The organism is Pseudomonas sp. Root71, assembly GCF_001429045.1.
Classification (GTDB): domain Bacteria; phylum Pseudomonadota; class Gammaproteobacteria; order Pseudomonadales; family Pseudomonadaceae; genus Aquipseudomonas; species Aquipseudomonas monachiensis.
Genome location: NZ_LMHY01000029.1, coordinates 440,933 through 556,275, shown reverse-complemented (window position 1 = coordinate 556,275; position 115,343 = coordinate 440,933). Strand labels below are relative to the sequence as shown.

The following is a 115,343-nucleotide window of genomic DNA, read 5'->3' as shown; positions in this document are numbered from 1 at the left end:
GCACCAAGTTGCAGCTTCAAGACATCAGTGGACTGATTTCGCTGAACCACTTTGGCGCACGGACGCCGTCCAGGAAAAACGCGCCCCGGACGTTTACGCGTGTTTTTGATTGTTGGTCCTACGGTTTTACTGGAATCATGCCCGGCAATAGCGCAATGGTGCGGACCGGCGCACCAAGACTCAGCAAAAGTTGTACCAGTCATTTGTACTGAACCTTCGCCGAAGGCTCATACTCGAACGCATCAGATAGCCACTTAAGGAGATCCATCATGGCCCGCACCCAGGCAAAGACTGCTCAAGAAATCCTGATGAACGACTTTCAGACACTGGTCAGTGACACCGAGCGCTTGCTGGAACACACCGCGACCCTGGCCGGCGATCAGGCCGACGAGTTGCGCGAGCAGATCCACGAGAGTCTCTTGCGTGCCCGTGAAACCCTGAAACTGACCGAAGACTCCCTGCGCGAACACGGCAAGGCTGCTGTCACCGCCACTGAAGACTATGTCCAGGCCAACCCTTGGCAATCCGTGGGGATCGCGGCCGGCGTGGGTTTCCTGATCGGCCTGCTGGCCAGCCGGCGCTGATATGTCGATCGGCGAATCCGGCCCGTCCGTGACGGGAACAAGCTCCTCATCGCGGCGCCTGGGTGCTGCCTTCCTTGGGTTGCTGCACAGCCATGTCGAGCTGTTCGGCATTGAATTGCAGGAACAAAAAGCCCGCACCGTCAGCCTGTTGCTATTTGCCGGCCTGGCGCTGGTGTTTGCATTGCTGTTGCTGGTAGGGCTGTCGACGCTGGTGCTTATCCTGTTCTGGGACACGTACCGCCTGGCCGCCATCATCGGGCTCTGCATGTTCTACTCCCTCGCCGCCATATTCTGTGGGATGCGCTTGAGAGCGGCGATTTTCGATGAGTCCTCGCCTTTCCATGGCACCCTGGAAGAGTTGGCCAATGATCGGGAGCGCCTGCTGCCATGAGCCTGCCTGAATTGCCACAAAACAGCTCGCGCGCGCAAATGCGCAAGGCCCTGATCCGCTTGCGCATGGAAATGCACCGTCAGGAAATCCGCCACGAATCCGCGCAACTGCTGCAGCCCTTGCAACGGGTGCGCGGGATGACACAAAACCTGCAGGACGGCTTTGGCATCAAGCACGCTCCACTCTGGGGCGTGGCCGCCGTTACCTTGCTGGGCTTTCTGACCGGCAAGGGTGCAAAAAACGGGGGTAGCCTCAGCAGCCTGACCCGGCTGATCCGTCTCGGCACCACACTGGGGCCGCTGGTCAAACTGATCATGCAGGGCTCCTCACGCAAAGACTGATCAGTTTCTTTCTGGCTGCGTCCTTGCAACATCGACGGGATGCGCCCCTCTATCGGGGGCGCAATCCTGTGCGCCTACCCGGTCGACAGGCATCCGCCAAAAAAAGATCTTGCAAAAAGACCTCGATATCGCCGCCGCCGGGTGGTAGTTCCGCTTGCAGGTCATGGCGCGAAACGGGAAGCTAGGCCATCAGTCACCTGACGGAGAGACCCGCCTTGGATTGGCACACCCTGCTTACCCGCGAACGCCTCGGAAAACCTCTGCACAGCCCTGAAGAACTCGGCCGCAGCCCTTTTCACAAAGACCACGACCGCATCATTTTTTCGGGGGCTTTCCGCCGCCTCGGGCGCAAGACCCAGGTCCATCCGGTGTCCAGCAATGATCACATTCATACGCGCCTGACCCATTCACTGGAAGTCAGCTGTGTGGGTCGTTCGCTGGGCATGCGCGTCGGCGAAACCATCCGCAGCGCCCTGCCCGAATGGTGCGAACCCAGCGACCTGGGGATGGTGGTGCAATCGGCCTGCCTGGCACATGACATCGGCAACCCGCCGTTCGGCCATTCCGGTGAAGACGCGATCCGTCATTGGTTCCAGCAAGCCGCCGGCCGCGGCTGGCTGGATGCCATGAGTGAGGCCGAGCGCAATGACTTCCTGAATTTCGAAGGCAATGCCCAAGGCTTTCGGGTACTCACTCAACTGGAGTATCACCAGTTCGACGGCGGCACCCGACTGACCTATGCAACGCTGGGCACGTACCTGAAGTATCCATGGACGGCCAGGCACGCCGACTCGCTGGGCTACAAGAAACACAAGTTCGGCTGTTATCAGAGCGAGCTGCCACTGCTGGAGCAGATCGCCCATAAACTCGGCCTGCCACAAGTGGAGGAGCAACGTTGGGCGCGGCACCCGCTGGTGTACCTGATGGAGGCCGCCGACGATATCTGCTATGCGCTGATCGACCTGGAAGACGGCCTGGAAATGGAGTTGCTCGAATACGCCGAAGTCGAATCCCTGCTGCTTGGCCTGGTGGGCGATGACTTGCCGGAAACCTATCGCCAGCTCGGTCCCGGCGATTCGCGCCGACGCAAACTGGCGATCCTGCGCGGTAAAGCCATCGAACACTTGACCAATGCCGCGGCCCGCGCCTTCGTCGAGCAACAGGATGCGCTGCTGGCCGGTACACTGCCCGGCGATCTGGTGGAACACATGCACGGTCCCGCCAAGCGTTGCGTGCTCAATGCCAAGGACATGGCCCGCAAGAAGATCTTCCAGGACAAGCGCAAGACCCTGCACGAGATCGGCGCCTACACCACACTGGAAATCCTGCTCAACGCCTTTTGCGGTGCCGCGCTGGAGCAGCATAATGGACGCACGCCGTCGTTCAAGAGCCGCCGCATCCTTGACCTGCTGGGCAACAATGCACCCGATCCTCACGGCTCGTTGCATACCTCCTTTTTGCGCATGATTGATTTCATTGCCGGCATGACCGACAGCTATGCCAGTGACATGGCCTTGGAAATGACCGGCCGCGCCAGCCACTGAGATGAATCGACCGATCAGCCATTACGGCATTCGTTATGGCTGATCCCCCCTTCAACATCCAACAACACTCAAGCTTCGTCGAATTGCCCTACAGCACATGGCGAGCAAACTGATCGCTTGCCCGGTACTCTCGCGAAACAATCTCCCTCCCTTCTGTTCGACAGATGAAGTGCGCCCCATGGCCAAAGACGATCTACGCATCCTCGTGGTGGAAGACCATCCCTTCCAACTAATAGCCACTCAATACCTGCTGGAAAGTTATGGCTTCACCCGACTGACGACCGCCGACAGCGCCAAAGGCGCCCTGCTGCAAATGCTCGGGGCAGACCAACCGTTCGACATCCTCTTATGCGATCAATGCCTGCCCGATCTGACGGGACTCGAACTGGTCCGGTTCGCCAGCCAGCGGGGCCTGATCAGGCAGGCGATCATTCTGAGCAGCCTGACGACGTCTGAACTGGATGAGCTTGAAAAAACGGCCACCGAATACGGGCTGCCATTATTGGGTTACTTGATAAAACCACTGAAACAATCTGAATTTAGAGACTTGTTGACCTCAGCACCACTATAGAAAAAAACATATAAAAGCTGATAAATGCACAGTGAAAAACTTACAAACAACCTCCTTTTAAAGTATGCCCGCACATCGGACTCTTTTCAGCCTTCCTAATAAGAAACCTAGTTAATACGTAGTCCTATTCTTTTTAATATGTAGGATTTTTCCTATATTGCTGCTACAGGACAGTCAGTTCATGCGCCCCTTCAAGTATCTGAGCTATGGTGCGCGCTTTATTTGAGCTCGCATGGGACTTGATTATGAACTCCGTTTTTATTGTCGACGATCACCCGGTTATCCGCCTTGCCGTTCGAATGTTACTGGAACATGAAGGTTACAAAGTCGTCGGCGAAACTGACAATGGGGTCGACGCCATGCAGATGGTTCGCGAATGCATGCCGGACCTGGTCATTCTCGACATCAGCATTCCAAAACTGGATGGCCTGGAAGTGCTATCCCGATTCAATGCAATGAACACCCCTCTTAAAACACTGGTGCTGACAGCACAATGCCCGACACTTTTCGGTATTCGTTGCATGCAATCGGGTGCATCAGGCTATGTCTGCAAACAAGAGGACATCAGTGAACTGGTCAGCGCCATAAGAGCGGTATTTGCAGGTTACAACTATTTCCCGAGCGAAGCCTTGAACCCCGTCCGCGGAGATGAAACACGCTGCATTGAACTGGAACTGTTCAAGTCGGTAAATGACCGGGAACTGATGGTATTGCAACTTTTTGCCCAAGGTCGCACAAATAAGGAAATCGCCAAGGGCATGTTTCTGAGTAACAAGACCGTGAGCACCTACAAAAAGCGCCTCATGCAGAAACTCAAAGCCAAATCCCTGGTTGAACTGATCGAGATGGCAAAACGTAACGCACTCGTGTGAGAACCTGGATGCCCAGCCGTTTGAAGGTCTATCTGATTCAACTGACCGCAGGTCTATGCGTGAGCACCACGTTGTTCGGCGCACCGGGCAATGAAAACTACACGCTGCTCAGCCGCTCGAAGGTCGGAGCGCTGGAGGTTCGGCTGGATGAATCCCAGCGACAATGGATAACACAAAAAACACAGCTGACGCTCGGTACGTCGGCCCCGGACTATCCACCATTCGACCTGACCACCAGTGGTCGGGACTATGAAGGGTTTACCGCCGATTACGCCGGTCTCCTGGAAAAAGTAACCGGTCTGCCCGTCACGGTTCAGCGTTTCGATTCCCGAGGGGCCGCGATCACTGCGCTGGAGAACGGTGAAGTCGATCTGCTCGGCACCGCCAATGGATTCGAAGCTGGCAACGCCGACATTGCATTGTCCATACCCTATGCCGTCGACCAACCCGTATTGGTGACCCGCGAAGGGGAAACCCGATCCCTCACTGATGGCTTGGCCGGATTGCGCCTGAGCATGGTGTATCACTACTTGCCAATGGCGGAAGTCAAGGCGTTGTACCCGAAGGCGATCATCACGTCCTATCCGTCCTACCAGAATGCGATCAATGCCGTTGCTTTCGATCAGGCGGACGTGTTCCTCGGAGACACCATTTCAACTCACTACATGATCAACAAGGGGTACCTGAACAACATCCGCATGGCCAACTTCGGCAAACATGAAGCCTTTGGTTTCAGCTTCGCCGTCAACCGGAACAATCCCGAACTGCTCGGCATCATCAACGCGATGATCACAGCCATCCCCTCCAGTGAACGAGAAAACATCGCCAAACGCTGGAGCGCCGGCAGCGACATTCTGCTGACCGATCAAAAGCTGCAACTCACTGAGCGGGAAGAACGCTGGCTGAGCCACCACCCGATTGTGCGCGTTGTTGTCAACGAAGCCTTTGCGCCACTGACATTTTTCGATAGCAATGGCAATTTTCGTGGGGTCACCGCGGATTTGCTTGAGCTGATCAGGCTGCGCACTGGCTTGCGCTTTGATATCCAGCGCAGTCGAAGCGATGAAGAGATGATCAAACAGATCAAGGACAACAAGGTCGATGTGATCGCCGCATTACTCCCCAGCGCCCAACGTCAATCTCAACTGAACTTTACCCGCCCCTTTCTGGAAAACTCCTACGTCCTGCTGACCCGCAAAGCCGGAGACAGCCCGGCCAACCTCGCGCAGTTGCAGGACAAGCGCCTGGCCATTGCCCGTGGCAATCCAATCATGGATTACCTGCGCATAGAGTTCCCCCGGATCAAGTTGATCGAAACCCCGGACGCCTTCAGTGCCGTAGAGTTACTCGCCGAGGGCCAGGCAGAGGGCGCAGTGAACTCACTGGTCATTGCCAATTACTTCATTTCCTCGCGGCTGTTCGAGCACACATTGCAAATCAGCACCGCCATCGGCACTGAGCAGGCGGCGTTTTCCCTTGCCACCGCTCTGGACGCCAAAGAGCTGAACGCCATTCTCGACAAGGCGTTGCTGAGCATCTCGCCGGAAGAACTGGGCATCATCAACAGTCGCTGGCGCGGCTATTCGGCATCCTCGCAAAGCACCTGGCGCAACTATCAAAGACTGTTCTACCAAATCGTCATCGGTGCCGGCGTGCTATTGCTGATTTCCATTGCGTGGAACGACTACATGCGACGCCAGATCAAGCAACGCAAGGCCGCCGAGCGTGCGCTGAACGATCAGTTCGAGTTCATGCGATCACTGGTCAATGGCACGCCCCATCCGATCTACGTGCGTGATCGCCAGGGGCTGCTGCAAAGTTGCAACGACAGTTACCTGCAAGCGTTCTGCGCCCGGCGTGAAGATGTCATCGGCAAAAGCGTCATGCAGGGATCGATGAGCAATGTGTTCGAAGCCCGGGAGTACCAGGCCGACTACCAGCGCGTAGTGGCCGAAGGCAGACCGTTGATCGTCGATCGCGAACTGCACATTGGTGGCCGGCGGCTGACGATCTATCACTGGATTCTTCCCTATCGGGATTCCAGCGCAAAAGTGCAAGGCATTATCGGTGGCTGGATCGACATCAGCGAACGGCGGCAACTGCTTGATGATCTGCGTTGCGCGAAAGAACGCGCCGATAACGCCAACCGGGCCAAAAGCACGTTTCTGGCCACGATGAGCCATGAGATCCGTACGCCAATGAATGCAATCATCGGCATGCTTGAACTGACACTCAAGCGTCTTGATCATCAGCACCCGGAGCGTCCGGCCATCGATGTCGCGTACAACTCGGCGAAAGGGTTGCTGGAATTGATCGGCGACATTCTCGACATCGCCAGAATCGAATCAGGACGCTTGAGCCTGAGCCCGGAGCGGGTCAATCCGGGTGAACTTGTGACCTCGGTCGTACGAATTTTCGAAGGCCTGGCCCGACAGAAGGAACTCGAACTGGTGCTGGAGTTTTCATCGGCAAATACGACCTTCGATGTGTTGCTGGACCCATTGCGTTTCAAGCAGGTGCTGTCCAACCTGATCAGCAATGCCATCAAGTTTACCGAACAAGGCCAGGTCCGGGTCATTGTCGAACTGCACCCGGCTACGCAACCTGAGCGTGTGCAAATGCAGGTGCAGGTTCACGACAGTGGCATCGGGATCAGCGAGCAGGATCAACAACGCCTGTTCGAACCCTTCGCTCAGGCTGACCATGCCATGCAATCGGCCAGGGGAGGCGCAGGACTGGGGCTGGTGATCAGCCGCAATCTCTGCGAGATGATGGGCGGTAGTCTGCAATTGCGCAGCGAGCCGGGCATCGGCACCCAAGTGGAGGTGTTGTTGCAGCTGGAAACGTTGCCGCTGCAACAGTCGATCCAAGCGGTCGAAACCCAAGTTGTCGTCGCCACAACCCCATTGAATGTTCTGGTAGTCGACGATCACTCGGCCAATCGATTGCTCATGTGCCAGCAGTTGGAGTTTCTTGGGCATCGATTTACCGTCGCGTCCGATGGGCAGGAAGGATTGGAGGCATGGAGAGATCAGCCTTTTGATCTGGTGATCGCCGATTGCAACATGCCGGTCATGAACGGTTACCAGTTGGCCCGCGCCATTCGCCAGCATGAACGCCAACTCCATCGCCCTCCCTGCACCGTTCTCGGCTTTACCGCCAACGCTCAACCGGAAGAAATAAAACGCTGCAAACAGGCCGGAATGAACGACTGCCTGTTCAAACCCCTCAGCCTCGGGGCCTTGGGACAATGGGTGCAAGGCATAAAACCCGGCCAGGCAGCTCCGGCGTTCAGCCTTCACGGTTTGAAACAGCTGACCGGGGGCAACCCGATGTTGAACCGACGATTGCTGAACGAGTTGGTCAGCAGCAACCGCCAGGACCTGCCAACGCTGCTGTCGTTATCCAGCTCCGGGGATACCCAGGCGCTACGGGACATTGCCCACAAAATCAAAGGTGCGGCCCGGATCGTACAGGCCTCCCGCCTGATTGACTGCTGCGAGGCACTCGAAGCCGCCTGCCATGAGGATTTCGATCGCGAAAAAGTGGCCGGATGCTGCAAAGCCATGGAGCGCGCCATGCTCGAACTGGAGGACGCGTTGCTACGTCAGATCGAGCATTACGACGAAGGCAAAATGCCAGAGCCTTAACTATGCTTGGTCCCTCGGCAGTGTGTTGACCATCCTGGAGAAACCCGCAATGCCTGACCCACTGCGCACGGATCCACGCCGGTTTCCGCTGCATATCCATATCAGCGTGATGTTCACCCTTCTACTGTTGCTGACCGGGACTGCCCTGGGGCTTTTCAACTACCGGCAAACCACACAGATCATCTTGTCCAGCAGTGAAAAACTCTTCAACCGCATTGAGCAGGATGTCCGGCTGGACCTGCACGCGACCTATGACCCCATTCGTCATCTGTTGAGCCTGCTGGCACTCAATCCGGCGGGCCAGTCCCCTGATCTGGAACAACGCCTGGCACTGCTCGAACCGTTCAGCCAGTCACTCGAGGACAACCCCAACCTGGCTTCGCTGTACCTGGGCTACGACAATGGTGACTTTTTCATGGTCCGCCCGCTGCGCACCCCAGCGGTCAAAGCCCTGGTCAAGGCACCGGACACGGCGGTTTACCAGGTCTGGAGCATCGAGCACGACAGCAGCGGCCAGGCCCACTCCCAGTCATTGTTTTTCGACCGGAACCTGGTACTTGTCAGCCGTCAGGACAACCTGAACGATACGTACGACCCACGCAACCGCGCCTGGTTTACCAGCGCCCGCGGCGACAATGACCAGATCACCACCGAACCCTATATTTTCTTTTCCACCCACAACATCGGCACGACACTGGCACGACGCAGCGGCGACAAGGCAATCCTGGCCGCTGACCTGACCCTGGCCGAACTCAGCGCGACCCTGGCCAAGCACGTCGTGACCCCCAACACCGAAATCGTGCTGTTCGATGCCCAAGGCAATGCCATTGCCTACCCCGACAGCCGCAGGCTGATCATCGATGATCAGACGTCCCGCCTGATCAAGGCGGCGGACCTGAGCCCCAGCCTGGGTGCGTTGCTCAACAGTCCCCCTCAGGGCAGTCACCTGAACGCCAGCGGCCGGCAGTGGATCGTGGCCCGCAGCAGCATGCAGGAAGGCGGCCCCCAAGGCCTGCAACTGGCGCTGCTGGTACCGGAGGACGAGTTGCTCGTCGACGCGTACCGGATGCGCTGGCAAGGTGCGCTCATTACCCTGGCAATCCTGCTGTTATGCGTGCCCCTGGGTTGGCTGACGTCGAGAGTCCTGGTCAAGCCCTTGCGCGCCCTGGTGCAGGAGGCCGACGCGATTCGCAGCTTCGATTTCAATTTTCCGCTTTCCCGTCGCTCGCCAGTGCTCGAAGTCGACCAGCTGAGTGTGTCGATGGCACGGGTGAAAGACACCCTGGCAAGCTTCTTCCAGATCACAGACAGCCTCAGCGCCGAAACCCGCTTCGCCCCACTGCTGGAACGGGTGTTGTTTGAAACCGTGAAAATCGGTCAGGCCCAGGCCGGCCTGATCTATCTGCGCGAAGGTGATGGCGAGCACATGGAACCTCACGGACTGGTGATCAACAACACCGCCGAGAACCTGCAAGCCTTCGACATCCGCGGACACTCGCTGAAGAATCCGCAAAGCCCCCCATGGCTGCACCAGTTGGCCAATGTCGACACTGTCGTCAGTAACCTGGGTTTCGAGCAGGCAGGTGATCTGCAGAAAATCCTGCTCTCGCTGGAAAGCCCCCGAGTCCATCTGATCGGAATCCGCCTGCACAATCGCCACAACGAAACCGTGGGTCTGCTGGTGTTGCTGTTGGCCGACAGCGGCGAGCAGAGCGATCTGGACAAACTGCGGCCGGACCGCATTGCGTTTCTCCAGGCGGTGTCCGGCGCGGCCGCCGTGTGTATCGAAAGCCAGCGCCTGCAAGCCCGGCAAAAACAGCTGCTGGACGCCTTCATTCAACTGCTGGCCGGCGCCATCGACGCCAAAAGCCCCTACACCGGCGGCCATTGCCAGCGGGTGCCGGAACTGACCCTGATGCTTGCCCAAGCGGCGGCAGACAGCCAGGAGCCCGCCTTCAGCGCTTATCAGCCAACCGAAGATGAATGGGAGGCACTGCACATCGCCGCCTGGTTGCACGATTGCGGCAAGGTCACCACGCCGGAATACGTTGTCGACAAAGCCACGAAACTGGAAACCCTGACCGATCGCATCCACGAGATCCGTACCCGCTTCGAGGTGCTCAAGCGCGATGCCTGGATCAGCTACTGGCAGGCCATTGCCCTGGGCGGTGACGAGCGAGCGCTGGCGGAACTGCGCAATACCAGCCTGGCCGGACTGGATGATGATTTCGCCTTCGTGGCCCGTTGCAATCTCGGCGGCGAAGCCATGGCCGACGCTGATCTGCAACGTCTGCGCCGCCTGGCTGAACGCACCTGGACCCGGACCCTGGATGACCGGTTGGGCGTGTCCTGGGAAGAAAACCGGCGTCAGGCCCGAACGCCCGCCCCAGCCCTGCCCGTCAGCGAACCCTTACTGGCGGACAAACCCGAGCACCTGTTCGAACGCAGCGAAAACGAAGTGATACCGCAGGACAATCCCCTGGGCTTCAAGCTCGACGTTCCGCCCCACAAATACAACCGCGGCGAGCTGTACAACCTGAGCATCGTCCGGGGCACACTGACGAGCGAGGAGCGTTATGTCATCAATAACCACATCGTTCAGACGATCCAGATGCTCAACCATCTGCCATTCCCCGGGCACTTGCGCAGCGTCGCGGAAATAGCCGGCGGGCATCACGAAAAAATGGACGGCAGCGGGTATCCGAAACGCTTGAAGCGAGAAGAGATGAGCCTGCCGGCGCGGATGATGGCGATTGCCGATATTTTCGAAGCCTTGACGGCCGCCGACCGCCCATACAAAAAAGCCAAGACCTTGAGCGAGGCGCTGAGCATCATGGCGTTCATGTGCCGTGATGCCCACATAGACCCGCAGCTGTTCGGGCTGTTCATCAAGGCACAAATCTATTTGCAGTACGCCAGGCGCTTCCTCGACCCTGGGCAGATCGATGCGGTGGACGCCTCCGGCCTGCTGGCCAAGGCCGGCCTGGCGTCTTGATCAGCAGTCGGTCAGGCGCAGGAAAATCGCCGCCAGCTGTTCGATCCCGGCTTGGTCCTGCGCGGTGAAACGCGCAAGTTTCGGACTGTCGAGGTCAAGCACGCCGATCAATCGGCCGTCTTTGACCAACGGCACCACCAGTTCGCTGTTCGAGGCGCTGTCGCAGGCAATGTGACCGGGGAACGCGTGCACATCTTCGACTCGTTGAGTCTGCAGGGTGGCTGCCGCCGCCCCGCAAACGCCACGGCCGAACGGAATCCGTACGCAAGCGATCTGCCCCTGAAACGGGCCCAGCACCAGCTCTTCATGACGGTTGAGGTAGAAACCGGCCCAGTTCAAGTCATCGAGTTGATTGAACAGAAACGCCGAGAATTGTGCGGCATTGGCGATAAAATCCCGCTCGTCCGCCAGCAATGACTCCAGCTGTGCGTGCAGCATGCCGTAGCCTTCGAGGCCCTGGCCGCTCTTTTGTAAATCGATCATGCCTTGTGCTCCAACAGTTTCAGCCCGACCCAATAACGAGCAAATTGATAGGCGCAACGCCCATTGCGATTGCCTCGGCCGGTGGCCCAGCGTACCGCCAGGATGTCCAGTTCCTCGGTGCGCTGCCACGCCAGTCCGGCCTTGCCGGCCAACTGGCCGATCCAGTGCTCGACGACGTCGAGGAAGTGTTCCTGGGTAAACGGATAGAACGACAGCCACAGGCCGAAGCGGTCCGACAGCGCGATCTTGTCTTCCACCGCCTCGCTCGGATGCAGTTCGCCGTCGACCCGTTTCCAGTTTTCGTTGTCACTTTCCTTTTCCGGCACCAGGTGGCGACGGTTGGACGTGGCGTACAGCAAAACGTTGTCCGGCGCCTGTTCCAGCGAGCCATCGAGGACACTCTTGAGCACTCGGTAATCACCCTCGCCCGACTCGAACGAGAGGTCATCGCAAAACAACACGAAACGCTGAGGCAGTTTGCCGATCTGTTCGACCACTCGCGGCAGGTCTGCCAGGTGATCACGTTCAATCTCGATCAAGCGCAATCCGGCTTGAGCGTGCTCAGCCAGCAAAGCGCGCACCAGCGACGACTTGCCGGTGCCGCGTGAGCCCCAGAGCAAGGCGTGGTTGGCCGGCATGCCGTCGAGAAACTGTTGGGTATTGCGCCCAAGCTGCTCGACTTGCCGGTCGACGCCGATCAGGTCCGACAAACGCATGTCGAGGCTGACCTCCAGCGGCATCAGATAACCGCCGCGCGACTCACGCTGCCAGCGCGCGGCCAGGCATTGTGTCCAGTCGATGGTGGGCCGGAAGGCCGGCAGCAACGGCTCGATACGGGCCAGAACGGCATCGGCGCGTTCAAGAAAAGCATTCAATCGGGAATCCACGACTTCTCCTCAGGCACGTTCACAGTAATGATGGTGATACAGCGACGAAACACAGCGTCACACAAGCGGCGGCCCCCGCAGTACAAGCCTCGCGAGAACATCAGCAGGCATGCATGATCGACTATGCTTGAGCAGCGAAAGGAAACCGAAGTGGTTCACCCCCTCATGGACATCAAATTCACCAACCGGCTGTCATTCAAGCAAGCCCGGCTTACTGTGCTGGTCGGTTTCATTCTGGGCACGCTGCTCAGCCTGCTGCAAATAGGCATCGATTATGCCAGTGAAGACGCCTCCATCAATCGTGAAATCCTTTCATTGCTGGAAATCAGCCACAACCCGGCCTCGCGAATCGCCTACAACATCGACGCCGAACTCGCCAAGGAACTGACCCTGGGCCTGCTGCGCTCGCCAGCGATCATCGGCGCAAAACTGACCGACAACAACGGTACCGTTCTGGCCAACGTCAAGCGACCCGGTGTGGAAAACGGTTACCGGATGCTCAGTGACTTCCTGTTCGGCGCCAACCGACAGTTCGAAGACCGGCTTTACCTGGATCATATGCCCAACGAATCCCTGGGTACGCTGCGGCTGAACGTCGATACTTACGCCTTCGGCGACCGGTTCCTGCGCCGGGCCGAAGTGACCCTGATCAATGGCTTCGCCCGCAGCCTGCTGCTGTCCGGCATCCTGCTGGCGCTGTTCTATGTGATGCTGACCAAACCCCTGGTGCGAGTCATCCGTGAACTCAGCGGTCGCGACCCGGGCAGCACCGAATCGACCTCACTGGAGTGTCCCACCGGACACGCCAACGATGAAATCGGCGTGCTGGTCAAGGTTGCCAACCAGCAATTCAAGAACATCGCCACCGAAATCCAGCAGCGGCGCAACGCGGAAAACCGCCTGACCGAATACCTCGGCCAACTGGAAAACATCGTCTCGGCCCGCACTGCCGAACTCAAGGCGATCAACGCGCGGTTGAGCCAATCCAACGAGGAACTGGAAGCCGCCCGCAGTACCGCCCTCGACATGGCCGAAGCCCGCTCGGTGTTCCTGGCCAACATGAGCCATGAAATCCGCACGCCTCTCAATGGCTTGCTCGGGATGATCGCGCTGTCACTCGACGGGCCGCTGAATGCCGAACAACAGCAGCAACTGTCTATCGCCCATGACTCGGGCAAAGTGCTGGTGGAATTGCTCAACGATATTCTCGATTTGTCGAAGTTCGATGCCGGCCAACTCGAACTCGAACACATCCCCTTCGACCTCGGTTCGCTGATCGAAGACACCGCCAACCTGTTGTCGCAGAACGCCGCCCCCAGCGTCGAACTGACCTGCCTGATCGATCCGCATTTCCCGGCACTGGTGCTCGGCGATCCGACCCGGGTGCGGCAGATCGTCAGTAACCTGCTGTCCAACGCCCTCAAGTTCACCCGTTTCGGGCGGGTCGACGTGCGCCTGTCGACGTTCGGCGACGGCGTCAGGATCGAAGTGTGTGACACCGGCATCGGCATCCCCCAGGATGCCCAGGTCAAGATCCTCCAGCCTTTCACCCAGGCCGGCGCCGGTATTACCCGTCAGTTTGGCGGCACCGGGCTGGGCCTGGCCCTGACCTACAACCTTTGCGAAGCCATGCAAGGACGCCTGACGATCAGTTCCGAGGCGGGGTTTGGCAGCCAGTTCTGCGCAGACTTGCCTTTGCCCAGTCATACTCGCGCAATGCCTGCTGTTTCGCTCAAGGGCAAGGTCATTGCCATCACTGCCGCCAGCAGCGGTCTGGGGGAACTGTTGAACAGCCTGTTGCCTGTCTGGGGGCTGGACTATGAACGGCGTTCCATGGATGACCCACTGTTTGGCCTGACAGCCGACGTGCTCATCACCGACTGCCCCGAATGCCTGTTCAATTTGCGCCCCACCCTCAGCGCGCCGATCCTGCTGATCACCGCTTACGGCAACTTCATGCCCAGCGAAGAGGCCAGCGCCCTCGCCCCCCTGCAACAACAGGCCCGCCCCTTGGCCCGCAGTACGCTGCTTCAGACGTTGCAGCGGATCCTGCAACCGCAAACCCACCCGATCAATGAGGCCCGGCTCGACACTCAATGCCCGCTACGCCGCGGACGAGTGCTGTTGGTGGAAGACAACCCGGTCAATCAGTTGGTGGCCAAGGGCATGCTCGGCAAACTCGGCTGTGAGGTCACCACCGCGGCTCATGGCGGCGAGGCCCTGGACCAACTCGAACAACGGGATTTCGACCTGGTGCTGATGGACTGCAACATGCCGGTGATGGACGGCTATGAAGCCAGCCGGCAAATCCGCCGCAACGGACGCTGGCCCCAACTGCCCATTGTTGCCCTGACGGCCAACGCCATGTCGGAGGAGCGTGAACGCTGTCGTGCCGCGGGCATGAGCGACTACCTGGCCAAACCCTTTCGGCGCGAAGAACTGGCCGCCCTGCTGGACCTGTGGATCCCCGCTACGACAACGCCTTGATCTGCCCCAACAGGTGATCGAGGCCATCGCGCAATTCGTTGAGACGATTCAGATCGACCCCGCTGTCGCACAACAGGCGCGCCTTGAGTGGCCCGACCTGGTCACGCAAGGCCGCGCCGGCTGGCGACAGGCTCAGGTGCACTTCACGCTCATCGCGCACCGAACGCTGGCGTTGCACCAGTTGCAGTTGTTCCAGGCGCTTGAGCAAGGGTGTCAGCGTGCCGGAATCCAGGGCCAGACGCTCGCCCAATGCCTTGACGGTCGGTTGCTCCGGGGCCGCTTCCTGCCACTCCCACAACACCAGCATCGCCAGGTACTGAGGGTAAGTCAGGCCCAACTGATCGAGCATTGGCTTGTAGGCGCGAATCACCGCCCGGGAAGCCGCGTACAGCTTGAAACACAACTGGCTGTCGAGCTTCAGGGAATCGACTGACAAGGTATTCATTTGAGCAGGGCTTCGATCTCGCGGGTCAGGTCCTGCGGCTTGGTCGCCGGAGCGAAGCGCTTGACCAGTTGCCCGTCCTTGCCAATCAGGAACTTGGTGAAGTTCCACTTGATGCCCTGGGAACCCAGCACCCCCGGTGCGCGCTTTTTCAATTGCACGAACAGCGGATGGGCATCGGCACCGTTGACGTCGATCTTTTTGAACAGCGGGAAGCTGACACCGAAGTTCAACTCGCAGAACTCGGAGATCGCCCCTTCATTGCCCGGCTCTTGTTTGCCGAACTGGTTGCAGGGAAATCCGAGCACCACCAGACCCTGGTCCTTGTAGGTCTGCCACAACTCTTCCAGGCCCTTGTACTGCGGAGTGAAACCGCACTTGCTGGCCGTGTTGACCACCAGCACGGCCTTGCCGGCGAAATCCGCCAGGGTCTTTTGCTCGCCCTTGATCGTGGTGCAAGGGATGCTCAGCAGGTTGTCGCTCATGTTTGAGGTTCCGAACGAATGGAAGAAACAACAAAATAGCTAGCAATTTAATTGTGTGCAATTTAATTAATCAAAACACTGACCAACTGTAGAAGCTGCCGAAGGTTCGGGCCGCGTTCGGACGATCTTTTGACCTGGTCTTTCTTGAGGCCAAGAATCAAAAGATCGCAGCCTTCGGCAGCTCCTACGGGGCTCGCATTACTCGCGGGGCACCAGGTCCAGGCATACCGAATTGATGCAATAACGCAGGCCTGTCGGCGGCGGACCATCAGGGAATACATGCCCCAGGTGCGCGTCGCATTTGGCGCAGACCACTTCGGTGCGGATCATGCCGTGGCTGACATCACGGATTTCGGTCATGGCGCTGTCGCCGATCGGCGCGTAGAAACTCGGCCAGCCGCAGCCGGAATCGAACTTGGTCCTGGAGTCGAACAGTGGCTCGCTGCAGCAGATGCAGTGGTAGATACCGTCGGTCTTGGTGGCGTTGTATTTACCGGAAAACGGACGTTCGGTGCCTTTGAGGCGGCACACGTTGTACTGCTCCGGGTCGAGCATCGCCTTCCATTCTTCCAGGGTTTTTTCCAACTTTTCCATCATCACACCTCAGCGGCTGAAAAAGCCCGATCTGTACCTTTTCCACGGATCGGGCGGCACGTATGATTGCGCCTCGTCAAACGCCAGTCTGGCAGCCAGACCACGCGCATTCAAACGGAAATATGGGTGCTGCATCTCAAGGCGTCAGGCCTGTGTGAATACGCAGGATTCCCAGCACGGTTGCCCAAACGCCGTCTGGATCGTTCATTTTCGGGAACACATCGCCATGCAGGTCAGCAAATCGAACAAGCTCGCCAACGTCTGCTACGACATTCGCGGCCCGGTGCTCAAGCACGCCAAGCGCCTGGAAGAGGAAGGTCATCGCATCCTCAAGCTGAACATCGGCAACCCGGCGCCTTTTGGTTTCGAAGCACCGGATGAAATCCTCCAGGACGTGATCCGCAACCTGCCGACCGCCCAGGGCTACAGTGATTCCAAGGGCCTGTTCAGTGCGCGCAAGGCCGTGATGCAGTACTACCAGCAAAAGCAGGTGGAAGGCGTCGGCATTGAAGACATCTATCTGGGCAACGGCGTATCCGAACTGATCGTGATGTCGATGCAGGCGCTGCTCAACAATGGCGACGAAGTGCTGGTGCCAGCGCCGGACTATCCATTGTGGACCGCAGCCGTGAGCCTGTCCGGCGGCAATCCGGTGCATTACCTGTGCGACGAGCAAGCCAACTGGTGGCCGGACCTGGCCGACATCAAGGCCAAGATCACCCCGAACACCAAGGCCCTGGTGATCATCAACCCGAATAACCCGACCGGCGCGGTGTATTCGAAGGAAGTGCTGCTGGGCATGCTGGAACTGGCCCGCCAGCACAACCTGGTGGTGTTCTCCGACGAGATCTACGACAAGATCCTCTACGACGACGCCGTGCACATCTGCACCGCCTCCCTGGCGCCTGACCTGCTGTGCCTGACCTTCAACGGCCTGTCCAAGTCCTATCGCGTGGCCGGCTTCCGTTCCGGCTGGATCGCCATTTCCGGACCGAAACACCACGCCCAGAGCTACATCGAAGGCATCGACATGCTGGCGAACATGCGCCTGTGCGCCAACGTGCCGAGCCAGCATGCAATCCAGACCGCCCTGGGTGGCTATCAGAGCATCAACGACCTGGTACTGCCCCAGGGCCGCCTGCTGGAGCAACGCAACCGCACCTGGGAGTTGCTCAACGACATTCCGGGCGTGAGCTGCGTCAAGCCGATGGGCGCGCTGTATGCATTCCCGCGGATCGACCCCAAGGTTTGCCCGATCCATAACGACGAAAAGTTCGTCCTCGACCTGCTGCTCTCCGAGAAGCTGCTTGTGGTTCAAGGCACCGCCTTCAACTGGCCATGGCCAGACCACTTCCGCGTCGTGACCCTGCCCCGTGTCGATGACCTGGAGATGGCCATCGGACGCATCGGCGGCTTCCTCAAGTCCTACCGCCAGTAAGCGGTCCGTCACCGTGCGATGCCCCCGAACGTCGCACGGTGATTCATCCGGCAACATTTATTTGCATTGGGCCACTGGCCGTCGCTTTGTCGCTACCGGACAGCCCCTTGCCTGCCCACGCCTAACAAAGGCTGGGCCTTCGGCACGAATTGACTGACAAACACTTCCTGCACACTTGTCGGAAATGCCCTGCAAGCAGCTAGACTGTTGCCGTAGGACACAGTTTGAAATAGTCACCCGGTTGAATACCCCGGTGCAGCACCTTATATACCCCGCAGTACGCTACATCTTTAGCTTGAGGAGATTTCTACAACCATGATGCGCATCCTGCTGTTCTTGGCCACTAACCTGGCGGTCGTGCTGATTGCCAGCATCACCCTGAGCCTTTTCGGCTTCAACGGGTTCATGGCGGCCAATGGGGTTGATCTCAACCTCAATCAGCTGCTGATTTTCTGTGCGGTCTTTGGTTTCGCCGGTTCCCTGTTCTCGCTGTTCATCTCCAAGTGGATGGCGAAGATGAGCACCAGCACCCAGATCATCACCCAGCCACGTACCCGTCACGAGCAATGGCTGCTGCAAACCGTCGAGCAACTGTCCCGCGAAGCCGGGATCAAGATGCCCGAAGTCGGTATCTTCCCGGCCTACGAGGCGAACGCCTTCGCCACCGGCTGGAACAAGAACGACGCGTTGGTTGCGGTCAGCCAGGGTTTGCTCGAGCGCTTCTCGCCGGATGAAGTGAAAGCCGTCCTGGCCCACGAAATCGGCCACGTAGCCAATGGCGACATGGTTACCCTGGCATTGATCCAGGGCGTGGTGAACACCTTCGTGATGTTCTTCGCACGAATCATCGGCAATTTCGTCGACAAGGTGATCTTCAAGAACGAAGAAGGCCAAGGCATTGCCTACTACGTGGCAACCATCTTCGCCGAACTTGTTCTCGGCATCCTGGCCAGCGCCATCGTCATGTGGTTCTCGCGCAAGCGCGAATTCCGTGCCGACGAAGCCGGTGCAAACCTGGCCGGCACCGCCGCGATGATTGGCGCCCTGCAACGCCTGCGGGCGGAACAAGGCCTGCCGGTGCACATGCCCGACACCCTGAACGCCTTCGGCATTAACGGTGGCATCAAGCAAGGGTTCGCCCGCATGTTCATGAGCCACCCGCCACTGGAAGAGCGTATCGACGCTCTGGCTCGTCGTCGGGGCTAAGAGACTTCACAGCAAAAATGAAAAGGCCCGCAGCGATGCGGGCCTTTTTTTGCGTGTTCAAAAGCTTCAGTGCTTTTCAGGGCCTCTTCGCGGGCAAGCCCGCTCCCACAAGGAATCGCGGTCAAATGTGGGAGCGGCGGTGCGACGATTCGACTTGCTCGCGAAGAGGCCAGTACTGCTAACCGTTCCTACCGACTGGAAACCCGATACACACGCTCCTCCAGCCGCGTGACACCCGCCTCCAGGAATTTCCCGCTCTCGCTCAACACATCCTGATCTTCCAGGATCTTCAGCGCCCATGAGTCCCCGAACAACCGTCGCACCTCTTCATCGAGTACGGCAAACGGCGGACCGGGCATTTGCGCCTGGTCGTAATCCAGGGTAATCATCAGGCCAAGGGACTCCTTCGGCAGAATCCGCTTCAAATGGGCGGCGTAGCGCTCGCGCATTTGCGCCGGCAACGCGATCAACGCCGCGCGATCATAAAGCGCGGAGCAATCGGCAACGTCGCCTGCCGTCAGCTCGAAGAAATCGCCGCACCACAGCTCAATGGAACCTGCCCGATAAACCTTGAACGGCCCCTGCTCGCTAACGGCCGGATCAAAGCCATGTTCGCTGAAAAACTCCTCGACGGCTTTTTCCGACAGTTCGACTCCCAAGACCTCATGGCCTTGATGGGCGAGCCATAGCAGATCCAGGCTTTTTCCACATAACGGCACCAGCACGCGCGCGCCTTCTTCAAGGCTCAACGCTGGCCAGAACCGTTTCAGATAAGGGTTCACCTGTGGCAGGTGAAAGCCGATCTGGTTCGCCGCCCACTTCTTGTGCCAAAACTCCGGCTGCATAAATAACCCCGAAAATTCGATCAAAACACCCTAAAACTTATATTAGATTTAGATTAATGATCTGACTGAAGATGTTGCATCTTAACTCTCAGGAGCTCATTCATGTTCCCCAGCCTGTACATATCCCACGGCTCCCCCATGCTCGCCCTGGAACCCGGCGCCAGCGGGCCGGCACTCGCCCGCCTGGCCGCCGAATTACCGAAGCCCAAGGCCATTGTGATTGTTTCCGCACACTGGGAAAGCAATGAGCTGCTGGTCAGCGGCAATCCACAACCGGAAACCTGGCATGACTTCGGTGGCTTTCCCAAAGCCCTGTTCGAAGTCCAGTACCCGGCTCCCGGCGACCCACGACTCGCCGCAGAGGTTGCCGAATTACTGAAAACCGCTGGCTTTGCAGCACGTATCGACAGCAATCGACCTTTCGACCATGGCGTCTGGGTGCCTTTATCGCTGATGTACCCGCAGGCAGACATCCCGATTGTCCAGGTTTCATTGCCCACCCGTGGCGGTCCCGCCCTGCAGACCCGTGTTGGTCACGCGCTGGCCAGCCTGCGCGAGCATGGCGTGCTGCTGATCGGCTCCGGCAGCATCACTCACAACCTGCGGGAACTGGACTGGCATGCCGGCCCCGAGAGCGTTGAACCCTGGGCCCGGGCATTTCGCGACTGGATGATCGAAAAACTCGCCGCGAACGACGAAGACGCGCTGCACGACTATCGCGCGCAGGCGCCAAACGCTGTACGCAATCATCCGAGTGATGAGCACTTGTTGCCGTTGTATTTTGCCCGCGCTGCCGGGGGGCCGTTCAGCGTTGCCCATCAGGGGTTCACCATGGGGGCATTGGGCATGGACATCTATCGCTTCGGTTAGCCAATAAGGCAAAAGATCGTCCGAACGCGGCCCGAGCCTTCGGCAGCTCCTACGGAGGAATGTGATCCCATGTAGGAGCTGCCGCAGGCTGCGATCTTTTTTACAGGCATAAAAAATCCCCGAACCAGTCGGGGATTTTTCATGTTCGATCAATCAGCCCGAGAGCGGATCAATCTTCGCGGTAGCGACGCAGCTTCAACTGCTTGCCGGCAACGCGAGTGTCCTTCAGCTTGGTCAGCAACTTCTCCAGACCATCTTCCGGCAACTCGACGAGGCTGAAGCTGTCACGCACCTGGATGCGACCGATCGCTTCACGCGCCAGGCCACCTTCGTTGAGGATGGCGCCCAGCAGGTTCTTGGCAGCGATACCATCACGCGCGCCCAGCGCGGTACGGCAACGTGCACGGCCTTCGCCCAGTGGCATCGGAGCACGACGCTCGCGGTCGCTACGCTCAGGACGATCACCGGAACGCTCTGGACGATCGCCACGCGGTGCATTGTTCGGCACCAGTGGACGTTCTTTCTCGATAGCGGCCAGGTTCAGCGCTTGACCGTTGGTTGCCTTGCGCAGCAGGGCTGCGGCCAGGGCACGCGGGCTGCAACCGATGTCGGCGGTCAGGCGATCAAGCAGATCACCGTGAGTCGATTCGGCCTCGGCCACCAGCGGCGACAGGCTGTTGGTCAGTTTCTTGATGCGCGCATCCAGAACGGCTTGAGCGTCCGGCAGACGAACTTCAGCAACCTTTTGACCGGTTACACGCTCGATCACTTGCAGCATGCGGCGCTCACGCGGAGTCACCAGCAGCAGCGCACGACCTTCGCGACCGGCACGGCCGGTACGGCCGATACGGTGAACGTAGGACTCCGGGTCGTACGGCATGTCAACGTTGAACACGTGAGTGATGCGCGGAACGTCCAGGCCACGAGCAGCAACGTCGGTCGCCACAACGATGTCCAGACGGCCATCCTTGAGGGAATCGATCACGCGCTCACGCTGGTTCTGGGCGATGTCACCGTTCAGCGCAGCGGCTTTGTAGCCTTTGGCTTCCAGGGCACTGGCCAGATCCAGGGTCGCTTGCTTGGTACGCACGAACATGATCAGGGCGTCGAAATCTTCCACTTCCAGCAAGCTGAGAACGGCCGAAGTCTTCTGGTCAGCGTGAACCAGCAGGTGAGCCTGCTCGATCGCGGTAACGGTCTGGGTCTTGGTCTGGATCTTCACGTGTTGCGGATCGCGCAGGTGGCGTTCGGCAATGGCGCGGATCGACTGCGGCAAGGTGGCCGAGAACAATACGGTCTGACGGGTTGCAGGCAGAGCCTTGAAGATAACTTCCAGGTCGTCCATGAAACCCAGCTTGAGCATTTCGTCGGCTTCGTCGAGAACCAGGTGGTTCACGGTCGCCAGTACTTTTTCGTCGCGACGCAGGTGGTCGCACAGACGGCCCGGAGTGGCGACAACGATCTGTGCGCCATTACGGATTGCTTTCAGCTGTGGGCCCATCGGCGCGCCGCCGTAGACAGCCACAACAGTTACGCCCGGCATTTGCTTGGCGTAGGTTTCGAAAGCGGTTGCAACTTGTAGCGCCAACTCACGAGTTGGTGCCAGGATCAGGGCTTGCGGTTCGCGCTTTGCAGGATCGATGCGATGCAGGATTGGCAGGGCGAACGCAGCGGTTTTACCCGTACCGGTTTGCGCCTGACCAATCATGTCGTGACCGGCCATGATGATCGGGATCGATTGCTGCTGAATAGCCGATGGCTCTTCGTAGCCAGTCGCGGTGACGGCTGCAAGAATATTCGGATTAAGATTAAAAGCGGCGAAGCCGCCGGTTTCCTGGGTCATGGGTCTGCCTCTAAGTGCATCCGCAAAGACCCATGCTCCAAAGCTGCGCGTGCCGTGTTGAGACTCAAGAGTCGCCCTGGCAGCTTTGTCGGCGGGGATTTGCGAAAACGAATGAATGAAAAGAATCGTCAAGGGAGAGTCCGCAGTACGGACGTGCAGCCGAAGCTGGCTTCGGGGAATTGCTCTACCTAAACGCGGCCCGGCTAAAGGCCGGCGCGCACTATACCGGAATTTGCCCAAAAAGGGAGCTTTTTTTATCGGAAATCCACCGGATACGCCGTTGTGTCACAGGCTTTGCGAATAATCGGTCAGCCGTCTACTTTTCAAAGGCCCGGCCTTGCGGGTGATGGCGCTAAAACGGTTCACCCTTTGCCGTGCAGACCGCCGGTCCGGCACGCCCTTCCCACCCCGAGGATCGCTCCATGAATCAGCCCAGCTCCAGTCGAGTCAGCCGCGAACGGCATGGCCACGTGTTCCTGATTGGTCTGGACCGGGTGGCCAAGCGCAACGCCTTCGATCTCGACCTGCTCAACGCATTGAGCCTGGCCTATGGCGAGTTCGAAGCCGACAGCGAGGCGCGGGTGGCGGTGGTGTTCGCTCACGGCGAGCACTTCACCGCCGGGCTCGACCTGGTCAATGCCAGCGTCACACTGGCAGATGGCTGGCAGGTTCCGCCCGGCGGCTGTGATCCGTGGGCGGTGTTCGCAGGTCCCAGGGTCAGCAAACCGGTGATCGTCGCCGCCCAAGGCTACTGCCTGACCATCGGCATCGAATTGATGCTGGCCGCCGACATCAACCTGTGCGCCAGCAATACCCGGTTTGCACAAATGGAAGTGCAACGGGGAATCTTCCCGTTCGGCGGTGCGACCCTGCGCCTGCATCAAGTCGCCGGTTGGGGGAACGCCATGCGCTGGTTGTTGACCGGTGACGAATTCGACGCCCGTGATGCCTTGCACCTGGGTCTGGTGCAGGAGGTCATGGCCAGCGAGGACTTGCTGCCCCGGGCGATTGAACTGGCCGAACGGATCGCCCGCCAGGCACCGCTTGGGGTTCAGGCGACACTGATGTCGGCGCGACAGGCCCGATATGAAGGGGAAACCGCGGCGGCAAAGGCGTTGCCGCTGCTGGTCAAGAAGTTGATGGCCAGCGAGGACGTCAAGGAAGGTGTGCGGTCGATGGTGGAGCGGCGGCCCGGAGTGTTCAAAGGTTGCTGAAAATCTGCGTAGGAGCTGCCGAAGGCTGCGATCTTTTGATCTTCAAAGATCGCAGCCTTCGGCAGCTCCTACAGGGGAATCTGTGCTCCTCAGGTGGCCGGGCGAATGCACTTGATCAACGAGTCCAGCGAATACCCCAACCGCGGCGCCAGCCCTTCGGCGCGGGCGATCAGGCCGTCCATGTCCAGTTCCTGGTCCAGCTCCGACGGCACGATCAGAATCACGTTGCCCTCCTTCACCGGCAGCTCCCAGTAATGTCGGTGGTATAAACCGCGCAACAAGGCGGCGCCCAGGGGTTTGCCATCGTCGGTAGCCCACTGATTGATGACCAGCCAGCCCCCCGGATTCAATCGCTTCTGGCAGTTTTCCAGAAAGCTCCAGGCCAGATGACCGACACCCGGCCCGACGTCGGTATAAAGGTCGACGAAAATCAGGTCCGCCGACTCAGCGGTGTCCAGCAGCTCCAGCGCATCGCCAACACGGATGTACAGGCGCGGATCGTCATCCAGCCCCAGATATTCAATGGCCAGGCGCGGTACATCCGGGCGCAGTTCGATGGCTTCGACATCTTCCAGCGGCAGAAACTTGAGGCAAGCCTGAGTCAGCGTCCCGGCGCCGAGGCCGAGAAACAGCGCACTTTCCGGTTGCTGGTGGCACAGCGCTCCGATCAGCATCGCCCGGGTGTAGTCGTACTCGAGCCAGCTCGGGTCGGCCGTGAACACGCAGCTTTGCTCGATGGCATCACCGAACTCGAGAAAACGGTAATCGGCCACTTCCAGCACGCGAATCACGCCGAACTCGTCCTGTACCTCGGCGAGCAGATGCTCGACGCGCTCCTCAGTCATTTCATCTCCTGATCGTCACCGGGGCCGGCAACGCAATAACACCGCGCGTGGAGAGCGGCAAAGGCGAGATTGTCGGCGAAGCGACGGGAACAGGTCACGCACTAATTTGCTGATAACATGGACGTCCGAGCGAAAACACTAGAGACCGTGATGAGCCAACCCTGGAGCCCTGACAGCTGGCGCGCCCTGCCGATCCAGCAACAACCCCGATACCCCGACGCCGCGCATTTGCAGCAGGTCGAGCAGACCTTGGCCAGCTATCCGCCGCTGGTGTTTGCCGGCGAAGCCCGGGAGTTACGCCGTCAGTTTGCCGAGGTGACCCAGGGCCGCGCGTTTCTGTTGCAGGGTGGTGACTGCGCCGAAAGCTTCGCCGAGTTCTCCGCGGCGAAAATCCGCGACACCTTCAAGGTGTTGTTGCAGATGGCAATCGTGATGACCTTTGCCGCCGGCTGCCCGGTAGTCAAGGTCGGGCGCATGGCCGGGCAGTTCGCCAAACCCCGTTCGGCCAATGACGAAACCATCGATGGCGTGACCTTGCCCGCCTACCGTGGCGACATCGTCAACGGCATCGGCTTCGACGAAAAAAGCCGCGTGCCGGATCCGGAGCGCTTGCTGCAGTCCTACCACCAGTCCACCGCGACCCTGAACCTGTTGCGCGCCTTCGCCCAAGGCGGTTTCGCCGACCTGCACCAGGTGCACAAGTGGAACCTGGACTTCATCGCCAACTCGGCGCTGGCCGAGAAGTACAGCCACCTGGCCGATCGCATCGATGAAACCCTGGCGTTCATGCGCGCCTGCGGCATGGACACCTCGCCGCAGTTGCGCGAAACCAGTTTCTTCACCGCCCACGAAGCGCTGTTGCTGAACTACGAAGAAGCCTTCGTGCGTCGCGACAGCCTGACCAACGATTACTACGACTGCTCGGCCCACATGCTGTGGATCGGTGACCGCACCCGCCAGCTCGACGGTGCCCACGTCGAATTCCTGCGCGGGGTGAACAACCCGATCGGGGTCAAGGTCGGCCCGAGCATGAACCCCGACGACCTGATTCGCTTGATCGATGTGCTCAACCCGGACAACGACCCGGGCCGCCTGAACCTGATCGCGCGGATGGGCGCTAACAAGGTCGGTGATCACTTGCCGCAGCTGATCCGCGCCGTCCAGCGTGAAGGCAAGCAGGTGCTGTGGAGTTCCGACCCGATGCACGGCAATACCATCAAAGCCAGCAGCGGCTACAAGACCCGCGACTTCGCGCAGATCCTTGGGGAGGTGAAGCAGTTCTTCCAGGTGCACGAAGCCGAAGGCAGTTATGCCGGTGGTATCCACATCGAGATGACCGGGCAGAACGTGACCGAGTGCATCGGTGGCGCGCGGCCGATTACCGAGGATGGCTTGTCGGATCGCTACCACACCCATTGCGATCCGCGGATGAATGCCGATCAGTCGCTGGAACTGGCGTTTTTGATTGCTGAGACACTGAAGCAGGTTCGACGCTAGATTTTGCTTGTCTGATAGACCGCCATCGCGAGCAAGCTCGCTCCCACAAGGGTCCGCGTTCGCCCAAACAACTCGGTCAACTGTGGGAGCGAGCTTGCTCGCGATGACGTCAGATCAAACACCGCCAATTTGTGTGAATGCCTCCCGCAACCTTGCCGCACTCGCCCGCGGGCAATTGAGCTGAACCTGCGCCAGCCCAAGCCAATCCGCCATCTGCCGCAGATTGACCGCCAACGCCAGCATCCCTTCCTCATCCAGCCCCGCGTCCTCTTCATGCACCGCATGCACTGCCAGACGGCCCGCAGCCCGTTCCGCGCGAAGATCCACCCGTGCTGCAATCCGTTCGTTGTGCAAAAACGGCAGGACGTAATAGCCGTACACTCGCTTGTCTTGCGGTGTGTAGATCTCCAGCCGATAGCGGAAATCAAACAGCCGCTCGGTCCGGCTGCGCTCCCAGATCAGCGAATCGAACGGTGAGAGCAATGCACTGGCGACGACTTTGCGCGGCACTTTCGGCTCGGGCAGACAATAGGCCGGTTGCCGCCAGCCCTGGACTTCGCAGGTCAGCAATTCCCCGGCCTCGACCAACTCGGCCAAACGTGGACGACTGTCCCCAGGGTTCAAGCGGAAATAGTCACGCAAGTCTTTCTCCGTACCGACTCCCAAGGCCGTTATCGCATGCCGCAACAGGCCGCGCTGGGCCTCGCCTTCACTCAGGATGGGGTGCGCAAGCACCGCCCGGGGAATCACCCGCTCCGGCAGATCGTAGAGCCTTTCGAATCCGCGCCGTCCGGCAACGGTCACTTCACCGGCAGCGAACAACCATTCCAGCGCATGCTTTTCCGCACTCCAGTCCCACCAGGGGCCGGCCCGCTCCTGACGGGTCGACAGACTTGCGGCCCCCAACGCGCCCTGCTCCTCGACCGAAGCCAGCACCCGGCGAATGGTGTCCTGCTGTTCACGGCCAAAGCGCGCCAATTGCTGATAGATGTCTTCGCCACGGCTCGCACGCTGCATACGCCAACGCATCAAGGGGTACATGGAAAGTGGCAACAACGAGGCTTCATGGCCCCAATACTCGAACAACGTACGGCGCCGGCCCTGGCTCCAGGCAGCCTGGTCGAGCAAATCGGATGAGTAATTGCCGAGGCGGGAAAACAGCGGAAGGTAGTGCGAACGCACCAATGCATTGACCGAATCGATCTGCAGAATGCCCAGCCGTTCGATCAGGCGATTGAGCGCAACTGCCTTGATCGCCGCTGACGACGACCGCCCGTTGAACCCTTGGGCGGCCAGCGCCAGACGCCGAGCCTGTTTGAGGGTAAAGGACAACGTCGCGGGCATGGGTGCCTCCTTGTCTGCTCGCAACCTACCTCACCGGTAAGGGGTTTGTGTAGCGTGGCATTCATCATTTATGCATCGGGTCATTCCAGAACGGCTTGATCGACTCGTTCTCCACATCCGCACGGCTCATGCCGATGTCCTTGAGTGCTTCGTCGCTCAAGCTCGCCAGCAGTTCGCGCTCGCGATGCAGTTCGTACCAGCGGCCGACCTTGTGCAGCAGATCGGATATCACGTGAATCGAGTGTTTTTCTGATCCCTGGAACTCGTGTTGACCTTTCATCTTGTTGCCCTCCGTTTGGATGGATCCAGTCTCGCGCCGGGTCTAAGATCAATCCAACGAATGTTTCTGATGTCACATATCTCGGAGATTGATGGATGTCCGCCTACCCGAGTATCGATACCGAAGTGTTGCGCACCTTCGTCGCCATCGCCGACCAGGGCGGCTTTACCCGCGCCGGCGAAATCGTCAACCGCACCCAGTCTGCCGTCAGCATGCAGATGAAACGCCTGGAAGAAGATGTGCTGCAGCGCCAGTTGTTCCAGCGCGACGGGCGGCAGGTGCGACTGACGGCCGAAGGCCAGGTGTTGCTCGGCTATGCACGACGCATCCTCAAGCTGCACAGTGAGGTCTTCAATACCTTGCGTGAGCCCGACATGGTCGGCACCGTGCGCATCGGCACGCCGGACGATTATGTGATGCGGTTCCTCCCGGGGATCTTGCGCCGGTTTGCCCAGTCTTACCCGCTGATTCAGATAGAAGTGCACTGCGAATCATCTAAACAACTGCTGATGCGCCAGGATCTCGACCTGTCCATCGTGACCCGCGAACCGGGCAGCGAAATCGGCCAGTTGTTGCGCAAGGAACGTTTTGTCTGGGCCCAAGCGCAATGCTACAGCGCTCATGAGCAGACACCGCTGCCGCTGGCGATGTTCAACAGTGATTGCTTCTGCCGACTGTGGGCCTGCAATGCCCTGGATGCCCGGGGGCGCGATTACCGGGTGGCGTACAACAGCGACAGCCTGTCGGCGATCATGGCGGTGGTCAGCGCCGGCCTGGCCGTCACGGCACAACTTGAAAGCCTGATCACCGCTGACATGCGCATCCTCGGTGAGGCCGAGGACCTGCCGCTGCTGCCCGAGGCCAGCATCATGCTCGTGCGCAACCTGCATAACCCGTCGCCCATCACCGAGTGCCTGGCCGAGCACATCGTCGAAGGCTTCAAACTTTGAAGGCGAGCATCACCGCACAGAACACCAGGAACCCGCAAAACAGCCCACGCAGCAGCCGCTCGGGCAAAGCGTGGGCAACCTTCACCCCCCAACTGATACTCATCAACCCACCGACCGCCAAAGGTAAGCCGATCACCCAGCTGACCTGATGGTGCGCGGCGTAAGTCACCAGCGTCACCCCTGTACTCGGCAAGGCAAGCGCCAACGACAACCCCTGTGCAACCACCTGGCTGGTGCCGAACAGACTGGTCAGCACCGGCGTCGCCACCACCGCGCCCCCCACGCCGAACAACCCGCCCATCGTGCCGGATGCAGCGCCAAGCACGCCCAGCCAGGGCCATGAGTAGTTCATCTGCGAGGTCGCCGGAGCGCTGGCGGCGAACATGCGAACAAGGTTGTACGCCGACAGCGCGATCAGGAACGCGACAAAACCAATGCGCATGGTTTGCGCATCAATGCCCACCGCCCAGATCGACCCGAGCCAGGCGAAGCAGAACCCCATGATGGCCAGCGGTAGCGCGTGGCGCAGTTCGATCCGGTTGCGCTGATGATAGCGCCACAGCGCCAGCATCACGTTCGGCACCACCATCACCAGCGCCGTGCCTTGGGCTATCTGCTGATCGAGCCCGAACAGCACGCCCAGCAGCGGAATGGCGATCAGTCCGCCGCCGATGCCAAACAACCCGCCGAGCGTGCCCAACGCCGCGCCGAACACCAGATACATCAAGAACTCAATCACAGTATTTTCCCCGTTGCCGTCAGGCCTTTGATCCTACGCAGTTGCTGCTGGCGCGGAAACGCACAGCAACGCACAATGGCTGTGCCAAATTCGCACAAGCGCAAACCTGCCATGAACCCCAATCAGCTGACCGACCAACTGGCCTTGTTCCTCGATGTACTGGAAACCGGCAGTTTTTCCGCCGCCTCGCGCCGCCATCCGCTGACCCCTTCGGCCGTGGCACGGCGTATCGACAGCCTGGAAAGCGCAGTCGGCAGTCAACTGTTCCTGCGCAGCACCCATGCGGTACGCGCCACCCCGGCGGGATTGGCCTTTGCCGAGCGCGCACGGCGGATCGTCGCCGAATTGCGCCTGGCCCGGGCCGAGGCCGTGTCCCTGAGCAGCGCGCCGGAAGGCCTGATTCGTATCGATGCGCCGGCAGCCTTTGGGCGCCGGCACCTGGCACCGGTGATTGCCGATTTCCTGATGCTCTACCCCGGGCTCGATGTACAACTGCACCTGATCGACAGCTTCGTCGACATGCAGGGCCTGAACCTCGGCAAGGTCGATCTGGTATTGCGTGCCGGGCAATTGGCCGACACCCGGCTGGTAGCCACGCCCCTGGCGAGCATGGTGCGTATCGCCTGCGCCAGCCCTGATTATTTGCGGCGTCGCGGCGTGCCGAGCGAGCCGTCACAGCTGATTGAACACGACGGGCTTGACTGGGATGGCCTGGCTCCCCCCTTCGCCTGGCGTTTCGAGCGCGGCGGGCAAATGCAGTTGCACCGGCCGGCGCGGATCCGCATGAGCGCCAACAATGCCGAGGCGCTGGTGTGCGGCGCATTGGCCGGACTGGGTATCGCGCATCTGCCGACCTGGCTGGCCAGCGAGTACCTGTTGCGCGGTGAGTTGCTGCCGCTGTTCTGCGACAGCGGCCTGCCGAAACCGGAAAGCGCCGGCATCTATGCCTTGCGCCTGGAACAGCAGCCCAACTCCCGCAGTCGCTTGTTGCTGGAGTACCTGAAAACCCGTTTCAGCCCCGTTCCGCCCTGGGATCTGGTGCTGCAAACCCATTTGCAGTTGCACTGATCAAAATTATCTGGCGCATTAAAGATTCGCCCGCTAGATTCTTCAGATCACAGATCAAGGCTTCGACATGACCACCGAGCGCAACACCCCGGACAACTGCGACAACCTGCTGCTGGACAATCAGGCCTGCTTCGCCCTGCATTCCACTTCGCTGATGATGACCAAGGTCTACAAACCCTTGCTGCAAGTGCTGGGCCTGACCTATCCGCAATACCTGGCGATGATGGTGCTATGGGAAAGGGACGGTTTGACCGTAGGTGACATCAGCACGCGGTTGCTGACCGATCCTGGATCGTTGACGCCGCTGCTCAAGCGCCTGGAAGCCGAAGGCCTGCTCAGCCGAACCCGCAGCCGCGAAGACGAGCGGGTGGTGATCGTCGAACTCACCGAACAGGGCCGGGCGTTACGCGACAAAGCCCGCGATGTTCCCCAGTGCATCCTCGGCGCCAGCGGGATGACCGTGGAGCGCCTGCAAAACCTGCAGGCGGAGTTGCAGGAGCTGCGTCGTCACCTGCAAGACAGCCTCTAGTCTCCAATTCACCACAAATCCCCTGTGGGAGCGGGCTTGCTCGCGAAAGCGGTAGATCAGTCGACTCTTGTGTTGACTGAAACACCGCCTTCGCGAGCAAGCCCGCTCCCACATTTGCTTTGTGCTGTCCCACAGAACTCGATTTCCCCTCCGAAAACCGCCCGCATAACCTCCAGTCGCTCTAACTCGATAGTTCCAGCCAATCCTTCTCAACCGTTTGTCTGTCCTGGCAAATTTATTTTATCTTTTATCTTGCGTGCTAAATATTTGCGCGATACATTCACCTCGCACTTACTTAGCGCGCAAACATTTAGCGCAAAACAACCAAACCCCGAACGAGGCTTTCACCATGCAAACTCTCTACACCGCAATCGCAACTTCCACTGGCGGCCGTGACGGGCGGGCGGTTTCCAGCGACAACATCCTCGACGTCAAGCTCGCCACGCCGAAAGAGCTCGGCGGTGCCGGCGGCGCAGCCACCAACCCAGAGCAACTGTTCGCTGCCGGCTACTCCGCCTGCTTCATCGGTGCCCTGAAATTCGTGGCCAGCCAGACCAGGCGCAGCATTCCCAACGACGCTTCTATCACCGCCCATGTCGGCATCGGCCAGATCCCTGGCGGCTTCGGCCTGGACATCGACCTGCACATCAGCCTGCCGGGTCTTGAACAAGCCGATGCACAAGCACTGGTCGATGCGGCCCACCAGGTCTGCCCGTACTCCAACGCCACCCGTGGCAACGTCGATGTGCGTCTGCACGTTACCGTCTAACCGCTGATTACCAGGCCCGAACAGGAAACGAACATGAACACTTTCAGCAAAGTCTTGACCGGTACCCTTCTCGCCTTGTCCATCGGGAACGCGATCGCAGGTAACGGGGTTGAACACAACACCCAGGCATTCCTCGACGTACTGAACGCCGGCACCGGCAAACCGATGGAGCAAATGACGCCCGCCGAAGCCCGCGCGGTTCTGGTAGGCGCGCAGTCCGGGGTCAAGCTGACGCTGCCAAAAGCCGATGTCAGCCAGAAGACCATTCAAGTCGACGGCCAACCGATCAGCCTGACCATCGTCCGGCCGGCCGGGGTCAAGGGCGAGTTGCCGGTGTTCATGTTCTTCCACGGCGGTGGCTGGGTGCTGGGGGACTTCCCGACCCACGAGCGGTTGGTGCGTGACCTGGTGACGGGTTCGGGTGCCGCGGCGGTGTTCGTGAACTACACGCCGTCGCCGGAAGCGCATTACCCGGTGGCGATCAACCAGGCTTATGCCGCGACCCGATGGGTGGCCGAGCACGGCAAAGAGATCAATGTCGATGGCCAGCGCCTGGCGGTAGCCGGCAACAGCGTCGGCGGCAACATGGCGGCGGTGGTTGCGCTGATGGCCAAGGACAAGGGCACTCCGGCGATCAGGTTCCAGGTGCTGTTGTGGCCGGTGACTGATGCCAACTTCGAAACCGCGTCCTACAACCAGTTTGCCGAGGGGCACTTCCTCAGCAAAAACATGATGAAGTGGTTCTGGGACAACTACACCACCGATGCCAAGCAGCGCAACGAGATCTACGCCTCGCCACTGCGCGCGACCACTGCCCAGTTGAAAGGACTGCCTCCAGCGCTGGTTCAAACCGCCGGAGCCGACGTATTGCGCGACGAAGGCGAAGCCTATGCCCGCAAACTCGATGAAGCCGGAGTGCCGGTGACCTCGGTTCGCTACAACGGCCTGATCCACGACTACGGTTTGCTCAACGTGGTGAGCCAGGTGCCAGCGGTGCGTTCGGCGATGTTGCAGGCATCTGAAGAGCTCAAGCAACACCTGAAGAAATAACGCAGAACAACATGTGGGGGTCAACGCAGATTCTGCAGGCACAAAAAAGCCCGACTCAATGGTCGGGCTTTTTCATTCCTGAAGCTGTGCTTATTTGGCACGGCCTTTGTAGGAACCGCCTTCGCGGGTATCGATCTCGATCATGTCGCCGATTTCGATGAAGTCAGCAACCGACAGCTCGGTACCGTTCTTCAGTTTGGCAGGCTTCATTACCTTGCCGGAAGTGTCGCCGCGAGCGGAACCTTCGGTGTAGTCAACCTGACGCACGATGGTGGTCGGCAGTTCTACGGAAACCAGACGCTCTTCGAAGAAGATCGCTTCGCAAACATCGGTCATGCCTTCTTCAACGAAAGGCAGAACGGCTTCGATGTCTTCAGCGTTCAGCTCGTACATGGTGTAGTCGGTGGTGTCCATGAACGTGTAGGTGTCGCCGCTGATGAAGGACAGGGTCGCTTCTTTGCGGTCGAGGATTACGTCGTCCAGTTTGTCGTCGGCGCTGTAAACGATCTCGGTCTTGTAACCGGTCAGCAGGTTCTTCAGCTTGGTCTTCATGATCGCGCTGTTACGACCGGACTTGGTGAATTCAGCTTTCTGAACCAGCCAAGGATCGTTTTCGAGACGAATCACGGTCCCGGGTTTCAGTTCTTTACCAGTTTTCATTGCGAATATCCGAATTTGGATGGGATTTACAAAAATCTAGGCCGCGTATCATATCCAATTTCCATAAAACTGTACCAGCGCCGTGGCAAGATCGGCCTGCAAGGCCTGTTCCTGACACCACGCCTCAGCGTGTTTTTCCAGCTCTGGCCAGTGTTTACGGGTTAATTGCCAGTGGTCGGCTATTTTTTCACCAGCGTTCCACGCCCGCCAGAGACCGCTGATCGCCTCCCGCGCGGGCGCAGATAACCCTTTTACATAAAGTTCAAGGAAGGCTTCGAGCTTGTCCAGGTGGATGTCTTCTTCCTGCCGATAGATGTGCCAGAGAAATGGCCGGCCGGCCCATTGGGCGCGCACAAAGGAGTCTTCGCCGCGCACGGCATTGAAATCGCAGCACCACAGTAACCGGTCGTATTGGTCCTGGCGGACGAATGGCAGCACCTGCACGGTCAAGGCGTCGCGCACATGCACGGCACCGGCCGCCAGCCCCTGCACACCGAGCCAACGCTCGACGTCGCCGAGAATCCGCCCTTCCGGCACCAGCAGATGAGTGGCCGTAGAATCGCCAGCCATTGCATCGAGCCAACTGGCCAGACCGCTGTTTTCGTAGGCAAACAATGAGATCAACTGCGCGCCGGGCGCAGGATCAATCCCCATACCTTGCAGGAATTCTCTTTGAGCCTGCAGGTCCTGCTGAAATTGCCGACGCCGTTCCAGCAACCCTCGCTCACGCAGCAGTCCGCCGGTGCCCTTCTGGAATCCAGGGAAGAAAAAGAACTTCTGTACGCTTTTGTACTTCACAGAGGGTAAGCCGTGACAACCGATCACCCAGTCCTCGGCGCTCAGATAGTCGAGGTTCATCCACAGGGGAGGCTTTTCCCGTTCGACCATGGCGTCCATATAGGCGCTCGGCAACTGGCAGGCAAACGCAGCAATCACCACATCGGCGGCTTCGGTCGGCTGCCATTCGGCTGGCCATTGGCGCACATCGACGTCGTGCTGCCATTGCTGCACAGCGTCGATGTCGATTTCCGGGCACAGGCGCTCGAATGCTCGCAGGTCATCGACCCATAGACGCACCGCCAGTCCATGTTCGGTCACCAGTTGCCGGGCCAGTCGCCAGGTCACGCCGATGTCGCCGAAGTTGTCGACCACGGTGCAAAAAATATCCCAGCGGGTTTTCATTTCAGGCATACCAGGTTCCCGTTGGCAAAGGCGCCGATTGTCCGCATAAATTACCCCGTGCAGAAGAGCCGACGGCGATTATTCTTCATGCGACAATCGCTACCCGCCAGTCACCTTTCGCCAGGAGGCAACCATGCCCCACAGCCCCACTCCGCGCCGATCCTTCCCGATCAGCCTTAGCGCCCTGCAACTGACAGGCAGTATCGCCCTCGGCATGTGGCTCGGGTTCATTGCCATTGTGTTGACCTGCTGGCTCGCGTCGCGCCTGCTGTTCAGCGAGCAACTCGCCCCGATCGCGGCAGCGGTAGAGCAACTGGCCCAACCACCTGCAGTGGCTCAACCGCTGCCGAACATTCCGTCACAGAGCCCGCTGTTCGAGCAAGAAGAAAACCTGCGCAAGAACGAACAGCAGCAACGACTTGATCAGGCACGCGGCAGCAGTCGCAACCTGGCCAACCCGAACTGTCAGTTCTGGCTGCAACAGGACCGGACTGCACCCAGCGAAAAAAGCCGCGCCAACGTCCTGCAATTCTGCGATTGATCATGAATAAGCAAACCGTCCACCAACTGATTCTCGACAAGCTGCGGATCGATCTCGACATCGCCGAGCGCGCCGCGCAAACCGCCTACGAAACGGCAACCCACGAAGAAAACATCGCCGAGAACAAGTACGACACCCTGGGGCTGGAAGCGTCCTATCTCGCGGCCGGGCAGGCCAGGCGGGTCGAGGAAATTCGCCAGTCACTGAGCCTCTGCCAGAACCTGGCCCTGCGCCCGTATGACGATCAGCGGGGCATCGAAGTGGGCGCGCTGCTGGGGCTGGAGGACGAAAAGGGGCGCGAACAATGGCTGTTTCTGGCCCCCGATGCAGCCGGGCTGAAGGTCGACCTGGTGGGGCAACTGATTACCGTCATCACCCCGCGCTCACCGCTGGGCAAAAGCCTGCTGGGCAAGTTCGAGGGCGATGAGGTGGAGATCATGGTGGCAGGCGCTCGGCAACAGTTCGCTGTCACCGAGGTGGTTTGACCGGCAGAAACGCTGTCAGTGAACGGGCAGTTCTACGCCTTCGAACAGCTCTTCCAACTCTTGCTTATTGTGGCACTGAATGGCCTTGGCCATGACTTCGCGGGTCAGGTGCGGCGCAAACTTCTCGATGAAGTCGCACATGAAACCCCGCAGGAAGGTGCCGCGACGGAAGCCGATCTTGGTCACGCTGGACTCGAACAGTTCGCTGGCATCGAGTACCACCAGGTCGCTGTCGAGCTTGGTATCGACAGCCATTTTCGCCACGATGCCCACGCCCAGACCCAGGCGAACATAGGTTTTGATCACGTCGGCGTCGGCGGCGGTGAACACCACTTTCGGCGTCAGGCCGCGATGGCTGAAGGCTTCGTCGAGTTTCGAACGGCCGGTAAAACCGAACACGTACGTCACGATCGGGTATTCGGCCAGGGCTTCGAGGGTCAGTTTCGACAGTTTGGTCAGCGGGTGGCCCTGAGGCACGACCACGCAACGGTTCCAGCGGTAGCACGGCATCATCACCAGATCACCGAACAGCTCGAGCGCTTCGGTGGCAATGGCGAAATCCACGGTGCCGTCAGCCGCCATTTCGGCGATTTGCATCGGCGATCCCTGGTGCATGTGCAGGGCAACGTCCGGGTATTGCTTGATGAAATTGCTGATTACCGGCGGCAACGCATAACGCGCCTGGGTGTGAGTGGTGGCAATCGACAGGGTGCCTTTCTTCTCGTTGGAGAATTCCTGGGCGATCTGCTTGATGCTTTCAACCTTGCGCAGAATCTCGCCAGCAGTGGTGATGATGCGCTCGCCGGCCGGGGTAACGCGGGTCAGGTGCTTGCCGCTGCGAGCAAAAACCTCGACGCCCAGTTCGTCTTCCAGCAGACGGATCTGTTTGCTGATGCCGGGTTGAGAGGTGTAAAGGCTTTGGGCTGTAGCGGAAACGTTGAGGTCGTGGTGCGCCACTTCCCAGATGTAGCGCAATTGTTGAAGCTTCATATGAATCCCTCAAAGCAGGTAGACGCCACGGGCATCAGCGACGATATATAACTATATTAATGGCACGAAGAATAAATCTAGAACTTTTTTATCAGATTGCCACTATTCGTGTCCTAGCGGTCCCCTTGGCGACGACGTTGCACCAGCGGCACCAGATAGACCGGCACCTTGGACAGTTGCAACACACGGGCGGCGGTTCGCCCCAAAGGCGTTTCCGCACCGGCACCGTGGCTGTGACTACCTACGATCAACAAATCCACGGAGAGTTTCTGCGCCTGGTCCAGAATCACCTGCGACGGATCGCCCTGCAGCACCCGTACAGCCTGAATCCGCTCCAGATCGTGCTCCCCCTCATCCCCCAACTCCTCACGAAAACTGTCGAGCACCCGCTGCTCAATACTGGCGATCACCGTATTCAGGCCCTGGCTGTGAAACTCGTTCAGCGCCTGTTCATCGAGATAACTTTGCAGCACCGATTCGGCAAACAACCCCATGGGTTCAACCGCATGCACGACATACAAACTGGCATTGAAGGTCCTGGCCAGTTCCAGGGCATGCTGCATCACCACGGGCGCGTACAGGCCAAGGTCAGTGGCATACAGCATCGAACGAATCATATGACCTCCTCGACTGCCAACATGGCGCAGATTTGATTCAGCTTAGCAGTGCCTTGGCGACTGCGGCGTCCGGCGCAACGCATTGAACGGCGGGCTTAAACCTTTTGCTCGTTGCTTATGCCATGGGGCACATGACCGGTGGCGACGACTTCACGGGCCAATTCGCAGTGGCCGGCCTGATCGTCGAAAAACACGTCGGCCGCGAAGGCTTCGAGAAAGGCCGATTTGGTCAGGCCGCCGAGGAACAGCGACTCGTCGAGACGGATGTCCCATTCACGCAACGTGCGAATGACCCGCTCATGGGCCGGTGCCGATCGTGCCGTGACCAGCGCGGTACGGATCGGACAGGCGTCCTCCGGGAACTCACGTTGCAACAGATTGAGGGCTGCGAGAAAGCCCTTGAACGGCCCTCCGCGCAACGGCTCGCGGGCGGCCTCACGTTCGCTGGCCTGAAAGGCTTCCAGACCACCGGCCTGATAAATGCGCTCCGACTCATCGGAAAACAGCACCGCGTCTCCGTCGAAGGCAATGCGCAACTCGTCGCTGGCCGCACGGCTGGCACCGCCCGACAGAATGGTCGCTGCCGCGAACCCGGCGTCCAGCGCATTGCGCACGTCTTCAGCGTGGGTCGAGAGAAACAGGTCGCAGCCAAAAGCCTTGAGGTAGGGATACGGACTGCGCCCGCCGACAAAGGCCGCGCGGGAAATCGCCAGCCCGTAGTGGTCAATCGAGTTGAACACCCGCAGCCCGGTGTCGGCGCTGTTGCGCGACACCAGAATCACCTCGACCCGGGCGCGGCCGAGGCTGTTGTTGAGGTTCAGGAGTTTCTGCACCAACGGGAAGGCATCGCCGGGCTCGAGGATTTCGTCTTCGTGTTCGATCTGATACTGCCGGTACGCTTCGACGCCACTCGACAGGTAGACCTTGTGGCTTTCGCTCAGGTCGAACAGCGCCCGCGAAGAAATCGCCAGCACCAGCTTTTCGTCAATTGCCTTTGGCATGCCCTTCCCCCTCAGGTCGGTCGACTCAGGTGTTGCGTCGATCAATGAAACTCAAACTGCGATACAAGGCCTCGATGCGTGGCATTTCACACCCGGCTGCCTTCGCCGCCGCCAAAGGCCGGGCGTAAATCGCGGCCAGTTCCAGCGGTCGCTTGTGCAAATAATCGTGGTACATGCTCGGCCAGTAGTCGGGCATTTTCTCGGTCACCATGAACAAATGCTCGGCATACCCTGCCGGTACGTCGTGCCCGCAGGCAACAGCGCCTTGCACCACTTCAGCCATCAGCGCCTTGACCAGCTCGCGGCTGTCGGCATCGGCCATCAACGGTGTAGTGCTCGCCCCCAGCAAAACCGAGAGACCGTTGTAAGGGATATTCCAGACCAGTTTTTGCCAACGCGCCTGATGTAAATTCGCCATGGCCTGGGAATCGAGGCCGGCGCTGCGAAAAAGTCCGACGCCCTCCTCGACAATTGCGCTGCGTGCCGGCCCATCGGCGGGACCGCTGTGATAACCCACATGCACCGCGCCCAGCGCCTGATGGGTAATGACGCCCGGCGCCTCGCGATGGACGCAGATGTAGCACAGCCCTCCGAGCACATGCAGCGAATCGGGGAGCAACGCGCGCAGGCTGTCTTCGACATCCAGTCCGTTTTGCAGCAGCAGTACCTTGGCGTTCGGTGCCGCCGCCTGCAGGATGGCGGGTGCCAGATCGGCGTTGCTGGTGGTTTTCGCCCCCACCAGCAGCCAGTCGCAGGGCGGCATGTCTTCAGCGTTCGAATAAGCCTGCACCGGATTCAGTTTCAGCGCACCGTGGGGCGCGCTATCGACTTGCAACCCGTGCTCGGACACAGCGCAAAACTCGCTGCGCAGCAGAAAATGCACATCAAAACCGGCACGCGCCAGCATCACCCCGTAGAAACCGCCGATTGCGCCGGTCCCGATAATGCCGACCGTCGGCCTGGCAACTGCTCCCATCATGGCAACTCCTCTGCTGTTCGACTCAGCGCCTGGCGCACAGCCCGATTGAGCTCGATGTCGGTCAGGCGCGATTTCAGTGCTCCAAAGAATTCGCCGTCGCGAACGACAAACAGCGCCGGCAAGTGAAAGACCTGATAACGCTCGACCACCCCGCCGTTGTTGCCGGCATCGATCCAGCACAGTCGATCGACTGCCAGGTCGAGTGTCGGCAATTGCTCGCGGGCAAAACGGCAACCGGCGCAGCCGACACTGGTGAAAATAACCAGCGATACACCGCTCATCGCCAGCAGCCGTTGGTCGACGTCAAAATCGGTCAGTTCCAATTCGACCACTATACTGGAGGGAACAATGTCAGATGGCCGACACATGGAGTCTGTGTTCATGGGACGATTCATTCCTCACCCTGACGATGTGCCTGTCGAGTTAACGTTACTGAAACCTGAGTGTATTTCGCGACGACAGCTGCACACTATCAGCCTCGGGGGCATGGCTTGCAATTATCACCGCGCGTGGCGCCACGGCACGGCGCTGGAGGTACGCATGCCGACCGTGAACCCGGACATGCGCTACCTGGGCTATGTGGCCTGGTGCCTGCGACGCAAGCGTGGTTATCTGGTAGGCATCGCTTTCGTCGACGAACAAACGCTGTTCAGCGCCCGAATGGGCGAGCAGGTGTGCCAGATCGAACGCTACTGCCGCCTGCATGACACCCACGAAGACTTGCAGGATATCCAGGCCCTGGCCCTCGAATGGGTCCAGGAGCATGCCGACGAGTTCTCTCACGACTCGGTGCGCAAGGCTTTTGCGCAGCCGGTGCTGGAATAGAGGCATTCTTGATCGATTTGCGCCTCGCGGCAGGGAAACTGACTGCGAAACCCCACCAAACCGGCGTCTGCCCATTGTCGAGCCACGGTGTAACGCGCTAAGGTTCGGCTCCCCGACGCGCTTAATTTGCTGTGCTCCGCCGCGCGGGTTCGCTGGCGGCCGGCACCCGTGACCTGACGAGTAAACGATGGCTGATTTACCGATCAACGACCTAAACGTCGCCTCCAACGAGACTCTGATCACTCCCGATCAGCTCAAGCGCGATATTCCCCTGAGCGACGCCGCACTGCGCACCGTCACCAAGGGCCGCGAAGTCATTCGCAACATTCTGGACGGCACCGACCACCGCCTGTTCGTCGTGATCGGGCCTTGCTCGATCCACGACATCAAGGCCGCCCACGAATATGCCGAGCGCCTGAAGGTGCTCGCTGCCGAAGTGTCCGATACCCTGTATCTGGTCATGCGCGTGTATTTCGAGAAGCCACGTACCACCGTCGGCTGGAAAGGCTTGATCAACGACCCTTACCTGGACGACTCGTTCAAGATCCAGGACGGCTTGCACATCGGTCGCCAGTTGCTGCTGGACCTGGCCGAAAAAGGCCTGCCGACCGCCACCGAAGCCCTCGACCCGATCTCCCCGCAATACTTGCAGGACCTGATCAGCTGGTCGGCCATCGGCGCGCGCACCACCGAATCCCAGACGCACCGTGAAATGGCCTCCGGCCTGTCCTCGGCCGTCGGCTTCAAGAATGGCACCGATGGCGGCCTGACCGTGGCGATCAACGCCCTGCAGTCGGTTTCCAGCCCGCACCGCTTCCTGGGCATCAACCAGGAAGGTGGCGTGTCGATCGTGACCACCAAGGGCAATGCCTACGGTCACGTGGTGCTGCGCGGCGGCAACGGCAAGCCGAACTACGATTCGGTCAGTGTTGCGCTCTGCGAGCAGGCGCTGAACAAGGCGAAGATCAAGCCGAACATCATGGTCGATTGCAGCCACGCCAACTCCAACAAGGATCCGGCCCTGCAACCGCTGGTGATGGAGAACGTCGCCAACCAGATCCTCGAAGGCAACAAGTCGATCATCGGCCTGATGGTAGAAAGCCACCTGAACTGGGGCGCCCAGGCGATCCCGAAAGACCTCGCCGACCTGCAATATGGCGTGTCGATCACCGACGCCTGCATCGACTGGACCGCGACCGAAAACACCTTGCGCAGCATGCATGCCAAGCTCAAGGACGTGCTGCCTAAACGCGATCGCAGCTGATCGCCTGTCTGGCGGCGCAAAAAGCGCAAACAAAAAAACGCCGGGCTGAACCCGGCGTTTTTTTATGCGTTCGTTTTGTTGAAGGTCACTGACTCAGCTTGGCCGCATGCCGCTGGTGACGCTCCATGTAGCGCTCGACGTAGGAGCACGACGGGATGACGGTGTAGCCCATTTCGTCAGCGTACTCCAGCGCCTTCTCGGTCAAGGCTGCCGCAATACCGCGACCACGCAATGCGTTGGGCACGAAGGTGCGATAGATATCCAGGGTCTGCTTCCCCAGATCCATATAGGTCAGATAGGCACGATGACCGTCCACATTGGTCTCGAACTGATGACCAGCCTGGTCATGGTGGATGGACAACGCCTCGCTCATCACTACTCCTCGCGGGTCTGGAATTCCGACCCCTACCTTACCGATGTTTTTCCGGCGAAGGAACATCTACGCCACCCCGTGCCTGAATGGACACCGAGAAGAGCTGCACCGATCTCGCGCTACCGAGCACGTACAAATAGTAGGCACCATTGGCGGAAATGCTCAAGGTGCGCTCGTCATCGTGCGGGTTGGCGGGTGCTGCTCCGGATCACGCAGGATTGGTTCGACCCAAGATCGCTCGGGGTCGATAGCCTGTACATTGCCGGATGTTGAGACTTAAGACGAGCGCCCGTTGTTAAAGTCACCTGAACATCGAGAAAGATATTGAGAGGCGCCACACAAAAGCCGAACAAAAGTGTAGACGAATCCATGTAGGCGGACTTTAGCCAGACTGAAAAACAGCGCCGTGTCGCAGGAACTTTTTCTCATCAGCTCGCTCAGCCACGGGCCTTGCAGCTGGATATTTTTTAAACAATTCAGTTAAAAGTTGCTCGAAAAAGAATCAACGCCTACAATTTTTTTTGCTTCTTGCGTCACGTCAGTTTTACTTACTACAAGTAATGGGTAGTATGTACGCCGGCTATTTCCTCAATCGGAGGAGATAGCTACTTAATAGAAAGTCCTTGAAGGGGAACACGATGAACAACGTTCTGAAATTCTCTGCTCTGGCTCTGGCCGCAGTTCTGGCTACCGGTTGCAGCAGCGCATCGAAAGAAACCGAAGCACGTCTGACCGCTACTGAAGACGCAGCTGCTCGCTCCCAGGCTCGTGCAGACGAAGCTTACCGTAAAGCTGATGAAGCTCTGGCTGCTGCTCAAAAAGCACAACAGACTGCTGACGAAGCTAACGAGCGTGCACTGCGCATGCTGGACAAAGCTAGCCGCAAGTAATAATCCTTCGGGATTGTTATCAAGCCGACCCATTTTTTGGGTCGGCTTTTTTATTGCCTGGCGTTTCTCCAGACAATAAAAAACCCGTCGACGCGGTCCGCGCCGACGGGCCCTTTGCCAGCCTTACTGCAGCGGGTCGATCGGCATACTCGACACCATCGGCGCAACGCCGTTGCCCGGCACTGCGATCTCAACCGGCAGGCCGTCTTCAGCGGCGACCACATCACGCACCACATCCCAGTTCATGCGCAGGTTGTTGGTGATGTCTTCACGCTTGAGCATCGCATTGATGACGGAGGTGTGCTTGTCGACCACCGACGGGTTGCCCTTGTCGTCCAGCGGCGTATGCGCCTCCAGATAGACCTTGCCGCCACTCAGGCCGAACTTGTACGGGTCGTTGATGATCCGCACCGACGTACCGACCGGCACCATGCCCGCCATTTCCAGCACGTTATTGTTGAACATGCGGAAGCAACCGTGGCTGGTGCGCATGCCGATACCGAACTTCTTGTTCGAACCGTGGATCAGGTAGCCCGGTGTGCCCAGGGTGAACTTGAACGGCCCCAGAGGGTTGTCAGGGCCGGCCGGCACGACATTGGGCAGCGGATCACCGTCTGCTGCGTGCTCGGCCTTGATCGAAGCCGGAGGCGTCCAGGTCGGATTAGGTGTCTTGGCAATGATGCTGGTGTGGGCAATCGGCGAGCCCCAGCCTTCACGACCGATACCCAGCGGGAACGTGTACACCACGTTCTTGCCTTTCGGGTAGTAGTAGAGGCGGTACTCGGCCAGGTTGATCACGATGCCTTCACGGGGGCCTGGTGGCAGGATGAAGCGGGTCGGCAGGATGATTTCCGTGCCGGCGCCTGGCAACCAGGCATCGACACCCGGGTTGGCCGCGACCATTTCCGTGTAGCCCAGATCGTAGGCGGTACCAAGGTCGGCGAAGGTATCTTCGTACTTGGCCTTGATCACCTGCACCTGGCCGATGATGTCCTCACCTGGCGGTGGCAGGGGAAACTCCAATGCTGCGACTGGACCGGCCACAAAGAGGGCGGCAAGAGTCAGGCAGCGGGTGACGGCAGGAAAGCGCGGCAACATCCGGAAAATCCTTCGCATGATCAACAGAGATATAAGAGCGCGATTGTACACCGCTGTCCGTTATTTCGGGGAGATGGCCCGATTGCAGGCAATGCAAGGCGTTCACTGTGAGCTTGCTTCGGGTGGTGTCCTGAAGATGGCTGTGTGATGGGCGATTTTTGACCGGGTAAATATCCATTCTTTTGGTAACGGCCACCTATGGTTCCGCTCTTACAGCGGGTTACTTGGAAAAGCCCCAAGTAACCAAGGGCTCTTGCCCCTGACGTTCGGCCTCATGAGGGGGCGTGTACCGCAAAAGCAAAAGCGAGGCGGCCTACCGGCCGGCCTGATCGCGGGGTTCGTTTGCCTTGAGAATTGGGTCGGCTGTCAGGCCGCCATCGTCGGAACGCCGCCCGGACCAAGCTCGCTCCCACAGAAAAGCAAAGGCCGAGCAGCCCACACCATCGCGTCGCTCTTCACCACTCATCAGGCCGAGCGTTAGCTCGCCTGCAGCTCTTGATCTTGATCCACCCGCCCCCTCGGGAGGCTGAGTGGAGGTGTTCATCCGGGGATGGGCGCGCAGCGCCGTTCGACGCAGTCGAACTCATTGCATGTAGGTCGTCGCGAAGCAGACCGGAGGGCAATGCCCCCGGATGGATACCGGAGCGAAGGAACCCCGAGCCTTAGCGAGGGGCCGTACGTTCGGGGCGAGCGCTTTTGGTTACTTTTAAGGCGCTTGTTAAAAGTGACTCGCCGTAAGGGCGAAACCATAAGTCGCCGTTACCGCAGCAACGGATATGTACACGGTCAACAAAAGACAGGTCGGCTCGAAGGCCGCCTCGACTCCTGACGGATCAAAGCTCGAACCGCAGTTCAGGCCAGATCGGCGACGTCCCCCGCTTCTGCGACTCAAGAATGGCCCGGCACAGCGAACACAGCCGCTGGTCCTGAAACACCCGGCGATCAACACTCGACCAGCGAGGCGAAGCCGGCAACAGGCTGCCACACAGGGTCCGGTCCGCCGAGCCGCCCAACTCCAGCTGACGGGTCACCAGATGCACCCGCACTTCCTGGCAGGCGAACAGATCCAGCTGTTCGTCAGGCTCGATCAGTTGATAGGCAAATAGTGACCAGGCGGGACGCGGCATCGGGGGCTCCAAATCGGGGGCGCCACCTTAGCCGAAAGCCTGCCTCTAGAAAAGTCTCATAACAGCGGTTTTAGGGTAGGCCAGACATTTTCCAGCAACTTGTCCTGGGCCCCGGCCGCCGGGTGTATGCCATCAGCCTGCATCAAGTCCGGATGACCGCCCACACCATCGAGGAAAAACGGCACCAGCGGGATCTTTTTCTCATCGGCCAGGTTGCTATAGACCTCGGCGAACGCCTTGGTGTAACGCGCACCATAATTAGGTGGCAATTGCATGCCGAGCAACAACACCTTGGCACCGCTGGCCCGGGAGCTGTCGATCATCGAAGCAAGATTTTGTTGCAATTGAGTTGGCAGCATCCCGCGCAGGCCATCATTGCCGCCCAACTCGAGGATCACCAGTTCCGGTTTATGCTCTGCAAGCAGCGCGGGCAGGCGCGCCTGGCCTCCGGCACTGGTATCGCCACTGATGGACGCATTGATCACTTTGTCGTCGAAACCTTCGCGCCTGAGCCGTTGCTCAAGCAGCGACACCCATCCCAGCCGGGTATCCAGCCCGAAACCGGCGCTGATACTATCGCCAACGATCAGGACTGTACCCGCCGCTGCGTTTTGGGCCATGCACATCAAGGCCAGGCCAGCACTCAAAAACCAGACACGCATCGGACTCTCCATGGGCGCAAGCATTCTCATCGCGAAGGACCTTAGCAAAGTGGTTCCCAGCGCGGAAGGTGAACTGACCATCCTGCACCAACTCAGCCTGGAACTGAACAAGGGCGACAGCCTGGCCATCGTCGGCGCTTCGGGTTCCGGCAAGTCCACCCTGCTGGGCCTGCTCGCCGGCCTCGACCTGCCGAGCAGCGGCGAAGTCACCCTCGCCGGACAAGGCCTGAGCAACCTCGATGAAGACCAGCGCGCGCGCATCCGCGCCGAGCACGTGGGTTTTGTCTTTCAATCGTTTCAGTTGCTCGACAGTCTCAATGCCCTGGAAAACGTCATGCTGCCTCTGGAGCTCGATGGCCGCAAAGACGCCCGCGAACGCGCCACCCAATTGCTGCAACGGGTGGGACTGGGCCAACGCCTGACTCACTCGCCGCGCCAGCTCTCCGGCGGCGAGCAACAACGCGTGGCGATTGCCCGCGCGTTTGCCGCCGAGCCGGATGTGCTGTTCGCCGACGAACCGACCGGCAACCTCGACAGCCACACCGGCGAGCGCATCAGCGACTTGCTGTTCGAGCTCAACCAGGAGCGCGGCACGACCCTGGTGCTGGTGACTCACGATGAACGCCTGGCCCACCGCTGCCGACGCCTGATCCGTCTTGAAGCCGGCCTGCTGGTCGCCCCTCTGGAGCCTTGATGGCACGTCTGCCGCTGTTGCGCCTGTTCAGCCTCGCCATCCGCCAATTGCTGCGTGATGCCCGCGCCGGTGAATTGCGCGTGTTGTTTTTCGCCTTGCTGGTGGCCGTGGCCGCCAGCACCGCCATTGGCTATTTCGGAGCCCGCCTGAACGGCGCCATGATGCTGCGCGCTACCGAATTCCTCGGTGCCGACCTGCTGCTCGAAGGCAGTTCGCCCGCGCGCCCCGAACAGATAAGAAGCGGTACCGAACTGGGTCTGGAACACGCTCAGGTGGTGGAGTTCTCCAGCGTCATCGCCACCGACAACGGCATCCAGCTGTCCAGCATCAAGGCGGCCGACGGCACCTACCCGCTACGCGGCGAATTGAAAAGCGCGCCCGCACCCTTTGCCACGGAAACAGTCGGTGGCGGACCGCAACCCGGAGAAGCCTGGGTCGAGGCACGCCTGTTGACCGCCCTGGACCTGAAGATCGGCGACAGCATCGATGTCGGCATGAAAGCCCTGAAACTGGCACGGGTGCTGACTTACGAACCCGACCGCGCCGGCAATTTCTACAGCTTGACGCCGCGAGTGCTGATCAACCTCGACGACCTTGCGGCCACCGGCGTGGTGCAGCCCGGCAGCCGGGTCAGCTATCGCGAATTATGGCGAGGCAACGCTCAGGCACTTGAGACGTATCGGCAACTGATCAAACCGGGGCTCGCCGCCAACCAGCGCTTGCAGGACGCCCGCGACGGCAATCGACAGATCGGCGGCGCCCTGGGCAAGGCCGAACGCTACCTGAACATGGCCAGCCTGGTGGCAGTGCTGTTGTCCGGCGTAGCGGTGGCGCTGTCGGCAACCCGCTTCGCCACCCGCCGGTTCGACGCCAGTGCCCTGCTGCGCTGCCTCGGGCTGTCGCGCCGGGAAACCATGGTGTTGTTCAGCCTGCAACTGACTGTGCTCGGGCTGCTGGCCAGCATCAACGGTGCTCTCCTCGGTTGGCTCGCCCAACTGGGGTTGTTTGCCCTGCTGCATGACTTGTTGCCGACCGATGTGCCTCCGGGCGGGCTGTTTCCGGCAGTTGCCGGGATCGGCACCGGACTGGTGGCGCTGGCCGGTTTCGCCTTGCCGCCACTGGCGGCTCTGGGCCGGGTTCCGCCATTGCGCGTGCTGCGCCGGGACATGCTGCCGATCCCTTCCAGCACCTGGATGGTCTACGGCGCAGCGCTGGGCGCCCTCGGCCTGATCATGTGGCGCTTGAGCCTGGACCTGGTGCTGACCTTTGCCCTGCTCGGCGGCGGCGTGATTGCAGCACTGGTGCTGGGCGGCTTGTTACTGCTGCTGTTGAAGAGTCTGCGGCGCATGCTTGCCCGTGCGCCCTTGCCCTGGCGTCTGGGACTGGGCCAACTGCTGCGTCATCCCCTCGCTGCCGCGGGCCAGTCCCTGGCATTCGGCCTGATTCTGCTGTCGATGGCGCTGATTGCGCTGCTGCGCGGCGAGTTGCTGGACACCTGGCAGAACCAGCTGCCGAAAAACGCACCGAACTACTTTGCGCTGAACATCCTGCCAGCGGACAAACAGGCCTTCACCGATCACCTGATTGCCGTGTCGGCGCAATCGGCTCCGCTGTACCCGGTGGTGCCCGGGCGCTTGATCAACATCAACGGCGAGCCGGTGCAGCAAATCGTCACCAAGGAATCGGCAGGTGATCGGGCAATCCAGCGCGACCTGAGCCTGACCTGGGCCGCGGACCTGCCGACGGGCAACAAACTCACGGCCGGCAATTGGTGGAACGAACAGACGCCGGACGATGTTCCTGGCGTGTCGGTAGAGGGCAAGGTCGCCGAAAGCCTGAAGATCAAGCTCGGCGATCACCTGGTTTTCAGCGTTGGCGGGGTCAATCGCGAGGCGAAGGTCACCAGCCTGCGGGAGATCAACTGGGACAACTTCCAGCCAAATTTCTTCATGATCTTTCAGCCCGGCACCCTCAAGGATCTGCCAGCAACCTACCTGACCAGTTTCTATCTGGCATCGGGTCATGACCAACAGATTGTCGACCTGTCCCGCGCTTTCCCGGCGGTGACCATCCTGCAGGTCGAAGCCTTGCTGGAGCAACTGCGCAGCATCCTCGCCCAGGTGACCCTGGCGGTGGAGTACGTGTTGCTGTTCGTGTTGGCGGCGGGGATGGCGGTGCTGTTCTCCGGCCTGCAAGCGACGCTGGATGAACGCATTCGCCAAGGCGCGTTGCTGCGTGCGCTGGGGGCGGAGCGGCTATTGCTGGTCAAGGCTCGACGTATCGAGTTCGGCCTGCTGGGCGCAGTCAGTGGCTTGCTGGCTGCGCTGGGTTCGGAAGTGGTGAGTTGGGTGCTCTACCGCTACGCCTTTGACCTGCCGTGGCATCCGCACCCGTGGCTGTTGGTGCTGCCACTGCTGGGCGCCGTGCTCATTGGTGGCGCCGGGGTGTTCGGCACCCGTCGGGCATTGAACACCAGCCCGCTGACAGTCCTGCGCGAGGGTTGATAGACTCCTGCCATTCTCACCACAAGAAGCTGTCATGAGCCGTTACCGCCCTCCCCGCACCGCTGGCACCGCGCTGATCACCCCCGAGGGTGAGGCGCGGATGCGCGCCGAGTTCCATGAGCTGTGGCATGTACGTCGGCCCCAGGTCACCCAGGCTGTCAGCGAAGCCGCGGCCCAGGGGGATCGCTCGGAGAACGCCGAATACACCTATGGCAAAAAGATGCTGCGAGAGATCGACAGCCGCGTGCGTTTTCTCACCAAACGCCTGGAAGCGCTCAAGGTTGTCAGCGAAAAACCCAGCGATCCGAACAAGGTCTATTTCGGCGCCTGGGTCACGATCGAAGACGAGGATGGCAAAGAGTCGCGCTACCGCATTGTCGGGCCCGATGAGCTGGACCTCAAACAGGGCCTGATCAGCATCGACTCGCCCTTGGCTAGCGCCCTGATCGGCAAGGCACTGGACGCCGAAGTCCGGGTCCAGACACCGACCGGTGAACAGTGTGTGTATATTGTGGCGATCGACTACCCGTGAGTTTCAACGCCGGGTGATCAACCCTTGCCGGGCAACGCGGGTCAGTTGCCGGATCACTTCAGGCGCATCTTCGAGGCTGGGGGACTGAATCACTGCCAGGTCGAAACTGTCGTCGGCAAAACGAGCGAGCGACTCACCGTCGTCGACAAACTGGATCAGGAAGGCAGCGGGACCGCCGGTACGACGTGGCCAGCCATCGAGATAACGCAAGAGCGTCGGCTGATGTTTGCCGCCAAGCAGGATTTTTGGATTGCGCTGGGTCAGATGTGCCGTGATCGGCGCGGGACGTACAACGGCGTTTAATGCATTCATTGGGTCGTGTCTCTGCCTCAAAAGTCTGCATGGCAGGTGAGAGGCAACACCGAACCAGCGCTTTAGCGGTATTTCGAAGCCTGTTCCGGCTTCTATCGGCAACTGGATGAGTCACCTGGCGCCCCGCAAGTAGCTGTTTAAATCGGCGCATGAGCAACATCCTAGAGAAGCTGACTGGACAGTGTCAAGAATGACGCTCAACAAAAAAGGCCCGCAATGCGGGCCTTTTTGTTGAGCCAGAGGGGTCAGCCGGCGATGGCACGGTCCGCCGAGAGTTTGCCCGCACCTTCGATCAATACCGCGATACTGCCACCGAGCAATGCCAGGGCGAATTCATAACCGTTGTTGGCCATGAACAGACCATTGCTGATGTGCACCGAGAAAATCGCCACCAGCGACAGGAAGATCAGGCCCAGTGCGGCCGGGCGAACCAGCAAGCCGATGATCAGGGCCAGGCCGGCGAAGAACTCGGTGCCACCCGCCAGTGCCGCCATCAGGTAACCCGGCGTCAGTCCGAGGCTTTCCATGTACTGCGCGGTTCCAGCCAGACCATAGCCACCGAATGCCCCGAAGAGTTTCTGCGAGCCGTGAGCGGCGAAAACAATGCCGACCACAATGCGCAGAACGGTCAGGCCGTAGCCGGCGCGGGTAGACATTACCTTATTGATCAGAGTGCTCATGCTGCTTCATTCCTTGTAAGTGTGTGTTGGTTGGCCGCTATATTAATCAGTAATTCACATGTTAAAAGCGCAAAAAACCCGTCATAACAATCAGATTAGTTGATCATTTGCGTGAGGCAACCTTTTGCCCCTGGGGCTCCAACGACTCCCGCTCCCGATCGAATGCCAAGTAATACTTGTTCACGCTATTAACATAGCTGACGGGCCCCATACCCACTTGCTCCATGGCAATGCGTTCAACCTGGAAGAACCACTGGTTGGGATTCAAGCCTCGCCGCCGGGCTTCTGCCCGCATGCCTTGCACTCGCTCCGGCCCGATGTTGTAGGCCGCCAGCACGAAGGCCATGCGTTCGCGCTCGTTGAGTTTGGGGCTGGCAAAGAACTTGCGCCGGATCATCGCCAGGTACTTGGCCCCTGCCTGCACATTGCCATCAAGGTCCTGGATATTGTTGACACCCACCCGCTGCGCCGCAGATGGCGTGATCTGCATCAGACCGGTGGGGCCACCGCCACTGCGGGCGGCGGGTTGCAGGGCTGACTCCTTGAAGGCCAGCGCCGCCAGGTTCAGCCAGTCCATGCCCTGGGCATCGGCGTGCTTCTGCAGCACCGGGCGAAGCTTTTCCAGACGCTGCCGGTCCGCCTTGGCCAGTGGATAGTGCACTTGATAGAGACGACGATAGATCCGCAGGAACGCGGCGTCCTGATCCGATGGTTTTTTGTAGCCGGTGAGGAAGCGATCAATGCTGGCCCGCAACATCGAGGCATCACGGCGCACGAACCAGAATTCTTCTCCCGGCTCGCTGATGAGTACCTGCTTGTCGAAACGCAGCTTGGGCAGGATCTTGCCCCAGCGCTCGGCGATCGGCTGCTCGACGATGGTCAGGTGGAAGATCCCCCCCTGCACCATCTCCAGTACGTCCTCGACAGCAAGACTCGGATCGACCCATTCGATGATGACCGGAGGCAGTTTGTGCAGGGCGAGCTTTTGATTGATCTGGCTGACGGCATCCCCGGCGGCGCTGCCGGCAGGTAACGCCAGGGTCTTGCCGGAAAGCTGTTCAAGTTTGGTATAGCGGCGTTCGCCTTTGATGCCTACCAGGACCAACGGGATGTTGCTGGCAATCGGCTCACTGGTACTGACGGCGAAACCCGGTTGCAGATCGAGCAACTCGCCCGGTGCCACCAAATCGCCCTCTCCGCGCTGCAATGCGCCGAGCAGTTGATCCTTGGCCTTGGGAATGATCTTGAGGGTAATTTCCTGGCCGTCACGGGCATGGCCGTTGAGGTATTGCTCGAACGCTCTCAGACGATGGTATTCGACCCCGATCGCCTGCCCCTGGACTTCGCCGGAACTGTTGCGGCTCTGATTGACCAACACCCGCAGCACACGACTGCTGCGAATTTGGGCAAGGTCGCGCACCTTGCTGGCCGGTACGGCTTGCAGCGGCCCGGGCAGACGCGCGACCGCCGTCATCGGCAGTAGCAGCGAACAACACAGCAGTAGCAAAACCGAGGGACGAATCATCCACTCTCCGGAAAGAATATGAGGCCCGCTTCAATGACGAAAACCATCAAGCGCGGCGACAAAAACAGAGCGCCCAAGGCGCTGGCAAAGTGCGAAAGACTGGCACAATGATGGCAAAACTACCAACCCAGCCTGGTCCGAGGCTCAAGAGACAGCGTTAACCCGTTGTAGTTCTTGGCTTTTCTTATAAATCCACGGCTCTGATATGCTTTCCGGCCTTTGGGCCGAGGTAGCACCATGCAACTCATCGATATCGGCGTCAACCTGACCAACGCCAGTTTTGCCGACAAACACCAGGCTGTACTCGACCGCGCCTATGCGGCCGGCGTGTGCCAACTGGTGCTGACCGGCACCAGCGTCGAGGGCAGTGAACAGGCCCTTGAGCTGTGCCAGCAACTGGACAAAAGCGCCCGGCGCCTGTTTGCCACCGCCGGTATCCACCCTCACTGCGCCAGCGACTGGAACGCCGACAGCGCCCGACGTTTGCGCAGCTTGCTCAACGAACCGAATGTGGTGGCCGTGGGTGAATGCGGGCTGGATTTCAACCGTGATTTCTCGCCGCGCCCGCAGCAGGAGAAGGTCCTGGAAGAACATCTGGCCATGGCCGTCGAATTGCAGCTGCCGGTTTTTCTGCACGAACGCGACGCCAGCCAGCGTTTGCTGGAAATCCTGCGCGACTTCCGCGACCGACTGCCGGCCGCTGTGGTGCACTGCTTCACGGGTGAACAGAAGGCGCTGTTCAGCTACCTCGACCTCGACCTGCACATCGGCATTACCGGCTGGATCTGCGACGAGCGCCGAGGCACGCATTTGCATCCGCTGGTCAAGGAAATCAAGCGCGGGCGCCTGATGCTCGAAAGCGACGCACCGTATCTGCTACCGCGCAGCCTGCGCCCCAAGCCGAAAAACGGGCGGAACGAGCCGGCGTACCTGACCGAAGTACTGCGCGAAGTGGCGCTGCATCGCGGGGAAAGCCAGGAAGATCTGGCGGCGCATACCACCGCGTGCGCACGGGCGTTCTACGGCTTGCCATCAATCCCCCAGTAACCACAAATCCCCTCCCACGCTGGAATGCTGAGGGGCCGTTGATCTGCATCAAGAATCAGCCACCTGAGTAGCGGCACAATGCTGGCACCTTGCCAAAACTGTTTCCGCTATCAGAGAAGACCTCCATGGGTGCCTGGCTTAGCAATATCTCGCTGAAATACAAATTCTGGGCGGTCAACGCCGTCGCTTTCGTCACCACCCTGTTGCTGGTGCTATACGCGGTGCAGCTCGAACAGCAGGCCCGCAGTGACGCCGCCCAGGCCTCGGCCCGGGCCCAGGCGCGATTGCTCGAAGCCTGGCCCGCCGGGCAAACGCTACCCCACGCCGACAACCTGCTGACGTTCAATCGCGGACAAGCGCCGTCGCTGAATGAACACCCCATTCCCGAACTCATCAATGCAAACGGCTGGGTCGAGATCAACCTGATGCCGCTGTTCGGTGACAATCCGTTGATGGGTGCCGAAGTGTTTACCCGTGCCGATGGCCAGCGGGTCGCCGTGATTGCCCACGGCCCAAGCTTGAGCCAGGTGTTCAGCGAGCGCTTCGCCAACTACGCGTTGGCCGTGTTCATCCTGATGTTGGCAATGCTCGGTGCATCGCAGTTATTGATCCGTTTCCTGCTCAGCCAGCTCAACACCTTGAAAGACGTCATGCTGCACGTGGAGAAAACCGGCGACCTGTCGGCCCGCGTGCCATTGGCTTGCAGCGACGAAGTCGGGCAAATGGCCAACGCCTTCAACGCCATGCAGGCCGGTTATCAACGGGTGGTCAACACCGTCGCCAGCACCGCCCGGCAACTGGACGTCGGCGCTGCGCGGCTGGCGGCCAGCATGAATGAAGTGCGCCACGGCATGCTGGGCCAGCAAAGCGAAACCGATCAGGCCGCCACGGCGATCAATGAAATGACCGCCACGGTCTATCACATTGCCCAACACGCGGGCGCCACCCGTGACCTTTCACAATCGGCCAATACCCTGGCCGGCAGTGGGCAGGAGGTCGTGACACGGGTGCAACGGTCGATTGCCGGACTGTCCACCGGCGTCCAGCAGACCGCCGAGATGATTCAACGGCTGGCCGAGGACAGCCAGAAGATCAATGGCGTGGTCAACGTGATTCACAGCATCGCCGAGCAGACCAACCTGCTGGCGCTGAACGCCGCCATCGAAGCGGCCCGGGCCGGCGAGATGGGCCGCGGCTTCGCGGTGGTCGCCGATGAAGTACGCAACCTCGCCAAACGTGTACAGGCTTCCACGGATGAAATCACCCTCATGGTCTCGGCGTTGCAGGCTGGCACGCGGGACGCCGTGGATTTCATGCAAGAGAGTTCGTTCAAGGCCGACGACTGCGTACAACAGGCGCAAGAGGCCGGCGCGGCACTGGCCGAGATTACCGGCGCAGTGGCGCAAATGCGTGAAAGCAATACACAGATCGCGGTGGCGGCCGAGCAGCAAAGCCAGGTGGCGGAAGAGATGAACCGAGCGGTGGTGAGCATCCGTGACGTGACCGAGAACACGGTGCAACAGACGGTGACGTCGGCGACCACCAGCAATGAGCTGGCGGCGTTGGCCGGGGAACTGAGCAAGGCGATAGGTCAGTTGAAGCTTTGAGGGACTCTTCGCGAGCAAGCCCGCTCCCACAGTTGAAATGCATTCCCCTGTGGGAGCGGGCTTGCTCGCGAAGGCGTCAGTCGAATCCACATCAAATTTGAACATGACGCCTATCAAACCAATAGCCAGCCTTGATTCGCCGCCAGCATAGACCGGGCCTATTCTTCCTACATGTGTTCAACATGGATCGAGGATCGGCATCATGGGTAAACGTCACCCCAACCTACCCGCCTGGCAATGGCGAGCGTACCCGAACAATCATCAGCACCCGACCAATCTGGTGCTGCATCTGATCGCGGTGCCGCTGTTCATCGTGGCATTTCTACTGATTGTGACCGGGGTGTTCAGCCTGAGCCTGGCAAATATCGCCATCGGCGTGATCGGTGTGATCGCGGCGATGGCCTTGCAACGCCACGGCCACAGCCTGGAGACCCAGGCCTCCGAACCCTTCAGCGATCGCAAGGATGCAGTATCACGCCTGTTGGTCGAGCAGTTCCTGACGTTTCCGCGGTTCTTCCTCAGCGGTGGCTGGTGGCGCGCCTGGCGTGAGCGCCACCGCCGTCACTGATCAGGCGAACACGGTCACCGTCTGCCGGCTCATGGCGATCAACCGGCCATCCGCGCTCCACATTTTTGCGGCCGCATGCCCGTAGCCGTCGGCGGCGTATTCGGTCTCGACGAGGTATTTACACCAGTCCAGGGTGTTCAGTTCCAGCAGCGGTTGCACGAACTCGATGGTCCAGGTCAGCGTGCTACCCATCGCCGGCTTCTTCAAAAACGGCATCAGGGCCGGCGGCCAGGCGTCCACCAGCGCCAGGATATGCGCCTCGCCGATGGCCTCTTCCTTTACGTCGCCGCGCAAGCGTACCCAGCCACCCATTTGCCGGGATGTGCTACCGCTGAACGGCAACCCGCCGACACTCCAGCGCATCGCCAGATGCCGCATGAACTCAGGGATGACGCCTTCGACGAAAGGCAACTCCTGGCATTCGTCCCAGTGCTTCATTTCAGGTGCCGGTTCAGCGGCCACCGCCACTTCCGAGGGGCGCGAGGCACCGAAGCTGCCCTGGATCAATGTCACCACCTGCCCCTTCTGCACTACCCGGCCCAGCACTTGGCTGACGGCCTTGCCTTCGCGCAGTACGTCGACCTCAAAACTGACCGGCACCTCGGGCTCAACCGGGCCGACGAAGGTGATTGCCAACGAACGCACCGGCCGATCCGCCGGAACCCGGGCGCGCATGGCTTCGTACTGCAAAGCGGCCACCAGGCCACCGAAACTGGCCCGCCCCTGAGCCCAGGAGGCCGGGATAGACAGCTCCAGCGGCTGGCCGCGGACAGCGTCGAGCAGTTCGGAAAAACGCATGAAAACCTCTGGGATCGGAAAAGATGAAGGGATCTTAACCATCTGGCGAAGTTGATACATCGCCTATTCCGGCCAAATTGACTGACAGATGAGCCCAACAAGGCTCGCTCCTACAATGGATCCGGGGAGGTCTCAGGATTTGAAACAGGCCTTGCCGAGTTTTTCCAGCACCCGATCCGCACGGCTTTCAGCCTCGGCCATGGTGGCTTCCCAGACAGCAACACAGGGTTGCAAATCCGCTTCCCGTTCAGCCATCGCCAGCCATTGCACGCAATCGTGCCAGTCACCCAGTGCGCCCTGGGCCGACTTCAACCGGGGCATGGCCGCTTTCGGCAAACGGTCCAGTTCGGGGTAGGCGTCGATGCCATAGCGCACGCGCTTGATCAACAAGCGCAGCCGATGACGGTCGTGGGTCGGATCGTGCAGTGCCTCGTCGAGTTTTTTCCACTGCTTGCCCAGGCGTTTTTCGATGCGCTTGCGCAGCCCCTTGAGCAATCCCTGGCGCTGGGCAGCACGTAGAAAACGTGGAAACGCATCGAGGACGATCAGCATTTGCGCGAGCTCGGGACTGGCTGCCACGGCCGGATAGGCCTCGGCCATTTGCGCCATGCGCCACTGTGCGGCTTGGGGTTGATGGTGCTGGAGCAGGTACGCCGCCAACACTTCGCGATCGCGTAAAGGTGTGCTCAGTTCGCCCACCCGGGAGGCGGCCGCTTCCAGTTGTTCGACACCGGGCAGCCCGCGCAAGGGCCGCAACAGGCTGCGTAACCGCCGCATGGTTGTGCGCAGGTCGTGTAACGCTTCAGGGTCTGTACGCTCTTTCAAGCGGGCCTGACAGGCAAGCAGACGAACTTCCAGGCCCAGAACCTGAGCCACCAACCGATCGATCATGGGGGTTTACTCCGTAAACAGCGCCAGGTTGCAAGCTCCAGGCTGCAAACTCGAAAGATCTTGCAGCTTGCAGCTTAGAGCTTGTAACCGCTTTTCGCTTTTAACGCCCCGCGCGCGATTCACGAATATAGAAACGAGCCTTCTCGGCTTTCCTGGTGCAGCCTTCGAACCCCTCGAATTGCTGCTGGGTCTTGGCCGCGGTCAACAGCGACAGGGCCTTGGAGTAACTGACAGTCCCGGCGAACCCTTCGGCCTTGGCCAGGTCCAGTTCATGCCATGCCGCATCCAGATTACTACCACAGCTGTCGCGATAAGCGGTTTTGCCGGCACAACCGGCGAGCGCCAGGGCAATCAATGGCACGCAGATCCAGGCTTTCATCATTCACTCCTCAAGAATAGGTCAACAGTCATGCAGGTAAGACGTTGTGGCACCTGAAAAGTGCCGTTGGTCCGCTGTGCAAACTATAGCGCCGACGAGAATAACCATGTGCCGCCATGGAGTGTCGAAAATACGACGCTCTTGTCCCCTCGTACGACCATGGCGATTGAAGCATGGCCCTCGATGGGTGCATTGTTGAACCATTCAAACGAGGGCGATTCATGAAAAAGCGCGTCGCACTGGTATTGGGCTCGGGTGGAGCCCGGGGTTATGCACATATCGGGGTCATTGAAGAGATCGAACGGCGCGGGTATGACATTGCCTGTATCGCCGGATGCTCCATGGGCGCGGTGGTGGGCGGAATCTACGCCGCCGGCAAACTCAATGACTACCGCGACTGGATCGAGAGCCTGGACTATCTCGACGTGTTGCGCCTGGTGGACGTCAGTTTTCGCCTGGGGGCGATTCGTGGCGAGAAAGTCTTCGGGCAGATCCGCAAGATCGTCGGCGAGATCAACATCGAGGATTTGCGCATCCCCTACACCGCCGTTGCCGCCGACCTGACCAACCAGCAGGAAATCTGGTTCCAGGAAGGATGCCTGCATCAGGCCATGCGCGCCTCGGCGGCGATTCCCAGCCTGTTCACCCCGGTGATGCAGGGCAACCGCATGCTGGTCGATGGCGGCATTCTCAACCCGCTGCCGATCGTGCCGGTGGTGTCGAGCCATTGCGACTTGATCATCGCGGTCAACCTCAACTCCACCAATCAGCGCCACTATCAATTGCCGGTCATCCAGCGTCCCGCCGCCTTCAAGACCCGCTTCGACAGCCTGATCAATTCCCTTGGCTCGAAGCTGCCGTTCCGCCGCAAACAGGCCGAGCAATTGTTGATCCTCGAGCAGGAGGCCCTGAGGGCCGAAGGGGCGGACCTCAACCCGTGGATCGAATCCGCCGAACCCGAAGCGCAGCAACCGGCGGCGGCTCCGGAAGCCAGTGGCGCCCCCCGCTCCGCCACCGGTTCGTTCATCATCGACAACGTTGGGCCGGCGTCCTTGCTGGATTTGATCAACCAGAGTTTCGAGGTGATGCAGACGTCGCTGGCGCAGTACAAGATTGCCGGGTATCCGCCGGACATCCTGATCAACGTGCCCAAGCGCGTGTGCCGTTTTTTCGAGTTCTACAAGGCGCCGGAATTGATCGCGCTGGGACGGGAGATTGCGCGGGATACGCTGGACCGGTATGAGAATGAGCAGAACTGAACGCCTGAAGGTTCTCGGGTGACTATCAGGCAACGAAGATCTAAAGGCTACCCTCACCCAACAACCGATACCCCACCCCTGCCTCAGTGACGATGAACCTGGGCTGGGTCGGGTCATCCGCCAGTTTCTGGCGCAAGTGCCCGACCACGATGCGCAGGTAGTGAGTGTCTTCGGTGTGGGTCGGCCCCCAGATGTCCTTGAGCAATTGCTGCTGGGTGATCACCCGCCCTGGATGCCGCGCCAGTTGCGCCAGCACGGCGTATTCCTTGCGGGTCAGCGCGACTTCGACATCGTCGAGCAGCACCCGGCGATACGCCAGGTCGACCGTCAACGGACCGAAGCTCAGCGCCGCTGGTTGCGCCTCGCCTGCGGGCACCTGGCGCAATAACGCACGGATCCGCGCCAGGAATTCCTGAATGCCGAATGGCTTGGTCACGTAGTCATTGGCGCCGCCATCCAGGGCCTCGACTTTCTGCCCTTCACTGGCGCGCACGGAGAGCACCAGCACCGGCACCGTCGACCACTCGCGAAAGTCACGCAATACCTGTTGGCCGTCCATGTCCGGCAAGCCGAGGTCGAGCACCAGCAAGTCCGGTTTGTTCAACGCAGCTTGCACCAATCCTTCGCTGCCGGTACCCGCCTCCAGCACTTTGTAGCCCTGGGAAACGAGGCTGATGCGCAGGAATTTGCGGATCTGCGGTTCGTCGTCAATGATCAGGATGGTCGGGGTCTGGCTCATGAATTCACATCAACACAAAGAAGTGGCAAGAGAGTAGCGCAAGCACGATCAGGCTTCACTGTCGTATCCCGGCTGAGCCTGCAGCGGCAGGTGCAACGTGATGCAGGTGCCGCGCCCCTCGATGCCGTCGGCGACACTGATGCGACCGCCATGGGCACCGACCATGCCCTGACAAATCGCCAGCCCCAGCCCGGTACCCTGCCCGCCGCGATCACCCCGCGCTGCGGTGTAGAACATGTCGAAAATTTTCGCCCGTTCCTCTTCCGGAATCCCCGGCCCCTCATCGCTGACCGAGAAAAACAGCTCGCTGTCATCGGCCCCGGCGCGCAGTTGCAAGCGCCCGTGGGGTGGCGAAAACCGCGCGGCGTTTTCCATCACGTTGATCAGTGCCTGTTCGATCAGCGCGGCATGCACATACAGCAACGGTAACTCGGCCAGTACGTCGGTGCTGACCTGCAACGGCGCAAGGACTGCCCGCAGGCGATTGCGCGCACTGCCGACGATGTCTGCCGGCGACACCCAGTCCCGTGCCAGCTTCAAGGCACCGTGGCCGAGGCGGGTCATGTCGAGCAGGTTTTGAATGTAGCGGTCCAGGCGCTCGGCTTCATCGCGGGTGCCTTCGAGCAACTCACGTCTGTCCTCCAGCGGGATCGCTTCCCCCAGGGCCAGCAGGCTGTCGATACTGCCGCGCATGGACGTCAGCGGTGTACGCAGGTCATGGGACACCGACGCCAGCAAGGCGCTGCGCAGTTGCTCGGTTTCGCCGTGCAGCCGCGCCGCTTCCAGATCGTCGGCCAGTTGCGCCCGGGCCAGCGCCTGGGCCAGCGGCTGGCTCAGTGCGGTCAACAAGCGTCGGCGCTGGCCGCTCAGAGTCTGGCCTTCCCTGGCGCACACGCCAAGCAACGCCAGCGGTCCGTCCTCCACCGACAATGGCCACCACCACCAGCGGCCGAACGGCAAGGTGCCGGTGCCCGCACCCGCGGGTTGATCGTGCTGCCAGGCCCAATCGGCGGCGCCGCGCTCGGCTTCGCTGAACTCCAGGGGGCCACCGGTTTCGACTTGCCAGCCGTTTTGCCCGTCGCGATTGAGCAGGCACAGTTGCACATCACTCCAACCATTAAGGTGCTGGGCAGCCGCGCTGACCACGGCCTGGCGGTCGGTGGCGGCGGTGAGTTTGCGGGACAGGTCAAGCAGTTCAGTGGTCTCTTCCTGGGTATCGCGCAATGCCTGCAATTGCCGGCGCTGGCGCGCCGCGAGGTTGCCAGTGAGGGCCGCCATCAGCAGGAAGAACAGCAAGGTCAGCACGTCTTCCTCGCGCTGGATGCTGAAAGAGAAATTCGGTGGAATGAACAGGAAGTCGTAGGTCAGGAACGACAGCGCCGCACAAGCCAGCGCCGGCCCGAGGCTGCTGCGCACCGCCACCAGCAATACCGCTGCAAGGAACACCAGGGAAATGTTCGGCAGTGGCAAAACACTCGCCACCGCCCAGGCCAGGGCGCTGGCCAGAACCGTCGCGACCACGGCCAATGCATAGTCGAACCAGACCAGTGAATGCATCGACCGCTGATGGGGTTGAAGCTGTTGGTGATCGCTGTCGAGAACGTTGATCTCCAGCCCACGTGCATTACGCAGCAGTCGCGCCGCCAACCCGCCACCGAACAGACGTCGACGCAGTCTCGGCCGGGACTGGCCGACCAGCACCAGGCTGGCGCGGCGTTCGGCGGCATGCTGGATCAGGGTTTTCGCCACTTCACCGGCGCGCAGCAACACCACTTCGCCGCCCAGGCGCTCGGCCAGTTGCTGGGCGCTCTGCAGACGCAGGCGGGACTGCTCGTCACGCACGCTGCCGTTGTCCACGTGCACCAGGCTCCAGGGCAGGTGCCGCCGCTGGGCCACGCGACTGGCATGGCGTACCAGGCGCTCGGCCTGGGCATCGCCGTCGACCCCCACCAGCAATCGCCCGCGCACGGCCGGCGCCGCTTGCCCCAACTGACGATACCCCTGGGCCAGATCATTATCGACCTGAGCCGCCGCGGTTTGCATCGCCAGTTCGCGCAGGGCCGTGAGGTTAGTCTGGGAAAAGAACGCGTCGATGGCCGCCCGCGCCTGCTCCGGCACATAGACCTTGCCGTCGCGCAGGCGCTCCAGCAGCTCCCGTGGCGGCAAGTCGATCAGCAGCAGTTCGTAGGCTTCCTGCAACACCCAATCAGGCAGGGTCTCGCGGACCTGCACGCCAGTGATGCCGCGCACCTGGTCGTTGAGGCTTTCCAGATGCTGGACGTTGACCGTGGTGTACACGTCGATGCCGGCGGCGAGCAGTTCCTGAATGTCCTGCCAGCGCTTTTCGTGGCGGCTGCCCGGAGCGTTGGTGTGCGCCAGTTCGTCGACCAGCACCAGCTTCGGTTTGGCGAGGAGCAGACCGTCGAGGTCCATTTCTTCGAGCAACACGCCACGGTACTCGGAACGTACCAACGGCTGTTGCGACAAGCCGCCGAGCAGTGCTTCGGTTTCGGCCCGGCCGTGGGTTTCGACGACGCCGGCGATGACCTTCACCCCTTGACGCAACTGGGTGTGGGCCGCTTGCAGCATGGCGTAGGTCTTGCCGACACCCGGTGCGGCACCGAGAAATACCTTGAGCCGGCCACGGCCATCGCGGGGCAGGTCTGCTAACAGCGCGTCGGCGCGGCCGGAGTTGCTCATTTTCATTGCCTTGTTTGACTTGATAGTTGGGTGTGGCATTAAAAGATCGCAGCCTGCGGCAGCTCCTACGCCAGATGGCGTACATCCTGTAGGAGCTGGCGAAGCCTGCGATCTTTTGATCTACAGTTTTTCCAGCGCCCGATTCAACTCAAGCACATTCACCACCGGCGGGCCTATCAGTGGTTGCTCGACGTGGGCATCCAGCAGTTGTTGCAGCGTTGCGACCGGCAGGTTGCGCGCCGTCGCGACACGCGCCAGTTGATAGGCAATCGCCGCCGGTGGCAAGTGCGGATCCAGACCGCTGCCGGATGTAGTGAGCAGCGCCAATGGCACCGGCCCCTGCCCTGGCACCAACAGTTTGCTGGCATCGTCGATCACCCGCGTCGCCAGCGCCGGGTTGCTCGGCGACAGGTTGCTGGCACTGCTCGACACGGTGGCAAAGGCACCGGCCGAAGGACGCGGGTGAAACCAGGCGTCGCCGACGAAATCCTGGGCGATCAGCGAGGAACCGCGGACCTTGCCTTCGGCATCCCGCACCAGGCTGCCGTTGGCCTGATCCGGGAACGCGACCTGGGCCACGCCGGTGACCACCAGTGGATAAGCGACGCCGGTGATCAGCGTCATCAGGACCAGCAGGCTCAGGGCCGGGCGTATCAATGTGGACATTTCAAAATCCTCTAATTCACAAGTCAGGTACACCGTGGCGCATCCATCGCGAGCAAGCTCGCTCCCACAGGGTATGAGGTGCTTTTGTGGGAGCGAGCTTGCTCCGGGCGGCGTTCCGACGATGGCGGCTTATCTGGCACACCACGCAGTCAAACCAGATGCAACGCCGTCAACAGCATGTCGATCGCCTTGATGCCCACGAACGGCACCAGGATCCCGCCCAGGCCGTAGATCAGCAGGTTGCGCCGCAGCAACGCCGCCGCACTCGCCGCATGAACCCGCACTCCGCGCAACGCCAGCGGAATCAGCACCACAATGATCAGGGCGTTGAACACGATCGCCGAGAGAATCGCGCTCTGCGGGCTGCTCAGGTGCATCACGTTGAGCACGCCCAGTTGCGGGTAGATCGCGGCGAACAGCGCCGGCAGGATCGCGAAGTACTTGGCCACGTCGTTGGCGATGGAAAAGGTCGTCAGCGCACCGCGGGTGACCAGCAATTCCTTGCCGATCTGCACCACGTCCAGCAGCTTGGTCGGGTCGCTGTCGAGGTCGACCATGTTGGCCGCTTCACGGGCCGCTTGCGTACCGTCGTTCATCGCCATGCCGACATCCGCCTGGGCCAGGGCCGGGGCGTCGTTGGCGCCGTCGCCGCACATGGCAACCAGACGACCGTCGTTTTGCTCGTGACGAATGCGCGCCAGTTTTTTCTCCGGCGTGGCTTCGGCCAGCACATCGTCCACACCCGCTTCAGCGGCGATGGCAGCGGCGGTCAACGGATTGTCGCCGGTGACCATGACGGTGCGGATCCCCAGCTTGCGCAACTCGGCGAAACGCTCGCGGATACCGGGCTTGACCACGTCCTTGAGGTGGATCGCACCCAGCAACTTGCCGTCGGCACACACCAGCAACGGGGTGCCGCCGCTTTGGGCGATCTTGTCGATCTCACGGGACAACGATGCAGCCAGATCAGCGCGCTTGAGGTCCACGAACGCCAACAACGAATCCACCGCGCCCTTGCGGTACACGCGCCCCTGATAGTCGACACCGGACAAGCGGGTTTCAGCACTGAACGGCACAGCGGTCAACAGCTCGGCGGATGGCTCCGGCTGAGGGTGAAGGCCACGCAAGTACTCAACGATGGACTTGCCTTCAGCCGTGTCATCGGCCAGCGAGGCAAACAACGCGCCTTCAGCCAGTTCCCTGGCAGTGACGCCAGGCGCGGCATACACCGCCGAGCAACGACGGTTACCAAAGGTGATGGTGCCGGTCTTGTCCAGCAGCAGGACGTGCACGTCCCCCGCCGCTTCCACCGCACGACCGGACTTGGCGATCACGTTCAGGCGCACCAGGCGATCCATCCCGGCGATACCGATGGCCGACAGCAAACCGCCGATGGTGGTCGGAATCAACGTGACCAACAGCGCCACCAGGAACACCAGTGGCAGGCTGCCATTGGCGAAGTGGGCGAACGGTTGCAGGGTGACGACCACCAGCAGGAAGATCAGGGTCAGGCCGATCAGCAGGATGTCTAGCGCCACTTCGTTCGGGGTTTTCTGGCGTTTGGCGCCTTCGACCAGGGCGATCATGCGGTCCAGGGTCGACTCGCCGGGGTTGGCGGTGATCTTCACCAGCAGCCAGTCGGACACCAGCCGTGTGTTGCCGGTAACGGCCGAGCGGTCACCACCGGACTCGCGAATTACGGGGGCCGATTCACCGGTAATCGCTGCTTCGTTGACCGCCGCGATACCTTCGATCACTTCGCCGTCACCGGGAATCATCTCTCCCGCCTCGACGCGCACCACATCGCCTTTGCGCAGGTTGGCGGCGGGCACCACCTGAAAGCTGCCGTTGCCGGTCCTGCGCCGGGCGCTGAGGCCTTCGCTGCCGGCCTTGAGGCTGTCGGCGCGGGCCTTGCCGCGACCTTCGGCCAGGGCTTCGGCGAAGTTGGCGAACAGCACGGTGAACCACAGCCATACAGCGATTTGTGCGGCGACGAAGGTCGGCACTGCCGTGTCGGGAATGAAGCACAGCACGGTGGTCAGGATCGCCGTCAGTTCGACCACCAGCATCACCGGCGCACGCTGCAATTGCCTTGGGTCGAGCTTGACGAAGGCTTGCACCAGCGCCGGACGCCACAGGGCCGAGAAAGCGGTTTTTGGCGCTTCGACCGACTTGGTCGGTGACGCAGGTTTTGAAGCTGGAACGTGCATATTCATGATGGATTCCTTAGCTCCTTATTTCAGAAGAGCAACCATACTCAAATGTTCAGCGATAGGACCCAGCGCCAATGTAGGCAGGAAGGTCAAACCGCCCACCAGCAAAATGGTCACGGTCAGCAGGGTCACGAACAGCGGACCGTGGGTCGGGAAGCTGTTCTGCCCGATCGGTGCGGTTTTCTTCATCGCCAGGCTGCCGGCCAGGGCCAGGACCGGGAGGATGTAGCCGAAGCGACCGATCAACATGCCCAAGCCCAGCATCAGGTTGTGGAAGGGGGTGTTGGCACCGAAGCCGGCAAAGGCGGAACCGTTGTTGGCGCTGGCCGAGGTGTAGGCGTAGAGCAACTGACTGAATCCGTGAGGCCCAGGGTTGCTCACCGCGGCCACAGGACCAGGCAGGCTGGCGGCAATCGCGCCGAGCACCAACACGCCAATCGGCATGACCATCAACGTCACCACCAGCAACTGCACTTCCCTGGCCTGCAGTTTCTTGCCGAGGTATTCCGGAGTACGGCCGATCATCAGGCCAGCGAGGAACACCGCGATCAGCACGTTGAGCAACATGCCGTAGAGCCCTGCGCCGATGCCGCCGAAGATCACTTCGCCCACCATCATGTTGACCAGCGCCATCATGCCGCTCAGCGGGCTGAGGCTGTCGTGCATGCCGTTCACCGAACCGTTGGACGCGGCCGTGGTGGTCACCGACCACAACACCGTGGCAGTGGTGCCCAGGCGAGCTTCCTTGCCTTCGAGCGGCGCGGTCTGTTCGACGGCGACATTGTTCAGGGCCGGATTCGGCTGGTATTCAGCCCACAGCGAGGTTGCGCCGCCGATCAGGAACAGCGCCAGCATGCAGGCGATGATCGCTCGGCTCTGGCGCAGGTCCTTCACGTAATGGCCGAAGGTGAACACCAGCGCGACGGGGATCAGAATGATCGAGGCCATTTCGAACAGATTGCTCCACGCCGTCGGGTTCTCGAACGGATGCGCCGAGTTCACGCCGAAGAAACCGCCACCGTTGGTGCCCAATTGCTTGATCGCAATCTGACTGGCGGCCGGCCCCAGCGGGATCACCTGGTCAACACCCTGCATCGTCACCGCATTCACGTACTGCGCGAAGGTTTGCGGCACGCCCTGCCAGACCAGATACAGCGCCAGCAGCAGGCACAGCGGCAACAGGCCGTAGAGGGTGGCACGGGTCATATCGACCCAGAAGTTGCCCAGGGTCCGGGTGGATTTGCGGCCGATGCCGCGACACAGCGCGACCAGTACCGCCAGGCCAGTGGCGGCGCTGACGAAGTTCTGCACGGTGAGGCCTGCCATCTGGCTCAAGTAGCTCAGGGAGGCTTCGCCGCTGTAGCCCTGCCAGTTAGTGTTGGTCATGAAGCTGACGGCGGTGTTGAACGCCAGCGTCCACTCCTGTCCCGGCAGGCTCTGCGGGTTCAGTGGCAGGTGGTCCTGGAACAACAGGATCGCGAACAGCAGCAGGAAACCCGCGAAGTTGAAGGCGAGCAAGGCCAGCGCGTACTTCTGCCAGCTCTGTTCGGCCTGCGGATCGACGCCGGCCAGACGATAACAACCGCGCTCGACAGGACCGAGAATCGGCGTCAGCCACGTGCGCTGCCCTTCCATCACCTTGTAGTAGAAGCGCCCGAGAAACGGCGCCGGGACTAATACCAGGGCAAAAAACCCGAGGATCAGCCAATAGTCATAATTGTGCATGGCCACTCCTAGTTCCGGTCCGCGCGCAGCAGCGCAACCAACAGATAAATGAACAGCCCCACTGCCAGCAGCAGCGACACCCCATCCAGAACGCTCATGGAAGTTCTCCGTGTTACGGCGTATTGCCGCGTGTGGAGTCATTGTCGGAAAGGAGGCTGTAAAGGAACGAGACCGAGGGTGCCTGCGGGGCATAAAGAACGCGTAAAGAGTGGGTTTACGCCGGGGTTACAGGGTGCGCGAAGGTGCTCCGGCCAGGAGAACAACGGGTGTGTCGTACATAGCGCTCTAAATTGTGCGCCAGGGTAGTGAGTGAACGCTCCAAGTCATGGATAATCCGGCCCGATTGACGCGACGCAAGCGAATGGGGTCAAGATCTCTTGCGCCTCCCCGCTTGCGCCTGCAAGCTAACGCTATTCGCATTACTGAAGAAGGCTGGCCCAACGTGCGTATCCTTATTACCGGCGGAGCCGGTTTCATAGGCTCGGCCCTTGTCCGCGAGCTGATTCAACACACTGAGCATGATGTGCTCAACCTGGACAAACTGACCTATGCCGGCAATCTCGAATCGCTGACCAGCATTGCCAACGACACTCGCTACGAGTTCGTTCAGGCCGATATTGTCGATCAGGCGACCGTCAGTGCGGTGCTCGCGCGTTTCCGCCCTCACGCGATCATGCACCTGGCAGCGGAGTCCCACGTCGATCGCTCCATCGACGGGCCATCGGAATTCATCCAGACCAACATTGTCGGCACCTACAGCCTGCTCGAAGCCGCCCGCGCCTATTGGCAAGCCCTCCCGGAGCCTGAGAAAAGCGCCTTCCGCTTTCATCACATTTCCACTGACGAGGTTTACGGCGACCTGCACGGTGTCGATGATCTGTTCACGGAAACGACGCCCTACGCGCCGAGCTCGCCCTACTCCGCCAGCAAGGCAGCGTCCGACCACCTGGTCCGCGCCTGGCAGCGAACCTATGGCTTGCCGGTGCTGCTGACCAATTGCTCGAACAATTACGGGCCGTTCCACTTCCCCGAGAAACTGATTCCGCTGGTCATCCTCAATGCTCTGGCCGGCAAGCCGCTGCCGGTGTATGGCAATGGCCTGCAAGTGCGCGACTGGCTGTTCGTCGAGGATCACGCCCGGGCACTGCTCAAAGTGGTGACCACCGGCGCCGTTGGCGAGACCTACAACATCGGCGGGCACAACGAACAAAAGAACATCGACGTGGTGCGTGGTATCTGCGCCCTGCTCGAAGAATTGGCACCGCTCAAGCCTGAGGGCGTTGCGCATTACGCCGACCTGATCACGTTCGTCCAGGATCGCCCCGGGCATGACCTGCGCTATGCAATCGATGCCGGCAAGATTGAACGCGAACTGGGCTGGGTGCCCGAAGAGACCTTCGAAACCGGCCTGCGCAAAACCGTTCAATGGTACCTGGACAATATGCAATGGTGCCGCCGCGTTCAAGACGGCAGCTATCAGGGCGAACGCCTTGGCGCCATCAATCCCAAGGAGCTGCTCGCATGATGAAAGGCATCGTTTTGGCGGGTGGCTCGGGCACGCGCCTGCACCCGATTACGCTTGGAGTGTCGAAACAGCTGTTGCCGGTCTACGACAAGCCAATGATCTACTATCCGATCTCGGTGCTGATGCTGGCCGGCATCAAGGATATCCTGCTGATCTCCACCCCGCAGGATCTGCCCCAGTATCGCAATCTGCTGGGTGACGGCAGCCAGTTCGGGGTGAATTTCAGCTTTGCCGAGCAACCCTCGCCGGACGGTCTGGCCCAGGCGTTTCTGATTGGCGAAGAGTTCATTGGCGATGACCCTGTGTGCCTGATCCTGGGCGATAACATCTTCCATGGTCAGCACTTTGGCGAACAATTGCAGAGCGCGGCAAAACGCACCCGCGGCGCCACCGTGTTCGGCTACTGGGTCAAGGACCCCGAGCGCTTCGGCGTGATTGATTTCGACAGCGATGGCCGTGCCCTTTCGATCGAAGAAAAACCGAAAGCGCCGAAATCCAGCTATGCCGTTACCGGCCTGTATTTCTACGACAACGATGTGATCGAGATCGCCAAGGCGGTGAAACCTTCGCCTCGTGGCGAGCTGGAAATCACCGACGTCAACAATGCCTATCTGCAACGTGGCGATCTGCAGGTCGAGCGTTTTGGTCGAGGTTTCGCCTGGCTCGACACCGGCACCCACGATAGCTTGCTCGAAGCCTCTCAGTACGTGCAGACCATCGAACACCGCCAGGGCCTCAAAGTCGCCTGCCTCGAAGAGATCGCCTATGAAAATGCCTGGATCGACCGCGAGCAGTTGATGGAGCGCGCCCGGTACTTTGGCAAAACCGGGTATGGCCAGTACCTGGCCAAGCTGGCAGGGGAAGAGCAATGAACCTGTGCGAGCCCGATTCGCCCGGTAACGAGACTGGACTGTTCCCGTGAAAATACTCATCAATGGCCGACACGGTCAGGTTTCACATGAATTACAACGGCGGCTGGGGGCTGTCGGCGAACTGATCGTATTGGGTCGCGATCAGCTCGATCTCGCTCAACCCGATCAGATTCGCCGTCAGGTGCAAAACATCCGGCCCGATCTGATCGTCAATGCAGCGGCCCATACAGCGGTTGATCTGGCGGAAAGCGAGCCGCAACCAGCTTTTGCCATAAACGCGGTAGCTCCCGGCATCCTTGCCGAAGAAGCGCTGGCTCTGGACATACCGTTGATACATTACTCCACGGACTATGTATTCGACGGGAGTAAAGCCGGACCTTATAACGAGGACGACACGCCAAATCCGCTCGGGGTGTACGGCAAGAGCAAACTGGCCGGTGAACAAGCTATCAGGGACGTGCAAGGTAAACACCTGATCCTGCGTACCAGTTGGGTCTATTCAACCCATGGCCGCAATTTTCTGTTGACGATGCAGCGCTTGCTGCAAGAGAAACCGGAGTTACGTGTAGTCGCCGATCAAATCGGAGCACCTACATGGGCAGGTACAATCGCCGATAGCACCCTTGCCCTGATTGAGCGCTGGCAGACGAGCCAGGTCGCCAACTGGGGTACTTATCACCTGACCGCTCAAGGTGAGACCTCCTGGTTCGGCTTCGCCCAGGCGATCGGTGAAGCGCTGCGAAAACAGGGCAAGCCCTGCGCCGACCTGTTACCGATCCCGTCCAGCGACTACCCGACACCCGCAGCCCGACCGCTCAACTCGCGCCTGGATTGCAGTCGCTTGCAGCGCGATTGGGGTGTCAGTCAACCAGACTGGCAAACGGCGTTGCGCGAGTGCCTCACTCAGCAAGCCTGAGCATCAAGCGCTGCCCGCACCTGCATTGAAATACCCAACCTGCGCGTTGCAGCGGTGTTGGGGAGCGGGTACGCGGGCTTGCTCGCGAAAGCCGCATTTACAACAAACGCGCCCCTGACTGACGCACAATATTCGCGCATCCAGTGGCGAACATCCCCGATACGACAGCTTTCAGCCCATTACGACGCGTAATCGTGAAATGGCACGCCCACTGCACTGACCTCCCCTGAGCGTTCCAAACCACTCAGGGAGCAAACCCATGAACACACAACTCAAACCCACGCTGGGCACCTTGCACCTGTGGGGCATTGCGGTCGGGCTGGTGATTTCCGGTGAGTATTTCGGCTGGAGCTATGGCTGGGGCGTAGCCGGGACCCTGGGCTTTCTGGTGACCTCATTCATGGTCGCCACCATGTACACCTGCTTCATCTTCAGTTTCACCGAACTGACCACCGCCATTCCCCACGCCGGAGGTCCCTTTGCCTACAGCCGTCGTGCCTTTGGCGAGAAAGGCGGGTTGATCGCCGGACTGGCGACACTGATCGAATTCGTCTTCGCCCCGCCGGCGATCGCCCTGGCCATCGGCGCCTACCTCAATGTCCAGTTTCCAGCCCTGGACCCGAAACACGCGGCAGTCGGTGCCTACATCGTATTCATGGGTCTCAACATCCTCGGCGTGAAACTGGCAGCAACCTTCGAACTGGTGGTCTGCGTGCTGGCGGTCGCCGAGTTGCTGGTGTTCATGGGCGTGGTCGCCCCGGCATTCAGTTTCAGCAACTTCGCCCTCAATGGCTGGGCCGGTTCCGATGTATTCGGTGCTCCGGCGATTGCCGGGATGTTCGCGGCGATCCCCTTCGCCATCTGGTTCTTCCTCGCCATCGAAGGCGCAGCCATGGCCGCCGAAGAAGCCAAGGACCCGAAACGCACGATTCCCAAGGCTTACATCAGCGGTATCCTGACCCTGGTGCTGCTGGCGATGGGCGTGATGTTCTTCGCCGGTGGCGTCGGCGACTGGCGCACCCTGTCGAACATCAATGACCCGCTGCCCCAGGCGATGAAAACCGTGGTCGGCGAAAGCTCGGGCTGGTTGCACATGCTGGTGTGGATCGGCCTGTTTGGGCTGGTGGCGAGTTTCCACGGGATCATTCTTGGCTACTCGCGGCAGTTCTTCGCCCTCGCCCGGGCCGGTTACCTGCCGTCCTCCCTGGCCAGATTGTCACGCTTTCAAACCCCGCACCGGGCGATCATCGCCGGCGGCGTGATCGGCATTGCTGCCATCTACAGCGACGGCTTGATCAACCTCGGCGGCATGACGCTGACCGCCGCGATGATCACCATGGCCGTGTTTGGCGCCATCGTGATGTACATCATGAGCATGCTCAGCCTGTTCAAGCTGCGCAAAACCGAGCCGAACCTGGAACGCACCTTCCGCGCCCCCTGCTACCCGCTGGTGCCGTTCATTGCACTGATGCTGGCGGTGGTATGCCTGGTGGCGATGGCCTGGTTCAACACGTTGATCGGCCTGATCTTCCTGGGTTTCATGGCGGCAGGTTTCGTGTACTTCATGCTCACCGCACAACTGCGCGCAGACGCCCCGGCGGATGCGATGCTGACCGGACTGTGAAAGCGTTCGAGTGAACCTTGAACAACAGGCATAGAATGGGGTGATAGCGATGGAACTGCGATGAAACCCCATCACTCAAAACGGTATGCACGATCGGTTGGCGAACCCTCGCCGACCGCCTGCTTTTCAAGGAGAGTCCTATGCCCTGGTATGCCTGGTTGATTCTGGTCGTTGCCATCGGCTCGATCGTTGGTGGCCTGATGCTGCTGCGCGACACCGCCAACAAGGTCGAACTGACCGAAGAGCAACGCAAGCGCGTCGCCGAACGCAATGCGGAAATGGACGCCAAGGAAGCGCAGGACCGCTGACTGAAAACCCCGCCTTGGAAAGCGGGGTTTGTTTTTGCGTGGAAACGCCCGAAATCACGCCGCTTTGCACCCATATCGAAGCATCTGCATGTTTATTAGAAGTAGAAGTACAGTCACCATGCAATTTTCATTGGTTAATATGGCGCATTGATGCGGAGATATCAGATGCGTTACTCGCAGGACCATAAAGCCCAGACCCACCAACGCATTATCAAGGAAGCTTCAGCGCGATTCCGACGCGACGGTATCGGCGCGACCGGGCTGCAACCCCTGATGAAAGCACTGGGCCTGACTCACGGTGGCTTTTACTCGCACTTCAAGTCCAAAGACGAACTGGTAGAGAAAGCCTTGCAGGAGGCCGGTGCACAAGTCGACGAGCTGTGTGCGCAAATCTTCGCCGAGGAACAGCCACTCAAAGCCTTCATCGACGCTTACCTGTCCGAATGGCATCAAACCTCTCCCCACGAAGGCTGCCCGCTGCTGACCATTTCTTCGGAACTGGGGCTGCGTGGTCAACCGAGTCCGACCAGCGACGTCGTGCTCCAGGCGCGACTCGATCAGATCCAGCATACCCTTGAGGGTGAGCGCACCGCCGAGCGCAGCATCGTCATCATGTCTACGCTGGTCGGCGCCTTGCTGTTATCGCGCAGCGTGGCCGACGTCGGGTTTGCCCAACGGATTCTCGACATCGCACGCGAACACCTCAAGCACTCGCAGGATTAACCCTGCCAACGCTTGAACAGTACACTGGCATTGACCCCACCAAATCCGAAGCCGTTGGACAACGCATACTCGATGGCCATTGGCCGCGCTTTGCCATGAACGATATCCACTCCTTCAGTGGCAGGGTCCGGGTTCTCGAAATTGAGTGTCGCTGGTGCAACCTGGTCACGGATCGCCAGCAGCGTGAAGATCGCCTCGATTCCCCCTGCTGCACCGAGCAAATGCCCGGTCGCCGACTTGGTCGATGTCACGGCAATACCATTTTGCGCACCGAACAACGCCTTGATCGCCGCCAGTTCACCCAGATCCCCCACCGGAGTCGAGGTTGCATGAGCATTCAGATGCTGAACCTGAGCCGGAGAAACACCAGCCTGAGCCAATGCCAACGACATCGCCCGCCGCGCACCGTTGCCGTCCTCGGGACCGGCGGTCAGGTGATAGGCATCGGCGCTGGTGCCGTAGCCGACGAGCTCCGCCAAGGGCTGGGCGCCCCGGGCCAGCGCATGGTCCAGAGACTCGATGACCAGCAGCCCGGCCCCTTCTCCCATGACAAAACCATCGCGACCACTGTCGAAAGGTCGCGAAGCGCGTTCAGGCGTGTCGTTGTAAGCGCTGGACAAGGCGCGAGCAGCCGCAAACCCGGCCAGGCTGACCCGATCGATCGCTGCCTCTGCACCGCCGCACACCGCGATGTCCGCCTCACCCGTACGAATCAGCCGCGCTGCGTCGCCAATCGCCTGAACGCCGGCAGCGCATGCCGTGACCGGTGCACCCAATGGCCCCTTGAAGCCATGCTGGATCGACACATGACCTGCCGCGAGGTTGACCAGGAATGAAGGGATGGTGAATGGAGACAAACGTCTCGGCCCACGACTATCGGTGGTGCGCACCGCGTCGGCGATCGCGCCGAAACCACCCACACCTGAACCGATGATGGTGGCCGTGCGCTCCTGGGCATTGGCATCCAGCGCTTGCCAGCCGGCTTGCTCCAGTGCCTGACGCGCCGCTTCCATGGCGAACAAAATGAAGCGGTCCATCTTCTTCTGTTCCTTGGGCGGGGTTGCCCGGTCCGGATCGAACCCCGCCTCCGGATCATCCGCCAGCGCGGGCACTGCACCGCCGACCTTGGCCGGCAGATCGGCAACCACCTCTTGCGGTAAATTGCGCAGCCCGGAACGACCGGCCAACAGCCGCGCCCAGACAGCTTCGACACCGCTTCCCAGCGGCGACACCAGGCCCATGCCAGTTACAACCACTCGACGATCACTCATACCAGACACACCTCAAGCCGATTGATGACGCTTACCGATAACGGGCAGCGGCCTTGCTTTTGGAAAGATTGGGCGCCATCACATGACGCGCCGCCACGAACGCATCCCAATCCGCCGCATCAGGCAACGAAGGAATAGTGATCAACTCACCCTGATCCAGACCCGACAACGCAGCATCGACCATCTCTCCTGCTTCCATCACCATTTCCGCGGGAATTTGCGAAGCATCGATACCGGAGCGCTCCCAGATCTCGGTTCGTGTCACACCGGGCAGCACCGCCTGGATCTTCACCCCGGTACCATTCAGCTCGGCGTTCAACGATTGAGTCAAGCTCAATACATAGGCCTTGCTGGCGCTGTAAGTCGCATTGAAACGCTCGGGAAACAATGCCACCACCGATGCGATATTGATGATCGTGCCGCGCCCGGCCTTGGTAAAGCTGGCCGCAGCCGCCGAGGCCAATCGCGTGACTGCCGTGATATTCAACTGAATCATTCGCTCCAGTTGATCGGTATCGGCATTGGCCAACAGCCCATCCGCCGCCACACCGGCGTTATTGAGCAACAGACTGATACTCGAATCGCTGCGTAGCCGCTGTTCGAGTTGTAGCACGTCTTCCTTCCGGGTGAGATCCGCCGACAGCACTTCCACCTTGATCCCATGCTCCGAGCGCAGCTTGATCGCCGCAGCCTCCAGTCGCGGCTCGTCACGAGCCACCAGCAACAGATCAAAACCACGGGCTGCCAAACGCTCGGCGTACACCGCCCCGATACCGGAAGACGCGCCGGTGACGAGGGCCGTACCTTGGGGCTGAACTGAATTCATGATGGTGCTCCTGAAAAATGCTGAAGGACGCCCGACGTGAAAGCACTTCGACGCGAGCTATTTTATTATAGCCATAATTCTACCAATATATGATAGCCGTAATTTTAATTGATCGAGCAACGGAGGGTTCTCGTCGGTAACCCGGCCAGAATGAGAGTAGCCCCGGAATGAGAATGAAATCCCATCGAGCCTATGGGATGGAGCGAACGGTATTGCGAGCGACCGATAAACGGTGGGGCGAATGAGCAGCGCGCTTTGAACGCTCACAGGGTGACAGGAGGCCAGCCCATAGGGCCGTCAAGGTGATGTCTGAGCCGCGACCGTGTTCGCATCCGCGACTGTTTCTCACCCTTGCTGTTTGCTAACAAATGCTGGAAAATCCAAAAAATATAACCAAATGTAAAGTTTTCTAACCTAGATGACGGCAATTTTCAGATGTATTCTGGAAAGTCTGTCCAAATTTTTAGAGCGCGTGATGAACATTCCAGTAAACACTATTGATACCCCCCGACATGAAGTCGTTGAAGTAAAGGAGCTTATCGGCAGCCTTTGGGATCAAAGGGCGATTGTTTTATTGTTTACTGCACTGACCGTTACCGCCGCTATTTCCTATGCCTTGCTGGCAACTCCAGAATATGAAGTTGAAACTTATGTCCGACCTGTCCCACTGGCGGACCTGGACGAACTGAATGAGTCCGGACTTTATAAACTGCTGCCAAAAGACGCGCTGAACAACATCGGTTCTTCAATGCAGTCTTATGATGTTCGCCTGAAGTTCTTCCAGGCCAACCCGCAGTACCTTGCGCCATTGCAGGCACCAGGGCAATCCATTGAGAACACATTTGAAAGGTTCAACGAAAGAGCATTTTCGCTTGAAAAAATTGATCCTAAAAAAAGCTCCAGCCTTTCCGAAGCCGTTGGCCTTAGCCTCAGGTATCCTCAGGGCATAGATGGCGTAGGCATCTTGAGAGACTTTACCGACTTCGTCGTTAAAGGTGAAAAGGAAAAAGTTGCGTCAAACTTAAAAATACTGATTGCCAACCGCATCGATCAGACTGAAAAGAAACTGGAGTCGAAAAAGTCCGCTTATGAGGCGGAAAAAGATTCCAAAGTTGCCCATTTGCTGGAAAAAGATCAGCTAAAAAAGCAAGTACTTCAAGACGAACTCAAAGCGCTGCGCCAACAACTGCAAAGCCGCAGACAAAACCGCATCAAAGAACTTGATGAAGCCATCGTCATCGCCAAGAAACTCGGAATTGTAAAACCCACCACGCCCTCGGCGCTGGGAGATGGAGAGCAAGCCCATCAGGGCAACATGATCCGCACGGAAGTCAACAATCAGAAAATACCCCTGTACTTCCTGGGACAAGCGGCACTGGAAGCAGAGCGTGCCACCTTGGTAGCTCGTCATTCCGATGACTTCACCGAGCCGCGTATCGATGAGATTCAAAAAGAGCTCAGCCTGCTGGCTACCAACCGCGAAGCAGTACTTCTCAAAGAGCGGAATCATCCTGAGTTGTTTATCAAGGACTTCGCGGACATCAGCGGTGAGCTGACTCACCTGAAGCAACTGAATGTAAACTTCGATCAGTTAAAGCTGGTCAATGTTGATAAAGATGCAATGGAACCTCAAGCGCCTATAAAACCGAAGAAAGCCCTGATCGTTGGATTTGGCCTGATCTTTGGATTCATACTCGGCCTGGGTGTCGCCATCATTCGTCGCGCCGTTCTGTCACTGCATTCACCTCGTCGTTAATTGTCGAGGGCTGCGCTTTCCCTTCAAGCGCAGCCCGACTCGACCAATAGCTTTAGCTACGCAAAGAGCATTTAACGGACGACAACTTATTCCCGCAGCGTCTCTGGTGAAGTGATCGCCTGATCATTTCCACTCAACCAGAGATTGACGCTTTCGACACTTTCTTCCGACAACTTTCCGGCCCAGCGATTCAGGATAAAAAGGTTGGTTATAAAGTCGTATTGAGTCTTGAGCAGATCGCGACGTGCCTTGAATTCATTCTGTACCGCGGTCAAAACATCCACGGCATTAACCACGCCATAGGTAAATGCTTTTTCAGCCGCAATGCGCGATTGCTCGGCCGAGGCCAGTGCATTGCGGTTTGCGTGGATCTTTTCCACGCTTGAGTCTGCAGTCAAATACGCGTTTGTCGTTTCCTTGACCACTTGGCGGCGCGTCGCGACCAATTGCTGTTCTGCGGTGAGCTGATCCTGATACAGCTGCCTTACCCGCGCGGATGTCGTGCCACCGCTATAGATCGGAATCTGTACTCCCACACCCGCGACATAGCTGTCGGTCTGTGGCGCCAACGAATTGTTGTAGCCTTCATTGGTCTGCTGCGCACTCAGGTTCAGATTGACCGTGGGATAGTGCCCGCCCTTACCTTCGCGCAGGGCAGCCTCTGCTGCGTCCTGTGCATTTTCGCTGGCCTTGATCGCCGGATTGTCGGCGATCGCCAAATTGACCCAACTTTCCAGGCTTTCGGCAGACACTTTCAATTCGACGTCATTACGCACACGACTCAGTTTCTCTTTGACCGGCCGTCCGATAATTTCCGACAACGCAACACGGCTCAGGCTGGACTGGTTACGCGCTTCGACTTCCTGGGCCGCCAGCGAATCAACTCGGGCCTGGAGATCCAGCAAATCGGTCACCATCGCCAACTGTTTGCTGTAAAGCGCACTGACCCTGTCGAGGTTCTTCTGGGTAGCCCTGCGTTCGGCCCGCACCAATTCAAGTTCATCATCGGCAGCCAGCGCGGCAAAATATCGCTGTGCAAGATCCACAGTGGCCTCGGCCTGAGCCTCTTTTGATTCGGAGTCAGCCTGCTTTGCCAGGCTTTTATAGCGCTGGTAGTTTTCCCAGGCAGCCTTGTTGTACAACGGTTGGGTCAACCCCACCGAATAGTTGCGACTGTCGTAGGCCTCGTCGATTTGAAGATTGGACTGTTTGATCCGGTTGAAACCCGCGTTGGCCGTCACTGAAGGCAACAGACTGCCAAACGCCTGGTTTTGCTGCTCGACCCCGGATTGAGCCTTGGAGTAAGAGGAGATCACCCGTGGGTCTTCCAGGCGCGACTCGCGGTACAACTGCATCAAGTCGACCGAGTAGCTCTGTTTACTGACCGAAGCTGTTTGCGGCGTAGTGATAGAGGGGGGGGCGGTGGGAACTTCAGCGGCGTGGACAGGCAATGCCATTGAACCCAAAACCAGGCAGGGAATCAGACGCACGATCACTCCTCGATCATTGACTGGGCAATAACGTCACGTGCCGGCTGCATCAGGTATTGCAGCATGGTGCGCTCTCCGGTGTTGATCAATACGTCTGCCGGCATGCCCGCCAACAACTTGCGATCTCCCAGTTTCCGCGCGCCCTCCCCTGTCACGCTGATGCGGGCCAGATAGTACGGTGCACTGGTTTTCTCGTTGATCAAGCGATCGCCGGATACACTCGTCACTCGACCTTCGATGACCGGTGTCGTGGCCGTGTTAAAGGCACTGAAGCGAATGTCCGCCAACTTGCCGATAGCGATTCGGTCGATGTCATTGGGTGAGACCTGTGCCTCGACCACCAGGTCGGAAACGGATGGAACGATATCCAGCAAGGGCGTTGCGGGTCGCACAACGCCACCGATGGTGTGGACCGTCATGCCAATCACCATCCCGTCTTCCGGAGCGCGAATAATCACCCTGCTCAGGCGATCCTCCAGCGCCGAGGCTTTTTCCTGCAGGTCGTAGGCCTTGGTCTGGGTCTCTGCCAACTGCTTGGTAACGTCGGCGTTGAAGTCTTTGTCGATCTGCAGGATCTGCAACTGGGTTTCGTTGATCTGCAACCTGGTCTTGATATTTGTCGAGCGGTGATCCGCCACCTCAGACTTGAGCAAGTCCAGCTTGCGCGCCTGTTCCAGCATCCGCTGTTTGTCGACAAAACCCTGGGCCAGCAACTCTTTCAACTCGGCAATTTCGCCGCTGTAGGATTCCTGCAAGCTGGTCTTGGTACCGATCATGGTGTCGGTTCCCTTGATTTGCTGGTTCAACTGACCAATGCGCTCTTGCAGGACCGAGATTTGCCCAAGTCGCGAGCTACGCCGCGCGTTGAATACCTGAGTCTCGCCGAAACGCGCCTCGACACTGCGCTGACTATCGGAATTGATATCGCTCGGGAAGGCAATTGTCGGAAGGTTATCGCGCTCGGCGAGCAACCGCGCCTCGGCCGTCCTGGCAGCGATCAACTGGCTACGGGTCATCTCGTATTCGGAGCGCAATTGAGCGTCATCGAGAACGATGATCGGGTCGCCCTTCTTCACCACATCGCCGTCATGGGCAAGCAGATCCTTGACGATGCCGCCCTCCAGATGCTGCACGGTCTTGCGATACGTTTGCACGGTAACGACGCCCGGCGCGTAGGCCGCGCCATCAAGTGGGGCAAACGTCGCCCACCCGCCGAACAGGCCGAACGTCACCAATACAATGAAAAATCCTGTTCGGCGTACGGATCTGTCGGACGTGGGCAGATCTGCGAAAGTATCGGCAGGAGTAGCGAGCGTACGGTTCATCGAGAGTTTCCTGTCAAACGTCGGTCGACGCGACGTCTGTGCCGGCCCGGGCAGCCGGCTTCTGCTGAGCGGCCAATTGAGGCGCATTGAGTTGTGCGAGGACCTGATCCCGCGGGCCATACAGGCTGATGGTGCCAGCGTTCATCACCAGCAAGCGGTCGAGCTGGGCCAGGATCGAGGTCCGGTGGGCGATGACGAAGACCGTCGCCCCCGTGAGTTTCAACTGTTGCAGCGCCAACGCCAGTGCACGCTCGCCAACTTCGTCCAGATGAGCGTTCGGCTCATCCAGAACGATAAGCCGCGGGCTGCCATAGAGTGCCCGGGCCAGTCCGATACGCTGACGTTGCCCACCCGACAGATTGATGCCCCCCTCGCCGATGACCGTATCGTAGCCATTGGGCAGCATCAGAATCATTTCATGGACACTGGCGGTCCTGGCCGCCAGCACCACCTGGTCCGGATCAACGACACCGAAACGCGCGATGTTGTCGCTGATAGTGCCTTCGAACAATTCAATGTCTTGCGGCAAATACCCAAGGTGCGGCCCCAATTGGCTTTTGTCCCAATTGGCAATATCGGCGCTATCCAGACGAACGACCCCATTCTGTGGCTTCCACACACCCATCAAGGCCTTGCCAAGCGTCGACTTGCCGGAGGCGCTAGGGCCGACAACACCGATCATCGCGCCTGCTGGCGCGTTGAAGCCGATGCCTTTGATGATCGGGCTTCTTGATCCCGGAGCACCCAGCGTGAGGTTCTCTACCGTCACATGGCCGATTGGAGCGGGTAATTGCATACGCTCAGGTTCGGCATTTTGCTGGTCGAGAACGCTGTTCAGGCGCGCGTATTGTGAACGGGCAGAGATGAACCCCTTCCAACTGCCGATCATCAGGTCCAGCGGCGCCAGCGCTCGACCCAACAACACGGAGCCTGCGATCACCAGCCCAGGGCTGATCTCATGGCTGACTGCAAGATAAGCACCAAGGCCAAGGATCAGAGATTGAACAAGCAAACGGAAAGTCTTGGATATCGATGTGATGATCCCGCTTCGATCGCTGGCTCGGGACTGCAACAGCAGCACGTTCTTTTGACGCAGACTCCAGCGTGACATGAGTGAGTCAAGCATGCCCATGGACTCGATCACTTCGGCATTGCGCAAGTTCTTGGTGGTATGCAGCGTCGCACCAATGCTCTGCTTGTTGGCCTCTGCCAGAACTTTGCCCGTGGATCGCTCATTGATACTGGCCAACGCCAGCAAAACCACCGCACAACCGATTGCCGTCCAGCCGTACCAAGGGTGAAACAGGAACAGCACTGCGATATAGATCGGCAGCCACGGCGCATCGAAAAACGCGAACAGACCGTTCCCGGACATGAACTGGCGCAGCCCGGTCAGGTCGCTGAGCGACTGGGCCGAGGCATCCATGCCACCGCTGTCCAGGGCCCGCTTGAAACTGGCCCTGTAGACATCGCGGCCAAGCAACACGTCGAGCCTGGTGCTGACGCGAACCATGATCCGCGAACGTACCCACTCCAGCAGACCCATCGTCACGAGCAGGAAGGTCAGGATAATGGTCAACATGGCCAGCGTCGTCAGGCTGCCGCCCGTGACGACCCGCCCGTAGACCTGAAGCATGTAGAAGGTCGGGACCAACATCAGTGCATTGATGAACAGACTGAAAAAACCCACCGATATAAAGCTGCTCCTGCAGGCCCTCAGGGCTACTTGCAGGCTGTTTTCGGGTGTACTGCGTATCATCTGGGAACTGACAACCTAGTGTGTTGATCGGGCGTTGCGGGGCGCGCGAGTGTATCACCTGAGCACGGCTTGCAGAATGAAATTGCCAGCATCCTGGCGTTGCAATGCAGTCGACGAGCCGCGCGGGTCCTTGATCTCTGGAGATTTATAATTGCGCTATAGTTGAGAATGCTTCTTTAACATACTGGCCAAAGAACTGTAACATATGTGAAATTTTGGCCAGCAACGCCGTTTGCAGAACGATTCGGATATCGGGAGCGGCCACCCAATCAACATGGAGTCACTTTTGATCAATTATTTTTCTTTACTCGCCGATATCGTCCGGGAAGAAGCTTCGGCAACCGGCGCATTGCTGCAAGACGTTGCCCGCGAACTATTGTCCACCAATACAACTCACTCGAATGGTGCCTGGTGGGTTGCCCACGGCAATGACCCCTTCTATACCGCCGAGCAAATCTACAAAACCGTCACAGGCGATCCGACTGCCGAACGCGCGGAACTTCTGTGCGGCAATATGGTTAACATATTCAGCGGCCTGTGCGCGGAACTTGGCCTGCAAAAACGCACCATCTGGACGTACTCAGACACCCAAGGGTACTTTCAGGGACATACGTACCTTGAAATTTTTAATACCACAACCAACAAGTGGGAAATCCAGGACGCGGACTATAACGTCTATTACACCGACGTTCGCACGGGCGAGCGTGTCGGTGTCAAGGACATGATGAATGCAGACGACGTTGAATACTTCATCCCTAATAATGCAACTGAATCCGGATGGTCGGAGACAGGTGCAGAAGCCTTGCGCCTGGCTAATCTATATGCTGCGCAAATAATCACAACGGAGCATAAGCTCTATACCAGTAACGACAGTCTGAGTGATACCTTGCTTGCCAGCATTGCCAACTCTCTGAGCGGTGTCTTTGACTATACGGTAGCAAGCGGCGTTGGCGATCTGACCGTCACGCATCTTACAGATAGCAACGCCGTCACCAACAACGGGAGAGCCACGGTCACCGGCACCTCGAGCGCTGACTTCATTTCATATGATGGCAGTTCACTCAGCCCGGTGTTCGCTACGCTCATCGGGGGAGCGGGCGATGACACGCTCGCGCTACGTTTTTCCGGTGGTCAACTTTACGGTAATGAGGGCAATGACGTCCTGATTGGCGGGCAACTGGCAGATCTTCTGGTCGGCGGCACTGGCGATGACTACACGTCTGGTGGTTACGGTGCAGACCAGTACGTGTTTTCGAAGGGCGATGGCTTCAACGACACCATCGACAGCTTCGGTGTAGGTGCCGATCAAGTGGTTTTCCTCGGCGTCAGCGGCACCGGCGGCACCGGCCGTACGCAAATTTCGGAAAAAGAGTTCAATTTCAGGATTGACCAGAAGCTGACCTCGGACGGCGTCTATCTTCGCTATGACACCGATGGCGATGCACGTTTTGATGGCGGGATGCTGATCGAAGGCCGTACGACGCTGCTCACCACCAACGACACTACGTTTGTTTTCAACGCTGACCCGCTCAAAGGCTTCAACACAACGGCTGTCGCCGGCAATCCTGGTTCCGGGTACGCCGATAAAATCTACGGTGGCAGTGCAGCAGACAAAATCCTCTACGTCGGCACACAGGGCGCAGAACTGGCTGGCAGCACCAGCGGAGTAAACAGTGGCAATGACATCATCCAGTCTCACTCGGATGCAAATTGCTCGCTATACGGCCAAGATGGTAACGACGTGTTGGCTGGAGGAAACGGCAGCGACTTCATCGTCGGTGGCACCGGCAACGACCTCTTGATTGGCGGAAAAGGGCGAGATGTTTTCGCATTCAACGCAGGCTCTGGCGCGGACACCATCCAGGACTTCAAACAAGGCGAAGACACCCTGTATATCTATGGCTGGACGACTACCAAGTCAGTGACGCAAACGCTGCAAGACAACGGGCTGGTTGTGACCTTCGACACCGCGGGTGATGGCGCTCACGGTGGCAACATCACGCTACTTGGCCAGACCACCTTGCTGAACAATACCGACCTGTTCTTTGCCTGAATGCGGATGACCGACAACAACGGGTTGTACCGCCGGGCATGAATCCCGCTACAGAAAAAGGCCGATCAATGATCGGCCTTTTTTTGCTTGATGAACCCGCTAGTTCACCTCGACCCTGTCGCGATTTCTATCCAGAAGCGCTTTGCCGATCCCCTTCACCTCCAGTAATTCGTCAACTGAGGCAAACGCACCATTACTTTCACGATAAGCAACAATCGCTTTCGCCTTGGCCTCGCCCACCCCAGCCAGCTCACGTTGCAGCGTAGGTACATCAGCACTATTGAGATCGACTTTGCCGGATGGTGCCTTGGCGGCCACATCCTGCACCAGAGGCGCACTCGTCACCTCAGGTGCCTTGACAGGCGCGGCGCTTGCCGTAACAGAGGCGCTGGTGAGAAGGGCGAATACCAGAGAGTAGAAACTGCTTGTACGCATTAGTGAAGCTCCATGCCATCGTTTGGGAAAGCAGCTTTTTCCAAGGCTGCTCTCCAAACTTAGGCGATGCTATTGAACTGTCAAAAATGTGTACGTTACTGGATATGAAACAATCAGGGTTCCAGGCGGCGCTGCTGGTAGATCCAGTCGACGATCTCACCGTCCGGGGTGTAGCCGCTGACAGTGTCACGCAACAGTTGGCGGACGCGCGTGTAGTCGTCCTGATCCACGGCGGCGAGCAACTCGGTCAACTTGACCTTCAGCGAATCCCAGGACAGGTGGTCCTCGTTGGCCGTCATGATCATCGGGTGCTGGGTGGCCGCCACGTTGTCACCGATCAGCAGCTCTTCGTAAAGCTTCTCGCCCGGACGCAGCCCGGTGAACTCGATAGCGATGTCGCCATGCAGGTTTTTTTCCGAGCGCACGCTCAGGCCGGACAAATGGATCATCTTCTCGGCCAGTTCGACGATCCTCACCGGCTCGCCCATGTCCAGGACAAAGACATCACCACCCTGCCCCATGGAGCCAGCCTGAATCACCAGCTGTGCCGCTTCAGGAATGGTCATGAAGTATCGCGTGATCTTCGGATGTGTGACCGTCAGCGGGCCGCCCGACTTGATCTGCTTGTGAAACAACGGAATGACCGAACCCGACGATCCCAGGACGTTACCAAACCGTACCATCGTGAAGCGCGTTTTGTTCACACGGGAAACATTACCCGTATCACCGAACAACACCGGGGCCAACTCACGACTCAGCGCTTGCAACGTCAACTCGGCAAGGCGCTTGGTGCTACCCATGACATTGGTTGGTCGCACAGCCTTGTCGGTGGAAATCAGTACAAAGTTGGCCACCCCTGCCTGGAGCGCGGCCTGGGCCGTATTGAGCGTGCCTATCACATTATTGAGCACGCCTTCGGCAATGTTGTGTTCGACCATGGGTACATGCTTGTAGGCCGCGGCGTGATATACCGTGTCTACTCGCCAGGTTTTCATGACATCCAGTAACTTGTCCGGGTTACGAACCGACCCGAGAATCGGTAAAAGACGGATGGACAGCGACTCTCGAGCGATCCGCTGCTCCAGTTCGGACAAGATGGAATAAAGATTGAACTCACTGTGTTCGAACAGTAGAAGCGTTGTCGGACGCAGCGTCAGAATCTGCCGGCAAAGCTCGGAGCCAATGGAGCCCCCGGCGCCCGTGACCAGCACGGACTGCCCTGTGATGCAATGTTCGAGCAAATCAGCCTGGGCCGGGACTGCGTCACGCCCGAGCAGGTCTGCGATGTCCACTTCCTGGATATCATCGACCTTGACCCGGCCGCTTGCCAGGTCCATGAAACCCGGGACGCTTCGAACGTGTAACGGAAAGCCTTCGAGAAACCCGAGAATCTCGCGACGGCGCCCACGGTTGGACGATGGAATGGCGAGGAGAATTTCCTGAGCGCCCGTGTTGTCGATCATCTGCTGGATGTTCTTGGGCGTGTACACCTGCAACCCGGAGATCACCCTGTCGGCGATACCGCTATCGTCATCGATAAAAGCAACAGGCCGCATGACGCGCCCCATCCGCAATGCAGCAACCAGTTGATTACCCGCGGCTCCCGCGCCGTAGATGGCCACTTTCGGCAGACCATCATCCCTGCTGGTGAACGGGACATGCTGAGCTGCGCTGAACCAGTCGCCCATGAAATACTGGCGCATGGCCAAGCGTAATCCGCCGACCATGATCAGGCTCAACCACCAATAGTTGAAAATGATCGAACGAGGAACGACGTTTTGATGATTGCTGTACCAGTACACTACAACGCCAAGTATCAAGGATGACAGTGTCACTGCCTTGATAATGGCAATCAGCGCGTCATTTCCAAAGTAACGCATGACAGCACGGTACATGCCAAAGCGGACGAAAAGAGGAATGGCAATGACAGGTGTACTGACAAAAAGCCAGACGTGCTGAGTGAACGGGTTGATCAACTCGTCCAGCCCAAGACGCACGACAAACGCCATCCACAGGGCAAACCAGACCAACAAAATATCCGTCAGAACCTGCAGAATACGTTTATGTCGTCTTGGCAGACTTAACAACCTTGCCCGAATCTTATCCATAACCCCTCTAAACACCTCTCGAAGCTCCTAGCATTGATACAGCAACTACAGCTTTCGGTAACTCACTTGCCGATAAAGCAATACTCAAAAACCAATGCGCCCATCACGCCTTGCCAGCGATTTCCAACTCGCCTGCGTGAAACCTGAAAGCCAGCAACACCAGAGGCACGTAGGCCAGGACCAACCCCGCCACGCCATCGAGATATTGCAGGACGACCAATATAGCCACTGGTACTAACCACAACAAATTGATTGCAGCGATTGCCAGCGTGACCGCCCGATGGCTGCCATATTTTCGTGAAGCATACTGGTATCCATGGCTGCGATGGGCCTCATAAACCTTATCCCCGCGCAACAGCCGACGAATGAGGGTAAAGGTCGCATCAACAATAAAGACGCCCAACAAAATGAGCCAGGCCCAGAGAAACAGTGGATTCGTCCATGCCGCATGAAGCGACATCACCGCCAACACGATCCCCAGAAAACCACTGCCTGCATCGCCCATGAAGATCTTCGCGGGCGGGAAATTCCAGGCAAGGAAACCCGATACGGCCATCGCCAGTACAAGCGGCGCAATGGCGAGGCTGGTGTGGCCTGCGATCCAGTAGACCAGGCAAGCACCGACACAGGCGCAAATCGCCTCGACGCTGGCCAGACCATCAATGCCATCCATGAAGTTGTAGAGGTTGAGCATCCAGACCAGATAGAACGCGGCGATGACATAACCGAACCAGCCGAGACTGAACTCGAAACCGAACATATTGATCGGAGCTATCCCCCCAATCCAGAACAATGCCCAGATGGCACCACCGAAATGCGCAAGCAGGCGCCAACGCGCGGCGATATGCCCATGGTCGTCGAGAAAACCAACGATTGCGATCCAGCCGCCAGCCCCCAGCAGAGCCAGCGCCATCGGCCAGGCAAGCGCATCTGTCCAGGCCAGGACAGGCAGCGCAATCAGAAAACTCAGGACGATAGCCACACCACCACCCCGGGGGGTCGGAACCGAATGTGAACTACGCGCATTAGGAATATCTATCAAGCTGCGTGCCAATGCGTATTTGCGCAATGCACCTGTGCCCAAGAATGAAACACCCACCACCAACGCCAACAACCATATTGTGTTCAAAGGTCAACTTCCTGAAACAGCCAAAATCAATTCTGCAATTGAACCGGCACTGTCATAAGCCAGCTTGGCGCTGGCTTTCCTTGTAGTGATTGGCAGTCGACGCAAGCGCCTCATCGACGCTGACCGGAGGAGCCCAACCCAGCAATTCTCGAGTTTTGCTGATATCGACCTGCAACGATCCGCACAGTCGTTGCGACAAAGCCTGTTTGCCCAGAAGTTGCGCCCCCCGCTCAAGCAATATGCTCGGCACAGGCAACAAGCGTGCAGGTTTACCCAATGCCTGCGCCATCCGCGTCAGCAACTGTGTCGTGGACAAGTCCTCACCATCGCTGACGAGAAAGGTCTGATTGGCGGCGGCTGGATGACGGATACAGGTGACGATCAGATCGGACAGGTTTTCGAGCGCGACCAGGCTGCGCCGATTATGGATAGCCCCGAACGGCAAGGGAATGCCCTTGTCCAGCCAACGCATCATATTCAGAAAGTTGGCTCTCACACCCGGGCCGTAAACGAGCACCGGACGGATGATGACCACTTCCATCCCGCTGACGCCAGCAATCTCTCGCAGCCCCTGCTCGGCCTCCATTTTCGAAATGCCATACGGATCGCCAGGCGCGGGTGTCGCGTCGGCGAAGTACGGCTGATTGATCGGCGTACCTTCGCCATTGACCTTGATCGAACTGATGAACACGAAGCGACGAATACCCAGCGCGGCGGCTTGCCTTGCTAGGCTTAGCGTGCCTTCGACATTCACCTTGCGAAACGCCTCCAGCGGATCGGATTCGGTGTCATTCATGACGTGAACGCGAGCCGCGCCATGAATGACAACCTCCACTTGATCCAGCGCCTGCGACCAGTCGGTATCAGCACTGAGCCCGGCGGTTCGAACGGTAGTAACGCGCGAAGGACAGTCAGGCAGGGCGTGCCCACGAATGGCTGCCACCGGTTCCAGGTCGTCAGAGGCAGCTAAACGACCCAATACCGCACGACCAACGAAACCCGTAGCACCTGTCAATAAAACACGCATTTTTCAAACCTCGACGACGCTCAGGATTTCGACCAGACAGTACGATTGATGTAGTCGGTGTAACTCAACACGACCCGAACTACCTGCTTCGACACAGGCCCTGCCTGGTAATCCCTCACAACCGGGATAACACGCTGGGTACGATCATGCTGGCTGGTTACCACACGTACGGCATCGAGAACGCCCTCGACTTTCAGGCCACTCATGATGAGAGTGCCTTCGTCCATCCCCTCCGGACGCTCGTGCGCATTACGAATGGTAATGGCAGGCAAATTCAGAAGAGAGGCTTCCTCGGTGATGGTGCCGCTGTCGGACAGTACGCAGAACGCCGACATCTGCAACTTGATGTAGTCGAGCAGGCCGAATGGCTTCGAGAAGCGAATCAGAGGGTGGTCCAGCGATTCCCCGATCGCTTCCAGACGCTTGCGGGTACGAGGATGCGTAGAAACGATGATGGGGTACTGATACTTGTCCGCCAGGGCTCGCAGCGTTTTGAGCAAGTCGCGAAGATTCTCCGGCGTATCGACGTTTTCTTCACGGTGGGCGCTGATGATGAAGAACTTGTCCTGCTCCAGGCCTTCTCGTGCCAGCACGTCGGAGGTGAGGATTTTCGGCATGTAATAGTCGAGCACCTCCTCCATGTGCGACCCGGTCTTGATGATGGTTTCAGGACGAATCCCTTCCGCGATCAGGTAACGCCGGGCATGCTCGGTGAGGACCATGTTGATATCGCTGAGGTGATCGAGCACCTTGCGATTCAGTTCTTCAGGGACGCGCTGGTCAAAGCAGCGGTTACCGGCCTCCATGTGGAACACCGGAATCTTCCGACGCTTGGCAGCAATGACGGCCAGGCAGGTATTGGTATCGCCATAGAGCAGAAGCGCATCAGGCTTTTCAGCCTCGAATACTTCATCCGCCTTCGAAATCACTTCGGCAATGGTCTTGGCTGCGGTATCACCGGCGGCACCCAGAAAGTAATCAGGTTTACGAATTTCGAGATCATCGAAAAAAACCTGATTCAATTCGAAGTCGTAGTTTTGGCCCGAGTGAACCAATACATGATTAACCTGCTTATCAAGCTCGGCAATAACGCGGCTCATCTTGATAAGTTCTGGTCGCGTACCAACCAGCGTCATGACCTTAAGCATCAAGTTGCTCCTGAATGTATTCCAGATTCAACAGAACTTTCTTCACGCCCTCTACATCAAGACGCTCAGTGTTGTGGGAGGTGTAGTCGTCGAGATCGGAAATCTCCTGTTCGCCCTCAACAAAAAACTTCTTGTAGTTAAGGTCGCGATTGTCCGAAGGAATACGGTAGTAGCGTCCCATGTCTTCGGCCTTGGCCATTTCTTCACGAGAGATCAGCGACTCGTAGAGTTTTTCGCCGTGGCGAGTACCAATGACCTTGACGGCATTGTCACGGGCGAACAGTTCCTTGAGCGCTTGCGCCAGGTCCGCCACTGTCGAGGCAGGTGCTTTCTGGACGAAAATATCACCTTGCTCGGCGTGCTCGAACGCATGCAGAACCAGATCGACAGAATCCTCGAGCGACATCAGGAAGCGTGTCATGTTCGGGTCGGTGACAGTCAGCGGCTCGCCGCTCTGCAGCTGATTGATGAACAGCGGGATCACCGAACCACGGGATGCCATGACGTTACCGTAGCGGGTTGCGCAGATCACCGGACCTGTCGCGGGAATCATCCGCGACTTGGCAACCATCAGCTTCTCAGCCATGGCCTTGGAAATACCCATCGCATTGATCGGATAAACAGCCTTGTCGGTGCTGAGCACAACAACGCGCTGTACACCCGAAGCGATGGCCGCATTCAGAACGTTTTCGGTACCCATGACGTTGGTACGCACCGCTTCCATTGGGTAAAACTCGCAGGAAGGCACCTGCTTCAGCGCGGCGGCGTGGAAAATGTAGTCCACCCCCACCATAGCCTGGTCAAGGCTATCGCGATCACGTACGTCACCGATATAGAACTTCACTTTGTCGTTCGACAAGGCAATGCGCATATCTTCCTGCTTTTTCTCGTCACGGCTGAATACGCGAATTTCTTTTACGTCGGTATCCAGGAAACGCTTCAACACCGTATGGCCAAACGAGCCGGTACCGCCCGTGATCATCAAAACTTTATTATCGAACATAACGACCTTCCCAAAACTGATTGAATTAAATGATCAACGCAACGCACGCATCGATTTAACCAATTCCAACCATGAAGGTGGAACGTAACCGGTTGCAGCCTGAAACTTCGAGGAGTCCAGTGAGCGATCTATAGAAACTTGACTATCGGCGATGATCTCGATTTCCTTTTCGTAAACTTCCGCTACCAGCTTCAGAAGAGAGAGCTTGTCAATCGGCGCCACCGACACATGGTAAAGGCCATGAAGCTGTGGGTTCGGGATCACGTAGTCGCGAATGACACGCGCCAGCTCTACGGTAGGAAGTCCCGAGAAAATGGCCTTCTCATACCCCTTGACCGGCCCGCTCTGGGACAGGAACCAGTCCACCAGTGAATACTGGCTCCCCAGTTCGTGACCAATGATCGAGGTCCGCAGGGTGACGGCATTCAGATCCGTGTGCAGCTCACCGATGTACTTGGACTTACCGTAGAGATCCTCTGCATCGGAGATATCCTCCTCTGCGTACATGCCTTTGCGGCCAGAAAATACGCAATCGGTGCTGATATGAATCAGGCGGGAACCGGCCAACGCGCACAACTTGGCAATGCGATGCGGCAACATGGCATTGATAGGGAGTGCGGAAAGCGGATCCTTGGCATCGGCCAATTGCTTGATGAGCCCGACGCAGTTGATGACGACATCCGGCTTGACCCGTGCCAGCACCGAAACCAGCGAATCCTGGTCAAGCACATCGACATTGCTGATCAACGAACTGTGCATGTCCTCAGAAAAGTATTTTGCGCCACCTGGATTGCGCAAAGTGCCCCACACCTCGTAGTGCGGGTTTCCATGGAATTGCCTGAACACTGTGCTACCCAGCATTCCGGTGACCCCTAACACGAGAACTTTCATTTTGAGCTACCTTTTAATTCATTGATCCTGCTACTGAGAATTTCGACCAGACGCTGGCTTTGCCGCTCCATTTCGAAATGCTCGAGGTAGTACGCCCGACCTGCCTGCCCCAGCGATTCCCGCTCATCCGAAGTCATGCGGAAAAGTTGCTCGATGCAATTGGCCATACCTTCGGCGTCTTGCGCCGCGGTAGTCAGGCCGGCTCCCGCCTCTTGAATGACGCGCGCGCCCTCGCCGTCCAGCGCGGCGATAATCGGCCTCCCCGCTGCCAGGTACGCCTGAACTTTACTGGGGATGGTATAGGAGAACGCCTCATCCTGCTTCAACGTCACCAATAATCCCTCGGCGCGACTGAAAAAATGCGGCATTTCAGTGGCCGCAAAGCGTCCGGCGAGAACCAGGTTGTCCAAACCGCGGGACTTCTTCTGGGTTTCGATCCAGCCCGACATACTGCCGCTTCCGACCAGAACAATCCTGAGTTCCGACAGATGGCGAAGCCTGTCAGCTACCTCAACGAGGGTTTCGACCGACTGCGCGGTCCCCAGGTTTCCGGCAAAAACCAGACAGAAATGGTTGTCGAGTTCCGCGAGCAAGGGTGCGGGAATCCGGGCTTCTTCAACACTCGGCGGTACGTCCTGAAATGAGTTGGGGTAATACACGACCTTGCCAGGGCTGGCGTAACGGGAGACCGGCTCTCGAAATGCCCTCGACTGAACAAGAAGCGTATCGACGAAAGCGTAAATGCCTTTCACCAGCCAGCCCACAACGCGCAATATTGCTTTGTTCTTGATGAACCCGGTCGCACTCAGGCTCTCCGGCCAGAGATCCTGAACCCATACAGCCAGATGACTCTTGAGTTTCCACTTCAAGTAAATCGCCGGGATTACCGATGTAATTGGAGATGGCGCGAATACAAAAATCGCATCATAAGCCTCCCCTTTTACTGCTCGGGGGTAGTACATCAAGCCATTCAGGATAAACGACAAATAGTTCAACACGAGGTTTTTTGCACCCGAAGCACCACGAGGTCTAAGTGGTGCGCGGAAAACACTGACGGAGGACTCGAATTTTTCCTCTTGTGCCCCGGAAGCACTATAGCCATTAAAGACGGCGCCATCCGGATAGTTGGGCTTTCCGGTAAGGACCTTTACGACGTGGCCTTGAGCAGATAAAGTTTTGACCAAATCATTGACAATAAAAGACTCTGGCCAAAAATATTGCGACACCACAAGAACCTTCATTTATCAAACACCTTTTTTCGGGCACACGGCCAGCGCCAACAGTTCTGACCATGTTTTTCTTGAGGTTTTTTCCCAGTCAAACTTATCGCTCTGAGTCACTGCCGCAACGGACAGTTTCTTCAAAAGATCAGGACTCGTTAACGCCTCAGACAATACGCGGCCTATATCTTCTGGATCAAACGGAGAAAAATACAGAGCTGCATCCGCTCCGAACTCCGGCATCGGCATTACGTTCGAGCAGATCATCGGCCGGCCAGAAGCAAGCGCTTCGAGCATAATATTAGGGCAGTTCTCGCACGATGAAGCAAACAGATTCAGATAGGCGTGATGATAAAGAGGAGGAAGACTCTGATAGGGAATAGCTCCCAGCAACAGCACGTGCGCTTCGAGGCCAAGCGTTGCAATCAGAGACTTTACCCGCTCGGCTTCGGGCAGGTTTACTTCGCCAACCAGAACCAAGGGGAACTTTTCACGAAGTTCAGCTGGCAAGTTTGCATAAGCACTAACCACCTCATAATGATGTTTGTAAACATCAAATCTCGACACGTACAGAACATATTCACCCGCTGGCAAAAAATCCGGCCGAGGAACGGCATCATCACCGTGAGTCCGAAATACCGAGCCAATTCCGTGAGGAATCGTAACTGGATTCTTGATCCTGGTCAGTGATTCAATGACACTTCGTGCGTAATTGGAAATATATATCGTCAAATCCGCATCGCGCATGCTCTTCAGCATAATACGATTCAACAACCAGTTTCTCAGGCGCTGCAACCCAAGCGGAATGCTTTTGCGTACTCGCAAGTCAAATGGAATCATATTCCGAAACATGGTCGCAACCTTGCAACCTGCCGGCACAGAAGTACCCACTACGCCACCGGGACAAAACAGCACGTCAGCCTTCTCGGCCTTCAAAATACCGGGCAGTACCCACCGCTCCCACACAGCTCTGACAATTGGATTTTCAGTGGGCCACGCTGGTTCGACCCTTCTGATCCTCGGGTGATCCGGCAGCTTGAGTGACGCTGGGGCGAAAACCAGAATCTCAAGGTCCGCATTGTCAGGTACGAACTGAAAAAGATTGATCAGATATGTCTGACCTCCACCAAGACGGGCAGAGAGCGCATTGAAAACTATCTTCATGGAAAACCTTTTGCTCAATCTAAATTAGTGGCTATTTTTATCGAGCCAGGATTGGAACATTAGAATATTCCACAAATGAAGACTCCGATCGTATGTTCCATTCTGATGCTGGAGCCATGCCGAGCGAATTTTCTGACAATCGAAGTAGCCCTCTCTCTTGAGTCGCTCCTCCGTTAACAACTCCTCCGCCCATTCTTTCAGAGGCCCACGCAACCACTGCGCCAGTGGGATAGAGAAGCCCGCCTTGGGTCTATCGAAGAATGAAGTCGGCACGTATCGCTTAAGAAGCTCGCGAAGTGGCCATTTCCCCACGCCATTCTTTATCAGCTGGTCTGACGACAGGGAAAACGCGAGTTCCGCCACTCGATGATCAAGCAGTGGCGCGCGGGTTTCCAGGCTTGCGCTCATCGCTCCACGGTCCACTTTAACCAGCAAGTCATCAGGCAAATACTGAGAGACATCCCAGCGTCGCATTTCCTCGACGTAATCAACTGCCGACTCCCAGGAAGCAACGCCTTGATGTTGCGCATCGACACCCAGGACCACATTGTCGGTCGCCTGCCACTGCGACATCAAACCGGTATACATTTGCGCCAGATTTTCAGAACCCAACAACTCGGACATTCGGTAAATACGCCGACCATTGACCTTGGCCCGAAGGCTGCCAGGCAAAACCGAACAGACGCTGTCCCAGCCTTTGGACGAAAGCGAGCGAAGTGAATAGGCCATGATCTGGCGTGCGGGCAAAGGCAGCTTTTCTATGCGCGCCCAAAGTCCTGCTGTGATCTGATAGCGGGGATATCCGGCAAAAAGCTCATCTCCGCCGTCACCGGACAAGGCTACGGATACATGCTGTTTTGTCATCCTGGAGACCAGGATTGTCGGAATTTGAGAGGAGTCAGCAAAAGGCTCGTCGTATATTTCCGGTAAGTGCGGAATTATAGAAACAGCATCGTCGGCGCCCAGATAAAATTCGGTGTGGTTAGTCCCCAGGTGCTTGGCAATAGCTTTAGCGTAAGGTGCCTCATCAAACTCAGGTTCGTTAAAGCCGATCGTGTAAGTGTTGATGCTGGTAGAGCTTTGCGACTGCATCAACGAAACGATCAAGCTTGAATCGACACCGCCCGACAAAAATGCCCCAAGTGGAACATCGGCGATCATCTGCGATTTTACAGCAGCAGACAATCTTTCACCGACAACGTCTACTACTTCCTTATCGCTGGCCTGCGACAGCTCTTCTCTTAGCTCGCCAGCCGCCGGTAGCGACCAGTAGGAAACGGGCTCTGCCACGCTGGAAAATGAGCCAACACTCAAGTAATGCGCGGGCTGTAACTTCTTAATGCCTTCGTAGATAGATTCCGGAGCCGGAACATAGCCATACCTTACGAACTTCGCTAGCGCATGACGATCAATTCTCAGATCGCTGCCAAATGCCGCCTTGATTGCCTTCAATTCAGAGGAAAAGACAAAACGGTCGCCCACTACACCGTAATAAAGTGGCTTCTCGCCCATTCTGTCTCGGGCTAAAGTAACCGTCTTGGAAACCTTATCCCAGACAGCAAAGGCAAACATACCCACCAGGTTCTCGAGGGTTTTTTGTACACCCCACGCACCGATTGCAGCCAACAACACTTCTGTATCAGAGTGACCACGCCAAACACGCGTCAAACCGGACTCAATCAGCTTTTCGCGCAGTTCATTGAAGTTATATATTTCACCATTAAAAACAATAACAAAGCGCTCGTCATCGGAAATCATCGGCTGACTTCCATGTACCGACAACTCCAGGATCGAAAGCCGTCGGTGCCCCAGCGAAATTCCACTATCGGCATCTGACCAAACTGCTCCATCGTCGGGACCGCGATGCATCAGCGCATCCACCATCTTGCCAACGGCAACGGCGTTTTGCTGATTCAACTTCCACCCGACAACTCCCGCAATTCCGCACATACCTATTCTCTCAATCCAGTAAAAGTATTTAAGCTCACTTCAAAACCCGCACGAGCTTCATAGTGAGGAATAATCCTAATGCCATCACATAAAAAACCAATGAATTCAGCAAATATATTTCGCCATACCAAACCCAGTGCATGACTGTCGCGGCACAAAGCATATATAAGAAAATTCGCAAAAAATCGTCCTCGCGGCAGCGCGAGTCGATCAACCGCAAGAAACAGACACTGATGAATCCATTCATGAAGACACCAAACAGTCCGAAATTTTCAAAAGCAACACCGGCAACGTGAATGCCACCGAGCCCGGTAATGTAATACCAGAGGGCAGGATTATCCACCACAATGGGCTTCTCCATGCCCAAAGCCGAATAGAAAGGTGATGGCGCCAGCGAAAGAAACATGTCGAGGTAGGTCTGACCGTAACGTAGGTGCTCCCCATCCCAGAAATTGGTTAACTGCTGAACGAGCGGTAAAATTATCGCATTCCAGGAATTGAACAAAAAATACTGCGTAATGTTGTCCGCCGTTAAGTCCACGTCCATTCGGCTCATTGAAACAACAACACCACTGACGAGCAGAAGGGTCATGAACGCAGCAACAAAAAATAGAGTTTTTAACTTGATAAATTGATTATAGCGAAACATCAACCCGATAATGGCAGCAACAACCAGTACAACAAAGTCCCGATCCCCGGTCATTGCGTTGGCAACACAATAGGACATCACCAGGGTGACAGACACCATAAACATCAATCTGGATGGGTAGGACAATGCCAAAGCAACGATCGCAATAATGGAAAAAACCACCACTGACTCGACACCCGCAAACATTTCAAGCATCACGTCCGGCCTTACAAGCCTGAAAACAATGAAAAATGTGGACAACACAAGGAAAATTCCACCGGCCAACTTAAAGTCCAACGGGGAAAAAAAAGTTTCTCGGTGCGGGTGCAAACTTCGGGGCGGCACCAAAAACGACATTAGAAGGGCAATGAGTCCACCAGCAACACCAAGAAACCAGACGAGCGAAAGTCGGAATACCAACAAGTCATCCAGATAAAAATCATAGTCCCCAATGGGCCAAAGGGTAACGGTGTTACCCCACAGACTACTCACAAGACCAAGGAAAGGTACCGAATAACAGACGGCATACAATGCGACCAGGTATTTTTTGGATATCAGGCACAGAACACATTGCGTGAGCAAAATAAGTAAGCACGTCGAAACCAATAATATAACCATTAACCTTGACCAACAAAAACAAAGCAACCGAACCGTAAACCAGACTCAACACTGGCCCCAATATTACTTTCAGTCATGGACGCCACACAAATATAACTAACGCCCAAAACATTTATCATAGCACCAACTTACGGCCACCCAGGACCGCCAGCACGGTAAGTTGAGTTACTAGCGCCAACACAAAGGACCTGAAAAGATCGATTGCCAACATATCACCCTTGAAACCTGCGACTACCGTCATTGACAAATAAACAAACGCATAAAAACAACTTCCAAGAAAAACAACCCTGGTCATGTTTTTGCTATGCAATATTTGAGTGACGATTGTAGTCGTAAGCCCTATGCCACCCGCCAATACTGCGTAAGCCAGAAGATCATTTTTGCTACAAAAGCCACTACCAAGCAAACACAACCAATAACTCTGTGTCAAAACCAAAAACACAGGCAAACAAACTGATATTGATAGCCCGAGCATCAGGTACAATTTGCTGGCACTATTTCCACGCCCTGCCAACTTTACAATGGCATAGGATGTAAGTGAGCTTGGCAGCACAGTTACCAAAATATAAAAAAGAAAAAACAGATTGAAATAGCCAACCTCAGACACATTCAAGCTTGAGTTGGCAAAGATCATCAGGCAAACAATATGGACAGGAGCCCCGAGAAGCATGCTTCCGGCGACAGTCGGCGCCCCTGAACGCGAAAGCAATGCCATCATTTGTCGGAAGGAGGAAGACTCTCGTCCCCGCTCCTCATGACTGAACTTGCTTTTCTTTATGGTAAAAAAACCAAATGCAGGAGCGATTAACGTACAAATTGCAAGGGTTAGAATGACACCCTCTATTTCTCCTCCAATCTTCGCAATGGAAACCACCAGCAACAACCCAAGCAGCCCATGAACCGCCAATGCGGCAGCCCACTTCCCTGAGGTATTAAGGGAGAACATCAGACCGGTTATAGTCAAATTGCAAACACAAGCGAAACCTAGAAAGAATGCTCCGATCAGTAAATAACCAGAACTCATTTCGTACGAGGAAGCAGGCGCCGGAAAAACTATAAACACGATCACACAGAGGGCACCTACAACGATGCCGCCCCATGACATGAGCCCCAAGGAAGTCTTGTAATTTACTTTTTCGGCATTCAAGACCGCGTAGCGACTCAACGCGACACTCAAGCACTCCCCTACCACTGTCGCGATACCTGTTACGATCGCATAGTGGTACGAGAATACGCCATACAGTTCAACGCCTAAAATTCGCGCCAAACTAAACAGCAAGACAAACATACAAAGCTTGTTTGCAAGAACAGTGATTGCGCAGATCTCTTTAATCACTGATTTTAACTTCTTGCAAAGAACGAGACGTACCAATTTGCTGCTTTCAACATACCTTCACCAACATTGAAAAGCGGCTTGTAGCCCAACAGGTTCTTTGCCTTATCAATATTTGCCTGCGAGTGCCTTACGTCACCTGCACGGAAGTCCCGATAGACCATATCCGAGGTAGACTTGACATCAACGCGAGCCAAAGCATCCTTGATACAGGCAAAAACCTGATTCAATGTCGTCCTGTCACCGACGGCGACGTTGTAGACATTATTCTTTGCTTCCGGGCTGGCACAGGCTGCCAGTATATTGGCCTGAACTGCGTTCTCTACAAAACAAAAGTCTCGACTGGTTTCACCATCACCATTAACGAAAACTTCTTCGTTATTGATCATGGCGGCTGTCCACTTAGGAATCACGGCGGCGTAAGCGCCATTTGGATCCTGACGCTTGCCAAAGACGTTAAAATAGCGAAGGCCAATGGTATTGAAACCGTATGTGCTGGAAAAAACCTCAGCATACAACTCATTTACATACTTCGTGACCGCATAAGGGGAAAGCGGCTTGCCAATCACACCTTCAACCTTGGGAAGCCCAGGATGATCCCCATAGGTAGAACTGGACGCGGCATAAGTAAAACTTTTTACTTTCGCGTCCTTTGCCGCAACCAACATGTTCAAAAAACCGTCGATATTGGTGCTGTTCGTTGTAATGGGGTCATTGATAGAGCGAGGAACAGAGCCTAATGCAGCCTGATGCAAAACGTAGTCCACCGGAATGTCAGTGGCCGCAGGAAAAATCATCGCATTCCTGCAATCGTCAATGTTTCTGATATCGCCTTTTACCAGTGCGAACCGCGCCCATTGCTCAGGACTCACTACCGACTGCACTTCATCGAGATTACGCTGGTGCCCTGTTGCAAAGTTATCGAGACCTACAACCCGCTGATCTAATTGCAGCAGTGTCTCCAATAAATTGGAGCCAATAAATCCGGCTACCCCCGTCACCAGCCAAACCTTTGGGGATTGTTGAATTTCAGCTTTAACTTCTTCGAAACGGGTCATGTAGTTCTCGACTTGAATTTTTCCGGCGGTAACGAATCAGGGTCATTACTGACCCTGAGATTCAGAGACGCAAATCTGATTGAGAGGCATCCAGCAGGTACTTAAGGTCATAGAGAACGTGCTCTGCCTTACCCAGGCTCCGAATCTGTTCAGCCCCCATTGCAGAGAATTCATTATGCGCGACAGCCAGAATGATACCGTCGTAAGAATTAACCTGTGGCTGGCCGATAGGAGTGATTGAATACTCGTGCATTGCCTCTGCCGCATCTACCCACGGATCATAAACGTCAACAACAATATTGAATTCAGCGAGTTCATTCACAATATCGATGATTTTGGTGTTACGCAGGTCCGGGCAGTTTTCTTTGAACGTCAATCCCATGATCAGGACGCGAGCACCATCAACATGGATTTTGCGCTTCAGCATCGCCTTGACTAGTTGAGAGACCACATAGGCACCCATGCTGTCATTCAAACGACGTCCCGCTAAAATGATCTCGGGGTGATAACCAATGGACTGTGCTTTGTGAGTCAGATAATAGGGGTCCACACCGATGCAGTGACCACCGACCAGCCCTGGACGGAAAGGCAGGAAGTTCCACTTCGTTCCCGCTGCTTCCAGAACCGCCTCAGTATCGATACCCATTTTATTAAAAATAAGTGCCAACTCATTGATCAGGGCAATGTTCAAGTCGCGCTGCGTGTTCTCAATAACCTTTGCCGCTTCGGCAACCTTGATACTCTTGGCCTTATGAGTCCCGGCAATAATGATTGTGTTATACAAAGCATCGACCAGGTCAGCAACCTCTGGAGTGGACCCGGCAGTTACTTTCTTGATGGTAGTAACACGATGCTCTTTATCGCCAGGATTTATACGCTCAGGGCTATAGCCTGCATAAAAATCAACATTGAACTTCAGTCCGGATACTTTCTCCAGCACAGGAACACAATCTTCCTCAGTAGCACCTGGATAGACCGTTGACTCATAAATAACGATATCGCCCTTTTTCAAAACACGACCAATCGACTCACTGGCTTTAATCAAAGGAGTCAGATCCGGTCTCTTATGCTCATCAATCGGGGTTGGAACGGTAACAATAAATATATTGCAGGCAGACAATTCTTCCAGCACAGAGCTAAAACTCAAAGCAGATGCAGAGCGCAACTCACAATCAGATACTTCAAGAGTAGCGTCATGACCGGCCTTTAGCGCTTCGATTCGACGCTGACTGATATCAAATCCGACCACTTGCATTTTTTTGCCAAACTCAACCGCCAGCGGCAAGCCCACATAACCGAGACCCACTATGGCCAACTTTACATCTTCGAGTTTAAGCATTGTTTTCCCTTGCCATTCATCAATATTAAGTCGATCGTAAAAAGCGCGCCAAATCTTGCGCCATAGAAACGAAAATCACGGCTGCGTAAACCAGAAATTATACCGAAAGCGCCTAATGGAGCCATAACAATTTTCAGAAAGCCAAGAAGGAGCCCCCTCCCCCTTCCGCATGCATTGAGAGCCACCGCAGCAAGACAAGCCATCGCAACGCAACAGCTATTTTTCGAGCGAGACCTGCCTATCACGATACCGGGCAACTACTCAACCCCGCACCTGAAAAAACATGCAAAATCCGACAAAATGGATTTCCTCTTCAAGGAAAAAACCTTATCAGAACTGACAGCAGGAAGGTGATCGCAGCCACAACCTCAAGAAGAAACCGCCCTGACCTGGCTAACCGGATCGACACAACGCTTAGCCCGCAGATAAAAGGCCCTTCCATGGGCGATACGTCACTTATAAAAATCAGACAAAGAACTGAAATTCAGCTATTCAGATTTTACCGCTAAGAGTCCACGAAGCAATACAAAAGCAACGCCTGTGATAAGCCCCCCAATAACACCCAATATAAGGATCAGCACTTTGTTAGGTTTCACCGGGCTGTCCGGCAACTCCACTGCCCCGTCTTGCCGATAGACAGATACCGATGCCGGCTCTGTTTTTAATTCCTTAAAGAAATAGTATCGATCCTGAAGATCACGCAAATGCTCCGTAAAGGGGTCATCGGACTTGCGAGCCTGCAAACTTTCAATTTCCGCCTTTAGCGCTTTCGAGCCACGCATGTACGTAAGCTGACCCGCCTCTCCACCCGCAATTACAGATTGACTCACCGTGATCGAGGGCGGTTTCTCCAGACCGATTGACTCAGCGATCCGCAGCGCCTCACTCAATCTAGCGATCGAATCCTCTCTGGCCTTGCTGCTTTTGCCCCTGGCAGAACTTATCTGCTGCTCCAGATTACGAGCCCGAACCTCAGACTCAATTGAAACGTTCTTGATCATTTCGTTCTTCGCCAATTCACCGGCCCGTGCAACATATGCCCCAACCCACTCTTTGGCCTTCTGTGGATCACTAGTCTGCACGACAACCGAATACCTGTCAGAGGTCTCCCTAAGCGGCGGAACCACACGCAGCACCTGAGAGAACGTCGAATACAGGACATTCCGGGACTTTTCCCGCTCCTGCGCGGACAAACTCGGCACATAAATTTTGCTAAAAAACTCTAGACGGAGCGACTCCGCTTGCAAATATCGCGTGTAGATATCATAGACATCCTTAACAGTGTAAGGAACCAACTCCGACTCTTTCATTCGACCATAGTTAAAGTTTGATATGTCATTCTGAGACGGCGGCATCACAAAAGCCTTCGCCTCATAAACGGGTGTAGCAAGGAAAGCATAGCTCGCTGCGAGAGCAGCACCTAATATAGTAAATCCAATAACAACAAGTTTTTGTCGAAAAATCGCACGAACAAACTTCTGAAAATCAAAATATTCCGAGTTACTATTTATTTTTGAATCGACACGCATATTTTGTTAACCTTTTTTACTTAAGCGGTTACATTAACTACACATGCTAGACCACTTGAGAAACATCAACGCAAACCAAGCAGACAAAGGAGTCCCCCCTTATCTGCTCTCGCAAAATACTGTATTACATACTAGATCGAGCGCATTAAAAAATATAAAACAAATCAATACCCAGCCTATCGCCCACGCCTCCTGCCCCCCAGAAAATGAGCCACCACAACCCCACCACCAAAGATCATCCCCACCAGGAACGACGCGACTCCGAACATCGAGATCTGTAGTTGAGGTGAAGAAAAACCGAGGAAGGAAACGACAACAAGCTGCTGGTTTTCCAGCACGAAGAGCAGGCATGCAACTGATGTTAACAAGACAAGCCCGGTAATCATGAACCGCTTGATGCGACTCTTATCTCGCCAACTCATCGCCACCTACACCCTCCTCATCCTCATTTACACGATCACGCAGCTCTTTACCCGGCTTGAAATGCGGAACGAACTTGCCGTCGAGACTTACAGACTGGCCGGTTTTCGGATTGCGCCCTACCCGCGGCGCACGGTAGTGCAGAGAGAAGCTGCCAAACCCCCGGATCTCGATCCGATCCCCGGTAGCCAGACATTGGGACATTTGCTCAAGCATGGTCTTGATGGCCAACTCCACATCCTTGGATGAGAGCAGCCCTTGATGGGTGACAATTCGTTCGATCAACTCCGACTTCGTCATATTTTTCCCTTCTTTTTCAAGCAGCTAGATCAGCGCTTCAAAGGTTTTAGCACGCCTGCGCGATTTTGAACAGCCTGAGTTTTGCCATCCATCCCAGCCCCCCGAAATGCTTGATTCCTGGATCAGGAAGACTCTGGGCGATCACCCTCTCACCGGCAAATCACCAACAGGGTGCGCGTCAGGAAACCTGCCGGGTTGAACCCAAAAAGCCCTCCCTCCTCCTCCCCTTCCTTGAGATCATCAGACCTTGCTACCACTTGGTAGCCCACCCCCTTACATTCCTTGGCTGCACGCTTGTAACACTTCTCCCACTTCGAACCTAGCCCCGAACAATCGACCTCAATACCGCTAACCCCACGCACTACGTGAGTTTTGGCGTTGGTGGTACAACCCGCCAATGCCAGCACTGCTACTGCGACAATGAGCTTGTTCATTCACGTCCTTTTGCCAGAAAGCCTATCGGGCGATCATCAACCTCAGGCTAAAGCCTAGCTGCAAATAAGCGTTTGATCCGACTAAACATTCAGACCTTCTCTCGATATTTTTGGTTCACACCCCAAGCAACTACATCCGCAGGTTATCCACCAAACGCCAGGCACAAAAAAGGGCGACCGAAGTCGCCCTTTTTTACAGAAAGTCAGAACTTAGTTCTGCTTTTCCATTTGTGCACGCAGCAGGTCACCCAGAGTGGTGGCCACAGGAGCATCAGTAGCTACTGGCTTGTCGCGCAGGCTCTGGATTGCTTCTTTCTCGTCTTCAACGTCTTTCGACTTGATCGAGAGCTGAATTACACGGCTCTTGCGGTCAACGCTGATGATCTTGGCTTCTACTTCTTCGCCTTCTTTCAGAACGTTGCGCGCGTCTTCAACGCGGTCACGGCTGATTTCGGAGGCTTTCAGAGTCGCTTCGATATCGTCGGCCAGAGTGATGATGGCGCCTTTAGCGTCAACTTCCTTCACGATGCCTTTAACGATGGCGCCTTTGTCGTTCTCTTGAACGTACTCGGAGAACGGATCGCTTTCCAGTTGCTTGATACCCAGGGAGATGCGCTCGCGCTCTGGGTCAACCGACAGGATAACGGTGTCCAGTTCGTCGCCTTTCTTGAAGCGGCGAACGGCTTCTTCGCCCACTTCGTTCCAGGAGATGTCGGACAGGTGAACCAGGCCGTCGATGCCGCCGTCCAGACCAATGAAGATACCGAAATCGGTGATCGACTTGATGGTGCCGGAGATTTTATCGCCCTTGTTGAACTGGCCAGAGAAATCTTCCCATGGGTTAGATTTGCACTGCTTGATGCCCAGGGAGATACGACGACGCTCTTCGTCGATGTCCAGAACCATAACTTCCACTTCGTCGCCGACTTGTACGACTTTCGAAGGGTGGATGTTCTTGTTGGTCCAGTCCATTTCAGAAACGTGTACCAGACCTTCAACGCCTTCTTCCAGCTCAGCGAAGCAGCCGTAGTCGGTCAGGTTGGTTACACGCGCGGTAACGCGAGTGCTTTCTGGGTAACGGGCTTTGATAGCAACCCATGGATCTTCGCCCAGCTGCTTCAGGCCCAGGGAAACACGATTGCGCTCGCGATCGTACTTCAGAACCTTGACATCGATCTCGTCGCCAACGTTGACGATTTCGGAAGGATGCTTGATACGCTTCCAAGCCATGTCGGTAATGTGCAGCAGGCCATCGACGCCACCCAGATCGACGAATGCGCCGTAATCGGTGAGGTTCTTGACGATACCTTTGACTTGTTGGCCTTCCTGCAGGGATTCCAGCAGAGCTTCGCGCTCGGCGGAGTTCTCGGCTTCCAGGACGCTACGACGGGAAACGACAACGTTGTTGCGCTTCTGGTCCAGCTTGATGACCTTGAATTCCAGCTCTTTGCCTTCCAGGTGCGTGGTGTCGCGCACTGGACGGACGTCAACCAGAGAACCTGGCAGGAACGCACGGATGCCGTTAACGTCGACAGTGAAGCCGCCTTTAACCTTACCGTTGATAACGCCCTTGACCACTTCTTCGGCTGCGAAGGCTGCTTCCAGAACAATCCAGCATTCAGCGCGCTTGGCTTTTTCACGGGACAGCTTGGTTTCGCCAAAGCCGTCTTCAACCGAGTCCAGAGCAACGTGAACTTCGTCACCGACGTTGATGTTCAGTTCGCCAGCGTCGTTGTAGAACTGCTCAAGCGGGATGAGTGCTTCAGACTTCAGGCCAGCGTGAACGGTTACCCAGCGAGCCTGGTAATCGATATCAACGATAACACCGGTGATGATGGAGCCTGCCTGAAGGTTCAGGGTTTTTAGGCTTTCTTCAAAGAGTTCCGCAAAGCTTTCGCTCATTTTAATTCCTGTTGATGAGGGCGAAGAATACGCCCATCTCCACACCCCAGACGGTGTGGGTTAGTTTCATTTAAAAGAAGCCACCGCAGGACTATGACTGGTCCCCTGCGACCTTCTTGGTCACCCGGCGATATCGCGAATGGCGATCTCGCTCATGATGCGTTCCAGCACCTGGTCGATGGATAATTCCGTGGAATCCAGCTGTATGGCGTCAGCCGCCGGTTTGAGCGGGGCTACCGCTCGCTGGGTGTCACGCTCATCGCGCGCACGTATCTCATCTAGCAGACTCGACAGACTAACACCCTCGACTTTGCCCTTCAACTGCAAATATCGGCGGCGTGCCCGCTCCTCGGCGCTGGCCGTCAGAAAAATCTTCAGCGGCGCGTCGGGAAATACCACTGTGCCCATGTCGCGACCGTCCGCCACAAGGCCCGGCGCTTCCTGAAAAGCCCGCTGGCGTTGCAGCAGCGCCTCGCGTACAGCCGGCAGGGCAGCCACCTGGGAAGCGCCGGAACCGACGCTTTCGGTGCGAATGACATCGCTGACTTCATCACCTTCCAGAATGATGCGTTGCAACTGACCGTCCGTCGCGGCGATGAACTGCACATCCAGATGAGCGGCGAGTTTCTTCAGCAGCTCTTCATTGGTCAGGTCGACACCGTGGTTATGCGCGGCGAAGGCCAGCAATCGGTACAACGCACCGGAGTCCAGCAGGTTCCAGCCCAGGCGCTTGGCCAGAATCCCGGCTACCGTGCCCTTGCCCGAACCGCTTGGTCCATCGATGGTGATGACCGGTGCAATGTTGTTCACGACTGTGCCTCTTGTGCCACGCGAATACCGACCTGTGCGCACAGCGCCAGGAAGTTCGGGAACGACGTCGCGACGTTGGCGCAATCATGAATGCGGATCGGCGCACTGGCGCGCAGCGAAGCAACGCTGAACGCCATGGCGATACGGTGATCACCATGACCGTGCACTTCACCGCCGCCGATCTGGCCTCCGTCGATGATGATGCCATCCGGGGTTGGCTCGCACTTGACGCCCAATGCCAGCAAGCCATCAGCCATGACCTGGATACGATCCGATTCCTTGACCCGCAACTCTTCGGCGCCACGTAACACTGTGCGCCCTTCGGCACAGGCGGCGGCGACGAACAACACCGGGAACTCGTCGATCGCCAGCGGAACCAGCGCCTCGGGAATCTCGATACCCTTGAGTTTAGCTGCACGTACGCGCAAGTCAGCCACGGGCTCGCCACCCACTTCACGCTGGTTTTCCAGGGTGATGTCGGCGCCCATCAGGCGCAGGATGTCGATCACACCGGTACGGGTCGGGTTGATGCCGACGTGTTCCAGCACCAGCTCCGAACCTTCGGCAATCGATGCCGCCACCAGGAAGAACGCCGAGGACGAAATATCACCCGGGACTTCAATGTGGGTCGCGGTCAGCTTGTTGCCAGACTCGACCGATGCGGTTGCGCCATTGACCGTTACCGGGTAGCCGAAGCCGCGCAGCATGCGCTCGGTATGGTCGCGGGTCGGAGCAGGCTCGGTGACCGTGGTCTTGCCTTCGGCATACAGACCGGCCAACAGCAGGCAGGACTTAACCTGGGCACTGGCCATCGGCATGGTGTAGGTCAGGCCCTTGAGTTTATGGCCACCACGAATGGTCATCGGTGGACGACCTTCGGCGGCGGTTTCGATCACTGCGCCCATTTCACGCAGCGGATTGGCCACGCGATTCATCGGGCGCTTGGACAGCGAAGCGTCGCCGGTCAGGGTGCTGTCGAAGTTCTGCGCAGCCAGCAGGCCGGACAGCAGACGCATCGAAGTACCGGAGTTGCCCAGGTAGATCGGGCCCGGTGCCGGCTTCAGGCCATGCAGGCCAACGCCGTGAATGGTCACGCGACCGTGGTGTGGACCTTCGATGACCACGCCCATGTCACGGAACGCCTGCAAGGTCGCCAGGGCATCTTCGCCCTCCAGGAAACCTTCGACTTCGGTGACGCCTTCGGCCAGGGAGCCAAGCATGATCGAACGGTGGGAAATCGATTTGTCGCCTGGTACGCGAATCCGACCGGAAAGGCGGCCACCAGGTTGAGCCAGGAAAATCAGATCGTTGGAATTCATAGCGTCCACATAGGCCCTGCGGGCCAGGATTTTACTGAAATGCTCGCGGGCAACCCGGGCGCGAGTGAAAACGCCCAACAATTGGTGCCCATCCCCTGCATCGACCGCGTCGCGCAAGGCGTCGAGATCGCTGCGAAATGTATCGAGTGTGCGCAGGACAGCTTCACGGTTGGCGAGGAAGATGTCGTGCCACATGACCGGGTCGCTTCCGGCGATTCTTGTGAAATCACGGAAACCGCCCGCAGCGTAACGGAAGATCTCAAGATTTTCATTGCGCTTGGCCAACGAGTCGACCAGGCCGAACGCCAGCAAGTGCGGCAGATGGCTGGTCGCGGCCAGCACTTCGTCGTGACGTTCGACCTGCATGTGCTCGACATCGGCACCCAACTCGCGCCACAAACGGTCGACCAGCGCCAGGGCTGCGGGATCGGTCTGATCCAGCGGCGTCAGGATCACTTTATGGCGACGGAACAGTTCGGCATTGGAGGCTTCCACCCCGCTCTGCTCGGAACCGGCAATCGGGTGCCCCGGCACGAAACATGACGGCATCTTGCCAAATGCTTCGGTGGCCGCACGCACCACATTGCCCTTGGCACTGCCGACATCGGTCAGGATCGCCTGCCCCAGATCCATGCCCGCCAGACGCACGAGCAATTTTTCCATGGCCAGGATCGGCACCGCCAGCTGGATGACGTCGGCACCCTGACAAGCAACGCCCAGGTCCTCCTCGCAGCGATCCACCACACCCAACTCGACCGCGAGCTTGCGCGATTGAGGATCGAGATCGACCCCGACCACTTCGCGGCACAGACCGCTTTCACGCAAACCCTTGGCAAACGAACCGCCGATCAATCCGAGGCCGACCACCACCAGGCGACCGATCATAGGTCCGGCAGATTGCAGCGCAGTGACATCAACCACGAGCCAGAACCTTGGTCAGCGCTTCAAGGAAGCGGCTGTTCTCTGCCGGCAGGCCAATGGTGATGCGCAGGTGGTTCGGCATGCCGTAGTTGGCCACCGGGCGCACGATCACGCCTTCACGAAGCAAGCCCTGGAACACCGGGGCCGCGACCTGACCGAGATCGACGCAGATGAAATTGCCCCTGGACGGGATCCAGCTCAGCCCCAGCTCACGGAAACCGGCTTCCAGCTGCCGCATGCCGGACTCGTTCAACTGACGGCTTTGCGCCAGATACTCTTCGTCCTTCAACGCCGCACAGGCCGCGGCCAGGGCCAGGCTGTTGACGTTGAACGGCTGGCGCACACGGTTCAGCACGTCTGCAACCACCGCCGTGGACAAGCCATAACCCACGCGCAGCGCAGCCAGGCCATAGGCCTTGGAGAAGGTACGGGAAACCAGCAGGTTCGGATAAGCCGCCAGGAAGTCCAGGCCATCCGGCAGATCGCTGCCTTCGGCGTATTCGATGTAAGCCTCGTCCAGCACGACCAGCACATGCTCCGGCACATCCTGCAGGAATTCGTCCAGCGCCTCGGCGTCGAACCAGGTCCCGGTCGGGTTGTTCGGGTTGCCGATGAACACCACGCGGGTGTTGGCATCGATCGCCGCCAGCATGGCAGGCAGGTCATGCCCCCAATCCTTGGCTGGAACCACCTTGGCCTGGGCGCCGACCGCCTGAGTGGCAATCGGGTAGACCGCGAACGCATGCTCGCTGAACACGGCATTCAGGCCCGGCGCCAGATAGGCACGCGCGACCAGCTCCAGGATGTCGTTGGAACCGTTGCCCAGCGTGACTTGGTCGAGTTCGACGCGGCACTGCTCGGCCAGCAGGCTCTTGAGGGCAAAACCGTTGCCGTCCGGATAACGGGTCAGCTCGGCCAACGCATCGCGGATCGCCGCCAGCGCCTTGGGGCCGGCACCCAGCGGGTTTTCGTTGCTCGCCAGTTTGACGATGCTGGCTGGATCGAGGTCCAGCTCACGCGCCAGTTCGTCCACGGGTTTGCCCGGAACATAAGGCGAAAGTTGTTGCACGCCCGGCTGTGCCAGAGCGAGGAAATTGCCACTCATTTGCTACCGCCCCTTAAAGAACTGCTTTCGGGTAGGAACCCAGCACCTTGAGTGCCACTGCTTCCTGACTGATCTTTTCCAGCACACCCTTGACCAGCGGGTCGCGGTGGTGGCCGACGAAGTCGATGAAGAACACGTAGGTCCATTTACCGCTGCGCGATGGACGAGTCTCGATTCGCGTCAGGTCGATGCCATTGTCGTGGAACGGCACCAGCAACTCGTGAAGCGCACCCGGCTTGTTGCTCATCGAAACGATGATCGAGGTCTTGTCGTCGCCGGTCGGCGGCACTTCCTGGTTGCCGATCATGAGGAAGCGCGTGGAGTTATCCGGACGGTCCTCGATTTTTTCAGCCAGACGGGTCAAGCCATACAGGCCGGCCGCCATGTCGCCGGCGATCGCCGCCGAGTTCCACTCACCCTTGACCCGCTTGGCCGCTTCGGCGTTGCTGGACACCGCCACGCGCTCGACATTCGGGTAATGGGCGTCCAGCCACTTGCGGCACTGGGCCAGGGACTGGGCGTGGGAGTAGATGCGGCTAATGCTGTCGGTCTTGGTGTTTTCACCGACCAACAGGTGATGGTGGATACGCAGTTCGACTTCGCCGCAGATCACCATGTCGTGTTCAAGGAAGCTGTCGAGGGTGTGGTTGACCGCGCCTTCGGTGGAGTTCTCCACCGGCACCACGCCAAAATTCACCGCCCCCGCCGCCACTTCACGGAACACTTCATCGATCGCCGCCATCGGCTTGCTGATCACCGCGTGGCCGAAGTGTTTCATGGCCGCCGCCTGGGTGAACGTACCTTCAGGGCCGAGGTAGGCCACTTTCAGCGGCTGCTCGAGCGCCAGGCACGAAGACATGATTTCGCGGAACAACCGCGCCATCTCTTCATTGCCCAGCGGCCCCTGGTTGCGCTCCATGACTCGCTTGAGCACCTGAGCTTCACGCTCAGGACGATAGAACACCGGCACTTCGCCTTCGGCCAGCGAGGCCATCTTTACCCGCGCGACTTCCTGGGCGCAGCGCGCACGCTCACTGATCAGCTCCAGGACCTTTTCGTCCAGGGCATCAATGCGCAGGCGCAGTGCCTTGAGTTCTTGCTCAGACATTAGCCGTGTTCCTTCTCGAACTCTGCCATGTACGAAATCAACGCGTTGACGGCGTTGATGTCGACGGCGTTATAGATGGAGGCGCGCATGCCGCCCACGGAACGGTGCCCCTTGAGGTTCAACAGGCCACGCTCGTCGGCACCGGCCAGGAATGGCTTGTCCAGGCGATCATCAGCCAGGCGGAACGGTACGTTCATCCACGAGCGGTCCGACTTGTTGATCGGGTTGCTGTACAGGCCGCTGGCATCAATGAAGCCGTACAGCGTGCGCTGCTTGACTTCATTGAGCTTGCCGATGGCCTCGACGCCGCCCTGCTCCTTGAGCCACTCGAACACCAGGCCGGACAGATACCAGGCCAGGGTCGGCGGAGTGTTGTACATCGAGCCGTTATCGGCCGCGACCTTGTAATTGAGCATGGTCGGGCACAGGGAACGGGCCTTGCCCAACAGGTCTTCGCGAACGATGTTGACGACAATGCCACTCGGGCCGATGTTTTTCTGGGCGCCGGCGTAGATCATGCCGAAGCGCGACACATCCACCGGGCGCGACAGGATGTCCGAGGACATGTCGGCGACCAGCGGAACATCGCCTGTTTCCGGGATCCACTGGAACTCCAGACCGCCGATGGTTTCGTTCGGCGCGTAGTGAACGTAGGCCGCGTCTTTCGACAGCGTCCATTCGTTCTGGCCCGGAATGGCGAAATAGTCGTAAGGCTTGGCGGTGCCGGCAACATTGACATTGCCGTAGCGCGACGCTTCTTCGATGGCTTTCTGCGACCAGATACCGGTGTCGATATAGTCGGCCGAGCCGTTTTCCGGCAACAGGTTCAGAGGAATCTGAGCGAATTGCTGGCTGGCGCCACCTTGCAGAAACAGCACTTTATAGTTCGAGGGGATATTCAGCAGATCACGCAGATCCTGCTCGGCCTTGGTGGCAATGGACACGAACTCATCGCTGCGATGGCTCATTTCCATGACCGACAGACCCTTGCCGTGCCAGTCGAGGAGTTCACCCTGGGCGCGCTGCAGGACAGCTTCGGGAAGCGCCGCAGGACCGGCACAGAAGTTATAGGCTCTCTTGCTCACATCCAATCTCGCTCTGATTTGGTGGTATCACGCAGTAAATCTGTAGGAGCTGTCGAGCAGAGCGAGGCTGCGATCTTTTAATGCCAAGTGATAGCAAGAGCCAGATCAAGAGATCGCAGCCTCGCTTCGCTCGACAGCTCCTACATTAAAATCAATTCCACAGTTCCTTGAGGACAAACAACAAGGGGGCGAATTTTCATCCGCCCCCTGCTTACCCGCTTATTCCTGTGGCTCTTCGTCAGCGGCAGCGTCGAGTTGCTGGTCTTCGGCAACGTCGTCGATCACGACTTCACCGACAAACCCTTCACCCTCTTCGCCTTCGAGTTCTTCACCCTCGACTTCCGACGGCTCCTGAACCCGCTCCAGCCCGACCAGTGTTTCGTCGTTGGCCAGTTTGATCAGGGTCACGCCCTGGGTGTTACGACCCAGGCTGGACACTTCGTCGACACGGGTGCGCACCAGGGTGCCCTGGTCGGAAATCAGCATGATTTCCTCGCCGTCGAGCACCTGGACCGCACCGACCAGACGGCCGTTACGTTCGTTGCTGACCATGGCGATAACGCCCTGACCGCCACGCTTGTACTCAGGGAACTCGGTGATCGCCGTGCGCTTGCCATAGCCACGCGCCGAAGCGGTGAGGATCTGGCTGCCTTCTTCCGGGATCAGCATGGAAATCAGCTTCTGGCCTTCCGGCAGACGCATGCCGCGCACACCACGGGCGGTACGGCCCATGGCGCGAACGTCGGATTCCTTGAAGCGGGTGACCTTGCCGCCGTCGGAGAACAGCATCACTTCACGCTCGCCATCGGTGATGGCCGCGGAAATCAGCACGTCGCCTTCGTCCAGCTCCAGTGCGATCAGGCCGACACTGCGTTGACGACTGAAGGATTCCAGCGGGGTCTTCTTCACGGTGCCGTTGGCGGTAGCCATGAAGATGTAGTGACCTTCGGTGTATTCCTCGACCGGCAGCATGGTGGTGATGTACTCACCGTCATCCAGCGGCAACAGGTTGACCAGCGGACGACCACGGGCAGCGCGGGACGCTTCAGGGATTTCGTAGGTTTTCAGCCAGTACACCTTGCCCTTGCTGGAGAACAGCAGCAACGTGGTGTGGCTGTTGGCAACCAGCAGGTGAGCGATGTAGTCCTCATCCTTGACGCCGGTCGCCGACTTGCCTTTACCACCACGACGCTGGGCCTGGTACGCAGCCAGCGGCTGGGTCTTGGCGTAGCCACCGTGGGAAATGGTCACGACGCGCTCTTCTTCCGGGATCATGTCACCCAGGGTCAGGTCGAGACGGGCATCGAGGATTTCGGTACGACGCACGTCGCCGTATTCGGCGCGAATCACTTCCAGCTCTTCGCGGATCACTTCCATCAGGCGCGTGGCGCTGTTGAGGATGCGGATCAGCTCGCCGATCTGGTTGAGGATCTCTTGATACTCGGCCAGCAGTTTTTCGTGTTCCAGACCGGTCAGGCGGTGCAGACGCAGTTCCAGAATGGCTTGCGCCTGTTCTGGCGACAGGAAGTACTTGCCATCGCGCAGGCCGTATTGCGGATCGAGGTTTTCCGGACGGCACGAATCGGCGCCGGCACGCTCGACCATTGCCACCACGGCCGAGGATTCCCAAGGGGTGCTGATCAGCGCTTCCTTGGCTTCCGACGGGGTTGGCGAGGCCTTGATCAGGGCGATGACCGGGTCGATGTTCGACAGGGCAACCGCTTGACCTTCAAGGATGTGACCACGTTCGCGTGCTTTACGTAGTTCGAACACGGTACGACGGGTTACCACTTCGCGACGGTGACGGACGAAGGCTTCCAGCAGGTCCTTGAGGTTCAGGATCCGCGGACGGCCGTCGATCAGCGCAACGATGTTGATACCGAACACCGCTTGCAGCTGGGTCTGGGCGTAGAGGTTGTTGAGGATGACCTCAGGCACTTCGCCGCGACGCAACTCGATCACGACGCGCATACCGTCCTTGTCGGACTCGTCGCGCAGTTCGGTGATGCCCTCAAGCTTCTTCTCTTTTACCAGCTCGGCGATCTTCTCGATCAGACGCGCCTTGTTCAGCTGGTAAGGGAGTTCGGTGATGACGATTTGCTGGCGGCCACCGACCTTGTCAATATCTTCGATCATCGAGCGGGCGCGCATGTAAATGCGACCGCGACCGGTGCGATAGGCTTCAATGATGCCGGCGCGACCGTTGATGATCGCGGCGGTCGGGAAGTCCGGACCGGGGATATATTGCATCAGCTCGTCGACAGTCAGTTCCGGGTTGTCGATGAGCGCCAGGCAACCGTCGATGACTTCACCGAGGTTGTGCGGCGGAATGTTGGTCGCCATGCCCACGGCGATACCGCTGGAGCCGTTGACCAGCAGGTTGGGAATACGGGTCGGCATGACCGCCGGGATCATTTCGGTGCCGTCGTAGTTCGGCACCCAGTCCACGGTTTCTTTATGCAAGTCAGCCAGCAGCTCGTGCGCCAGCTTGGTCATGCGCACTTCGGTGTATCGCATGGCCGCGGCGTTGTCGCCGTCCACCGAACCGAAGTTGCCCTGGCCGTCTACCAGCAGGTAGCGCAGGGAGAATGGCTGCGCCATCCGAACGATGGTGTCGTACACCGCGGTATCACCGTGCGGGTGATACTTACCGATCACGTCACCGACAACACGGGCAGATTTCTTGTACGGCTTGTTGAAGTCGTTGCCCAGCTCGCTCATCGCGAACAGCACGCGCCGGTGCACGGGCTTCAAGCCATCGCGCGCATCCGGCAGTGCCCGCCCGACAATTACGCTCATCGCGTAGTCGAGGTAGGACTGCTTCAGCTCGTCTTCGATATTGACCGGGAGGATTTCTTTGGCCAGTTCGCCCATGAGAAGCCTGATTCCTTTTTCTGGTGAAACTTCGTCAGGACCAACGAAGCTCGCCGCTGCAGGCTCAGTGCCATGCATTGGCTTACAACAAATCAACGAGTTATGCCATGGATCTGCGCAGTACGGGTCGCCACTTCGGGCAACCCTGGAAACCGCCGGATGTTATCACAAGAGCCGCCACGCACCTATCCCCCAGACGCGCATGGAGAGTAGTTAGTTGACCGGTGACAGGCTTGAGGGGGACGAGAGAGGCTTAGAGCTGCGATCAACCGGCATTCAACCGTATTTTTCACTTGTAAACACCGACCTGTAGGAGCCGCCGAAGGCTGCGATCTTTTCAGGACCGCTACCGACTTATGCCGGGAAGATCAAAAGATCGCAACCTTCGGCAGCTCCTACAGGGATTTCGTGCAACCTTAATGATTTAATGCAGACGCTTACGGCACATCAATTGCGCCATTTTCGCCGTATCCGGGCGTTCGACGATGCCTTTTTCGGTGACGATCGCATCGATCAGGTCCGCCGGCGTCACGTCGAACACCGGGTTAAAGGCATGGACATCAGCGCCGACTCGCTTGCCACCGACCTCCAGCAACTCGCGACCATCACGCTCCTCAATCGGAATGTCATCGCCACTGGCCAGGTTCATGTCGATGGTCGAACTCGGCGCCACCACCATGAAGCGAACGCCGTGGTGCATGGCGTTGACCGCCAGCTGATAGGTGCCAATCTTGTTGGCGACGTCGCCATTGGCGGTGATCCGGTCAGCGCCGACAATGACCCAGGTAGGGCCTTTGGTCTTCATGATATGCGCCGCGGCGGAATCGACATTGAGGGTCACGGGAATGCCTTCATTGGCCAGCTCCCACGCGGTCAGCCGCGAGCCTTGCAGCCATGGGCGGGTTTCGTCGACATAGACCTGCTCGACCATGCCCTCGATGAAAGCGCCACGAATCACCCCCAGCGCCGTGCCAAAGCCACCCGTGGCCAGCGCGCCGGTGTTGCAATGGGTCAGGATCGCCTGGGCGTTGCCCTGATGCTTGCGGATCAGGTCGACACCCAGTTGCGCCATGGTCAGGTTGGCTTCGCGATCACTTTCATGAATGGCGATAGCCTCGGCCTCCAGTACCTCAAGCGGATCGGCATTGTCTTTCAGGCGATCAAGCCGGTCGTGCATGCGGCCCAGCGCCCAGAACAGGTTGACGGCTGTAGGACGGGAATCGGCCAACAGCATGAAATCCTCTTCCAGCGCCGCGTACCAGTCGCCACCTTCGGCAATCCGGGCCCGGGCCGCGAGCACGATGCCATAAGCGGCGCTAATGCCGATGGCCGGCGCGCCACGCACCACCATCGAGCGGATTGCCTCGGCCACACCCGCTGCACTGGTGTAGGCAATCCAGGTTTCCTCGAACGGCAAAATACGCTGATCCAGCAGATGAAGAGCGCCATCACGCCAATCGATGGCCTTTACCTTTTCCGCAGCCAACAGTCGATCGCGCATCCCTCACCCCGCACTCATGAACAAAAGCCGCCGATTATAGCGATCCCCCCGCGAAGACGCTCGGGTATACTTCGCCATCCTATACAAAAGCACTGGAACCGACCCTCGATGCCGAACACTGCCGCTGCGCTCGACCTGTTATTGCTGCCGACCTGGCTGGTACCCGTCGAACCCGCTGGTGTTGTCCTCA

General features: G+C 58.2%; 104 protein-coding genes (1 of these 104 cut by a window edge). 40 read left to right on the top strand and 64 right to left on the bottom strand.

Annotated elements, in window-relative coordinates; genetic code table 11:
* The first annotated feature begins 269 nt into the window (after window positions 1-269).
* The 8 genes from ASD95_RS26335 to ASD95_RS26300 all read left to right on the top strand — a co-directional run bounded on the left by ASD95_RS26335 (window position 270) and on the right by ASD95_RS26300 (window position 10,948).
* On the top strand, window positions 270-584 hold the full coding sequence (locus tag ASD95_RS26335) for a DUF883 family protein (RefSeq protein ID WP_056727087.1): 315 nt from the start codon (window positions 270-272) through the stop codon (window positions 582-584).
* Between the two features lies 1 nt (window position 585).
* The gene (locus ASD95_RS26330) at window positions 586-975 is read left to right on the top strand and encodes a phage holin family protein (protein ID WP_056727088.1); all 390 of its coding nucleotides are present in this window, start codon (window positions 586-588) and stop codon (window positions 973-975) included.
* The gene (locus ASD95_RS26325) at window positions 972-1,316 is read left to right on the top strand and encodes a hypothetical protein (RefSeq protein ID WP_056727089.1); all 345 of its coding nucleotides are present in this window, start codon (window positions 972-974) and stop codon (window positions 1,314-1,316) included. Before ASD95_RS26330 ends, ASD95_RS26325 begins: the two co-directional genes overlap by 4 nt.
* A gap of 215 nt (window positions 1,317-1,531) precedes the next feature.
* Window positions 1,532-2,860, top strand: coding sequence for a deoxyguanosinetriphosphate triphosphohydrolase (locus tag ASD95_RS26320; RefSeq protein ID WP_056727090.1), 1,329 nt, complete (start codon window positions 1,532-1,534; stop codon window positions 2,858-2,860).
* Between the two features lie 178 nt (window positions 2,861-3,038).
* Window positions 3,039-3,431, top strand: coding sequence for a response regulator (locus ASD95_RS26315; RefSeq protein ID WP_056727091.1), 393 nt, complete (start codon window positions 3,039-3,041; stop codon window positions 3,429-3,431).
* A gap of 245 nt (window positions 3,432-3,676) precedes the next feature.
* A complete protein-coding gene (locus tag ASD95_RS26310; RefSeq protein WP_056727435.1) occupies window positions 3,677-4,303 on the top strand; it encodes a response regulator transcription factor in 627 nt (208 codons plus the stop codon).
* Between the two features lie 8 nt (window positions 4,304-4,311).
* Window positions 4,312-7,953 carry a transporter substrate-binding domain-containing protein gene (locus ASD95_RS26305; protein WP_056727092.1) on the top strand — a complete coding sequence of 1,214 codons (3,642 nt, stop codon included), beginning with the start codon at window positions 4,312-4,314 and terminating at the stop codon, window positions 7,951-7,953.
* A gap of 49 nt (window positions 7,954-8,002) precedes the next feature.
* Entirely contained in the window at window positions 8,003-10,948 is a 2,946-nt protein-coding gene (locus ASD95_RS26300; protein WP_056727093.1) for an HD domain-containing phosphohydrolase, read from the top strand.
* Here ASD95_RS26300 and ASD95_RS26295 read toward each other — a convergent pair whose 3' ends face one another.
* Window positions 10,949-11,431, bottom strand: coding sequence for a GAF domain-containing protein (locus tag ASD95_RS26295; protein WP_056727094.1), 483 nt, complete (start codon window positions 11,429-11,431; stop codon window positions 10,949-10,951).
* Window positions 11,428-12,318, bottom strand: a complete 891-nt coding sequence (locus ASD95_RS26290; RefSeq protein WP_056727095.1) for an ATP-binding protein — start codon at window positions 12,316-12,318, stop codon at window positions 11,428-11,430. The genes ASD95_RS26295 and ASD95_RS26290 overlap by 4 nt, the downstream gene beginning before the upstream one ends.
* A 123-nt stretch (window positions 12,319-12,441) precedes the next feature.
* Between ASD95_RS26290 and ASD95_RS26285 the strand changes: the two genes are divergently transcribed.
* Window positions 12,442-14,805 (top strand): hybrid sensor histidine kinase/response regulator, encoded by a 2,364-nt coding sequence (locus ASD95_RS26285; protein WP_056727096.1) that lies wholly within the window; start codon window positions 12,442-12,444, stop codon window positions 14,803-14,805.
* On the opposite strand, the gene ASD95_RS26280 is transcribed toward ASD95_RS26285, so the two are convergent.
* The 3 genes from ASD95_RS26280 to msrB all read right to left on the bottom strand — a co-directional run bounded on the left by ASD95_RS26280 (window position 14,789) and on the right by msrB (window position 16,326).
* The gene (locus tag ASD95_RS26280; protein WP_056727097.1) at window positions 14,789-15,250 is read right to left on the bottom strand and encodes a MarR family winged helix-turn-helix transcriptional regulator; all 462 of its coding nucleotides are present in this window, start codon (window positions 15,248-15,250) and stop codon (window positions 14,789-14,791) included. The genes ASD95_RS26285 and ASD95_RS26280 overlap by 17 nt on opposite strands.
* Complete coding sequence (locus ASD95_RS26275; RefSeq protein WP_056727098.1) at window positions 15,247-15,732, bottom strand: glutathione peroxidase; 486 nt, start codon at window positions 15,730-15,732, stop codon at window positions 15,247-15,249. Before ASD95_RS26275 ends, ASD95_RS26280 begins: the two co-directional genes overlap by 4 nt.
* 198 nt (window positions 15,733-15,930) lie before the next feature.
* Window positions 15,931-16,326, bottom strand: a complete 396-nt coding sequence (msrB, locus tag ASD95_RS26270; RefSeq protein WP_046043423.1) for a peptide-methionine (R)-S-oxide reductase MsrB — start codon at window positions 16,324-16,326, stop codon at window positions 15,931-15,933.
* A 226-nt stretch (window positions 16,327-16,552) separates the two neighbouring features.
* On the opposite strand from msrB, the gene ASD95_RS26265 reads away from it, so the two are divergent.
* Both ASD95_RS26265 and htpX read left to right on the top strand, forming a co-directional pair.
* Window positions 16,553-17,764, top strand: coding sequence for a pyridoxal phosphate-dependent aminotransferase (locus tag ASD95_RS26265; protein ID WP_007973513.1), 1,212 nt, complete (start codon window positions 16,553-16,555; stop codon window positions 17,762-17,764).
* 315 nt (window positions 17,765-18,079) lie between these two features.
* Entirely contained in the window at window positions 18,080-18,970 is an 891-nt protein-coding gene (htpX, locus tag ASD95_RS26260) for a protease HtpX (protein ID WP_007973520.1), read from the top strand.
* A gap of 188 nt (window positions 18,971-19,158) precedes the next feature.
* Here the strand turns inward: htpX and ASD95_RS26255 are convergent, their stop codons facing one another.
* On the bottom strand, window positions 19,159-19,815 hold the full coding sequence (locus ASD95_RS26255; protein ID WP_056727099.1) for a thiopurine S-methyltransferase: 657 nt from the start codon (window positions 19,813-19,815) through the stop codon (window positions 19,159-19,161).
* Window positions 19,816-19,917: 102 nt separating this feature from the next.
* Between ASD95_RS26255 and ASD95_RS26250 the strand changes: the two genes are divergently transcribed.
* Window positions 19,918-20,685, top strand: a complete 768-nt coding sequence (locus tag ASD95_RS26250) for a DODA-type extradiol aromatic ring-opening family dioxygenase (RefSeq protein ID WP_056727100.1) — start codon at window positions 19,918-19,920, stop codon at window positions 20,683-20,685.
* 169 nt (window positions 20,686-20,854) lie between these two features.
* Here ASD95_RS26250 and ASD95_RS26245 read toward each other — a convergent pair whose 3' ends face one another.
* Window positions 20,855-22,528: a DEAD/DEAH box helicase gene (locus tag ASD95_RS26245; protein ID WP_056727101.1), complete on the bottom strand. Its 1,674-nt coding sequence runs from the start codon at window positions 22,526-22,528 to the stop codon at window positions 20,855-20,857.
* Window positions 22,529-22,950: 422 nt separating this feature from the next.
* Here ASD95_RS26245 and ASD95_RS26240 point away from each other — a divergent pair, with 422 nt between their 5' ends.
* On the top strand, window positions 22,951-23,742 hold the full coding sequence (locus ASD95_RS26240) for a crotonase/enoyl-CoA hydratase family protein (protein WP_056727102.1): 792 nt from the start codon (window positions 22,951-22,953) through the stop codon (window positions 23,740-23,742).
* 89 nt (window positions 23,743-23,831) lie between these two features.
* On the opposite strand, the gene ASD95_RS26235 is transcribed toward ASD95_RS26240, so the two are convergent.
* A complete protein-coding gene (locus ASD95_RS26235; RefSeq protein ID WP_056727103.1) occupies window positions 23,832-24,587 on the bottom strand; it encodes a spermidine synthase in 756 nt (251 codons plus the stop codon).
* Window positions 24,588-24,737: 150 nt separating this feature from the next.
* Here ASD95_RS26235 and ASD95_RS26230 point away from each other — a divergent pair, with 150 nt between their 5' ends.
* Window positions 24,738-26,084, top strand: a complete 1,347-nt coding sequence (locus ASD95_RS26230) for a class II 3-deoxy-7-phosphoheptulonate synthase (RefSeq protein ID WP_056727104.1) — start codon at window positions 24,738-24,740, stop codon at window positions 26,082-26,084.
* A gap of 114 nt (window positions 26,085-26,198) precedes the next feature.
* On the opposite strand, the gene ASD95_RS26225 is transcribed toward ASD95_RS26230, so the two are convergent.
* Together ASD95_RS26225 and ASD95_RS26220 are read right to left on the bottom strand one after the other, a co-directional pair.
* Entirely contained in the window at window positions 26,199-27,428 is a 1,230-nt protein-coding gene (locus tag ASD95_RS26225) for a winged helix-turn-helix domain-containing protein (RefSeq protein ID WP_056727105.1), read from the bottom strand.
* Between the two features lie 64 nt (window positions 27,429-27,492).
* Window positions 27,493-27,708, bottom strand: coding sequence for a DUF1127 domain-containing protein (locus tag ASD95_RS26220; protein ID WP_008049076.1), 216 nt, complete (start codon window positions 27,706-27,708; stop codon window positions 27,493-27,495).
* A gap of 95 nt (window positions 27,709-27,803) precedes the next feature.
* Here ASD95_RS26220 and ASD95_RS26215 point away from each other — a divergent pair, with 95 nt between their 5' ends.
* Window positions 27,804-28,658: a LysR substrate-binding domain-containing protein gene (locus ASD95_RS26215; protein WP_056727106.1), complete on the top strand. Its 855-nt coding sequence runs from the start codon at window positions 27,804-27,806 to the stop codon at window positions 28,656-28,658.
* Here ASD95_RS26215 and ASD95_RS26210 read toward each other — a convergent pair.
* Window positions 28,648-29,382, bottom strand: coding sequence for a sulfite exporter TauE/SafE family protein (locus ASD95_RS26210; protein WP_056727107.1), 735 nt, complete (start codon window positions 29,380-29,382; stop codon window positions 28,648-28,650). The genes ASD95_RS26215 and ASD95_RS26210 overlap by 11 nt on opposite strands.
* Window positions 29,383-29,508: 126 nt before the next feature.
* Here ASD95_RS26210 and ASD95_RS26205 point away from each other — a divergent pair, with 126 nt between their 5' ends.
* The 4 genes from ASD95_RS26205 to ASD95_RS26190 all read left to right on the top strand — a co-directional run bounded on the left by ASD95_RS26205 (window position 29,509) and on the right by ASD95_RS26190 (window position 32,813).
* Window positions 29,509-30,465, top strand: coding sequence for a LysR family transcriptional regulator (locus ASD95_RS26205; RefSeq protein ID WP_056727437.1), 957 nt, complete (start codon window positions 29,509-29,511; stop codon window positions 30,463-30,465).
* 67 nt (window positions 30,466-30,532) lie between these two features.
* Window positions 30,533-30,994 carry a MarR family winged helix-turn-helix transcriptional regulator gene (locus ASD95_RS26200; protein ID WP_056727108.1) on the top strand — a complete coding sequence of 154 codons (462 nt, stop codon included), beginning with the start codon at window positions 30,533-30,535 and terminating at the stop codon, window positions 30,992-30,994.
* Between the two features lie 349 nt (window positions 30,995-31,343).
* A complete protein-coding gene (locus tag ASD95_RS26195) occupies window positions 31,344-31,763 on the top strand; it encodes an organic hydroperoxide resistance protein (RefSeq protein ID WP_056727109.1) in 420 nt (139 codons plus the stop codon).
* A 33-nt stretch (window positions 31,764-31,796) separates the two neighbouring features.
* Window positions 31,797-32,813, top strand: coding sequence for an alpha/beta hydrolase (locus ASD95_RS26190; protein WP_056727110.1), 1,017 nt, complete (start codon window positions 31,797-31,799; stop codon window positions 32,811-32,813).
* 90 nt (window positions 32,814-32,903) lie between these two features.
* Here ASD95_RS26190 and ASD95_RS26185 read toward each other — a convergent pair whose 3' ends face one another.
* Entirely contained in the window at window positions 32,904-33,473 is a 570-nt protein-coding gene (locus ASD95_RS26185; protein WP_007943632.1) for an elongation factor P, read from the bottom strand.
* Window positions 33,474-33,521: 48 nt separating this feature from the next.
* Window positions 33,522-34,664, bottom strand: a complete 1,143-nt coding sequence (gene earP / locus ASD95_RS26180; RefSeq protein ID WP_056727111.1) for an elongation factor P maturation arginine rhamnosyltransferase EarP — start codon at window positions 34,662-34,664, stop codon at window positions 33,522-33,524.
* Window positions 34,665-34,788: 124 nt separating this feature from the next.
* Between earP and ASD95_RS26175 the strand changes: the two genes are divergently transcribed.
* Entirely contained in the window at window positions 34,789-35,196 is a 408-nt protein-coding gene (locus ASD95_RS26175; protein ID WP_056727112.1) for a hypothetical protein, read from the top strand.
* 2 nt (window positions 35,197-35,198) lie between these two features.
* Entirely contained in the window at window positions 35,199-35,681 is a 483-nt protein-coding gene (locus ASD95_RS26170; protein ID WP_056727113.1) for a GreA/GreB family elongation factor, read from the top strand.
* A 15-nt stretch (window positions 35,682-35,696) separates the two neighbouring features.
* Here the strand turns inward: ASD95_RS26170 and cysB are convergent, their stop codons facing one another.
* From cysB to ASD95_RS26145, 5 genes are all read right to left on the bottom strand, one after another.
* On the bottom strand, window positions 35,697-36,671 hold the full coding sequence (gene cysB, locus ASD95_RS26165) for an HTH-type transcriptional regulator CysB (protein WP_015094029.1): 975 nt from the start codon (window positions 36,669-36,671) through the stop codon (window positions 35,697-35,699).
* A gap of 113 nt (window positions 36,672-36,784) precedes the next feature.
* Window positions 36,785-37,288, bottom strand: a complete 504-nt coding sequence (locus tag ASD95_RS26160; RefSeq protein WP_056727114.1) for a universal stress protein — start codon at window positions 37,286-37,288, stop codon at window positions 36,785-36,787.
* Between the two features lie 95 nt (window positions 37,289-37,383).
* Window positions 37,384-38,289, bottom strand: a complete 906-nt coding sequence (locus ASD95_RS26155) for a 5'-nucleotidase (RefSeq protein WP_056727115.1) — start codon at window positions 38,287-38,289, stop codon at window positions 37,384-37,386.
* Window positions 38,290-38,314: 25 nt separating this feature from the next.
* A complete protein-coding gene (locus ASD95_RS26150; protein ID WP_056727116.1) occupies window positions 38,315-39,268 on the bottom strand; it encodes a putative 2-dehydropantoate 2-reductase in 954 nt (317 codons plus the stop codon).
* Window positions 39,265-39,651 carry a thioredoxin family protein gene (locus tag ASD95_RS26145; protein WP_056727117.1) on the bottom strand — a complete coding sequence of 129 codons (387 nt, stop codon included), beginning with the start codon at window positions 39,649-39,651 and terminating at the stop codon, window positions 39,265-39,267. The genes ASD95_RS26150 and ASD95_RS26145 overlap by 4 nt, the downstream gene beginning before the upstream one ends.
* On the opposite strand from ASD95_RS26145, the gene ASD95_RS28965 reads away from it, so the two are divergent.
* Complete coding sequence (locus ASD95_RS28965; RefSeq protein WP_082563014.1) at window positions 39,650-40,093, top strand: PilZ domain-containing protein; 444 nt, start codon at window positions 39,650-39,652, stop codon at window positions 40,091-40,093. The genes ASD95_RS26145 and ASD95_RS28965 overlap by 2 nt on opposite strands.
* A 187-nt stretch (window positions 40,094-40,280) precedes the next feature.
* Window positions 40,281-41,357 (top strand): 3-deoxy-7-phosphoheptulonate synthase, encoded by a 1,077-nt coding sequence (locus ASD95_RS26135; protein ID WP_007973561.1) that lies wholly within the window; start codon window positions 40,281-40,283, stop codon window positions 41,355-41,357.
* Between the two features lie 85 nt (window positions 41,358-41,442).
* Here the strand turns inward: ASD95_RS26135 and ASD95_RS26130 are convergent, their stop codons facing one another.
* Window positions 41,443-41,730, bottom strand: a complete 288-nt coding sequence (locus ASD95_RS26130) for a GNAT family N-acetyltransferase (protein ID WP_007973562.1) — start codon at window positions 41,728-41,730, stop codon at window positions 41,443-41,445.
* A gap of 638 nt (window positions 41,731-42,368) precedes the next feature.
* Here ASD95_RS26130 and oprI point away from each other — a divergent pair.
* On the top strand, window positions 42,369-42,620 hold the full coding sequence (gene oprI / locus ASD95_RS26125; protein ID WP_003199355.1) for an outer membrane lipoprotei OprI: 252 nt from the start codon (window positions 42,369-42,371) through the stop codon (window positions 42,618-42,620).
* A 123-nt stretch (window positions 42,621-42,743) separates the two neighbouring features.
* Here oprI and ASD95_RS26120 read toward each other — a convergent pair whose 3' ends face one another.
* From ASD95_RS26120 to ASD95_RS26110, 3 genes are all read right to left on the bottom strand, one after another.
* Entirely contained in the window at window positions 42,744-43,718 is a 975-nt protein-coding gene (locus ASD95_RS26120; protein WP_056727119.1) for a L,D-transpeptidase family protein, read from the bottom strand.
* An 833-nt stretch (window positions 43,719-44,551) separates the two neighbouring features.
* A complete protein-coding gene (locus ASD95_RS26115; protein ID WP_007991769.1) occupies window positions 44,552-44,845 on the bottom strand; it encodes a hypothetical protein in 294 nt (97 codons plus the stop codon).
* 56 nt (window positions 44,846-44,901) lie between these two features.
* On the bottom strand, window positions 44,902-45,507 hold the full coding sequence (locus ASD95_RS26110; RefSeq protein WP_008049055.1) for an arylesterase: 606 nt from the start codon (window positions 45,505-45,507) through the stop codon (window positions 44,902-44,904).
* Window positions 45,508-45,517: 10 nt separating this feature from the next.
* On the opposite strand from ASD95_RS26110, the gene ASD95_RS26105 reads away from it, so the two are divergent.
* Genes ASD95_RS26105 through greB form a run of 3 tightly spaced genes read left to right on the top strand, consistent with a single transcriptional unit; the run spans window position 45,518 to window position 49,237 of the window.
* Complete coding sequence (locus ASD95_RS26105) at window positions 45,518-46,201, top strand: ABC transporter ATP-binding protein (RefSeq protein ID WP_046043370.1); 684 nt, start codon at window positions 45,518-45,520, stop codon at window positions 46,199-46,201.
* Window positions 46,201-48,705 (top strand): ABC transporter permease, encoded by a 2,505-nt coding sequence (locus ASD95_RS26100; protein WP_056727120.1) that lies wholly within the window; start codon window positions 46,201-46,203, stop codon window positions 48,703-48,705. The genes ASD95_RS26105 and ASD95_RS26100 overlap by 1 nt, the downstream gene beginning before the upstream one ends.
* A gap of 34 nt (window positions 48,706-48,739) precedes the next feature.
* The gene (greB, locus tag ASD95_RS26095; protein ID WP_056727121.1) at window positions 48,740-49,237 is read left to right on the top strand and encodes a transcription elongation factor GreB; all 498 of its coding nucleotides are present in this window, start codon (window positions 48,740-48,742) and stop codon (window positions 49,235-49,237) included.
* A 3-nt stretch (window positions 49,238-49,240) separates the two neighbouring features.
* Here greB and ASD95_RS26090 read toward each other — a convergent pair whose 3' ends face one another.
* From ASD95_RS26090 to ASD95_RS26080, 3 genes are all read right to left on the bottom strand, one after another.
* Window positions 49,241-49,549 (bottom strand): hypothetical protein, encoded by a 309-nt coding sequence (locus ASD95_RS26090; RefSeq protein ID WP_056727122.1) that lies wholly within the window; start codon window positions 49,547-49,549, stop codon window positions 49,241-49,243.
* A 245-nt stretch (window positions 49,550-49,794) separates the two neighbouring features.
* Entirely contained in the window at window positions 49,795-50,229 is a 435-nt protein-coding gene (locus ASD95_RS26085; RefSeq protein ID WP_056727123.1) for a DoxX family protein, read from the bottom strand.
* 103 nt (window positions 50,230-50,332) lie between these two features.
* Window positions 50,333-51,754 carry a transglycosylase SLT domain-containing protein gene (locus ASD95_RS26080; RefSeq protein ID WP_056727124.1) on the bottom strand — a complete coding sequence of 474 codons (1,422 nt, stop codon included), beginning with the start codon at window positions 51,752-51,754 and terminating at the stop codon, window positions 50,333-50,335.
* A gap of 237 nt (window positions 51,755-51,991) precedes the next feature.
* On the opposite strand from ASD95_RS26080, the gene ASD95_RS26075 reads away from it, so the two are divergent.
* The 3 genes from ASD95_RS26075 to ASD95_RS26065 all read left to right on the top strand — a co-directional run bounded on the left by ASD95_RS26075 (window position 51,992) and on the right by ASD95_RS26065 (window position 54,976).
* Entirely contained in the window at window positions 51,992-52,801 is an 810-nt protein-coding gene (locus ASD95_RS26075) for a TatD family hydrolase (RefSeq protein WP_056727125.1), read from the top strand.
* Window positions 52,802-52,926: 125 nt separating this feature from the next.
* On the top strand, window positions 52,927-54,408 hold the full coding sequence (locus tag ASD95_RS26070) for a methyl-accepting chemotaxis protein (protein ID WP_056727126.1): 1,482 nt from the start codon (window positions 52,927-52,929) through the stop codon (window positions 54,406-54,408).
* A 202-nt stretch (window positions 54,409-54,610) separates the two neighbouring features.
* The gene (locus ASD95_RS26065) at window positions 54,611-54,976 is read left to right on the top strand and encodes an Mpo1-like protein (RefSeq protein WP_056727127.1); all 366 of its coding nucleotides are present in this window, start codon (window positions 54,611-54,613) and stop codon (window positions 54,974-54,976) included.
* On the opposite strand, the gene ASD95_RS26060 is transcribed toward ASD95_RS26065, so the two are convergent.
* The 3 genes from ASD95_RS26060 to ASD95_RS26050 all read right to left on the bottom strand — a co-directional run bounded on the left by ASD95_RS26060 (window position 54,977) and on the right by ASD95_RS26050 (window position 57,044).
* Complete coding sequence (locus tag ASD95_RS26060) at window positions 54,977-55,774, bottom strand: acyl-CoA thioesterase (protein WP_056727128.1); 798 nt, start codon at window positions 55,772-55,774, stop codon at window positions 54,977-54,979.
* A 132-nt stretch (window positions 55,775-55,906) separates the two neighbouring features.
* The gene (locus ASD95_RS26055; protein WP_056727129.1) at window positions 55,907-56,665 is read right to left on the bottom strand and encodes a CHAD domain-containing protein; all 759 of its coding nucleotides are present in this window, start codon (window positions 56,663-56,665) and stop codon (window positions 55,907-55,909) included.
* 100 nt (window positions 56,666-56,765) lie between these two features.
* Complete coding sequence (locus tag ASD95_RS26050; protein ID WP_007973587.1) at window positions 56,766-57,044, bottom strand: hypothetical protein; 279 nt, start codon at window positions 57,042-57,044, stop codon at window positions 56,766-56,768.
* 221 nt (window positions 57,045-57,265) lie between these two features.
* Between ASD95_RS26050 and ASD95_RS26045 the strand changes: the two genes are divergently transcribed.
* Window positions 57,266-58,303, top strand: a complete 1,038-nt coding sequence (locus ASD95_RS26045) for a patatin-like phospholipase family protein (protein ID WP_056727130.1) — start codon at window positions 57,266-57,268, stop codon at window positions 58,301-58,303.
* 40 nt (window positions 58,304-58,343) lie between these two features.
* On the opposite strand, the gene ASD95_RS26040 is transcribed toward ASD95_RS26045, so the two are convergent.
* The 6 genes from ASD95_RS26040 to kdpF all read right to left on the bottom strand — a co-directional run bounded on the left by ASD95_RS26040 (window position 58,344) and on the right by kdpF (window position 66,444).
* Window positions 58,344-59,042 (bottom strand): response regulator, encoded by a 699-nt coding sequence (locus ASD95_RS26040; RefSeq protein ID WP_056727131.1) that lies wholly within the window; start codon window positions 59,040-59,042, stop codon window positions 58,344-58,346.
* Window positions 59,043-59,090: 48 nt separating this feature from the next.
* Window positions 59,091-61,742 carry a sensor histidine kinase gene (locus ASD95_RS26035; protein ID WP_056727132.1) on the bottom strand — a complete coding sequence of 884 codons (2,652 nt, stop codon included), beginning with the start codon at window positions 61,740-61,742 and terminating at the stop codon, window positions 59,091-59,093.
* A 120-nt stretch (window positions 61,743-61,862) separates the two neighbouring features.
* On the bottom strand, window positions 61,863-62,408 hold the full coding sequence (gene kdpC, locus ASD95_RS26030) for a potassium-transporting ATPase subunit KdpC (RefSeq protein ID WP_056727133.1): 546 nt from the start codon (window positions 62,406-62,408) through the stop codon (window positions 61,863-61,865).
* 149 nt (window positions 62,409-62,557) lie between these two features.
* Window positions 62,558-64,624, bottom strand: a complete 2,067-nt coding sequence (gene kdpB, locus ASD95_RS26025; RefSeq protein ID WP_056727134.1) for a potassium-transporting ATPase subunit KdpB — start codon at window positions 64,622-64,624, stop codon at window positions 62,558-62,560.
* Window positions 64,625-64,642: 18 nt separating this feature from the next.
* Complete coding sequence (gene kdpA, locus ASD95_RS26020; RefSeq protein WP_056727135.1) at window positions 64,643-66,346, bottom strand: potassium-transporting ATPase subunit KdpA; 1,704 nt, start codon at window positions 66,344-66,346, stop codon at window positions 64,643-64,645.
* An 8-nt stretch (window positions 66,347-66,354) separates the two neighbouring features.
* A complete protein-coding gene (gene kdpF, locus ASD95_RS28960; protein WP_007899818.1) occupies window positions 66,355-66,444 on the bottom strand; it encodes a K(+)-transporting ATPase subunit F in 90 nt (29 codons plus the stop codon).
* 344 nt (window positions 66,445-66,788) lie between these two features.
* Between kdpF and rfbB the strand changes: the two genes are divergently transcribed.
* The 6 genes from rfbB (at window position 66,789) to ASD95_RS25995 (ending at window position 72,314) form a co-directional block, all read left to right on the top strand.
* Window positions 66,789-67,871 (top strand): dTDP-glucose 4,6-dehydratase, encoded by a 1,083-nt coding sequence (gene rfbB / locus ASD95_RS26015; RefSeq protein ID WP_056727439.1) that lies wholly within the window; start codon window positions 66,789-66,791, stop codon window positions 67,869-67,871.
* Entirely contained in the window at window positions 67,868-68,743 is an 876-nt protein-coding gene (gene rfbA, locus ASD95_RS26010; RefSeq protein ID WP_056727136.1) for a glucose-1-phosphate thymidylyltransferase RfbA, read from the top strand. The genes rfbB and rfbA overlap by 4 nt, the downstream gene beginning before the upstream one ends.
* A 46-nt stretch (window positions 68,744-68,789) precedes the next feature.
* The gene (rfbD, locus tag ASD95_RS26005) at window positions 68,790-69,659 is read left to right on the top strand and encodes a dTDP-4-dehydrorhamnose reductase (RefSeq protein ID WP_056727137.1); all 870 of its coding nucleotides are present in this window, start codon (window positions 68,790-68,792) and stop codon (window positions 69,657-69,659) included.
* Window positions 69,660-69,918: 259 nt separating this feature from the next.
* Window positions 69,919-71,283, top strand: coding sequence for an ethanolamine permease (gene eat / locus ASD95_RS26000; RefSeq protein ID WP_056727138.1), 1,365 nt, complete (start codon window positions 69,919-69,921; stop codon window positions 71,281-71,283).
* A gap of 140 nt (window positions 71,284-71,423) precedes the next feature.
* Window positions 71,424-71,591: a DUF2897 family protein gene (locus tag ASD95_RS28955; protein WP_007985427.1), complete on the top strand. Its 168-nt coding sequence runs from the start codon at window positions 71,424-71,426 to the stop codon at window positions 71,589-71,591.
* A gap of 165 nt (window positions 71,592-71,756) precedes the next feature.
* Window positions 71,757-72,314, top strand: a complete 558-nt coding sequence (locus tag ASD95_RS25995) for a TetR/AcrR family transcriptional regulator (protein WP_056727139.1) — start codon at window positions 71,757-71,759, stop codon at window positions 72,312-72,314.
* Here the strand turns inward: ASD95_RS25995 and fabF are convergent.
* Together fabF and ASD95_RS25985 are read right to left on the bottom strand one after the other, a co-directional pair.
* On the bottom strand, window positions 72,311-73,585 hold the full coding sequence (fabF, locus tag ASD95_RS25990) for a beta-ketoacyl-ACP synthase II (protein WP_056727140.1): 1,275 nt from the start codon (window positions 73,583-73,585) through the stop codon (window positions 72,311-72,313). The genes ASD95_RS25995 and fabF overlap by 4 nt on opposite strands.
* A 31-nt stretch (window positions 73,586-73,616) precedes the next feature.
* Window positions 73,617-74,411 carry an SDR family NAD(P)-dependent oxidoreductase gene (locus tag ASD95_RS25985; RefSeq protein WP_056727141.1) on the bottom strand — a complete coding sequence of 265 codons (795 nt, stop codon included), beginning with the start codon at window positions 74,409-74,411 and terminating at the stop codon, window positions 73,617-73,619.
* A 475-nt stretch (window positions 74,412-74,886) separates the two neighbouring features.
* Here ASD95_RS25985 and ASD95_RS25980 point away from each other — a divergent pair, with 475 nt between their 5' ends.
* Window positions 74,887-76,167 (top strand): Wzz/FepE/Etk N-terminal domain-containing protein, encoded by a 1,281-nt coding sequence (locus ASD95_RS25980; RefSeq protein WP_056727142.1) that lies wholly within the window; start codon window positions 74,887-74,889, stop codon window positions 76,165-76,167.
* Window positions 76,168-76,253: 86 nt separating this feature from the next.
* On the opposite strand, the gene ASD95_RS25975 is transcribed toward ASD95_RS25980, so the two are convergent.
* The 3 genes from ASD95_RS25975 to ASD95_RS25965 are packed head-to-tail and all read right to left on the bottom strand — an operon-like array spanning window position 76,254 to window position 80,738.
* Window positions 76,254-77,624, bottom strand: coding sequence for a TolC family outer membrane protein (locus tag ASD95_RS25975; RefSeq protein WP_082563024.1), 1,371 nt, complete (start codon window positions 77,622-77,624; stop codon window positions 76,254-76,256).
* A gap of 35 nt (window positions 77,625-77,659) precedes the next feature.
* Window positions 77,660-78,982, bottom strand: a complete 1,323-nt coding sequence (locus ASD95_RS25970; protein WP_056727143.1) for an HlyD family type I secretion periplasmic adaptor subunit — start codon at window positions 78,980-78,982, stop codon at window positions 77,660-77,662.
* Between the two features lie 13 nt (window positions 78,983-78,995).
* Complete coding sequence (locus ASD95_RS25965) at window positions 78,996-80,738, bottom strand: type I secretion system permease/ATPase (protein WP_056727443.1); 1,743 nt, start codon at window positions 80,736-80,738, stop codon at window positions 78,996-78,998.
* A gap of 289 nt (window positions 80,739-81,027) precedes the next feature.
* Between ASD95_RS25965 and ASD95_RS25960 the strand changes: the two genes are divergently transcribed.
* On the top strand, window positions 81,028-82,794 hold the full coding sequence (locus ASD95_RS25960) for a calcium-binding protein (protein WP_056727144.1): 1,767 nt from the start codon (window positions 81,028-81,030) through the stop codon (window positions 82,792-82,794).
* A 99-nt stretch (window positions 82,795-82,893) separates the two neighbouring features.
* On the opposite strand, the gene ASD95_RS25955 is transcribed toward ASD95_RS25960, so the two are convergent.
* From ASD95_RS25955 to mtnA, 25 genes are all read right to left on the bottom strand, one after another.
* Complete coding sequence (locus tag ASD95_RS25955; protein ID WP_056727145.1) at window positions 82,894-83,229, bottom strand: ComEA family DNA-binding protein; 336 nt, start codon at window positions 83,227-83,229, stop codon at window positions 82,894-82,896.
* A 113-nt stretch (window positions 83,230-83,342) separates the two neighbouring features.
* A complete protein-coding gene (locus ASD95_RS25950) occupies window positions 83,343-85,337 on the bottom strand; it encodes a polysaccharide biosynthesis protein (RefSeq protein WP_056727146.1) in 1,995 nt (664 codons plus the stop codon).
* 103 nt (window positions 85,338-85,440) lie between these two features.
* The gene (locus ASD95_RS25945; RefSeq protein WP_056727147.1) at window positions 85,441-86,466 is read right to left on the bottom strand and encodes an MraY family glycosyltransferase; all 1,026 of its coding nucleotides are present in this window, start codon (window positions 86,464-86,466) and stop codon (window positions 85,441-85,443) included.
* A 52-nt stretch (window positions 86,467-86,518) separates the two neighbouring features.
* The gene (locus ASD95_RS25940) at window positions 86,519-87,493 is read right to left on the bottom strand and encodes a UDP-glucose 4-epimerase family protein (protein ID WP_082563015.1); all 975 of its coding nucleotides are present in this window, start codon (window positions 87,491-87,493) and stop codon (window positions 86,519-86,521) included.
* Between the two features lie 20 nt (window positions 87,494-87,513).
* Window positions 87,514-88,641, bottom strand: a complete 1,128-nt coding sequence (wecB, locus tag ASD95_RS25935; RefSeq protein ID WP_056727148.1) for a non-hydrolyzing UDP-N-acetylglucosamine 2-epimerase — start codon at window positions 88,639-88,641, stop codon at window positions 87,514-87,516.
* Window positions 88,634-89,644 carry a polysaccharide biosynthesis protein gene (locus ASD95_RS25930; protein WP_056727149.1) on the bottom strand — a complete coding sequence of 337 codons (1,011 nt, stop codon included), beginning with the start codon at window positions 89,642-89,644 and terminating at the stop codon, window positions 88,634-88,636. The genes wecB and ASD95_RS25930 overlap by 8 nt, the downstream gene beginning before the upstream one ends.
* Window positions 89,645-89,677: 33 nt before the next feature.
* Window positions 89,678-90,535 carry a dTDP-4-dehydrorhamnose reductase family protein gene (locus ASD95_RS25925; RefSeq protein WP_056727150.1) on the bottom strand — a complete coding sequence of 286 codons (858 nt, stop codon included), beginning with the start codon at window positions 90,533-90,535 and terminating at the stop codon, window positions 89,678-89,680.
* Window positions 90,532-91,776, bottom strand: a complete 1,245-nt coding sequence (locus tag ASD95_RS25920) for a glycosyltransferase family 4 protein (protein ID WP_056727151.1) — start codon at window positions 91,774-91,776, stop codon at window positions 90,532-90,534. Before ASD95_RS25920 ends, ASD95_RS25925 begins: the two co-directional genes overlap by 4 nt.
* Before the next feature lie 3 nt (window positions 91,777-91,779).
* Complete coding sequence (locus ASD95_RS25915; protein WP_056727152.1) at window positions 91,780-92,919, bottom strand: glycosyltransferase family 4 protein; 1,140 nt, start codon at window positions 92,917-92,919, stop codon at window positions 91,780-91,782.
* A gap of 24 nt (window positions 92,920-92,943) precedes the next feature.
* The gene (gene asnB, locus ASD95_RS25910; protein ID WP_056727153.1) at window positions 92,944-94,869 is read right to left on the bottom strand and encodes an asparagine synthase (glutamine-hydrolyzing); all 1,926 of its coding nucleotides are present in this window, start codon (window positions 94,867-94,869) and stop codon (window positions 92,944-92,946) included.
* 34 nt (window positions 94,870-94,903) lie between these two features.
* Window positions 94,904-95,917: a hypothetical protein gene (locus tag ASD95_RS25905; RefSeq protein WP_156385851.1), complete on the bottom strand. Its 1,014-nt coding sequence runs from the start codon at window positions 95,915-95,917 to the stop codon at window positions 94,904-94,906.
* 313 nt (window positions 95,918-96,230) lie between these two features.
* On the bottom strand, window positions 96,231-97,451 hold the full coding sequence (locus ASD95_RS25900) for an oligosaccharide flippase family protein (RefSeq protein WP_056727155.1): 1,221 nt from the start codon (window positions 97,449-97,451) through the stop codon (window positions 96,231-96,233).
* Between the two features lie 5 nt (window positions 97,452-97,456).
* Window positions 97,457-98,506, bottom strand: coding sequence for an NAD-dependent epimerase/dehydratase family protein (locus ASD95_RS25895; protein ID WP_056727156.1), 1,050 nt, complete (start codon window positions 98,504-98,506; stop codon window positions 97,457-97,459).
* A gap of 61 nt (window positions 98,507-98,567) precedes the next feature.
* Window positions 98,568-99,845 carry a Vi polysaccharide biosynthesis UDP-N-acetylglucosamine C-6 dehydrogenase TviB gene (tviB, locus tag ASD95_RS25890; RefSeq protein ID WP_056727157.1) on the bottom strand — a complete coding sequence of 426 codons (1,278 nt, stop codon included), beginning with the start codon at window positions 99,843-99,845 and terminating at the stop codon, window positions 98,568-98,570.
* Window positions 99,846-100,333: 488 nt separating this feature from the next.
* Window positions 100,334-101,374, bottom strand: a complete 1,041-nt coding sequence (locus ASD95_RS25885) for an LPS O-antigen chain length determinant protein WzzB (protein ID WP_056727158.1) — start codon at window positions 101,372-101,374, stop codon at window positions 100,334-100,336.
* Window positions 101,375-101,779: 405 nt separating this feature from the next.
* Window positions 101,780-102,094 (bottom strand): integration host factor subunit beta, encoded by a 315-nt coding sequence (gene ihfB, locus ASD95_RS25875; protein WP_056727160.1) that lies wholly within the window; start codon window positions 102,092-102,094, stop codon window positions 101,780-101,782.
* Between the two features lie 149 nt (window positions 102,095-102,243).
* Window positions 102,244-102,528: a hypothetical protein gene (locus tag ASD95_RS25870; RefSeq protein WP_056727161.1), complete on the bottom strand. Its 285-nt coding sequence runs from the start codon at window positions 102,526-102,528 to the stop codon at window positions 102,244-102,246.
* Window positions 102,529-102,738: 210 nt separating this feature from the next.
* Entirely contained in the window at window positions 102,739-104,430 is a 1,692-nt protein-coding gene (gene rpsA, locus ASD95_RS25865; RefSeq protein ID WP_007973639.1) for a 30S ribosomal protein S1, read from the bottom strand.
* A 120-nt stretch (window positions 104,431-104,550) separates the two neighbouring features.
* Window positions 104,551-105,240: a (d)CMP kinase gene (gene cmk / locus ASD95_RS25860; protein ID WP_007973641.1), complete on the bottom strand. Its 690-nt coding sequence runs from the start codon at window positions 105,238-105,240 to the stop codon at window positions 104,551-104,553.
* The gene (locus ASD95_RS25855) at window positions 105,237-107,444 is read right to left on the bottom strand and encodes a bifunctional prephenate dehydrogenase/3-phosphoshikimate 1-carboxyvinyltransferase (RefSeq protein WP_056727162.1); all 2,208 of its coding nucleotides are present in this window, start codon (window positions 107,442-107,444) and stop codon (window positions 105,237-105,239) included. Before ASD95_RS25855 ends, cmk begins: the two co-directional genes overlap by 4 nt.
* Before the next feature lie 28 nt (window positions 107,445-107,472).
* Entirely contained in the window at window positions 107,473-108,585 is a 1,113-nt protein-coding gene (gene hisC / locus ASD95_RS25850; RefSeq protein ID WP_056727163.1) for a histidinol-phosphate transaminase, read from the bottom strand.
* A 13-nt stretch (window positions 108,586-108,598) separates the two neighbouring features.
* Window positions 108,599-109,693 (bottom strand): prephenate dehydratase, encoded by a 1,095-nt coding sequence (pheA, locus tag ASD95_RS25845; protein ID WP_007939916.1) that lies wholly within the window; start codon window positions 109,691-109,693, stop codon window positions 108,599-108,601.
* Window positions 109,693-110,778, bottom strand: coding sequence for a 3-phosphoserine/phosphohydroxythreonine transaminase (gene serC / locus ASD95_RS25840; protein WP_056727164.1), 1,086 nt, complete (start codon window positions 110,776-110,778; stop codon window positions 109,693-109,695). The genes pheA and serC overlap by 1 nt, the downstream gene beginning before the upstream one ends.
* Before the next feature lie 219 nt (window positions 110,779-110,997).
* Window positions 110,998-113,652, bottom strand: a complete 2,655-nt coding sequence (gene gyrA, locus ASD95_RS25835) for a DNA gyrase subunit A (protein ID WP_056727165.1) — start codon at window positions 113,650-113,652, stop codon at window positions 110,998-111,000.
* Between the two features lie 424 nt (window positions 113,653-114,076).
* Window positions 114,077-115,153: an S-methyl-5-thioribose-1-phosphate isomerase gene (gene mtnA / locus ASD95_RS25830; protein ID WP_056727166.1), complete on the bottom strand. Its 1,077-nt coding sequence runs from the start codon at window positions 115,151-115,153 to the stop codon at window positions 114,077-114,079.
* A gap of 108 nt (window positions 115,154-115,261) precedes the next feature.
* On the opposite strand from mtnA, the gene ASD95_RS25825 reads away from it, so the two are divergent.
* Window positions 115,262-115,343: the start of a TRZ/ATZ family hydrolase gene (locus tag ASD95_RS25825; protein WP_056727167.1), read on the top strand. The gene runs 1,253 nt beyond the window's last position; 82 of the gene's 1,335 nt are visible here — the first part of the coding sequence; the start codon lies at window positions 115,262-115,264; its stop codon lies off the right edge, out of view.

Coding starts and splice junctions, on each gene's coding strand:
- ASD95_RS26335 (WP_056727087.1), top strand. CDS start 270: ATGGCCCGCACCCAGGCAAAGACTGCTCAAGAAATCCTGATGAACGAC.
- ASD95_RS26330 (WP_056727088.1), top strand. CDS start 586: ATGTCGATCGGCGAATCCGGCCCGTCCGTGACGGGAACAAGCTCCTCA.
- ASD95_RS26325 (WP_056727089.1), top strand. CDS start 972: ATGAGCCTGCCTGAATTGCCACAAAACAGCTCGCGCGCGCAAATGCGC.
- ASD95_RS26315 (WP_056727091.1), top strand. CDS start 3,039: ATGGCCAAAGACGATCTACGCATCCTCGTGGTGGAAGACCATCCCTTC.
- ASD95_RS26310 (WP_056727435.1), top strand. CDS start 3,677: ATGAACTCCGTTTTTATTGTCGACGATCACCCGGTTATCCGCCTTGCC.
- ASD95_RS26305 (WP_056727092.1), top strand. CDS start 4,312: ATGCCCAGCCGTTTGAAGGTCTATCTGATTCAACTGACCGCAGGTCTA.
- ASD95_RS26300 (WP_056727093.1), top strand. CDS start 8,003: ATGCCTGACCCACTGCGCACGGATCCACGCCGGTTTCCGCTGCATATC.
- ASD95_RS26295 (WP_056727094.1), bottom strand. CDS start 11,431: ATGATCGATTTACAAAAGAGCGGCCAGGGCCTCGAAGGCTACGGCATG.
- ASD95_RS26285 (WP_056727096.1), top strand. CDS start 12,442: ATGCTTGAGCAGCGAAAGGAAACCGAAGTGGTTCACCCCCTCATGGAC.
- ASD95_RS26280 (WP_056727097.1), bottom strand. CDS start 15,250: ATGAATACCTTGTCAGTCGATTCCCTGAAGCTCGACAGCCAGTTGTGT.
- ASD95_RS26275 (WP_056727098.1), bottom strand. CDS start 15,732: ATGAGCGACAACCTGCTGAGCATCCCTTGCACCACGATCAAGGGCGAG.
- msrB (WP_046043423.1), bottom strand. CDS start 16,326: ATGGAAAAGTTGGAAAAAACCCTGGAAGAATGGAAGGCGATGCTCGAC.
- ASD95_RS26265 (WP_007973513.1), top strand. CDS start 16,553: ATGCAGGTCAGCAAATCGAACAAGCTCGCCAACGTCTGCTACGACATT.
- htpX (WP_007973520.1), top strand. CDS start 18,080: ATGATGCGCATCCTGCTGTTCTTGGCCACTAACCTGGCGGTCGTGCTG.
- ASD95_RS26255 (WP_056727099.1), bottom strand. CDS start 19,815: ATGCAGCCGGAGTTTTGGCACAAGAAGTGGGCGGCGAACCAGATCGGC.
- ASD95_RS26250 (WP_056727100.1), top strand. CDS start 19,918: ATGTTCCCCAGCCTGTACATATCCCACGGCTCCCCCATGCTCGCCCTG.
- ASD95_RS26245 (WP_056727101.1), bottom strand. CDS start 22,528: ATGACCCAGGAAACCGGCGGCTTCGCCGCTTTTAATCTTAATCCGAAT.
- ASD95_RS26240 (WP_056727102.1), top strand. CDS start 22,951: ATGAATCAGCCCAGCTCCAGTCGAGTCAGCCGCGAACGGCATGGCCAC.
- ASD95_RS26235 (WP_056727103.1), bottom strand. CDS start 24,587: ATGACTGAGGAGCGCGTCGAGCATCTGCTCGCCGAGGTACAGGACGAG.
- ASD95_RS26230 (WP_056727104.1), top strand. CDS start 24,738: ATGAGCCAACCCTGGAGCCCTGACAGCTGGCGCGCCCTGCCGATCCAG.
- ASD95_RS26225 (WP_056727105.1), bottom strand. CDS start 27,428: ATGCCCGCGACGTTGTCCTTTACCCTCAAACAGGCTCGGCGTCTGGCG.
- ASD95_RS26220 (WP_008049076.1), bottom strand. CDS start 27,708: ATGAAAGGTCAACACGAGTTCCAGGGATCAGAAAAACACTCGATTCAC.
- ASD95_RS26215 (WP_056727106.1), top strand. CDS start 27,804: ATGTCCGCCTACCCGAGTATCGATACCGAAGTGTTGCGCACCTTCGTC.
- ASD95_RS26210 (WP_056727107.1), bottom strand. CDS start 29,382: ATGTATCTGGTGTTCGGCGCGGCGTTGGGCACGCTCGGCGGGTTGTTT.
- ASD95_RS26205 (WP_056727437.1), top strand. CDS start 29,509: ATGAACCCCAATCAGCTGACCGACCAACTGGCCTTGTTCCTCGATGTA.
- ASD95_RS26200 (WP_056727108.1), top strand. CDS start 30,533: ATGACCACCGAGCGCAACACCCCGGACAACTGCGACAACCTGCTGCTG.
- ASD95_RS26195 (WP_056727109.1), top strand. CDS start 31,344: ATGCAAACTCTCTACACCGCAATCGCAACTTCCACTGGCGGCCGTGAC.
- ASD95_RS26190 (WP_056727110.1), top strand. CDS start 31,797: ATGAACACTTTCAGCAAAGTCTTGACCGGTACCCTTCTCGCCTTGTCC.
- ASD95_RS26185 (WP_007943632.1), bottom strand. CDS start 33,473: ATGAAAACTGGTAAAGAACTGAAACCCGGGACCGTGATTCGTCTCGAA.
- earP (WP_056727111.1), bottom strand. CDS start 34,664: ATGCCTGAAATGAAAACCCGCTGGGATATTTTTTGCACCGTGGTCGAC.
- ASD95_RS26175 (WP_056727112.1), top strand. CDS start 34,789: ATGCCCCACAGCCCCACTCCGCGCCGATCCTTCCCGATCAGCCTTAGC.
- ASD95_RS26170 (WP_056727113.1), top strand. CDS start 35,199: ATGAATAAGCAAACCGTCCACCAACTGATTCTCGACAAGCTGCGGATC.
- cysB (WP_015094029.1), bottom strand. CDS start 36,671: ATGAAGCTTCAACAATTGCGCTACATCTGGGAAGTGGCGCACCACGAC.
- ASD95_RS26160 (WP_056727114.1), bottom strand. CDS start 37,288: ATGATTCGTTCGATGCTGTATGCCACTGACCTTGGCCTGTACGCGCCC.
- ASD95_RS26155 (WP_056727115.1), bottom strand. CDS start 38,289: ATGCCAAAGGCAATTGACGAAAAGCTGGTGCTGGCGATTTCTTCGCGG.
- ASD95_RS26150 (WP_056727116.1), bottom strand. CDS start 39,268: ATGATGGGAGCAGTTGCCAGGCCGACGGTCGGCATTATCGGGACCGGC.
- ASD95_RS28965 (WP_082563014.1), top strand. CDS start 39,650: ATGGGACGATTCATTCCTCACCCTGACGATGTGCCTGTCGAGTTAACG.
- ASD95_RS26145 (WP_056727117.1), bottom strand. CDS start 39,651: ATGAACACAGACTCCATGTGTCGGCCATCTGACATTGTTCCCTCCAGT.
- ASD95_RS26135 (WP_007973561.1), top strand. CDS start 40,281: ATGGCTGATTTACCGATCAACGACCTAAACGTCGCCTCCAACGAGACT.
- ASD95_RS26130 (WP_007973562.1), bottom strand. CDS start 41,730: ATGAGCGAGGCGTTGTCCATCCACCATGACCAGGCTGGTCATCAGTTC.
- oprI (WP_003199355.1), top strand. CDS start 42,369: ATGAACAACGTTCTGAAATTCTCTGCTCTGGCTCTGGCCGCAGTTCTG.
- ASD95_RS26120 (WP_056727119.1), bottom strand. CDS start 43,718: ATGTTGCCGCGCTTTCCTGCCGTCACCCGCTGCCTGACTCTTGCCGCC.
- ASD95_RS26115 (WP_007991769.1), bottom strand. CDS start 44,845: ATGCCGCGTCCCGCCTGGTCACTATTTGCCTATCAACTGATCGAGCCT.
- ASD95_RS26110 (WP_008049055.1), bottom strand. CDS start 45,507: ATGCGTGTCTGGTTTTTGAGTGCTGGCCTGGCCTTGATGTGCATGGCC.
- ASD95_RS26105 (WP_046043370.1), top strand. CDS start 45,518: ATGGGCGCAAGCATTCTCATCGCGAAGGACCTTAGCAAAGTGGTTCCC.
- ASD95_RS26100 (WP_056727120.1), top strand. CDS start 46,201: ATGGCACGTCTGCCGCTGTTGCGCCTGTTCAGCCTCGCCATCCGCCAA.
- greB (WP_056727121.1), top strand. CDS start 48,740: ATGAGCCGTTACCGCCCTCCCCGCACCGCTGGCACCGCGCTGATCACC.
- ASD95_RS26090 (WP_056727122.1), bottom strand. CDS start 49,549: ATGAATGCATTAAACGCCGTTGTACGTCCCGCGCCGATCACGGCACAT.
- ASD95_RS26085 (WP_056727123.1), bottom strand. CDS start 50,229: ATGAGCACTCTGATCAATAAGGTAATGTCTACCCGCGCCGGCTACGGC.
- ASD95_RS26080 (WP_056727124.1), bottom strand. CDS start 51,754: ATGATTCGTCCCTCGGTTTTGCTACTGCTGTGTTGTTCGCTGCTACTG.
- ASD95_RS26075 (WP_056727125.1), top strand. CDS start 51,992: ATGCAACTCATCGATATCGGCGTCAACCTGACCAACGCCAGTTTTGCC.
- ASD95_RS26070 (WP_056727126.1), top strand. CDS start 52,927: ATGGGTGCCTGGCTTAGCAATATCTCGCTGAAATACAAATTCTGGGCG.
- ASD95_RS26065 (WP_056727127.1), top strand. CDS start 54,611: ATGGGTAAACGTCACCCCAACCTACCCGCCTGGCAATGGCGAGCGTAC.
- ASD95_RS26060 (WP_056727128.1), bottom strand. CDS start 55,774: ATGCGTTTTTCCGAACTGCTCGACGCTGTCCGCGGCCAGCCGCTGGAG.
- ASD95_RS26055 (WP_056727129.1), bottom strand. CDS start 56,665: ATGATCGATCGGTTGGTGGCTCAGGTTCTGGGCCTGGAAGTTCGTCTG.
- ASD95_RS26050 (WP_007973587.1), bottom strand. CDS start 57,044: ATGAAAGCCTGGATCTGCGTGCCATTGATTGCCCTGGCGCTCGCCGGT.
- ASD95_RS26045 (WP_056727130.1), top strand. CDS start 57,266: ATGAAAAAGCGCGTCGCACTGGTATTGGGCTCGGGTGGAGCCCGGGGT.
- ASD95_RS26040 (WP_056727131.1), bottom strand. CDS start 59,042: ATGAGCCAGACCCCGACCATCCTGATCATTGACGACGAACCGCAGATC.
- ASD95_RS26035 (WP_056727132.1), bottom strand. CDS start 61,742: ATGAGCAACTCCGGCCGCGCCGACGCGCTGTTAGCAGACCTGCCCCGC.
- kdpC (WP_056727133.1), bottom strand. CDS start 62,408: ATGTCCACATTGATACGCCCGGCCCTGAGCCTGCTGGTCCTGATGACG.
- kdpB (WP_056727134.1), bottom strand. CDS start 64,624: ATGAATATGCACGTTCCAGCTTCAAAACCTGCGTCACCGACCAAGTCG.
- kdpA (WP_056727135.1), bottom strand. CDS start 66,346: ATGCACAATTATGACTATTGGCTGATCCTCGGGTTTTTTGCCCTGGTA.
- kdpF (WP_007899818.1), bottom strand. CDS start 66,444: ATGAGCGTTCTGGATGGGGTGTCGCTGCTGCTGGCAGTGGGGCTGTTC.
- rfbA (WP_056727136.1), top strand. CDS start 67,868: ATGATGAAAGGCATCGTTTTGGCGGGTGGCTCGGGCACGCGCCTGCAC.
- eat (WP_056727138.1), top strand. CDS start 69,919: ATGAACACACAACTCAAACCCACGCTGGGCACCTTGCACCTGTGGGGC.
- ASD95_RS28955 (WP_007985427.1), top strand. CDS start 71,424: ATGCCCTGGTATGCCTGGTTGATTCTGGTCGTTGCCATCGGCTCGATC.
- ASD95_RS25995 (WP_056727139.1), top strand. CDS start 71,757: ATGCGTTACTCGCAGGACCATAAAGCCCAGACCCACCAACGCATTATC.
- fabF (WP_056727140.1), bottom strand. CDS start 73,585: ATGAGTGATCGTCGAGTGGTTGTAACTGGCATGGGCCTGGTGTCGCCG.
- ASD95_RS25985 (WP_056727141.1), bottom strand. CDS start 74,411: ATGAATTCAGTTCAGCCCCAAGGTACGGCCCTCGTCACCGGCGCGTCT.
- ASD95_RS25980 (WP_056727142.1), top strand. CDS start 74,887: ATGAACATTCCAGTAAACACTATTGATACCCCCCGACATGAAGTCGTT.
- ASD95_RS25975 (WP_082563024.1), bottom strand. CDS start 77,624: ATGGCATTGCCTGTCCACGCCGCTGAAGTTCCCACCGCCCCCCCCTCT.
- ASD95_RS25970 (WP_056727143.1), bottom strand. CDS start 78,982: ATGAACCGTACGCTCGCTACTCCTGCCGATACTTTCGCAGATCTGCCC.
- ASD95_RS25955 (WP_056727145.1), bottom strand. CDS start 83,229: ATGCGTACAAGCAGTTTCTACTCTCTGGTATTCGCCCTTCTCACCAGC.
- ASD95_RS25950 (WP_056727146.1), bottom strand. CDS start 85,337: ATGGATAAGATTCGGGCAAGGTTGTTAAGTCTGCCAAGACGACATAAA.
- ASD95_RS25940 (WP_082563015.1), bottom strand. CDS start 87,493: ATGCGTGTTTTATTGACAGGTGCTACGGGTTTCGTTGGTCGTGCGGTA.
- wecB (WP_056727148.1), bottom strand. CDS start 88,641: ATGCTTAAGGTCATGACGCTGGTTGGTACGCGACCAGAACTTATCAAG.
- ASD95_RS25930 (WP_056727149.1), bottom strand. CDS start 89,644: ATGTTCGATAATAAAGTTTTGATGATCACGGGCGGTACCGGCTCGTTT.
- ASD95_RS25925 (WP_056727150.1), bottom strand. CDS start 90,535: ATGAAAGTTCTCGTGTTAGGGGTCACCGGAATGCTGGGTAGCACAGTG.
- ASD95_RS25920 (WP_056727151.1), bottom strand. CDS start 91,776: ATGAAGGTTCTTGTGGTGTCGCAATATTTTTGGCCAGAGTCTTTTATT.
- ASD95_RS25915 (WP_056727152.1), bottom strand. CDS start 92,919: ATGAAGATAGTTTTCAATGCGCTCTCTGCCCGTCTTGGTGGAGGTCAG.
- asnB (WP_056727153.1), bottom strand. CDS start 94,869: ATGTGCGGAATTGCGGGAGTTGTCGGGTGGAAGTTGAATCAGCAAAAC.
- ASD95_RS25895 (WP_056727156.1), bottom strand. CDS start 98,506: ATGACCCGTTTCGAAGAAGTTAAAGCTGAAATTCAACAATCCCCAAAG.
- tviB (WP_056727157.1), bottom strand. CDS start 99,845: ATGCTTAAACTCGAAGATGTAAAGTTGGCCATAGTGGGTCTCGGTTAT.
- ASD95_RS25885 (WP_056727158.1), bottom strand. CDS start 101,374: ATGCGTGTCGATTCAAAAATAAATAGTAACTCGGAATATTTTGATTTT.
- ihfB (WP_056727160.1), bottom strand. CDS start 102,094: ATGACGAAGTCGGAGTTGATCGAACGAATTGTCACCCATCAAGGGCTG.
- ASD95_RS25870 (WP_056727161.1), bottom strand. CDS start 102,528: ATGAACAAGCTCATTGTCGCAGTAGCAGTGCTGGCATTGGCGGGTTGT.
- rpsA (WP_007973639.1), bottom strand. CDS start 104,430: ATGAGCGAAAGCTTTGCGGAACTCTTTGAAGAAAGCCTAAAAACCCTG.
- ASD95_RS25855 (WP_056727162.1), bottom strand. CDS start 107,444: ATGATCGGTCGCCTGGTGGTGGTCGGCCTCGGATTGATCGGCGGTTCG.
- hisC (WP_056727163.1), bottom strand. CDS start 108,585: ATGAGTGGCAATTTCCTCGCTCTGGCACAGCCGGGCGTGCAACAACTT.
- pheA (WP_007939916.1), bottom strand. CDS start 109,693: ATGTCTGAGCAAGAACTCAAGGCACTGCGCCTGCGCATTGATGCCCTG.
- gyrA (WP_056727165.1), bottom strand. CDS start 113,652: ATGGGCGAACTGGCCAAAGAAATCCTCCCGGTCAATATCGAAGACGAG.
- mtnA (WP_056727166.1), bottom strand. CDS start 115,153: ATGCGCGATCGACTGTTGGCTGCGGAAAAGGTAAAGGCCATCGATTGG.